Annotated in this window: 104 protein-coding genes, 1 tRNA gene and 1 pseudogene (1 of these 106 only partly in view); 60 read left to right on the top strand and 46 right to left on the bottom strand. The window is 44.8% G+C overall.

All coding sequences use genetic code 11. From position 1 onward, the window contains the following. Nucleotides 1-29: 29 nt before the first annotated feature. From ABXT70_RS01275 to ABXT70_RS01235, 9 genes are all read left to right on the top strand, one after another. Complete coding sequence (locus ABXT70_RS01275; protein WP_443641375.1) at nucleotides 30-1,076, top strand: ABC transporter ATP-binding protein; 1,047 nt, start codon at nucleotides 30-32, stop codon at nucleotides 1,074-1,076. Nucleotides 1,077-1,088: 12 nt separating this feature from the next. Further along, complete coding sequence (locus ABXT70_RS01270) at nucleotides 1,089-1,610, top strand: ester cyclase (RefSeq protein WP_443641374.1); 522 nt, start codon at nucleotides 1,089-1,091, stop codon at nucleotides 1,608-1,610. A gap of 18 nt (nucleotides 1,611-1,628) precedes the next feature. Next, the gene (gene hisD / locus ABXT70_RS01265; RefSeq protein WP_443641373.1) at nucleotides 1,629-2,939 is read left to right on the top strand and encodes a histidinol dehydrogenase; all 1,311 of its coding nucleotides are present in this window, start codon (nucleotides 1,629-1,631) and stop codon (nucleotides 2,937-2,939) included. After that, nucleotides 2,939-3,988, top strand: coding sequence for an ester cyclase (locus ABXT70_RS01260; protein WP_443641372.1), 1,050 nt, complete (start codon nucleotides 2,939-2,941; stop codon nucleotides 3,986-3,988). The genes hisD and ABXT70_RS01260 overlap by 1 nt, the downstream gene beginning before the upstream one ends. Nucleotides 3,989-4,160: 172 nt before the next feature. Further along, complete coding sequence (locus ABXT70_RS01255; protein ID WP_443641371.1) at nucleotides 4,161-5,180, top strand: LacI family DNA-binding transcriptional regulator; 1,020 nt, start codon at nucleotides 4,161-4,163, stop codon at nucleotides 5,178-5,180. Further along, complete coding sequence (locus ABXT70_RS01250; protein ID WP_443641370.1) at nucleotides 5,177-6,145, top strand: hypothetical protein; 969 nt, start codon at nucleotides 5,177-5,179, stop codon at nucleotides 6,143-6,145. Before ABXT70_RS01255 ends, ABXT70_RS01250 begins: the two co-directional genes overlap by 4 nt. Nucleotides 6,146-6,212: 67 nt before the next feature. After that, a complete protein-coding gene (locus ABXT70_RS01245; protein ID WP_443641369.1) occupies nucleotides 6,213-7,169 on the top strand; it encodes a cupin domain-containing protein in 957 nt (318 codons plus the stop codon). An 8-nt stretch (nucleotides 7,170-7,177) separates the two neighbouring features. Further along, the gene (locus ABXT70_RS01240) at nucleotides 7,178-7,876 is read left to right on the top strand and encodes an alpha/beta fold hydrolase (RefSeq protein ID WP_443641368.1); all 699 of its coding nucleotides are present in this window, start codon (nucleotides 7,178-7,180) and stop codon (nucleotides 7,874-7,876) included. After that, a complete protein-coding gene (locus ABXT70_RS01235; protein ID WP_443641367.1) occupies nucleotides 7,876-8,571 on the top strand; it encodes an RraA family protein in 696 nt (231 codons plus the stop codon). The genes ABXT70_RS01240 and ABXT70_RS01235 overlap by 1 nt, the downstream gene beginning before the upstream one ends. Nucleotides 8,572-8,592: 21 nt before the next feature. On the opposite strand, the gene ABXT70_RS01230 is transcribed toward ABXT70_RS01235, so the two are convergent. Then, nucleotides 8,593-9,183 carry a MarC family protein gene (locus ABXT70_RS01230; RefSeq protein ID WP_443641366.1) on the bottom strand — a complete coding sequence of 197 codons (591 nt, stop codon included), beginning with the start codon at nucleotides 9,181-9,183 and terminating at the stop codon, nucleotides 8,593-8,595. A gap of 26 nt (nucleotides 9,184-9,209) precedes the next feature. Further along, on the bottom strand, nucleotides 9,210-10,205 hold the full coding sequence (locus ABXT70_RS01225) for a GlxA family transcriptional regulator (RefSeq protein ID WP_443641365.1): 996 nt from the start codon (nucleotides 10,203-10,205) through the stop codon (nucleotides 9,210-9,212). 254 nt (nucleotides 10,206-10,459) lie between these two features. Here ABXT70_RS01225 and ABXT70_RS01220 point away from each other — a divergent pair, with 254 nt between their 5' ends. The 7 genes from ABXT70_RS01220 to astB all read left to right on the top strand — a co-directional run bounded on the left by ABXT70_RS01220 (nucleotide 10,460) and on the right by astB (nucleotide 22,886). Continuing rightward, nucleotides 10,460-15,271, top strand: a complete 4,812-nt coding sequence (locus ABXT70_RS01220) for an NAD-glutamate dehydrogenase (RefSeq protein WP_443641364.1) — start codon at nucleotides 10,460-10,462, stop codon at nucleotides 15,269-15,271. Between the two features lie 52 nt (nucleotides 15,272-15,323). Then, a complete protein-coding gene (locus ABXT70_RS01215; protein ID WP_443641363.1) occupies nucleotides 15,324-16,538 on the top strand; it encodes an aspartate aminotransferase family protein in 1,215 nt (404 codons plus the stop codon). Nucleotides 16,539-16,571: 33 nt separating this feature from the next. Beyond that, the gene (locus tag ABXT70_RS01210; RefSeq protein WP_443641362.1) at nucleotides 16,572-17,840 is read left to right on the top strand and encodes a hydrolase; all 1,269 of its coding nucleotides are present in this window, start codon (nucleotides 16,572-16,574) and stop codon (nucleotides 17,838-17,840) included. After that, complete coding sequence (locus ABXT70_RS01205; RefSeq protein ID WP_443641361.1) at nucleotides 17,834-18,841, top strand: arginine N-succinyltransferase; 1,008 nt, start codon at nucleotides 17,834-17,836, stop codon at nucleotides 18,839-18,841. The genes ABXT70_RS01210 and ABXT70_RS01205 overlap by 7 nt, the downstream gene beginning before the upstream one ends. A 152-nt stretch (nucleotides 18,842-18,993) precedes the next feature. Continuing rightward, nucleotides 18,994-20,028: an arginine N-succinyltransferase gene (gene astA, locus ABXT70_RS01200; protein WP_443641360.1), complete on the top strand. Its 1,035-nt coding sequence runs from the start codon at nucleotides 18,994-18,996 to the stop codon at nucleotides 20,026-20,028. Between the two features lie 16 nt (nucleotides 20,029-20,044). Beyond that, nucleotides 20,045-21,508: a succinylglutamate-semialdehyde dehydrogenase gene (gene astD / locus ABXT70_RS01195; RefSeq protein WP_443641359.1), complete on the top strand. Its 1,464-nt coding sequence runs from the start codon at nucleotides 20,045-20,047 to the stop codon at nucleotides 21,506-21,508. A 10-nt stretch (nucleotides 21,509-21,518) separates the two neighbouring features. Next, nucleotides 21,519-22,886: an N-succinylarginine dihydrolase gene (gene astB, locus ABXT70_RS01190; protein ID WP_443641358.1), complete on the top strand. Its 1,368-nt coding sequence runs from the start codon at nucleotides 21,519-21,521 to the stop codon at nucleotides 22,884-22,886. Between the two features lie 6 nt (nucleotides 22,887-22,892). On the opposite strand, the gene rsmD is transcribed toward astB, so the two are convergent. After that, the gene (gene rsmD, locus ABXT70_RS01185; RefSeq protein WP_443641357.1) at nucleotides 22,893-23,579 is read right to left on the bottom strand and encodes a 16S rRNA (guanine(966)-N(2))-methyltransferase RsmD; all 687 of its coding nucleotides are present in this window, start codon (nucleotides 23,577-23,579) and stop codon (nucleotides 22,893-22,895) included. Nucleotides 23,580-23,732: 153 nt separating this feature from the next. Between rsmD and ftsY the strand changes: the two genes are divergently transcribed. From ftsY to rpoH, 4 genes are all read left to right on the top strand, one after another. Further along, nucleotides 23,733-24,857: a signal recognition particle-docking protein FtsY gene (gene ftsY / locus ABXT70_RS01180; RefSeq protein WP_443641356.1), complete on the top strand. Its 1,125-nt coding sequence runs from the start codon at nucleotides 23,733-23,735 to the stop codon at nucleotides 24,855-24,857. Then, nucleotides 24,854-25,525, top strand: coding sequence for a cell division ATP-binding protein FtsE (gene ftsE / locus ABXT70_RS01175; protein ID WP_443641355.1), 672 nt, complete (start codon nucleotides 24,854-24,856; stop codon nucleotides 25,523-25,525). The genes ftsY and ftsE overlap by 4 nt, the downstream gene beginning before the upstream one ends. A gap of 2 nt (nucleotides 25,526-25,527) precedes the next feature. Next, nucleotides 25,528-26,502 (top strand): permease-like cell division protein FtsX, encoded by a 975-nt coding sequence (gene ftsX / locus ABXT70_RS01170; protein WP_443641354.1) that lies wholly within the window; start codon nucleotides 25,528-25,530, stop codon nucleotides 26,500-26,502. A 242-nt stretch (nucleotides 26,503-26,744) separates the two neighbouring features. After that, the gene (gene rpoH / locus ABXT70_RS01165; protein ID WP_443641353.1) at nucleotides 26,745-27,632 is read left to right on the top strand and encodes an RNA polymerase sigma factor RpoH; all 888 of its coding nucleotides are present in this window, start codon (nucleotides 26,745-26,747) and stop codon (nucleotides 27,630-27,632) included. A gap of 60 nt (nucleotides 27,633-27,692) precedes the next feature. Here the strand turns inward: rpoH and ABXT70_RS01160 are convergent, their stop codons facing one another. Beyond that, nucleotides 27,693-28,331 (bottom strand): arylesterase, encoded by a 639-nt coding sequence (locus ABXT70_RS01160; RefSeq protein ID WP_443641352.1) that lies wholly within the window; start codon nucleotides 28,329-28,331, stop codon nucleotides 27,693-27,695. A 67-nt stretch (nucleotides 28,332-28,398) separates the two neighbouring features. Between ABXT70_RS01160 and ABXT70_RS01155 the strand changes: the two genes are divergently transcribed. The 3 genes from ABXT70_RS01155 (at nucleotide 28,399) to ABXT70_RS01145 (ending at nucleotide 33,376) form a co-directional block, all read left to right on the top strand. After that, the gene (locus tag ABXT70_RS01155; protein ID WP_443641351.1) at nucleotides 28,399-29,100 is read left to right on the top strand and encodes an ABC transporter ATP-binding protein; all 702 of its coding nucleotides are present in this window, start codon (nucleotides 28,399-28,401) and stop codon (nucleotides 29,098-29,100) included. Beyond that, nucleotides 29,090-31,543 (top strand): ABC transporter permease, encoded by a 2,454-nt coding sequence (locus ABXT70_RS01150; protein ID WP_443641350.1) that lies wholly within the window; start codon nucleotides 29,090-29,092, stop codon nucleotides 31,541-31,543. The genes ABXT70_RS01155 and ABXT70_RS01150 overlap by 11 nt, the downstream gene beginning before the upstream one ends. 114 nt (nucleotides 31,544-31,657) lie before the next feature. Then, nucleotides 31,658-33,376, top strand: coding sequence for a SulP family inorganic anion transporter (locus tag ABXT70_RS01145; protein ID WP_443641349.1), 1,719 nt, complete (start codon nucleotides 31,658-31,660; stop codon nucleotides 33,374-33,376). A gap of 64 nt (nucleotides 33,377-33,440) precedes the next feature. Here ABXT70_RS01145 and ABXT70_RS01140 read toward each other — a convergent pair whose 3' ends face one another. Beyond that, nucleotides 33,441-33,932 (bottom strand): MarR family winged helix-turn-helix transcriptional regulator, encoded by a 492-nt coding sequence (locus tag ABXT70_RS01140; RefSeq protein WP_443641348.1) that lies wholly within the window; start codon nucleotides 33,930-33,932, stop codon nucleotides 33,441-33,443. Nucleotides 33,933-34,210: 278 nt separating this feature from the next. On the opposite strand from ABXT70_RS01140, the gene ABXT70_RS01135 reads away from it, so the two are divergent. From ABXT70_RS01135 to cofH, 11 genes are read left to right on the top strand one after another with little or no spacing between them, the layout of a single operon-like run. After that, complete coding sequence (locus ABXT70_RS01135) at nucleotides 34,211-36,283, top strand: hydantoinase/oxoprolinase family protein (protein ID WP_443641347.1); 2,073 nt, start codon at nucleotides 34,211-34,213, stop codon at nucleotides 36,281-36,283. Next, entirely contained in the window at nucleotides 36,280-37,971 is a 1,692-nt protein-coding gene (locus ABXT70_RS01130) for a hydantoinase B/oxoprolinase family protein (protein ID WP_443641346.1), read from the top strand. The genes ABXT70_RS01135 and ABXT70_RS01130 overlap by 4 nt, the downstream gene beginning before the upstream one ends. 3 nt (nucleotides 37,972-37,974) lie before the next feature. Beyond that, complete coding sequence (locus ABXT70_RS01125) at nucleotides 37,975-38,994, top strand: TIGR03617 family F420-dependent LLM class oxidoreductase (RefSeq protein WP_443641345.1); 1,020 nt, start codon at nucleotides 37,975-37,977, stop codon at nucleotides 38,992-38,994. Between the two features lie 9 nt (nucleotides 38,995-39,003). Continuing rightward, complete coding sequence (locus ABXT70_RS01120; RefSeq protein WP_443641344.1) at nucleotides 39,004-40,515, top strand: class I adenylate-forming enzyme family protein; 1,512 nt, start codon at nucleotides 39,004-39,006, stop codon at nucleotides 40,513-40,515. A 17-nt stretch (nucleotides 40,516-40,532) separates the two neighbouring features. Continuing rightward, nucleotides 40,533-41,465 carry an LLM class flavin-dependent oxidoreductase gene (locus ABXT70_RS01115; protein WP_443641343.1) on the top strand — a complete coding sequence of 311 codons (933 nt, stop codon included), beginning with the start codon at nucleotides 40,533-40,535 and terminating at the stop codon, nucleotides 41,463-41,465. A gap of 3 nt (nucleotides 41,466-41,468) precedes the next feature. After that, nucleotides 41,469-41,900: a PaaI family thioesterase gene (locus ABXT70_RS01110; protein WP_443641342.1), complete on the top strand. Its 432-nt coding sequence runs from the start codon at nucleotides 41,469-41,471 to the stop codon at nucleotides 41,898-41,900. Between the two features lie 15 nt (nucleotides 41,901-41,915). Next, nucleotides 41,916-42,590 carry an NADPH-dependent F420 reductase gene (gene npdG, locus ABXT70_RS01105; protein ID WP_443641341.1) on the top strand — a complete coding sequence of 225 codons (675 nt, stop codon included), beginning with the start codon at nucleotides 41,916-41,918 and terminating at the stop codon, nucleotides 42,588-42,590. Between the two features lie 14 nt (nucleotides 42,591-42,604). Then, nucleotides 42,605-43,384, top strand: coding sequence for a coenzyme F420-0:L-glutamate ligase (gene cofE / locus ABXT70_RS01100; RefSeq protein ID WP_443641340.1), 780 nt, complete (start codon nucleotides 42,605-42,607; stop codon nucleotides 43,382-43,384). After that, a complete protein-coding gene (gene cofD / locus ABXT70_RS01095; RefSeq protein WP_443641339.1) occupies nucleotides 43,381-44,343 on the top strand; it encodes a 2-phospho-L-lactate transferase in 963 nt (320 codons plus the stop codon). Before cofE ends, cofD begins: the two co-directional genes overlap by 4 nt. After that, a complete protein-coding gene (gene cofC, locus ABXT70_RS01090; RefSeq protein ID WP_443641338.1) occupies nucleotides 44,340-45,002 on the top strand; it encodes a 2-phospho-L-lactate guanylyltransferase in 663 nt (220 codons plus the stop codon). The genes cofD and cofC overlap by 4 nt, the downstream gene beginning before the upstream one ends. Continuing rightward, nucleotides 44,999-47,362: a 5-amino-6-(D-ribitylamino)uracil--L-tyrosine 4-hydroxyphenyl transferase CofH gene (gene cofH, locus ABXT70_RS01085; protein WP_443641337.1), complete on the top strand. Its 2,364-nt coding sequence runs from the start codon at nucleotides 44,999-45,001 to the stop codon at nucleotides 47,360-47,362. The genes cofC and cofH overlap by 4 nt, the downstream gene beginning before the upstream one ends. A gap of 62 nt (nucleotides 47,363-47,424) precedes the next feature. Here cofH and ABXT70_RS01080 read toward each other — a convergent pair whose 3' ends face one another. From ABXT70_RS01080 to rpmE, 4 genes are all read right to left on the bottom strand, one after another. Beyond that, the gene (locus tag ABXT70_RS01080; protein WP_443641336.1) at nucleotides 47,425-48,738 is read right to left on the bottom strand and encodes a TRAP transporter large permease; all 1,314 of its coding nucleotides are present in this window, start codon (nucleotides 48,736-48,738) and stop codon (nucleotides 47,425-47,427) included. Nucleotides 48,739-48,740: 2 nt separating this feature from the next. Beyond that, complete coding sequence (locus ABXT70_RS01075) at nucleotides 48,741-49,256, bottom strand: TRAP transporter small permease (protein WP_443641335.1); 516 nt, start codon at nucleotides 49,254-49,256, stop codon at nucleotides 48,741-48,743. 70 nt (nucleotides 49,257-49,326) lie between these two features. Then, nucleotides 49,327-50,313 (bottom strand): hypothetical protein, encoded by a 987-nt coding sequence (locus ABXT70_RS01070; RefSeq protein ID WP_443641334.1) that lies wholly within the window; start codon nucleotides 50,311-50,313, stop codon nucleotides 49,327-49,329. A gap of 588 nt (nucleotides 50,314-50,901) precedes the next feature. After that, a complete protein-coding gene (gene rpmE, locus ABXT70_RS01065; RefSeq protein WP_443641333.1) occupies nucleotides 50,902-51,114 on the bottom strand; it encodes a 50S ribosomal protein L31 in 213 nt (70 codons plus the stop codon). A 292-nt stretch (nucleotides 51,115-51,406) separates the two neighbouring features. Between rpmE and ABXT70_RS01060 the strand changes: the two genes are divergently transcribed. The 5 genes from ABXT70_RS01060 to hslU all read left to right on the top strand — a co-directional run bounded on the left by ABXT70_RS01060 (nucleotide 51,407) and on the right by hslU (nucleotide 58,012). Next, nucleotides 51,407-53,596 (top strand): primosomal protein N', encoded by a 2,190-nt coding sequence (locus ABXT70_RS01060; RefSeq protein ID WP_443641332.1) that lies wholly within the window; start codon nucleotides 51,407-51,409, stop codon nucleotides 53,594-53,596. 77 nt (nucleotides 53,597-53,673) lie between these two features. Continuing rightward, nucleotides 53,674-55,431 carry an arginine--tRNA ligase gene (gene argS / locus ABXT70_RS01055; protein ID WP_443641331.1) on the top strand — a complete coding sequence of 586 codons (1,758 nt, stop codon included), beginning with the start codon at nucleotides 53,674-53,676 and terminating at the stop codon, nucleotides 55,429-55,431. 2 nt (nucleotides 55,432-55,433) lie between these two features. After that, nucleotides 55,434-56,027: an SPOR domain-containing protein gene (locus tag ABXT70_RS01050; protein WP_443641330.1), complete on the top strand. Its 594-nt coding sequence runs from the start codon at nucleotides 55,434-55,436 to the stop codon at nucleotides 56,025-56,027. Between the two features lie 107 nt (nucleotides 56,028-56,134). Continuing rightward, on the top strand, nucleotides 56,135-56,677 hold the full coding sequence (gene hslV / locus ABXT70_RS01045; RefSeq protein WP_443641329.1) for an ATP-dependent protease subunit HslV: 543 nt from the start codon (nucleotides 56,135-56,137) through the stop codon (nucleotides 56,675-56,677). Nucleotides 56,678-56,686: 9 nt separating this feature from the next. Then, nucleotides 56,687-58,012 carry an ATP-dependent protease ATPase subunit HslU gene (gene hslU, locus ABXT70_RS01040; protein WP_443641328.1) on the top strand — a complete coding sequence of 442 codons (1,326 nt, stop codon included), beginning with the start codon at nucleotides 56,687-56,689 and terminating at the stop codon, nucleotides 58,010-58,012. 29 nt (nucleotides 58,013-58,041) lie between these two features. On the opposite strand, the gene ABXT70_RS01035 is transcribed toward hslU, so the two are convergent. The 3 genes from ABXT70_RS01035 to typA all read right to left on the bottom strand — a co-directional run bounded on the left by ABXT70_RS01035 (nucleotide 58,042) and on the right by typA (nucleotide 60,943). Next, the gene (locus tag ABXT70_RS01035; protein ID WP_443641327.1) at nucleotides 58,042-58,317 is read right to left on the bottom strand and encodes a polyhydroxyalkanoic acid system family protein; all 276 of its coding nucleotides are present in this window, start codon (nucleotides 58,315-58,317) and stop codon (nucleotides 58,042-58,044) included. A gap of 334 nt (nucleotides 58,318-58,651) precedes the next feature. Further along, on the bottom strand, nucleotides 58,652-59,014 hold the full coding sequence (locus ABXT70_RS01030) for a hypothetical protein (protein ID WP_443641326.1): 363 nt from the start codon (nucleotides 59,012-59,014) through the stop codon (nucleotides 58,652-58,654). A 120-nt stretch (nucleotides 59,015-59,134) separates the two neighbouring features. Then, complete coding sequence (gene typA, locus ABXT70_RS01025) at nucleotides 59,135-60,943, bottom strand: translational GTPase TypA (RefSeq protein ID WP_443641325.1); 1,809 nt, start codon at nucleotides 60,941-60,943, stop codon at nucleotides 59,135-59,137. A 451-nt stretch (nucleotides 60,944-61,394) separates the two neighbouring features. Between typA and glnA the strand changes: the two are divergent. The 4 genes and pseudogenes from glnA (at nucleotide 61,395) to trmL (ending at nucleotide 65,890) form a co-directional block, all read left to right on the top strand. Beyond that, a pseudogene (gene glnA, locus ABXT70_RS01020) lies at nucleotides 61,395-62,800 on the top strand (glutamate--ammonia ligase). A 99-nt stretch (nucleotides 62,801-62,899) separates the two neighbouring features. Continuing rightward, nucleotides 62,900-63,973, top strand: a complete 1,074-nt coding sequence (gene glnL, locus ABXT70_RS01015) for a nitrogen regulation protein NR(II) (protein ID WP_443641324.1) — start codon at nucleotides 62,900-62,902, stop codon at nucleotides 63,971-63,973. Continuing rightward, the gene (gene ntrC / locus ABXT70_RS01010; protein WP_443641323.1) at nucleotides 63,970-65,361 is read left to right on the top strand and encodes a nitrogen regulation protein NR(I); all 1,392 of its coding nucleotides are present in this window, start codon (nucleotides 63,970-63,972) and stop codon (nucleotides 65,359-65,361) included. The genes glnL and ntrC overlap by 4 nt, the downstream gene beginning before the upstream one ends. Nucleotides 65,362-65,431: 70 nt before the next feature. Then, the gene (gene trmL / locus ABXT70_RS01005) at nucleotides 65,432-65,890 is read left to right on the top strand and encodes a tRNA (uridine(34)/cytosine(34)/5-carboxymethylaminomethyluridine(34)-2'-O)-methyltransferase TrmL (RefSeq protein ID WP_443641322.1); all 459 of its coding nucleotides are present in this window, start codon (nucleotides 65,432-65,434) and stop codon (nucleotides 65,888-65,890) included. Nucleotides 65,891-65,899: 9 nt separating this feature from the next. Here trmL and secB read toward each other — a convergent pair whose 3' ends face one another. From secB to ABXT70_RS00990, 3 genes are read right to left on the bottom strand one after another with little or no spacing between them, the layout of a single operon-like run. Next, nucleotides 65,900-66,460: a protein-export chaperone SecB gene (secB, locus tag ABXT70_RS01000; RefSeq protein ID WP_443641321.1), complete on the bottom strand. Its 561-nt coding sequence runs from the start codon at nucleotides 66,458-66,460 to the stop codon at nucleotides 65,900-65,902. Nucleotides 66,461-66,501: 41 nt separating this feature from the next. Beyond that, the gene (gene grxC / locus ABXT70_RS00995) at nucleotides 66,502-66,762 is read right to left on the bottom strand and encodes a glutaredoxin 3 (RefSeq protein WP_443641320.1); all 261 of its coding nucleotides are present in this window, start codon (nucleotides 66,760-66,762) and stop codon (nucleotides 66,502-66,504) included. A 24-nt stretch (nucleotides 66,763-66,786) separates the two neighbouring features. Continuing rightward, entirely contained in the window at nucleotides 66,787-67,203 is a 417-nt protein-coding gene (locus ABXT70_RS00990) for a rhodanese-like domain-containing protein (protein WP_443641319.1), read from the bottom strand. Between the two features lie 139 nt (nucleotides 67,204-67,342). On the opposite strand from ABXT70_RS00990, the gene gpmI reads away from it, so the two are divergent. From gpmI to ABXT70_RS00970, 4 genes are read left to right on the top strand one after another with little or no spacing between them, the layout of a single operon-like run. Then, complete coding sequence (gene gpmI / locus ABXT70_RS00985; RefSeq protein WP_443641318.1) at nucleotides 67,343-68,887, top strand: 2,3-bisphosphoglycerate-independent phosphoglycerate mutase; 1,545 nt, start codon at nucleotides 67,343-67,345, stop codon at nucleotides 68,885-68,887. A gap of 55 nt (nucleotides 68,888-68,942) precedes the next feature. Then, nucleotides 68,943-70,025, top strand: a complete 1,083-nt coding sequence (locus ABXT70_RS00980) for a murein hydrolase activator EnvC family protein (protein WP_443641317.1) — start codon at nucleotides 68,943-68,945, stop codon at nucleotides 70,023-70,025. 9 nt (nucleotides 70,026-70,034) lie between these two features. Continuing rightward, a complete protein-coding gene (locus ABXT70_RS00975) occupies nucleotides 70,035-71,219 on the top strand; it encodes a S41 family peptidase (RefSeq protein ID WP_443641316.1) in 1,185 nt (394 codons plus the stop codon). A gap of 1 nt (nucleotide 71,220) precedes the next feature. After that, nucleotides 71,221-72,021, top strand: a complete 801-nt coding sequence (locus tag ABXT70_RS00970) for a divergent polysaccharide deacetylase family protein (RefSeq protein ID WP_443641315.1) — start codon at nucleotides 71,221-71,223, stop codon at nucleotides 72,019-72,021. Here ABXT70_RS00970 and hisF read toward each other — a convergent pair. Genes hisF through hisB form a run of 4 tightly spaced genes read right to left on the bottom strand, consistent with a single transcriptional unit; the run spans nucleotide 71,995 to nucleotide 74,800 of the window. After that, nucleotides 71,995-72,768 (bottom strand): imidazole glycerol phosphate synthase subunit HisF, encoded by a 774-nt coding sequence (gene hisF / locus ABXT70_RS00965; protein ID WP_443641314.1) that lies wholly within the window; start codon nucleotides 72,766-72,768, stop codon nucleotides 71,995-71,997. The two genes, ABXT70_RS00970 and hisF, sit on opposite strands and share 27 nt — an antisense overlap. 26 nt (nucleotides 72,769-72,794) lie before the next feature. Then, nucleotides 72,795-73,529, bottom strand: a complete 735-nt coding sequence (hisA, locus tag ABXT70_RS00960; protein WP_443642469.1) for a 1-(5-phosphoribosyl)-5-[(5-phosphoribosylamino)methylideneamino]imidazole-4-carboxamide isomerase — start codon at nucleotides 73,527-73,529, stop codon at nucleotides 72,795-72,797. Nucleotides 73,530-73,563: 34 nt separating this feature from the next. Beyond that, nucleotides 73,564-74,199 (bottom strand): imidazole glycerol phosphate synthase subunit HisH, encoded by a 636-nt coding sequence (gene hisH / locus ABXT70_RS00955; RefSeq protein WP_443641313.1) that lies wholly within the window; start codon nucleotides 74,197-74,199, stop codon nucleotides 73,564-73,566. 7 nt (nucleotides 74,200-74,206) lie between these two features. Next, nucleotides 74,207-74,800 (bottom strand): imidazoleglycerol-phosphate dehydratase HisB, encoded by a 594-nt coding sequence (gene hisB, locus ABXT70_RS00950; RefSeq protein ID WP_443641312.1) that lies wholly within the window; start codon nucleotides 74,798-74,800, stop codon nucleotides 74,207-74,209. Nucleotides 74,801-74,958: 158 nt separating this feature from the next. Here hisB and mutY point away from each other — a divergent pair, with 158 nt between their 5' ends. The 4 genes from mutY (at nucleotide 74,959) to ABXT70_RS00930 (ending at nucleotide 77,825) form a co-directional block, all read left to right on the top strand. Then, nucleotides 74,959-76,002, top strand: coding sequence for an A/G-specific adenine glycosylase (gene mutY, locus ABXT70_RS00945; protein ID WP_443641311.1), 1,044 nt, complete (start codon nucleotides 74,959-74,961; stop codon nucleotides 76,000-76,002). Then, complete coding sequence (locus ABXT70_RS00940) at nucleotides 75,999-76,271, top strand: oxidative damage protection protein (RefSeq protein WP_443641310.1); 273 nt, start codon at nucleotides 75,999-76,001, stop codon at nucleotides 76,269-76,271. Before mutY ends, ABXT70_RS00940 begins: the two co-directional genes overlap by 4 nt. Before the next feature lie 136 nt (nucleotides 76,272-76,407). Next, nucleotides 76,408-76,483, top strand: a tRNA-Phe gene (locus ABXT70_RS00935). Nucleotides 76,484-76,595: 112 nt separating this feature from the next. After that, a complete protein-coding gene (locus tag ABXT70_RS00930) occupies nucleotides 76,596-77,825 on the top strand; it encodes a hypothetical protein (protein ID WP_443641309.1) in 1,230 nt (409 codons plus the stop codon). 169 nt (nucleotides 77,826-77,994) lie between these two features. Here ABXT70_RS00930 and ABXT70_RS00925 read toward each other — a convergent pair whose 3' ends face one another. Together ABXT70_RS00925 and ABXT70_RS00920 are read right to left on the bottom strand one after the other, a co-directional pair. Beyond that, nucleotides 77,995-78,564 (bottom strand): tyrosine-type recombinase/integrase, encoded by a 570-nt coding sequence (locus ABXT70_RS00925; RefSeq protein ID WP_443641308.1) that lies wholly within the window; start codon nucleotides 78,562-78,564, stop codon nucleotides 77,995-77,997. A gap of 293 nt (nucleotides 78,565-78,857) precedes the next feature. Then, nucleotides 78,858-79,307 (bottom strand): hypothetical protein, encoded by a 450-nt coding sequence (locus ABXT70_RS00920; RefSeq protein ID WP_443641307.1) that lies wholly within the window; start codon nucleotides 79,305-79,307, stop codon nucleotides 78,858-78,860. A gap of 82 nt (nucleotides 79,308-79,389) precedes the next feature. Here ABXT70_RS00920 and ABXT70_RS00915 point away from each other — a divergent pair, with 82 nt between their 5' ends. The 6 genes from ABXT70_RS00915 (at nucleotide 79,390) to ABXT70_RS00890 (ending at nucleotide 84,678) form a co-directional block, all read left to right on the top strand. Then, nucleotides 79,390-79,725, top strand: a complete 336-nt coding sequence (locus tag ABXT70_RS00915) for a DUF6626 family protein (RefSeq protein ID WP_443641306.1) — start codon at nucleotides 79,390-79,392, stop codon at nucleotides 79,723-79,725. 104 nt (nucleotides 79,726-79,829) lie between these two features. Next, nucleotides 79,830-80,177: a hypothetical protein gene (locus ABXT70_RS00910; protein WP_443641305.1), complete on the top strand. Its 348-nt coding sequence runs from the start codon at nucleotides 79,830-79,832 to the stop codon at nucleotides 80,175-80,177. Nucleotides 80,178-80,596: 419 nt separating this feature from the next. Further along, complete coding sequence (locus tag ABXT70_RS00905) at nucleotides 80,597-81,796, top strand: DUF6538 domain-containing protein (protein ID WP_443641304.1); 1,200 nt, start codon at nucleotides 80,597-80,599, stop codon at nucleotides 81,794-81,796. A gap of 998 nt (nucleotides 81,797-82,794) precedes the next feature. Beyond that, nucleotides 82,795-83,607: a tetratricopeptide repeat protein gene (locus ABXT70_RS00900; protein WP_443641303.1), complete on the top strand. Its 813-nt coding sequence runs from the start codon at nucleotides 82,795-82,797 to the stop codon at nucleotides 83,605-83,607. A 7-nt stretch (nucleotides 83,608-83,614) separates the two neighbouring features. Next, entirely contained in the window at nucleotides 83,615-84,295 is a 681-nt protein-coding gene (locus ABXT70_RS00895; RefSeq protein WP_443641302.1) for a hypothetical protein, read from the top strand. A gap of 140 nt (nucleotides 84,296-84,435) precedes the next feature. Then, a complete protein-coding gene (locus ABXT70_RS00890; protein ID WP_443641301.1) occupies nucleotides 84,436-84,678 on the top strand; it encodes a hypothetical protein in 243 nt (80 codons plus the stop codon). Nucleotides 84,679-84,816: 138 nt separating this feature from the next. On the opposite strand, the gene ABXT70_RS00885 is transcribed toward ABXT70_RS00890, so the two are convergent. From ABXT70_RS00885 to ABXT70_RS00870, 4 genes are all read right to left on the bottom strand, one after another. Beyond that, complete coding sequence (locus ABXT70_RS00885) at nucleotides 84,817-85,158, bottom strand: hypothetical protein (protein WP_443641300.1); 342 nt, start codon at nucleotides 85,156-85,158, stop codon at nucleotides 84,817-84,819. A 204-nt stretch (nucleotides 85,159-85,362) separates the two neighbouring features. After that, entirely contained in the window at nucleotides 85,363-85,575 is a 213-nt protein-coding gene (locus ABXT70_RS00880; protein ID WP_443641299.1) for a hypothetical protein, read from the bottom strand. Between the two features lie 25 nt (nucleotides 85,576-85,600). Continuing rightward, on the bottom strand, nucleotides 85,601-86,326 hold the full coding sequence (locus ABXT70_RS00875; RefSeq protein WP_443641298.1) for an N-formylglutamate amidohydrolase: 726 nt from the start codon (nucleotides 86,324-86,326) through the stop codon (nucleotides 85,601-85,603). Next, complete coding sequence (locus ABXT70_RS00870) at nucleotides 86,320-86,787, bottom strand: hypothetical protein (protein ID WP_443641297.1); 468 nt, start codon at nucleotides 86,785-86,787, stop codon at nucleotides 86,320-86,322. Before ABXT70_RS00870 ends, ABXT70_RS00875 begins: the two co-directional genes overlap by 7 nt. Nucleotides 86,788-87,329: 542 nt before the next feature. Here ABXT70_RS00870 and ABXT70_RS00865 point away from each other — a divergent pair. Next, on the top strand, nucleotides 87,330-88,457 hold the full coding sequence (locus ABXT70_RS00865; protein ID WP_443641296.1) for a DNA cytosine methyltransferase: 1,128 nt from the start codon (nucleotides 87,330-87,332) through the stop codon (nucleotides 88,455-88,457). Here the strand turns inward: ABXT70_RS00865 and ABXT70_RS00860 are convergent. The 3 genes from ABXT70_RS00860 to ABXT70_RS00850 are packed head-to-tail and all read right to left on the bottom strand — an operon-like array spanning nucleotide 88,454 to nucleotide 92,621. Continuing rightward, nucleotides 88,454-90,916, bottom strand: a complete 2,463-nt coding sequence (locus ABXT70_RS00860) for a GIY-YIG nuclease family protein (RefSeq protein WP_443641295.1) — start codon at nucleotides 90,914-90,916, stop codon at nucleotides 88,454-88,456. The genes ABXT70_RS00865 and ABXT70_RS00860 overlap by 4 nt on opposite strands. Before the next feature lie 15 nt (nucleotides 90,917-90,931). Beyond that, a complete protein-coding gene (locus ABXT70_RS00855) occupies nucleotides 90,932-92,437 on the bottom strand; it encodes an Eco57I restriction-modification methylase domain-containing protein (protein WP_443641294.1) in 1,506 nt (501 codons plus the stop codon). Then, nucleotides 92,424-92,621 carry a hypothetical protein gene (locus ABXT70_RS00850; RefSeq protein WP_443641293.1) on the bottom strand — a complete coding sequence of 66 codons (198 nt, stop codon included), beginning with the start codon at nucleotides 92,619-92,621 and terminating at the stop codon, nucleotides 92,424-92,426. Before ABXT70_RS00850 ends, ABXT70_RS00855 begins: the two co-directional genes overlap by 14 nt. 908 nt (nucleotides 92,622-93,529) lie before the next feature. On the opposite strand from ABXT70_RS00850, the gene ABXT70_RS00845 reads away from it, so the two are divergent. Further along, a complete protein-coding gene (locus ABXT70_RS00845; protein WP_443641292.1) occupies nucleotides 93,530-94,675 on the top strand; it encodes a DUF6538 domain-containing protein in 1,146 nt (381 codons plus the stop codon). Between the two features lie 59 nt (nucleotides 94,676-94,734). On the opposite strand, the gene ABXT70_RS00840 is transcribed toward ABXT70_RS00845, so the two are convergent. From ABXT70_RS00840 to ABXT70_RS00810, 7 genes are all read right to left on the bottom strand, one after another. Next, a complete protein-coding gene (locus ABXT70_RS00840; RefSeq protein WP_443641291.1) occupies nucleotides 94,735-96,120 on the bottom strand; it encodes a trypsin-like peptidase domain-containing protein in 1,386 nt (461 codons plus the stop codon). A 1,689-nt stretch (nucleotides 96,121-97,809) separates the two neighbouring features. Beyond that, a complete protein-coding gene (locus ABXT70_RS00835) occupies nucleotides 97,810-98,484 on the bottom strand; it encodes a hypothetical protein (protein WP_443641290.1) in 675 nt (224 codons plus the stop codon). Between the two features lie 95 nt (nucleotides 98,485-98,579). Next, nucleotides 98,580-99,035 carry a hypothetical protein gene (locus ABXT70_RS00830; RefSeq protein ID WP_443641289.1) on the bottom strand — a complete coding sequence of 152 codons (456 nt, stop codon included), beginning with the start codon at nucleotides 99,033-99,035 and terminating at the stop codon, nucleotides 98,580-98,582. Nucleotides 99,036-99,132: 97 nt separating this feature from the next. Next, on the bottom strand, nucleotides 99,133-99,783 hold the full coding sequence (locus tag ABXT70_RS00825) for an ATP-dependent Clp protease proteolytic subunit (protein ID WP_443641288.1): 651 nt from the start codon (nucleotides 99,781-99,783) through the stop codon (nucleotides 99,133-99,135). A gap of 111 nt (nucleotides 99,784-99,894) precedes the next feature. Further along, the gene (locus ABXT70_RS00820; protein WP_443641287.1) at nucleotides 99,895-100,377 is read right to left on the bottom strand and encodes a hypothetical protein; all 483 of its coding nucleotides are present in this window, start codon (nucleotides 100,375-100,377) and stop codon (nucleotides 99,895-99,897) included. 50 nt (nucleotides 100,378-100,427) lie between these two features. Next, nucleotides 100,428-100,745 carry a hypothetical protein gene (locus tag ABXT70_RS00815; protein WP_443641286.1) on the bottom strand — a complete coding sequence of 106 codons (318 nt, stop codon included), beginning with the start codon at nucleotides 100,743-100,745 and terminating at the stop codon, nucleotides 100,428-100,430. Nucleotides 100,746-100,998: 253 nt separating this feature from the next. Next, a complete protein-coding gene (locus tag ABXT70_RS00810; protein WP_443641285.1) occupies nucleotides 100,999-101,622 on the bottom strand; it encodes a lysozyme inhibitor LprI family protein in 624 nt (207 codons plus the stop codon). 191 nt (nucleotides 101,623-101,813) lie between these two features. Here ABXT70_RS00810 and ABXT70_RS00805 point away from each other — a divergent pair, with 191 nt between their 5' ends. Beyond that, a complete protein-coding gene (locus ABXT70_RS00805) occupies nucleotides 101,814-103,088 on the top strand; it encodes a hypothetical protein (RefSeq protein ID WP_443641284.1) in 1,275 nt (424 codons plus the stop codon). Between the two features lie 1,393 nt (nucleotides 103,089-104,481). Here ABXT70_RS00805 and ABXT70_RS00800 read toward each other — a convergent pair. From ABXT70_RS00800 to ABXT70_RS00750, 11 genes are all read right to left on the bottom strand, one after another. Continuing rightward, nucleotides 104,482-104,739, bottom strand: a complete 258-nt coding sequence (locus ABXT70_RS00800; RefSeq protein WP_443641283.1) for a hypothetical protein — start codon at nucleotides 104,737-104,739, stop codon at nucleotides 104,482-104,484. Nucleotides 104,740-104,898: 159 nt separating this feature from the next. Beyond that, entirely contained in the window at nucleotides 104,899-105,228 is a 330-nt protein-coding gene (locus ABXT70_RS00795; protein WP_443641282.1) for a hypothetical protein, read from the bottom strand. A 328-nt stretch (nucleotides 105,229-105,556) separates the two neighbouring features. Next, complete coding sequence (locus tag ABXT70_RS00790; RefSeq protein WP_443641281.1) at nucleotides 105,557-105,886, bottom strand: nuclear transport factor 2 family protein; 330 nt, start codon at nucleotides 105,884-105,886, stop codon at nucleotides 105,557-105,559. A 368-nt stretch (nucleotides 105,887-106,254) separates the two neighbouring features. Beyond that, nucleotides 106,255-108,468 (bottom strand): FG-GAP-like repeat-containing protein, encoded by a 2,214-nt coding sequence (locus ABXT70_RS00785; protein WP_443641280.1) that lies wholly within the window; start codon nucleotides 108,466-108,468, stop codon nucleotides 106,255-106,257. Nucleotides 108,469-108,977: 509 nt separating this feature from the next. Continuing rightward, entirely contained in the window at nucleotides 108,978-109,256 is a 279-nt protein-coding gene (locus ABXT70_RS00780; RefSeq protein ID WP_443641279.1) for a hypothetical protein, read from the bottom strand. A gap of 246 nt (nucleotides 109,257-109,502) precedes the next feature. After that, complete coding sequence (locus ABXT70_RS00775; RefSeq protein ID WP_443641278.1) at nucleotides 109,503-111,368, bottom strand: alginate lyase family protein; 1,866 nt, start codon at nucleotides 111,366-111,368, stop codon at nucleotides 109,503-109,505. 113 nt (nucleotides 111,369-111,481) lie between these two features. Further along, nucleotides 111,482-111,814 (bottom strand): nuclear transport factor 2 family protein, encoded by a 333-nt coding sequence (locus ABXT70_RS00770; RefSeq protein WP_443641277.1) that lies wholly within the window; start codon nucleotides 111,812-111,814, stop codon nucleotides 111,482-111,484. Nucleotides 111,815-111,929: 115 nt separating this feature from the next. Next, complete coding sequence (locus tag ABXT70_RS00765; RefSeq protein ID WP_443641276.1) at nucleotides 111,930-112,565, bottom strand: MORN repeat-containing protein; 636 nt, start codon at nucleotides 112,563-112,565, stop codon at nucleotides 111,930-111,932. Nucleotides 112,566-112,868: 303 nt separating this feature from the next. Further along, entirely contained in the window at nucleotides 112,869-113,738 is an 870-nt protein-coding gene (locus ABXT70_RS00760) for an EamA family transporter (protein WP_443641275.1), read from the bottom strand. 44 nt (nucleotides 113,739-113,782) lie between these two features. Then, entirely contained in the window at nucleotides 113,783-115,006 is a 1,224-nt protein-coding gene (locus ABXT70_RS00755; protein WP_443641274.1) for an aminotransferase class V-fold PLP-dependent enzyme, read from the bottom strand. 134 nt (nucleotides 115,007-115,140) lie between these two features. Next, nucleotides 115,141-115,343 carry the 3' end of an SDR family oxidoreductase gene (locus ABXT70_RS00750; RefSeq protein ID WP_443641273.1) on the bottom strand. 556 nt of this gene lie beyond the right edge of the window, so only the last 203 of its 759 coding nucleotides appear in the window; the start codon falls outside the window, past its right edge; its stop codon occupies nucleotides 115,141-115,143.

Below are 115,343 nucleotides of genomic sequence, written 5' to 3'. Positions count from 1 at the left end.
ATACGTATGTAATTATAGGGTCGGATATCATGGCAGAAATAAAGCTCCGCAATATTGGCAAACGCTGGGGCAGCTTCGTTGGTGTCGATAACTTTGATTTAACCATCACAGATAAAGAATTTCTGGTACTACTCGGCCCCTCTGGCTGTGGCAAAACTACCACCATGCGCATGATTGCAGGGTTAGAGGCAGTGACTGAGGGCGAGATTGTTATAGATGGACGAGTAGTCAACGGCCTTGATCCGAAAGATCGGGATGTGGCAATGGTATTTCAAAGCTACGCCTTGTATCCCAATATGAACGTCTATGAAAACATTCGATTCCCATTGAAGGTGCGTAAAGTCCCTAAAGCTGATCATCACCAACGAGTGATGAAGGCTGCTGCAATGGTAGAGCTAGAAGAGTTTTTGCACAGAAAGCCAGCGGAGCTATCCGGTGGTCAACGCCAGCGTGTGGCCCTAGCACGAGCCATAGTGCGCAAACCAAAAGTATTTTTAATGGATGAACCGTTGTCAAATTTGGACGCCAAATTACGGGTATCGACACGAGCTCAAATCAAAAATCTGTCCCATGAACTGCAGGTCACCACTATTTATGTGACCCATGATCAGGTAGAGGCTATGACCTTAGCAGACCGTGTAGTGGTAATGAACAAGGGAGTGGTTCAGCAGGTAGGCACGCCTACTGACATTTATGACAACCCTGCCAACTCTTTTGTAGCGAGCTTTATTGGTTCGCCAGCCATGAATCTAGTAAATGGCAGCCTTGAAGATGGCACCTTTAAGGCGAAAGACATGACAGTCCCAGGCTTTGACGTGGGCTTAAATGGTCCAGTGACGTTAGGTTTTCGTGCCGAGGATGCCAACGTATCTGCTGCCACCGCAGAATTAAACCTGCAAGTTTTCTCCTTAGAGCTACTGGGCGACTCCACTATGGTGACAGCCCGAGTGGGCGAAGGCTTAGTCTCAATAAAGGCAGGCAAAGATTATCGCACCAATATTGGAGCTGATTTTAGCGCCCATATCACTGCTAGCTTATGTCACCTATTTGATGCCCAAAGTGGTCTACGATTATAAAATGAGACAAAAATGAAAGGCAGTCGACCACAACAAGCCGCGCTCAGCTCCGACACTGACATGTCAAAAACTGCGGCAACCCGTGCCGTGATCGAGTCCATGGTAGATGGCCTGAATGATCATAGAATTGCTGACATTGGTGATTTTTTTAGTGAATCATTTCGCTGGATGGGCAACCAAGGCTGCGGCACCAAACAGGGTTTAAAAGAATTTCAAAACCATTGGCAAGAACCCTTTCAAGCCGCATTTTCCAATAAGGTTTGCATTGATGAAGCGCGCCTGTATATGGGTGAATGGGCTGCCGCATTCGGCCGTCAAGAAGCCATTCATAGTGGCGTGTTTATGGGTGTGGAGCCCACTGGACATAAGGTAGAAATTCGCTATATGGATTTTTGGAAGGTGATAGATGGGAAAATTTGTGATAACTGGGTGATGGTGGATTTTCCCCACGTACTATCCCAGCTAGGAGTAGACGTTTTTAATGGTAAAGGCTGGGAAGCTTTTGATCGGGGCGAAGAGCAGCCCCACGAGTGAATGAAATGAGGAAGTAACATGGCAATTACCTATTTAAAGTGCAGCAAGCCAGACGCTGATAGGGCCCAAGATGATGCCCACACGAGAGCAGTTGTAGAAGCAACTTTAGCCGACATAGAAGCTCGGGGTGACCAAGCTGTGCGTGACTTGGCACAGAAGCATGATAATTACGCTCCTGCATCTTTTCGTTTGTCAAAGGCAGACATTCAACGCATTATGGCTAAGGTATCGCCACGAGACATGGAAGATATCAAATTTGCCCAAAAGCAGGTACGAAACTTTGCCCAAGCCCAACGTGATTCGATGTTGGATATTGAAGTGGAAACAATGCCCGGGGTAATTCTTGGCCACAAACACATCCCAGTGCAATCGGTGGGCTGCTATGTGCCAGGAGGGAAATTCCCCATGGTGGCATCCGCCCATATGTCAGTGGCTACAGCCAGTGTTGCTGGCGTGCCTCGGATTATCGCCTGCACACCACCTTTCAACGGCGAACCAAACCCTGCTGTAATCACGGCAATGCACTTAGGCGGCGCCCACGAAATTTACGTTTTAGGTGGCATTCAGGCTGTAGGCGCCATGGCTATAGGCACAGAGACTATGGAGCCAGTGCACCTCTTAGTGGGCCCAGGTAACGCGTTTGTCGCGGAAGCCAAGCGGCAGCTATTTGGTCGCGTGGGTATTGATTTATTTGCTGGCCCTACGGAAACCATGGTGATCGCAGACGATACCGTAGATGCAGAAATGTGTGCAACAGATTTGCTTGGTCAGGCGGAACACGGTTATGACTCTCCAGCGGCATTAGTGACAACCAGCCGTTCTCTAGCAGAAGCCACAATACTAGAAATAGATCGTCTGCTAGAAATTTTGCCTACTGCAAACACAGCATCAGTCAGTTGGCAGGATTATGGCGAAATTATTGTCTGTGACAGTCACCAAGAAATGCTCCAAGTGTCTGAAGAAAAGGCCTATGAACACGTCCAGGTCATGACCGATCGAGATGATTGGTTCTTAGAAAAAATGACGTGTTATGGCGCCTTGTTTTTGGGACCACGTACGAACGTCTCTAACGGTGACAAGGTCATTGGTACTAATCACACCTTGCCTACTAAGAAAGCTGGACGCTATACCGGTGGCTTGTGGGTAGGAAAATACCTTAAAACCCATAGTTATCAAAAGATAACCACAGATGAGGCGGCTACGTTAGTTGGTGAATATGGCTCTCGTTTATGTATGCTAGAAGGTTTTGTTGGCCATGCCGAACAGTGCAACTTGCGTGTGCGTCGATACGGTAATAAAGATGTCCCTTATGGAACTGGTGCCCAATAATGTCTAATGCAGCGGACAATAAAGTACTTTTAGCGCCGCTGCTAAGTGCGATGCATGATTTTGAAGGCCATCACGTAAAGTCACTGCTACAGGGTTTGATGGGCGATCATGCAGTGACCCACCTGTGCTTTCCGTTTAATGACATTGTTGGCCCTACACACCTCTACGAAACCTGTTATGCACCCCTATTGTTGGCAATGCCAGACCTTGAGCGGCGGGATTTAATTGTACTGTCTGGCATCACTCCTGCGGGTAATGAATGGGTGGGGTGTGCAGGACACTATTTAGGCACATTTGTATCACCTTGGTTAGATATACCTCCTACAGGGCATATGACCCATATGCGTTTTCATGAATTTTTCCGTTTTGAACAGGGAAAAATTGTAGAAATACAGGCCATTTGGGACATTCCAGAAGTGATGTTGCAGGCCCAAGCATGGCCCTTATCCCCCTCCTTAGGTTGGGAAGGGTTCATTCCAGGCCCAGCAAGTCAAGACGGTTTGCGTATTGGTGATAAACACCCGGGGCAAGGAGAAGCCAGCGTTCAACATGTACTTGATATGTTAACCCACTTGATCCTGCACCCAAAACAAGGTGGCCCAGAAGTAATGCAACTCCAACGGTTTTGGCACCCTCGTATGAATTGGTATGGCCCAGCGGGCATTGGCTCATCACGAGGCATAACAGGTTTTCGTAATTGGCACCAAATTCCATTTTTAAACGCCATGCCTGATCGTGGAAGTCATGACAATCAATTAGACTTTCACTTATTTGGTGAAGGTGAATATGTTGCAGTAACTGGCTGGCCCAACATGAAGCAAACCATCACACAGGGTGGCTGGCTAGGCATCGCTCCAAGTGGGCAAGAGGTCAGCCTGCGGAGCCTCGATTTTTGGCGTATGGATGGCGGTTTAATTCGTGAGAATTGGGTATTGGTCGATTTGTTGGACTTATACCATCAAGTGGGTATCGATGTATTTGCACGCTTGGGTGAATTCAATAAAGCCCGCAACACAAAAAGTTCCCCACATTCCACCACGGAGATGTAGGTATGGTTTTTACAGCATTACCAAATTTTAGTTTAAGGTGCAAAAGAGCTATAGTTACAGGCCCGCATTCAGGTACAGCGGCAACCTGCGCAGTGGTCTATCTTACGTCCGATGCTGCGCTGCTGGTAATGGCAAGTGTCTTAGAAGTTGATGGGAGGTTGAGCGCAGACTAATGAGTAAAGAAAAAGTTACATCTCAGCAGGTTGCGGAGCTAGCAGGCGTTAGCCAATCAGCCGTTAGTCGAGTCTATACTACAGGTGCTTCTGCCTCTAAGAAAACCACAGATAAAGTGCATAAAGCAGCCACTGCACTGGGTTATCGTCCCAACGTGCTGGCGCGGGCAATGGTTTCTGGCAAGAGTCGCATTATCGGTTTAGTAGTGGCCTACTTGGAAAATCAATTTTACCCAGATGCCATTGAAAAACTATCGACCCAATTGCAAGAAAAGGGCTACCATGTGTTGATTTTCATGCCATCGAAGACGGCGGAAAATATCGATGCGGTAGTGGAAGAAATACTTGATTATCAGGTTGAGGGCATTATTGTCGCGTCCGTGGCGCTATCTTCACAGTTGGCTGATCGATGTCGCTCAGCAGGCGTTCCAGTTGTGTTGTTTAACCGTTCTCAGGATGGAGAAGGCCTATCTTGCGTGACCTCAGACAATTTTTCAGGCGGGGCCAAAGCTGCACGATTTTTATTGGCTGGCGGGCATAAGAAAATTGGTTACATTGCTGGCTGGGAAGGTGCCTCAACACAACGAGATCGCGAGTTTGGTTTTACCGCAGCGTTGCAGCAAGAGGGGGCCACTTTATATGCCCGTGAGGCCGGTGATTTCTCTATGGAAAAGGCCAGCGAAGCCACTCGACGGATGTTTTCTGACGATAGGCCAGATGCAGTTTTTGTAGCTAATGACCATATGGCCTTTGCAGTTATGGATACCCTTCGCTTTGAGTTAGGTTTACGTGTACCTGAAGATGTATCAGTGATCAGTTATGACGATGTACCAGCTGCGGCATGGCCTGCTTATAATCTAACCACTGTGCGGCAGCGTGCTAACCAAATGGTGCGAGAAACAGTGCGCATTTTGATGGAACAAATACTCGGTGATGGCCTTCAAGGTCAGCAAATCGCCATTGGCTCTCCAGTTATTGTGCGTGGCTCTGCCCGCATCCCTGAAGGATGGAATTCATGAAAGGTTTTGATACTAAATTTAACGATTTTCCCAACTATATTTTAGGTATCACCAAAGAAATTTGGGAACAGCGTGGCCTAGCCACCCTGCATCACTATTATGCCAAGCATATTCCAGTTCGTTCCCCTGGATCTATGGTTATGGGAAATCAGCATGTAATTGCAGCCACCATGGCAACCCTCGCCGAATTCCCTGATCGCCAATTACTGGGCGAAGACGTAATTTGGTCTGGTACCCCTGAGGATGGAATGCTTTCCTCCCACCGTATTCTAACCACAGCTACCCATTTGGGTGACGGAGTATATGGAAAAGCCTCTGGTAAGGCTTTGAAATATCGCGTTATTGCCGATTGTCATGCAAAAAACAATCAAATTGATGACGAATGGCTTATTCGTGACCAAGGTGCAGTTGTGCGCCAACTAGGCATTGATCCAAAAGAGTATGCAGAAGATTTAATCATTCGAGAAGGTGGCCCAGAAGATTGTGTACAGCCGTTTACGCCAGCCATAGATGTGCCTGGACCCTACAAAGGTAAAGGCAACGAAGAAGAGTACGGCCAGCAGTACGCAGATATCCTGCGCCGCATAATGGGTGCTGAAATGAGCTGCATCAAGGCTGAGTACGATCGAGCCTGTCAACTGGAGTACCCTGGTGGCATGAGCTCCCACTCATGGGGCCCGGCGGAGCGGTTTTGGATGGGCTTAAGGGCTAGTTTTCCTAACGCAGAGCTTACCATCGATCACCAAATAGGCCGTCAGGACCCCATGATGCCTCCTCGAGCAGCCATTCGTTTCAGCTTGCAGGGTAAGCATGACGGTTGGGGTAGTTTCGGCAAACCCACTGGCGCCAATGTTTATATAATGGCTGCGGCTCACGCTGAGTTTGGTCCATATGGCATACGGCGTGAATTTGTTGTGTTTGATGAGACCTCAATTTGGAAACAAATTCTAATGCAAACAGGTTAATAAGGGTCTGTGAGTAGCCACTCCATAGCGAGTGATAGAAATGTTATTGCCAAAAAAGGATTGCTGTATGACACAACCAGAAATTGTTCGTTATGGTGAATTGAAGCCATGTCGCACTGCATTTATCGATGCTCACTCGCCTGGGTCGGATCAAAAAGAAAATTTCACTATCATCGGTGCTGGTGTAGCCGAAAGTCCTGATCAACATGTGCATATTAAAGCCACACCTGGCTTCAATATTGGTGCTGCAGGCCAGCCTCCCAAGTGCGTCAATTCTCTGCATTTTCATAACACTGCAGAAGTGTTTTTTGTATTGAGTGGTAAATGGCGTTTTTTTTGGGGCTTAAATGGAGATGCTGGTGAAGTGATTTTGCAAGAGGGGGATATCTTTAACATTCCCACTCGCGTGTTTCGTGGTTTTGAAAATGTGGGTACCGACTACGGCATGATCATGGCAATACTAGGCGGGGATGATTCCGGTGGGGGCGTTATTTGGGCTCCTCATGTACTGGAAACTGCGCAATCTCACGGCTTAGTTTTAAGTGAGTCTGGCATATTGTACGATACTAAAAAGGGACAGGTGCTGCCTGCTGGAGAACAGCCAATGGCCAAGCTATCAGAGGCACAGTTAGCTGAAATTTCTGAAACTCCTGTTAGCGAGGTTGTCCCTGATTATGTGGCCCGTTACTGGGATATGATGGCGTTGGCAAGAAACAAGCCCTGTCCAGTTATTGGAGCAGCATCACTGATAAAAGACAAACCTGGTTTTGAGGTAGAACTGCTCACCCGAGGGTCCATTGCTGCAGATGCTTACAGGAATCCACAACATGAAGTGCTTATGGTTTTTCGGGGTCATTGGCACCTCAGTTGGCAGGGTCATGAGCTGGTATTGAACCCTGGTGACACCTGTTGGATACCACCTAACCTAGCTCATGGGCTGGAAGTGTGTGTGTCTGGCGAAGCTAGTTTGTACCGTATAAGCGGTACAGGCGATGCAGCAGGTTTGACTTGGCAGAAAAAGTAGAGGGTATCATGAGTCTTCCCGCCCTAGTATTACTGCCAGGCATGATGTGTGATCGCCGCATGTACACCTCACAGCTTGAGGCTTTAAAGGACGTTGCAGAATGTCAGGTTGGCTATATTGGTGGTGCTGACAATATATCTGAAATTGCCACGCAGGTATTGGCTCAAGCGCCAGAAAAATTTGCCCTAGCTGGCCTGTCTATGGGCGGCATCGTGGCTATGGAAGTAGTGCGTCAGGCGCCAGAAAGAGTCACCCGCTTGGCTTTGATGAATACCAACCCAAGGGCTGAAATAGGCGATGTGAAGGCCGCACGCAAACCACAAATACAAGCTGTTCAAGCAGGTCAACTTGAACAGCTTGTACGTGAGGTTATGGTGCCGCGTTATTTTTCTAGCCACCAACCCCATGCTCAATTAGATGAGCTCTGCGTCGATATGGCATTAACCTTAGGCAAGGATGCGTTTGTGCGTCAGTCACTGGCCTTGCAGAATCGCCACGACCAACAGGCGACATTAGCAAGTTTTAACAAGCCTTGTTTAGTACTAATGGGCGAAGAGGATGAGCTTTGTCCGTTAGATCGACATGAATGTATGGTTGCTCTGTTATCTCAGGTAATCTTCGTGAAAATTCATAACGCAGGGCACATTCCTACACTCGAACAACCCGCAGCCACAAACGCTGCTTTAAAACAATGGATGGCTCAATAATGAATGTTAATTTGTTGGAAAAACTCCAAGCAGTGGACACCCCTACTGTATGTAATGCAATTGAGGTTGCCCAAGGTAAGCGTGGATTTAATCAGTTTACCAAAGGCACGATGCTTGCCTCGTCTGCTGCAGAAGGTGCGATGGTCGGCTATGCTCGTACTGCTCAAATTGCAGCCTTAGAACCAGCCAAAGAAAGTGCTGGGATTATTAAACAACGACGTGCAGATTACTATCGGCACATGTCTGAAGGGCCACGACCTGCTATTGCCGTAGTGGAGGATTTAGATTATCCCCACTCTATTGGTGCTTATTGGGGAGAAATTAACACTACCATTCATAAGGCTTTTGGTCTTGGGGGTGCATTAACCAACGGCGTTATGCGAGATCTGGGTGATTTACCCACTGAATTTCCAGTGGTGGCAGGCTCAATTGGCCCAAGTCATGGGTTTGTGCATGTGCGCAGCATAGGCCAGCCTGTGACTATTTTTGGTATGCAAGTAACCGATGGAGACCTCGTTCATGCCGACAGGCACGGAGCTTTGGTCATTCCACCCGAGGTTATCCCAATGCTCGAGGCTGCCATTGATAAACTTCTCAGTACCGAGCAACTAATACTAGGTCCAGCAGGCAAACAAGGTTTCGGATTAGCTGAGTTTGAGCAGGCTTGGGCAGCGTTTGAAAAGGCACGCACCTAAAAATACCAAACAACTAGAAGGCTAGCGCAAGTTTAAATATTGCGCGGTGCCTTCTAGCAACATCTGTACTGCCATAATGATCAAGACCATACCCATCAAACGCTCTATAGCAAACAGGCCTTTTTCGCCCAACACCACGTAAAGTCTGCGTGAGGCTAACAAAATACCTGCAGAAACAGCCCAAGCAGCCGTCACCGCCAACCATAAATCAAGCCACTGGCCTTCGGCCGACTTACGCATCAACATAATCATGGCTAAGCTTGATGGTCCCGCCATAAGAGGTATCGCCAAGGGTACTATAAAGGGCTCGCCATCAGGTGTTTTACCCAACAAACCGCCTTCTTTTGGGAACACCATTTTTATGGCTATCAAAAATAATACAATACCCCCACCGATACGAATGGCTTCTTGAGATACCTGCAAGAATGTCAAAATATACGGGCCTAACAGCAAAAACATTAACAACACAACGTAAGCTATAAGTAATTCACGGCGCAAAACCAAACGACGACGTTCTTCGGGCACTTGCTTTAATACCGACAAAAATAAAGGGATGTTGCCTAGCGGATCCATAACCAAAAACAGCAAAGTGGCAGCTGCAAAAATATCCATATCTCTCTCAATAAAGTATTAAATGATTAATCTAAGCGTCGCTGAATAACGACGGAGTGATTCCAACTAGGCGCTAATTCCACATGGGTGGCACGCCCACGTTCTTGACGTGGTGTAACGTTGAAGTGAGTGCGATAAGTGGTGCTAAAATGACTGGCAGAGGAAAATCCACAAGCCATGCCCACTTCTACAATGGAGCGATCAGTGTCCCGTAACATTTGGCGGGCCTTATCTAACCTCAGTTGTAAATAAAACCGTGAAGGCATATTGTCTAAATGTTTTTTAAACAAGCGCTCTAAGTGCCTCCGAGACAGCCCAACATGATAAGCCAAGTCATCGGCAGATAAGGGCTCTTCTATGTTGGTTTCCATTAAGGTAACCGCCTCAATAAGCTTGGGCTGACTGGCGCCAATACGGGCCTTAAGAGGAATGCGTTGCTGGGTATCTTTTGGCCGCATTCGTTCTACTAAGAACCATTCAGACAAATGTGCTGCCATGTCTAAATCTTGCTGCTGTGCTAGCCAAGCCAGCATAAGGTCGGTAGTTGAAGCCCCACCAGCACATGTCATCAGCTGCGATTCTTGTTCGAACAGTTGATGACTCCAAAGCACATCAGGAAAAGTTTGCCGCAGCTTTTCTATCACAGACCAATGACAACAACTGCGCTTACCGTTGAGTAAACCTGCATAAGCTAGGGGGATAATGCCTGTACCTATGGCCAGTATTTTCACCCCCATCTTAGTTTGCTGAACCAACCAGCGTTGTAACACGGCATCTGCTTTATTAGGAGTAATCAAGTCTCCAATGACAAACAGCGTATCGACCTGTTCGCTATCCAAATAATTGGTCACTTTCCCTAAAACACATTCACCGTCTAAAGACATAAGCTTTAGCCGGTATTTATCGTGCTCTAATACACTATTTGTATGCAGCAACAGTTCAGCAATTTGGCCATAACTACTCAAGCTTGCATGGGGCAATAAAAGTAGGCCAACTGTGTGGGAATTTTGTAACTTAGTCATAGGGCGTAAGGATACACTTAATCATTGAGCGAATGCGTAAAACCGTCATTAGTTCTGCTAAAACAGTCGTATTTTTAACCAAATGAAAACCCACCCCACAACAATATTTTGACAGAAATGGCTTGAATGTCATTTTACCAACAAATAGGGTCGCACTAGCTCAACTTACCCCCTAGTGCACGCCGCTAGTTTCTTGAATAATAGACGTATCAGTGACAACATTAGCAGACTGACTAAAGAAAAGGAAAGACAACATGCGCACCTTAACGGATAAAAAAAATATCGCTATTGATTTAGTTTGCAGCCTGATTGGCAAACGTCAAAAGAAGAGTAGTTGTGAAACCATGCAGCAACTAGCGCGCCTGTACTATGCTGAGAGCATCCCTGCGGAGCTATTACAATTTGACACCGATAACTTATACGGTGCGCTGTCTAGCTTATGGGATTGCGTAAAACTACGCCATGATAGCCAAGTTAATATCCGTGTATATAATCCTAATTATGAAGAACACCAGTGGTACACCAGCCACACTATTGTAGATATTGTATGTGATGACAGAGCTTTCTTAGTTTCTTCCATCACCAACGCTTTAGTTCACCTCGGCCACACTATACACATCACTACTCACCCAGTGGTGGCGGTAGAGCGAGATATAAAAGGCAAAATCACCAGTATCTCGCCCTTCACGGGCAAGGCCGACAGCGCTAATTTAGAAGCAGTAATGCGTTTTGAAATTGATCAACAAAATGATCCTGCAGCAGTGGCTAAAATTATTACTACCCTCAAAGGCATCATTAGCGATGTGCGCTTAGTGGTCGACGATTGGCTCCCTATGCGTGACAAACTAGTGTCTATTATTGACACCTTAGAGTCTCAAAACCTACCTGTTACTGCAGAAGATTTAGCAGAAAATATCGCCTTTTTACGGTGGGTTGCCAATAACCATTTCACGTTTATTGGCTATCGCTCTTATGGACTCAAAAAAGATACTAAAACTAATTTATGCAAACTCACGCCACACAAGGGCACAGGCCTAGGCAGCTTCCGTGACGATAATTGTAGTGCAGAAAGCCTGTTGCCAAGTACCCTATCACAACAAAATTCAGATTTAGCCCTGCGCGGCAACATGTTGGTCATGACCAAGTCCACTAGCCGCTCCACTGTGCACCGCCCTGTTAACTTTGACTACCTTGGCCTTAAACGTTTTGACAAGCAGGGCAATGTGATCGGCGAAGAACGTTTTTTTGGTTTATATTCCTCTGCTGCTTATACCGCCCGTATAGATGAAATTCCATTACTAAGGCGCAAAGCCCAAGGCTTGCGTGAGCGTATTGAGCTGTTACCTAACAGCCATAAAGGCAAAGCCTTACAACATATACTCAATAACTACCCCCGTGATGAAATGTTACAAGCTAGTGTGGATGAACTCTGCCCTATCATTCGCGGTGTATTAGACACCCAAGAGCGCCATCATTTACGCCTGTTCCTGCGTCTTGATACATTTGGTCGTTTTGCTACAGCTTTGGTTTATGTTCCACGAGAGCGCTTTAATACTCAACTACGTATTAAGATGCAGAACATTCTTATACGTAAATTCAATGGTTCAAGCGTTGATTTCAACGTCATGTTCTCGGCGCTACCTTTAGCCCGTGTGCAGTTAACCGTTCACGGCAAAGACATCCGCAACACACCGTTTGACATCGATGACATCGAACAGCAAATGCGCGACGCTATGCTGGCCTGGGGTGACCACTTACACCACGCACTTAATAGCAAACGAGGCGAAGCCAAAGGCAACCAACTATTTAAGCAATATGGCCAAGCCTTTCCATTAGCCTACCAAGAAAACTTTTCTGCGCAAGTAGCAGTCATGGACCTAATGCGCTTGCAAAAAATCAGTGTTGATAAACCTTTGTCTACCTATCTATACCGCTCGCTGCATCAAGCAGACCAAAGCCTTAGCTTTAAAGTGTTTGGGCACGGTCAAGCTAAAGCCTTATCAGACGTGTTGCCAATTTTGGAACGAATGGGCGTAAGGGTTATTAATGCGCACCCTTACACCATCAAGTCTAAAGCTGGTTTAGACCAGTGGATCATTGATTTTGTGATTGAAATTAACCAACAGGTAAACCTTGATGGCGCCAATGTCAAAGAGCGTTTTCAAGAAGCCTTTAGCCAGATTTATACCGGTCGTGTGGCTAACGATCGTTTTAATAGCCTAGTATTGGCTGCAAACTTAACTTGGCAGCAGGCTATTCTCATTCGGGCTATTAGTAGCTACTTACTGCAAATCCAAGTGCCATTTAGCCAGACCTACATGCAAACCACCTTGGTGCGTAATGCCAACATTACTCATACCTTAGTGCGCTTGTTTGAGGCTCGCTTTGATCCTAATAATCAGCAATCTGAAGATCTTATCGATCGATTGCAGGAAGACGTCAGCCTAGCCTTGGAAAAAGTTAGCAACCTTGATGAGGACCGCATTGTTAAGTATTTCTTGGCCACTATCATGTCTATGTTGCGTACTAACTACTACCAAACCGATAGTACAGGCAGTCGCCATGAATACCTATCCTGCAAATTAGATCCAAGTCAAATTCCAGGTGTCCCATTACCCTTACCTAAGTACGAAATCTTCATCTACTCAACCTGGGTGGAGGGCGTACATCTTCGTGGCGGCAAGGTTGCCCGCGGTGGCTTACGTTGGTCTGACCGTCAAGAAGACTACCGCACAGAGGTGCTTGGGCTGGTAAAAGCACAAATGGTGAAAAACGCTGTTATCGTTCCTTTAGGGGCTAAAGGTGGCTTTGTGTGTAAACAATTACCACAAACCAAAGACCGAGAAATACTAATGGCAGAAGTCATACGCAGCTACTCCACATTTATTCAAGCGTTACTAGACATCACCGATAATATAGTAGAAAAACAAGTTGTTGCGCCTAAACAGGTGGTACGTTACGACGACGACGACCCATACTTAGTAGTCGCTGCCGACAAAGGCACCGCAACCTTTTCTGACTTAGCCAATTCTATTTCAGAAAAAAACAGCTTTTGGTTAGGTGATGCCTTTGCTTCTGGCGGTGCCAATGGCTACGACCATAAAAAAATGGGCATTACCGCCCGTGGAGCATGGGAATCTGTCAAACGTTTATTTGCCGAGCAAGGCCGCGATTGCCAAAGCCAAGACTTCACCGCTGTGGGGGTGGGAGACATGGCTGGTGATGTATTTGGCAACGGCATGCTATTGTCACAGCACATTTGTTTGCAGGCTGCGTTTAACCACTTACATATCTTTATCGACCCCACACCTAACGCGGCCACATCTTTTGCTGAACGTCAGCGTTTATTTAACCTGCCACGGTCTAGTTGGATGGATTATGAGTGCAAGCTCATTTCTAAAGGGGGTGGCATATTTGAACGCTCGGCTAAGTCCATCAAACTAAGCCCACAAGTACAAAGCATGATCGGCACAGATATCAAAAAAATGACGCCAAACGAGTTGATCAATGCCTTACTAAAAATGCCAGTAGATTTGTTTTGGAATGGTGGCATTGGTACTTATGTTAAGGCCAGTAGCGAAAGCCATAGTGAAATTGGTGACCCTGCAAATGACAATTTAAGGGTTAATGGTAACCAACTGGGTGCTAAAGTAATTGGCGAAGGCGGCAACCTTGGTTTCTCCCAATATGGGCGTATTGAGTTTGCGCAAGCTGGGGGTTACATCAATACTGACGCCATCGACAATTCTGCTGGTGTTGATAGTTCTGATCATGAGGTTAACATTAAAATACTGCTCAGCCAGCTAGTAGATGCTGGTGATATGACAGTAAAACAACGCAACACCTTGCTGGCTAGCATGACTGATGAAGTAGGTGATCTAGTACTGAGTCACAACTACCATCAAACCTTAGTATTGAGTATTGCCGAAGGCCAAGCATGTTCTCGTTTAAGTGATCATAAGCGCCTAATACACAGTCTAGAGAAACAGGGCCGCCTTAATCGCACCTTGGAAGGCTTGCCAAATGATGCCAACATGGATGAGCGGGCCAGAATACAAGCCGGGTTAACACGCCCTGAAATTGCTGTATTGCTGGCCTACAGCAAAATGCGTTTATTTGATGAACTGATGGCAGCAGACATAGGCAATGACAGCTATTTGGCCCGTAGTCTAGAAGATTACTTCCCCAAGGTGCTGAGTAAAAAATATGCCGCTGCTATGAGCTCTCATCAATTACGTAGTGAAATTATTGCCACCCATGTCACCAATCAAATTGGTAACCGTATGGGGTCTACCTTCTGTAATTATTTACAAGAAGAAATGGGCGCAGAGGCTGGTGATATGGCCCGTGCCTTTACCGCGGCGTGCGACATTATAGATGCCCAAACCCTATGGAGTGAACTGGATCGAGTCACCTTGATACTAGACTACAAACAGTCCATGGAACTACATAAAAATATTCAGACCTTGTTGGAAAATCTCACCTTGTGGCTATTAAGCCGTCACCAAGGCGAGCCTATTCAAGCCATAGTGGATCGGTATCAAAAACCCATGGCTGATTATTATACTGAGCTTGCTAATTTGTTACCGAAGGAGGCGGCACAGCGCACCAATGCTCAAGCTGATGAGCTCACAGCTAATGGAATTGAAGTGAGCATTAGTCGGCGCTTGAGCCAACTAGAGTTCTTGTACCACGGCTTAGACGTCGCTCAAGTGGCCAGCCAATGTGACACCAAGGTAATTACCGCCGCCCAAACTTGGTACGGTTTGTACGAACGTTTCCAAGGTGATTGGCTTAACCAAGCTATTGCCAATTTGCCTAGCCAAGACCCATGGCAGCGAAAAGCAAGGGCCAGCCTTAAACAAGAGTTTGAAGCCAGTTTAGCCCAGTTGACCCAAGCGGTAATTTCAAGCGACCAGACCCAAGCATGGGATGTGCGTAACCAAGATGTCATTGAACGCTGCCTCAGTATCTTTGGTGAACTACAAAGCAACAGCAATATAAATTTGGCTATGCTTTCCGTAGCAGTGCGAGAAATTGCCAAGCTTAAGACTAGCTGCAGTTAACTATTAACGTATTTTAAGTAATTAAGAAAACGAACAGATATTAGGAATTTTTATGAGCAATACCCCAGTAACACGCGCCCTGTTTGATGACGTAATGGTGCCTAACTATGCACCAGCCCCTGTCATTCCAGTGCGTGGTAAGGGGTCCCGTATTTGGGACCAAAACGACAAGGAATATATCGATTTTGCTGGTGGCATTGCCGTAACAAGCGTTGGCCATAGCCATCCTAAACTCGTCGCTACTTTAAAAGACCAAGGCGAAAAGTTGTGGCACATTGCTAACGTAATGACCAACGAGCCAGCTCTGCGTTTAGCCAAGAAGCTCACTGACGCAACCTTTGCCGACAAGGTATATTTCGCTAACTCAGGTGGCGAGGCCAACGAAGCCGCCTTTAAGCTAGCCCGCCGTTATGCTGTGGATCACTTTGGTGAACACAAGAATGAGATTATTGCCTTTGAACAAGCTTTTCACGGTCGTACCTTATTTACCGTAAGTGTAGGTGGCCAACCTAAGTACAGTGCTGGCTTTGGCCCTGCCTTAGAAGGTATTACTCACTTACCTTACAACGATATCGAAGCCTTAGAAGCAGCAATTTCTGCGAAAACTTGCGCCATTGTTATGGAGCCACTGCAGGGCGAGGGAGGCATTATTGATGCAGACCCAGCCTTTATCAAACGCGCCCGTGAATTGTGTGACGAGCACAACGCCTTGCTGGTACTAGACGAAGTTCAAACTGGCGCCGGCCGTTTAGGTACTTTGTACGCTTACCAACAAACTGACATCATGCCAGACATCCTCACCACGGCTAAAGGCATTGGTAACGGTTTCCCGGTGGCTGCAATGTTAACCACCACAAAAGTAGCTCAGAGCCTAGCCATAGGCACCCACGGCAGCACCTACGGGGGCAACCCTTTAGCCTGTTCCATAGCGGAAGCTGTAATCGATATTATTAACACCCCAGAGGTATTGGCTGGCGTTAGTGCCAAGTTCGACCGCTTTAAAGCCGGTTTAGAGGCTATCAATTCACGCGTGCCTTTCTGCGAAGAGATACGTGGTAAAGGTTTATTGATTGGCTGCGCTCTTAAAGAAGAATACAAAGGCAGTGCTGCTAAATTCTTAAGGGCGGCCCAGGCCAGAGGTTTATTGGTATTGATTGCTGGTCCAGATGTCATTCGCATGGCACCGTCTTTGTTAATTCCTGATGCCGATATCGATGCTGGGTTGGTGATCTTAGAAGAAGCCGTTCGTAACGTCGTAGATTCGTAATAGCAGCGTAAGAAGGAGTACTAGGAAAAAATCATGAGTGATTTGACTGTAAACAATGAATTGGAAACACAGACCCTTGAATGGATTGCTACGCAGCAGCACATTATGCAACAAGACCTTTGGGCCTTGGCCGAAATTAACTCGGGCAGCTACAATGTGACTGGCGTTAACAAGGTGGCAGATACCTTAGCTCAGTGGAGCAAAAAACTGGACTGTGAATTGGAATTTATCGATATGCCTGCACAAGATGTGGTAGACGATCTTGGCCAACTTAACCAAAAACCTTTAGGCCGTGCGTTACGTTTATTTAAGCGCCCTGAAGCACCCACACAGGTGTTTTTTTGCGCTCATATGGACACGGTTTTTCCTATCGATCATCCGTTCCAGAAAATCACTCAACTGGAAGACGACATTATCAATGGGCCGGGCGTTGCCGACCTAAAAGGTGGTATTGTGGTCATGTTTAAGGCCTTAGAAGCCTTTGAGCGCAGCCCATTACAAGATCAACTGGGCTGGGAAATCTTATTTAACCCTGATGAAGAAATTGGTTCGCCTAGCTCTAGCAAATTGTTCCCAGAAATTGCCCAGCGCCATCACTTAGGTTTAATTTATGAACCTTCATTTGCCGATGGTAACCTAGCAGGTGCTCGCAAAGGCAGTGGTAACTTTGCTGTGGTAACACGAGGCAAGGCCACCCATGCCGGTCGTGAGCATCACCTAGGCCGCAACGCAATTCGTGCAATGGCCGATTTTACCTGTGCCATAGACAACCTTAACGGCCAACAAAAGGGCATCACTATTAACCCAGGTTTTGTACAAGGTGGAGGGGCCGTAAATATTGTCCCAGATACCTGCACTATGCGCTTTAATATTCGTATTGAACACAGTGAACAACAAGCCTGGTGCGAAGACCAAATAGCCAAAATAGTGGCTAATATTAATACCACTGATGGGATTAATATTGAGTTACATGGTGGTTTTGGTCGTCAACCTAAGGTTTTAAGCCCCGCTAACCAAGAACTTTGCAAATTGGTGCAATCTTGTGGCAAAAGCCTTGGCCTAAGCTTAGAATTTTTACCCACGGGCGGCTGTTGTGATGGTAACAATATGGCTGCTGCAGGCTTACCTAACATTGATACTTTGGGTGTGCAAGGCGGCAATATTCATAGTGCCGATGAATATATGCACTTATCCAGTTTAACCACTAGATCACAATTGAGTGCATTAATTTTATTGCGTTTAGCACAAAGTAAAGACCTATCGTGGTTGCAGCGCAAAGGTATGGAGCATCAATCATGTTAATCGTTCGGCCTATCAAAAATGATGATAGTGAAGCCTTTAATAACTTTGCTGCAGCGACAGGGGTGGGCCATACTAACTTGCCTAACCACCCAACACAGCTAGCTCAAAAGATAAATCACAGTGAACTATCCTTTGCTTCCAGCGTCGACCATGCGGGTGAAGAGGCCTACACCTTTGTCATGGAAGACACTCTTGCTGACCGCTTAGTAGGCACCTGCACAGTGGATGCAACCGTGGGTTTAAGCCAGCCTTACTATAGCTATCGTGTTGACCAGGTGACCCATTCCTCTATTGATTTAAAAATCAATAATCGTATCCCTGCCTTACATATGAACCACGATTACACGGGCGCGTCACGCCTGAGTTCGTTTTATTTAGAACCTGATTATCGCTGTGACTTTTACGATCAGCTACTGTCCAAATCTCGCTTGCTATTCATGGCCTGCTTTCCAGAACGTTTTGCAGCCACAACCATTGCTGAAATGAAGGGTGTGATTGACGATGAAGGTATATCACCCTTTTGGGAGTCCGTAGGTAGGCACTTTTTTACCATGGATTTTGCCGAAGCTGATTTACTAACAACCTCTAGCCATAGGCATTTTATTGCCAACCTAATGCCGCGCTATCCACTTTATGTGCCCTTGTTAAGTGACAAAGCACAAGCCGTCATTGGTGAGCACCATGAAGGCGTAGAAGACATCGTAAATATCCTTGAACATGAGGGTTTGCACTTCGAAGGCCATGTAGATATTTTTGATGCTGGCCCTATTCTAGAAGTGCGTACCCGTCATATCCGTGCTATCCGACACGCGGAACAGACCCAAGTATTAATGGGTGATGAAGTCTTACATGGGAAACGTGTACTGGTGTGCAACAACAGCTGTCACGACTTCCGTTGTATTATTGCCCGCAAACAAGGCCTATCACTAGTGCTCAGTGAAGCTCAATTAGAAGGTTTACAAGTGGCTGCTGGCAACACATTAACCTATTGCCAATTATAATGAGGTAAGCGGTCTGCAATTTCCGGCAAACCACAAACCAAATAAGTCTCTATACCTAAATCCAGAAGTGCAGATGCAAAAGAGTTTGTGTCCCAACAAAGGTACTATTTGCAGCATCAAAATTTCGTTAGAAAACCTTCTGGAGGCCCCAAATGATGATAATCCGTCCCTTAGTGGAGACCGATGCTAACGCCTTATTGGACTTGGCCCATAAAGCTGGTGTTGGTTTTACTTCATTGCCAGCCGATCCAGACCGTATTGTCAGCAAAATTGCAGCTTCATTATCTGCCTTTAGTGGTCAAGTGGACCTTAATAGCGAACAAAGCTATGTGTTTGGGCTAGAAGACACTCAAACATCACAAGTTGTGGGTATTTGTGGTATTGAATCCACCATTGGTTTATCCAGCCCTTGGTACAGCTACCGTATTGGCACCTTAGTGCATTCTAGCCGGGAACTAAGTGTGCATAACACTTTCCCCACCTTGTATTTAAGCAATGACCAAACAGCTTGCGCCGAAGTCTGCACCTTATTTTTAGACCCTGACTACCGTCACAGCAAAAATGGCAACTTATTATCGAAGAGCCGCTTCCTCTTCTTGGCCGAATTTCCAGAACGTTTTGAAAGCAAGATTATTGCTGAGATGCGTGGAGTATCCGATGCCAATGGCCAATCCCCTTTCTGGGATGGTTTAGGAGCTCATTTCTTCGATATGCCGTTTGCCGATGCAGACCGCTTAACCGGTTTAGGCAAAAAAGAATTTATTGCCGAACTCATGCCTCGTCATCCCCTGTACATTAATTTATTACCCCAGAGTGTTCGAGATGTGATTGGTGAGGTACACCCCAGCACCCAGCCGGCCCGTAAAATGCTGGAGGACGAGGGTTTCCGCTATCAAGGTTACGTGGATATTTTTGATGCTGGCCCTACCCTAGAAACACAAGTACAAGACATTCGTGCCGTACGGGATAGTAGACATTACACAGTTACCGTTGAAGACAATGTGCCTGCAGGCGAAACACCTTATCTTGTAAGTAACACAAGCCTCATCAGCTACCGCTGCACTATTACCTATATCAACACCCCAGAATCCGGCCCTTTGTGTATTAGTACAGAATTAGCCAAGGCTCTGCAAATCACTGCCGGCGAACCAGTCCGGGCAGTGCCACTATTTGTGCCACGCCTCTAAAGAATAAGGAATAGTTATGACTCATCTAATTAACAACCAGTGGTTGAAAGGTAATGGTCCCACTTTCGATTCGGTTAATCCTGCTAATAATGACCTCCTTTGGCAAGGCCAAGGTGCTGATGCTCAACAAGTAGACGAAGCCATCACGGCTGCTCGCTCAGCCTTCCCTACATGGTCTTTAAGCAGCTACGAAGACCGCCATGCTATGGTCAAAGCCTTTCAAACACAATTGCAAGCAAAGGCCGAACAAATCGCCATTGCTATCGCTCAAGAAACGGGCAAGCCGTTGTGGGAAACACGCACCGAAGCTGGCGCTATGGCTGGCAAAATTGACCTATCAGCCAAAGCCTACGAAGAACGTACAGGTGTCGTCAGTAAACCAGCACCAGCAGGCACTCAAGCATGGTTACGCCATCGCCCCCATGGTGTTGTGGCTGTATTTGGCCCCTACAACTTTCCCGGTCACTTGCCAAACGGTCACATTGTTCCAGCCCTTTTGGCGGGCAACACTGTGGTATTTAAGCCTAGTGAACAAACACCTATGGTGGCTGAGCTAACTGTTAAATGTTGGTTAGACGCTGGCCTACCTGCAGGTGTGATTAACCTAGTTCAAGGTGCCCGTGAAACCGGTATCGCACTAGCCAACCACAAGGGTATTGACGGCTTATTCTTCACCGGTAGTTCTAGCACAGGCACGTTGTTGCATAAGCAATACGCTGGACGTCCAGACAAAATTTTGGCGCTAGAAATGGGTGGCAACAACCCATTGATCGTGAGCCAAGTAGCAGACCCACGCGCTGCAGTGCATGAAATTATTCAATCAGCCTACATCTCTGCTGGCCAACGCTGCACCTGTGCCCGTCGCTTGTATGTTCCTAAAGGTGCAGAAGGCGATCACTTAGTGGAGATGCTAGTCACCGCTATTGGCAAAATCCGTGTTGGTTTTTATGATGCCGAACCAGCACCGTTTATGGGTTCTGTGATCTCATTTGCTGCAGCACAGCAATTGCTAACTGCACAGCAATATTTAATCAACCAAGGTGCTAAGTCTCTGGTCACTATGGAGCTACTCGCAGCAGGAACAGGCCTATTAAGCCCAGCTTTGATAGACGTGACCAATGCTAAGGATTTACCAGACCAAGAGTACTTTGGACCACTTCTCACACTAGTACGATACCAAGATTTCGACCAAGCCATCCAGATGGCTAACAACACAAGTTTTGGTTTATCGGCTGGTTTATTAAGTGACTCCCGTGACGAATACGATTACTTCCTGCCTCGCATCCGTGCGGGAATCGTCAACTGGAACAAACAAATTACCGGTGCCAGCGGTGCAGCTCCGTTTGGTGGCGTAGGTGCAAGTGGCAACCATCGTGCTAGCGCCTTTTATGCGGCGGATTATTGCGCCTACCCAGTAGCCTCCATCGAAGCTGACACCTTAACCATGCCAGCGCAATTAAGCCCTGGCTTAGACCTTTAAGGAGTAGATAATGGAAACAGCTATTGATGCTCGCGAAGCAAACTTTGATGGCCTCGTAGGACCAACTCACAACTACGGTGGATTGTCATACGGTAATATGGCTTCTAGCAGCAACTCTGCGCGTCCATCCAATCCTAAGCAGGCTGCACAACAAGGCTTGCAGAAGATGAAATCGTTGCATGATATGGGTATGATCCAAGGCGTATTAGCGCCACAGTCTCGTCCAGATCTGTATACCTTGCGTCGCCTTGGATTTACTGGCAACGATAGCCAAGTCATTGAACAGACAGCAAAAAAAGATCCTGCGATTCTAGCCTCCTGTTATTCTGCATCAAGCATGTGGACGGCCAACGCCGCTACTGTTTCCCCCAGTTCAGATTCTAGTGACGGCCGTTTACACTTTACGCCTGCAAACCTGGTTAACCGTTTTCACCGCTCAATTGAACATCAAACCACGGGGCGTATTTTACAAGCTACCTTCGCCAACCCAGAGCATTTTGCTCATCATCAGGCACTGCCCTCTTCTGATCACTTTGGCGACGAGGGTGCTGCCAATCACACTCGTTTTTGCCAAGAGTATGGTAAGGCGGGAGTAGAGTTTTTTGTTTATGGTCAGCACGCCTTTAACGGCCAAGCCCCTAAACCGGCAAAGTACCCTGCTCGTCAGAGCTTAGAAGCGTCTCAAGCTGTAGCACGTTTACACGGTTTAAAAAATGAGCAAGTGGTGTTCGCCCAACAAAATCCAGAGGTGATTGACGCTGGAGTATTCCACAATGACGTGATCGCTGTTGGCAATGGTAACGTGTCTTTCTATCACCAGCTCGCCTTCCTCAACACTCAAGAAGTTAACCATAACTTGCAGCAAGCTATGTCTAATATGGGCAATGGAGAGATGCATTTTATCGAAGTACCAGCTAACCAAGTGACTGTACAAGACGCCGTAAAGAGCTACTTGTTTAACAGCCAACTGTTGAGTCTTCCACATCTAAATGATGGCAAAATGGGCATCGTAGTTCCACAAGAATGTCGTGAAAACGCCAATGTTTCGGCTTACTTAGATCAGCTCATTGCCAGTGACAGTGCTATAGATGAAGTTTTGGTATTTGACCTAAAGCAAAGCATGAGCAATGGTGGCGGCCCTGCATGCCTGCGCCTGCGTGTAGTACTTAACGAGGCGGAACAAGACGCGGTTAATCCTGCTTGCATCATGAACAGTATTTTGTTCCCTCGCTTGATGGAGTGGACAGAAAAGCACTACCGTGACCTTCTTTCAGAAGCCGATTTAGCTGACCCGCAATTACTCACCGAAAGCCATAGCGCCCTTGATGAGCTAACGCAGATCTTGCGTTTGGGTAGCGTTTACGACTTCCAGCGCTAGTAAAACTTAACGACCAATCAGACCATAAAACACTTGGCCAGCTTTTTTACTGCGATGCAACTTCCAACCTTCTGGCAATATCAAATCTGCAAGAGGCTGTGCCTGTTCCACATAAATCATGGCCTTAGTAGCTAAACATTGGCTATTGAACAATGCCGTAAGCATATCTTGCATCAAAGCTAAGGCAAAAGGCGGGTCTAAGAACACTAGATCATAGGGTTTCATCTTTGCAGACGTCGTTGAAAGCGCGTTATAATTTCTTATCCAATCAAAACTGCTCATTTGTTCCACTTTGGCCACCTGACCTTCTGCCATAGGTAAAAGTTTCAAGTTGTCATTGAGGGTACTGGTAGCTATAACTGACAGATCAACAAAGTTGACTTGTTTCGCACCACGGGACAAAGCCTCTAAACCTAATGCACCTGTGCCCGCAAATAAATCTAGGCAAGTGGCTCCCGGTATAGGGCCAGCAACCCAGTTAAATAGGGTCTCTCGCACCCTGTCTTGGGTTGGGCGCAAGCCTGCTACCGTGGCAAATGGAATTTTACGTCCACGCCACTCACCACCAATAATACGCAAGCTTTGGCGGCCAGCCTGACCAATTTCAACAACTTTGCCTGACTTCAGCCCTGTACAGGCAGAACGAGGCCAGGGGGAAGAACGTGAGGGTTTTGAACTCGGTTTACGGGCCATAAGCGTGCCTAAAGATAACAATGTGCGGAATAAGCGATGCCTCCTATTCTAAGGCAATCAGTACATAAAAGAAGCATGCCCAAGTAAAGCTATGCTAAAATTTAACTTCATCAATATTCTTCACTATGCATATACCGAGACACCCCAGACATCATGGCCCTGTTTAATTTATTTGGCAAAAACAAAAACACTACAGGGCAAACAGACAACCCTGTAGCAGAAAACCCCATTGCGACTTTGCAAGATACAGCTCAGGCTGCTGATCCTGACTCTTTATCGATGCCAACTGCTCAACCGGAGCTAGCCACCGCTACGCCAGAACTTCAGCCAAAAGTGGGCTTTTTTGATCGAATAAAAAGCGGCCTCAGCCGCACCCGGGGCAACTTAGGTGACGGTCTTTCCAACCTGTTTTTAGGTGCCAAACAAATCGATGACGACTTGTTTGAAGAACTAGAAACCCAACTATTAGTTGCAGACGTGGGTATAGAAGCCACCGCAAGTCTTCTTAAAAAGCTCAGCGACCAAGTGGCTCGTAAAGATTTAAAAGACCCTCCAGCACTTTATAGAGCCCTAAAAGACGAGCTTGCAGCATTGCTACAAGGTAGCCAAGTGGCTCTAGAAATACCTCAACAAGATAGTCCCTTTGTCATCCTTATGGTTGGCGTCAATGGTGCAGGTAAAACCACCACCATTGGTAAGTTGAGCAAGCGCTTTCAAAGCCAAGGAAAGTCTGTGTTACTGGCGGCTGGCGATACTTTCCGTGCCGCTGCCGTTGAGCAGTTGCAGGAATGGGGCGCACGCAACAATGTGCCAGTTGTTGCCCAGCACACCGGAGCTGATAGCGCCTCGGTAATCTTTGATGCAGTGCAGTCCGCCCAAGCTAAAGGTATTGATGTGGTGATTGCGGATACCGCTGGCCGTTTACAAAACAAAACTCATCTCATGGATGAATTGAGCAAGGTTGTGCGGGTGATGCAAAAGCTTGATGTTAACGCTCCCCATGAAGTCATGTTAGTCCTCGACGCTGGTACCGGCCAGAATGCCCTAAGCCAAGCCAGTCTCTTTGGTGCTGCTGTGGGTGTAACAGGAATCACCCTCACTAAACTCGATGGCACTGCTAAAGGTGGGGTTATTTTTGCCATGGCGCAACAGCTACAATTACCTATTCGTTTTATTGGGGTGGGTGAGCAGGTAGACGACCTACGACCGTTTGAAGCTAATGAATTTATTGACGCATTGTTTAGTGAAACTAACCTAAAGCAAGACACTATCCCATGATTCGTTTTGAGCAGGTGAGCAAAAAGTATCACGATAAGCATGCGTTAGTGAGGACAAACTTTCATTTACAGCGCGGTGATATGGCTTTTTTAACTGGCCACTCTGGGGCTGGAAAAAGCACGCTATTAAAGCTAATCATGCTCATGGAACGTCCAACAAGCGGCAAAGTCATTGTTGACCGTCAAGATTTAAGCCAACTTAACCGCGCGCAGGTTCCAGCACACCGGCGGAAAATTGGCCTTGTATTCCAGGATCATCAGTTACTTTTGGATTACTCTGTATTTGATAACGTGGCGCTACCCCTTAAAATTAGCGGCTACAATGAACGAGATTCTGGCCGGCGTGTTAGAGCTGCGTTGGACAAAGTGGGCCTGCTGGATAAAGAAAAACTATCGCCGCAGGTTCTGTCTAGTGGTGAACAACAACGAATTGGTATAGCTCGCGCCATTGTAAACAAACCCAAGCTTATTTTGGCCGACGAACCTACAGGTAACTTAGACCCTGCCCTGTCCGCTGAAATTATGCGCTTGTTTCAACAATTCAATCAAGTGGGCGTAAGCGTGCTCATTGCCAGCCACGACTTAGAACTTATCCAGCGCTTACCACACCCAGTAATTCAGCTAAATCAAGGCCGAATTAGTGGGCCACCTTCACTGATGAGACAGTAATCATGGCGTTTTTAAAAAATCGTCCAGCCCAAAACGCCAGCCGTTCGCAACCCGAAAGCTCCAGCAAACGTTGGCTCAGAGAACACAAAGAAGTGGCCAGCAGTAGTTGGCATCGGCTCTGGCAGACTCCGTTGGCCAACCTATTAACTTGGCTAACACTAGCCATAGCTTTGGCGCTACCAGCAGCGTTACTGTTACTCCTGAGCCAGGCTCAACATCTGGGTCAGCAGGTTAATCAAAGCAGCCACATAAGCATATTTTTGGCGCCTTATGTCAACCAAGAACAAGGCCAGTTGATCACTAATCAATTGGCCTCAAGACCAGACATTGCTCAGGCGACGTACATCTCTGCCAAGCAAGCGTTAATAAACTTTAAAGCCAGCAGTGGTCTAGAAGATATATTAGCAAGCCTCACTGATAATCCCTTGCCTGCAACTATACTTATAGAACCTGCAAACACATCCTTGGGCCCCGAAGCTATTGCCATACTTGCCCAGCAATTACGACAACAAGACCAGATTGATCAAGTATTAGTAGACATGGCGTGGTTAGATCGCCTACAGGCCCTCTTAGCGACAAGTGAACGTTTTACCTACAGCTTAGCGCTGTTATTAGCCCTAGGAGTACTGCTTGTGGTGGGCAATACTGTGCGTTTACAAATTGAAAACCGAAAACAAGAAATTTTGGTTATTAAACTAGTGGGCGGTACAGATGCCTATTTACGCCGTCCATTTTTGTATGCCGGATTTTGGGCCGGGCTGTTTGCTGCCATTATTGCTTGGGTTATCCTCCAACTGGGAGTAACCTATTTACATCCACCACTACTATCATTGGCGCAAAGCTACCAAAGTGATTGGCAACTAGAAGGATTAAGTTGGTTTGGTAGTTTTATTCTAGTCATTGCCAGCTGCGGACTATCGGTGTTGGGGGCAAGCTTAACTGTGGGGCGTCAATTACGGCTTATCGAGCCTAAATAAGGCGTAATTATGACTTTACAAGGCTTTACGAAGAAAAACCGAGTCTAATCCTTGCACTGTCCGCGTTTGCGCCCTAAAATACTCTCCATAATTATGCCGCTGCAAACTAAAACAAAACATTAGTGAGTGTTGATGTAAATCATATAACACACGGAATTGCGGCAATAGTCCCAAAAAATGGCTAAAAATAGGCCTTACTTAAATAACATTTAAGAGCGGACTCAAAGACTACGGAGATTGTTATGACCAAGTCATTATTAGCCATTGATGCATTAGCACCAGGACAAAGTCACGAGGCTTACCTACAAACTATCAGCACTATCCCCATTCTTACAGTTGAAGAAGAGCGTGCTCTGGCTGAACGTCTGTACTATGAAAACGACTTAGATGCAGCCCGCCAACTGGTTATGTCTCACCTACGTTTTGTGGCGCATATTGCCAAAAGCTATTCTGGTTACGGCCTGCCTATAGCTGACCTAGTACAAGAAGGTAATGCTGGCTTGATGAAAGCCGTAAAACGCTTTAACCCAGAAGTGGGTGTACGTTTGGTTTCTTTTGCAGTGCACTGGATTAAAGCCGAAATGCACGAATACATCTTGCGTAACTGGCGCATTGTTAAAGTGGCAACTACCAAGAGCCAGCGTAAGTTGTTTTTCAACTTGCGTAGTTCCAAGAAGAAACTGGCCTGGTTAACCCATGCTGAAGTGCAATCTATGGCTGCAGACCTAGGCGTTGATGCCAAAGTTGTAATGCAAATGGAAGGCCGAATGTCTGCTCACGATACGCCATTTGACGCACCAGAGGGTGACGAAGATAGCGCATACCAAGCACCAGCTTATTATTTGGAAGATCACTCTGGCGACCCTGCCCGACAGTTAGAAGCCAGTGATTGGGAACAGGACTCAAATACCCGTTTAGCAAGTGCCATGGGGGATTTAGACCCTCGCAGCCGTGATATTTTGCAGCAGCGTTGGTTGAGCCATTCTAAGGCTACTTTACATAATTTAGCAGATCAATACCAAGTGTCTGCTGAGCGTATCCGCCAGCTTGAAAAGAACGCCATGAAAAAGCTTAAAGCTGCAATGAGTGTCGGCATGGACTCGAATGGCGAAGGTGCTTACGCGTTTTAATACTGAGTTAACCCATTTTTCGACATCGCCCAAAACCCACCTAGTGTGGGTTTTGTTGTTTTAAGGCATCCAAAACGTAGCTAAATTACGCCATATGTTATCAACAATAGTGGGCTGTGCTGCAGGTGTTGGGTGCAAACCATCTGCCTGCATCAAATCACTATGAACTGCAATATTTTCTAAGATAAAAGGCACTAGAGCTGTGCTATATTGTTCTGAAAGAGTTTTATATTGAGCAAAAAAAGGTTCCGTATAACGTGCGCCATAGTTGGGTGGCAACTGAATGCCCATGACCACAACCTGAGCCCCAGCCGCTTGGCTTTGTTTAATCATGGTGGCTAAATTAGTAGTGATATTCGCGATAGGGTAACCTCGCAAACCATCGTTAGCACCTAGCTCTAATAACACCCACTGCGGCTGAAACTGATCTAGCAACGCAGGCAGTCGGCGCACACCACCCTGAGTCGTTTCACCACTCACACTGGCATTGATCACCTGCCACTTGTTATCAGTTGCGCTGGCAAGTAATTTGTCCTGCAATAAGGCTGGCCATGCCTGCTCTAAAGACATACCATAACCAGCACTCAAACTATCTCCCATGACTAATAAGGTCTGCTCTTTAGCCCAAGACGCTGGCACCCACAAAAGACCAGATATACTGACAAAGTAAAATGTAAATATTTTGAAAAACTGACTCATACCCTTTCCTTACTGATCCACAAGACGCCATAATAGGCACCCGTTAGAATTTATTGAGTTGTCCACTATGTCTTATTCCACGCCCTTTTTGGCTGCCCGAAACGTCAGCCAAATTGTAGCTAATCCGCAGGCCACTCAAGCTAACGACTTACACATATTACAAGATGTTAATTTTACCATAGAAGCTGGCCAATCTGTGGCCATAGTTGGCGCTTCTGGCTCTGGTAAAACGACTCTATTAGGCATGATGGCAGGCTTAGACAGCCCCAGCCATGGTCAGCTATTTTTAGCCCATAAAGACCTCACGCAGCTAGATGAAGAAGGCCGTGCAGAACTACGCAAACATCAGGTGGCGTTTATATTCCAGAATTTTCAACTGCTGCCTAGCCTAACGGCCCTAGAGAACATCATGCTGCCCTTAGAAGTGAAAGGCAGCAGTAATGCCAGTGTGCTAGCAGAGCAATATTTAAACCATGTTGGGCTTGCTCAGCGGGGGCACCATTACCCCAATCAACTCTCCGGTGGCGAACAACAACGAGTCGCTATTGCCCGCGCCTTTGCAGCCCAAGCACCTATCTTATTTGCTGATGAGCCTACAGGCAATTTAGACACAGAGACAGGTCACCATATTATCGAACTGTTGTTTGAACTTAACCAACAACATCATACCACGCTGGTATTAGTCACCCACAATCTACAACTAGCACAACGTTGCCAGCGCAGATTATCTCTTAGCGCTGGACAACTTACGGAACTCAATGATGTTTAAACTAGCCGCACGCTTAGCATGGCGAGATTGGCGTGGTGGGGAGCTTTCTTTGCTGTTTGTAGCATTGGTTCTAGCCATTACCAGCGTCACCAGCATTAGCCTATTTACTCACCAAGTTAAGCAATCTATGGTCGCGCAGGGGGCCGACCTCATCGCCGCAGACTTGCGCCTTAATAGCAGCCAACCTGTGCCTGAACCTTGGCTAACAAAAGCTCGAAATCTATCCCTGCAACAAGCACAGCTGAGTCAATTCCAAGCTATGGTATTTGCTGAACAAGGTATGCAGTTAGCCAGTATTAAAGCAGTCTCAAAAAATTACCCATTGCGGGGTGAAATCACCGTGAGTGGTGCAGCTTTTGATGTAGGCGAAGTCATAAAGCACGGCCCCAGACAGGGCGAAATATGGCCTGATTCACGCTTATTAGCTAGCCTTAATGCCACATTAAACGACACCATCGATGTAGGACAACTGAGCCTAAAAATTAGCCGAATACTCATTTCTGAACCAGACCAAGCGAGCGGTTTTGCAAGCTTCGCCCCCAGTGCCATGATTCATTTAGCTGACCTTGCGGCAACCGAGGCAGTACAAACAGGCAGTAGAGTCAAACACCGATGGCTACTAGCGGGTAAAGAAAAGGCATTAACCAGCCTCAAACTAAGCATCACTCCTCTGCTCACTGCTGGCCAAAAGTGGCAATTTCCAAAAGACGGTAATGCAAACGTTGCAGCCACACTAGACAAAGCAGAACAATTTTTATTGCTAGCAGGGTCGCTTGCGGTGGTGCTTGCCGGTGTAGCCCTGTCTCTTTCCGCACGCCGCTATAGCCTACGTCAGGGTAAACACGTGGCCTTGCTTAAATGCCTTGGCCTTAAACCCAAACAATTGCGGCTTTTGTACTTAGGGCAAATGATACTATTGGCATTGATCGCCCTATTAATCAGCCTTCCTCTAGCTTGGGGGTTGTACCAGGGCTTGTTACTGTTAGTCACTGATTATATTCAATCATCATCAATGATACCGCCCCTTTCACCTTTTGTTCTAGGGGCAGGAACGGGTACATTATGCTTATTAGCCTTTGTATTACCTCCCATGATGGCCCTAGCCAAAGTAGCTCCTGCGGAAGTGTTGCGCCAGTCTTCAAGCCAAAGTAAAACTAACAAAGGCCACATATCTATTGGTTTTAGTGCAGTGATCGTTTTAGTGTACTGGCACAGCCAATCCTTATTAATCACCTCTGCGCTTATCGTTGGTGTGGCCATCATACTGATACTTCTTGCACTTCTTGCTAACCTACTCATCAAATCAGGTAGTAAATTGCGACCTCACCTAAGCCAAGGTGGCAAGATAGGTGTCGCCAATTTAGCTCGTAGAAAACACCAAAACAGCCTGCAAGTGGCTATTTTTGGGTTGGCATTAATGCTGCTATTTAGTTTAATTTCCGTACGCAGCTTTCTCATTGATGATTGGCAGCAACAATTAAAACAAGATACGCCCAACCTGTTTTTATTCAATATTTACCAACAAGAACGTGAGTCTTTAATAACGTCGATGGAACAACAAGGATTAGCTACACAAGCATTAACGTTTTTTCCTATTGCCAGAGCTCGACTTACTGAACCCAAGATAGATAGCCCCCGTGGAGACAGAGAACTTAACCTCACCTGGAGCCAAGCTTTACCCGTAGGCAACAGCGTCAGTGAAGGTCAATGGTGGGGCGATACTAGTGCTGGCCAGCTTGAAGTATCTATAGAATCGGACTACGCACAGCGTATGGGTTTAACACTTGGCCAAGTCCTTACCTTTAACGTTGCAGGCATCCAACATAAAGCCTTCTTCAGTAACAGCAGAGAAGTAGATTGGAGCAGCATGCAGCCCAACTTTTTTTATGTCTTCTCACAGCCTTTGGTAGAGGCTAACAGCGCAAGCTATATGGCGAGTGTTTATATTGCCCCAGAGGACCGCAGCAAACTCGGCCCGTTATTACGAGAACAGCCCACTATTTCTATGCTTGATGTGGACCAAATTTTGCAACAAGTACAGCGCGTAGTGGCTCAACTTTCCCTTGCCGTGGAGAGTATCTTAGTGATGGTTTTAGGCGCTGGCATATTAGTTTTGGTGGCCAGCATACAGGCAAGCATAGATGAGCGCCGACACGAAAGTGCCATCCTACGAACCTTAGGGGCAAGCAAATCCCTTATACGCAGTATCTTGTTAGTAGAGTACGCTAGCCTTGGCTTTTTAGCAGGGCTCATTGCAGGAATTAGTGCAGAAGCTTTAGTTGCTGTTTTGCAAAACCAGTTGTTCCAAATGCCGTTTCAATTTCACTGGCCCCTATGGTTGCTAACCCCCTTTGCTGGCATGCTGTTAATTGGCATCTCTGGCTGGTGGTTTAACCGCACAGTGGTCACATCTCCCCCCCTTAGAACTCTGCGACAGACATGACGCTAATAACAGTGGGAAATACTAAATATGCCCGTGCTCGCCAGTTTTAAATACCTCTGACCACGACAAAATACATTACAATAGGGCAATAAGTACAATTTTATTAGGTAATGTATGTCGTCGGCAGCACTGGCTTATTTGTTAAAGTTTTTGCCTTTTCTAAGCTGGGCTAAACAAACTACCGCAGCCAGTGCGCGACAAGATGCTGTGGCTGGGCTTACGGGGGCCATCATAGTTCTTCCACAGGGCGTGGCTTATGCTTTAATTGCAGGCCTGCCTCCAGAATATGGCCTCTACGCTGCTATAGTTCCCGCCATCGTCGCCGCTTTGTTTGGCTCTTCTTGGCATCTTATTTCTGGCCCAACAGCTGCTCTTTCTATTGTTGTTTTTACCACCATCAGCCCATTGGCCCAGGTGGGTTCAGCCGCCTATATAAGCCTTGTGCTCACCTTAACCCTCATGGCTGGCCTATTTCAGCTCATGCTATCTCTGGCTCGTATGGGGTCGTTGGTTAACTTCGTGTCCCATTCAGTAGTGGTTGGGTTTACCTCTGGCGCAGCAGTAGTGATAGCCACCAGTCAGATTAAAAATGCGCTGGGCCTAGAGCTTCATTCTAGCGGTAATTTCATTCTTAACTGGATGGCTGTGGCAGACAACATCTTGGCCACACACCTACCTAGCTTAGTCATTGCAGGACTCACCTTATCCACCCTTATCATTATCAAACGCTGGCGTAAAAAGTGGCCTAATATGTTGATTGCCATGGTAGTTGGAAGCCTAGCTACCCAGGGTTTGCAATTAACCACTTGGTTAGACGCCAGTCAAATAGCCTTAGTGGGACAAATCCCGTCCCAATTACCGCCGTTATCAGCCCCACTCATGACCTGGGACTTATTACGACAACTGGCACCAGGCGCTATGGCTTTAGGTTTATTAGGGTTAGTGGAGGCCGTATCAATTGCTCGATCTGTAGCCACTCGTTCGGGCCAACGCATCCACGGTAACCAAGAATTTATTGGTCAAGCCCTGTCTAATATTTTAGGCAGTTTCTCTTCTAGTTATGCCACCTCAGGTTCATTTACTCGTACTGGCGTGAACTACGAAGCAGGTGCTACTAGTCCGTTAGCAGCACTATTTGCAGCCATATTCTTAGCGCTAATTGTGTTGCTGTTTGCGCCCTTAGCTGCCTATATCACCTTACCCAGCATGGCCGCTATATTACTGATAGTGGCATGGAGCCTAATCGACTGGCACCACATAAAACTAATCTATCGTGCCGGCAAAAACGAAGCGATGGTATTTAATATAACTTTTGCCGCTACCCTATTGCTACCTATGGAATTCGCCATCTATTTAGGTGTGCTTTTATCTTTAGTACTTTATTTACGCCGAACATCCAAACCCAATATAACGGCTTTGGCCAGCAGCAGTGGTGCTAAAAAGCTAGTGGGTGCAGAGCGTTCTGGCCTACCTGAATGCGAAGCCATCAAAATAATTCGCATTGATGGAGCACTGTTTTTTGGTGCAGTGGATTATGTACAGACGGCGTTGATGGCGATACCACAGAAGCACGTGCTTATCGTCGCTAGCGGCATTAATTTTATCGACCTGGCAGGTACCGAATTGTTAGCCAATGAGGCTAGGCGGCTAGCCGCTATAGGTGGTGGATTGTATCTCTGCAATCTTAACGGCCGGGTCATTAAACCCATTATTCGTAACGGCCAATTAAACACTATCGGTAAACGCCATATTTTCGCCACTAAGGCTCAAGCCCTAAGTGCTATAGATACCAAGTTAAGGGACCATAGTTGTTCCGGTTGCGAAAACCGCTAAGCTCTGGCTCTGACCGTTTCAATTTGTGCAGCGGTTAACGATCATCTTGTTGTTTGTTCAATTACTATTTTTTCTCGCCAGTCAGTTTCCAACGCGCACGACTACCCTCGTTGTTACTTAGTATCAGCTTACCCATGAGTTCCATAACGTTATTCAATTCATCATCGTCTAAGGCCCCTGCTAGGCGCTCCTGTGCTCGGATCATATGGGGTTGAACTGCATCTACAAGCTCCCGCCCTGCAGCGTTAATACACGCCAGTTTTGCTCGCTTATCCACCACACTTACGGGGCGTTCCAAAAGCCCACGACGCTCTAAACGCCGAATCACATCAGCCGCAGTGTTACGATCCACTCCCAATTGGTTGGCGATGGTCACCTGATCTAGAACCTCTTGATCATACAAAACCGTTAGCACACCAAACTGCACAGGGGTAAGGTTAAATTCCTCGCACTCTTCCAAAAATATAGCTACATGTATTTGATGTAAACGACGAATTAAATGGCCTGGCCGACTCCATAAGTTGCTAAAGTCTCTAGGCTTGGTGTTCTTAATCATATTATTTAACTTTTTCCTTTAACTTCTATCTTCACACTTTCGGTCAAATCATCTTATTTTAGACGTGGCGAGCTTAACCGAATTTGCTCACTATTGCACCCCGAGGGTAGCAAATCAGAGGCGTTGACAACTCAAAAGTGGGGCGTATACTACCTATTAGCTGTTCTGCAATTCTTAAGCTGGTTTGCGATACAGCAGGGCATTACTGACCATGCCCTATATTATGACAATAAATATTTGGCTTTATTTTTTGTAGGGAGCCATGGGAGAGGTGGGTTATGGGTTGGACTATCGGAGTAGATGTAGGTGGTACATTCACAGATTTCTACGCTGCCAACAGCACATCTGGTGCTATACATGTAGGTAAGACTTCGTCAACGCCTGCCAACCCCGCCGATGCAATCTTAAATGGCCTAGATGCACTGTGTAAAAAACACAACATACCCATGCAAGAAATCGAACGGATATCCCATGGTACAACTGTAGGCACCAACGCCCTTATTCAGCGCACGGGCAGTCGTGTAGCATTAGTGACAACAAAAGGGTTTCGGGATTTGTTAGAAATTGGGCGCCAAACAAGGCCTCATATGTACGATTTACAAATTGATCACCCTGCTCCACTAGTTGATAGAGAGCATCGAATTGAACTCAATGAGCGTATCGGTGCTTTAGGTGAAATTGTTAATGAGCCCACTTTAGCAGAGATAGATGCCGCAGTTGACGCAGTTATTGCGTCTAAAGCCAAAGCTTGTGCAGTAGGTTTTTTGTTTGGCTTTCGAAACCCTGTACATGAGCAACAATTTGCCGCTGCATTACATGCCAGAGCCCCTCAAATCTCAGTATCACTGTCTTCAGAGGTGCAGCCAGAATTTCGTGAATACGAACGATTCTCTACCACTGTTTTAAACGCATATTTACAACCTGTACTAAGCCAGTATATTCATACTTTAGAACAAGGTGTAGAGGCAGCTGCTCCTGGCGCTAGTTTGGGAATCAATCAGTCAAGTGGGGGCTTAATGTCGCCCAAACGTTCTAGAAAGTTCCCAATACGAACTGCCCTATCTGGCCCAGCTGCTGGCGCAGTAGGAGCTGGGCACGCCGCTAGCCAAACCAATAGACGAAACATTATTACCTTAGATATGGGTGGTACCAGTGCTGATGTAGCTTTGATACGTGACTTTAAAGTTGACCTCGCTTTCAACCGAGACGTAGCGGGCTTCCCCATCCGCATGCCTTGTGTAGATGTTGAAACCGTTGGTGCAGGCGGTGGTTCTATCGCCTGGTTTGATCGTGATGGTCTTATTAAAGTTGGCCCTATAAGTGCTGGAGCCGTACCTGGTCCTGCCTGCTATGGCGCAGGCGGCGATCAACCAACGGTTACTGATGCGAACTTGGTGTTAGGCCGCTTATCCACCCGTGGACTGTTAGATGGGGATATGGGGCTTGATGAGGCTTTATCTCGTGCTGCTTATCAACCACTAGCTGATCAGTTAAATTTTAGTGTTGAAAAAACAGCACACGGCGTATTGGGTATTGTGGTCGCCAATATGGTGCGTACCATTCGCATTATTTCTGTGGAGCGTGGACACGATCCAAGGGACTTTGTTTTGATGCCATTTGGTGGCGCAGGCCCGTTACAAGCGCGTGATGTTGCAGTGGCACTTGGCATGAAAGAAATGGTTATACCTGCAGCTCCAGGTATAGTCTGTGCTCAAGGATTACTGGTATCAGATTTAAAGGAAGACTTTGTCTCGAGTACACGTTTCAAGTTAGGTGCGAGTAACTCCAGCCTCTTAGCTAGTCTATTACAAGAACTTAATGCTAAAGCCCAGTCATGGTTTGAGTCTGAAAACGCTCCCACAGATGGCCGCCGAGTTGAGTTAGTTGCAGACGCACGATATGTGGGCCAGAACTTCGAATTAGCTGTTGCCGTCGCGGCTGGCTCTCGACTCATAGAATCAGACCTACCAAGCATGGAATTTTTGCATGCTAAATTCTGTGAAGTGCATGAGCTCGCCTATGGCTATGCCAGTACCGAAGCACCAATCGAAATAGTCAACGTACGCCTATCAGCTAGTGCCCGTCTGCATGTATTTGAAAATCGTAGTGCAGCATCAATCACCCCTCCTGCCCCTATAGCCAGAGCACAGCAGCCCGTTTTTTTTGACGATGAACATTCAGTTACCACCAACTTATACGACCGCAGTACCTTGTTAAGTGGCCAACGGATATATGGGCCAGCAATTATCGAGCAACTAGATACCACGACCCCCATTTACCCAAATGACATTGCCGAAGTCACACCAGACGGACATTTAATCGTCACTATTAATACGGAGCTTTCAGCATGAGTAACTCAGCCGATCAATTAGACCCTATTCGACTCGAAATCATTGCTAATGGCCTTCGGTCCATTGCCGACGAATGTTTTATTGCGCTAATGCGTTCAGCCTACTCTACTAACATAAAAGAGCGCAAAGACCACTCTATAGCCATTCTAGACAAACAGGGTCGCTTAGTCGTTCAGGCTGCTCTGACCTTACCAATACATATCGCATCCATGGGCGGGTTAACAACTTGTGTGTTAGAGAAGTATGGCGCCAATATTAATGAAGGCGATATATTCATTGCCAACGACCCACATACAGCGGGGGGCTCTCATTTACCAGACATCAATTACGCCATGCCGTTATTTGCAAAAGATGAATTAGTAGGCTTCGTATGCAACATTGCCCATCACGCCGATGTAGGTGGCATGGTTCACGGCTCGATGGCTGGAGGTATGTCTGAGATATACCAGGAAGGCTTGAGAATACCAGCCATCAAGTTATTTGACCGTGGTGAACTCCAAACTGACATTATGGATTTATTACTACTTAACGTTCGTGTAGAGGAAGAGCGTCGAGGTGACCATAACGCACAAATAGCATCCTGCAAACTAGGCTCCAGGCGCTTTGCAGAAGTTGTAGAATCCCATGGACTTAGCACTGTACTAACTGCCTTTGATAATATTATAAGTCGCACTTCCATACGTATGCGTGCTGCCATTAAGGCTATTCCTGACGGCAGTTACGAATTCAGTGATTTTATGGACGGCGACGGCATCAACACTTTTGATATTCCGTTGTGCCTCAAGTTAACTGTAAATGATGACCATATTCACCTCGACTTTGAGGGTACCAGTAAACAAGTTCGAGGCAATATAAACACCACTATGAACGCGGTTCAAGCGAGTGTTTGTTATGCCTTGATCGCCGTGCTCGATTCCGACGTGCCCAGTAATCAGGGCGTATTAGATGTAGTCGACATCAGTGTTGAGCCTGGGACCATTTTAAACTCGGTCTACCCTGCACCAGTGGCAGCAAGAGCTCACACCTGCCAACGGGCAATTGACATAGTCCTAGGTGCGCTATCTAAAGCACTCCCAGATAAAGTGATTGCCGCCGCCAATGGCGCTAACACCACTGCTGTATTTTCAGGCATAGACCCACGTAGCAACAAACCTTATCTATACCTTGAGACTTTAGGCGGCGGCATGGGTGCAAGAGCCACAAAAGATGGTAAAGACGGTGTGCAAGTAGGCATCACAAATACCTCTAACTTGCCTGTGGAAGCCATTGAACAGGAATATCCATTACGCGTAGAGGAATACAGTTTAGTCGGTAATTCTGGTGGTGCAGGCCAGTACCGAGGGGGCATGGGTATTCGCAGAGTACTTACGCCAGTTGACCACGAGTGCGATTTTAACGGTGCTGGAGAACGGTTTCGTTATCAGCCATGGGGTTTATTTGGCGGCGAAGACGGCGCGTCTGGACGATTTCTTGTCCGCGACTGCGACGGGGAGCGTCGTTTGGACGATAAGCCAAACCGGGTTACGGTGCCCGTGGATACACGGATAGTTGTCGAAACTCCTGGGGCTGGGGGCTATGGCCCACCAGCAGAAAGAGCATCTTCAGCAGTAGAATTAGATTTTAAAAGTGGGAAATATTCGTCGGATTTTGTCGACAAGCACTATAAAAACACACCTAAAGAGGGCTAAATCGTGCGTGTATATTCAATGGTTCGACCAAAAAAACTTGAAGAAATGCCAACTGCTATTGAGCGAGCAGAAAAGCTGGGATATGACGGTACCACTTTATTGGAATTAACCGTGCCACCTACTTTATCAGCTGTGGCAGGCGCAATGACCACCGATAAAATCAACCTACTAACGGGCGTCTTTGTGGCCTTTCCCCGCAGTCCAATGGCCACAGCTTACGATGCTTGGGCTATACAATCTATGTCCAAAGGGCGCTTCCAACTCGGTATTGGCACCCAAATAAAAGCTCATTTAACCCGCCGCTTTGGCATGGAACACTTGCCTCCAGTTAAACGTATGCGTGACTACATTAAAGCTCTGCATGCCATTTGGGATTGTTGGCAAGACGGCACTCGCCTTAACTATCAAGGTGAATATTACAAACATGACCTAATGATCCCTTATTACAACCCAGGGCCATTAGACGTGAAGCGGCCACCAATCTATTTGGCAGCAATTAACAGGCTTATGTGTCAACTCTGTGGAGAACTGGCGGATGGGCATTTGCCAGGTGACCCCATTACCGATAAGTGGTTCGAACAAGTGATGCTCCCCAACCTAAAAATAGGTGCAGCAAGAGCAGGTCGCACATTAGCTGACCTAGATTTAGGTAGCTATGGCTTCATTGGTTGCGCCAACACAGAAGAAGGATTAGAGCGAGTTCGTGCAGGCCTTAAACAACGCGTCGCATTTTATGCATCTACACCTGAATACGAGAAAATGCTCGACCTACATGGTTGGGACGTTAACCTTTCTGATTTTATTGCCATGGCGCGAGAGCACAAGTGGGAGGAGATGGGAAATTTAGTTTCTGATGAAATGTTACAATCTTACGCTGTTATCGCCACACCTGAAGAGCTGCCAGCAGCGTTGAAAAAACGTTTTGGAGGCTATGTTGATCGCCTACAGATCGATGAAACTTGGTTCGATGGCCTATCTGATGATGACGTCGCTGCCTTGGTCGTTAAATTAAAGAAAATTTAGGAGTGGATCATGGCTAATAAAAACAACTCTCAGCCACACCATTCAGACTTAGACTATGGGGCTGAAGAGTGGTCTCGACTGCAACAAAGAGATCCCAAATCTTTAGCGGTAGTAGAACCTGATCGAACAATTACCTGTGCCGAACTGATTCATCAAACTCGGTTAAGGGCGGGGCAGTTTATTGCCCAGGGTGTTACGTCTGGGAGTCGCGTTATTGTTGCACGCCCTAACGTGATTGAGTTTGTGGTTGATTACCTTGCAGTGCGACTCTGCGGCGCAATTTTAGTAAACCTACCCTGGTCTTCAGGCACCAGTATTACTGGGCTAGCAGAGGTATTAGATGCTCAAGTAGTGGTACTTACAGAACATTTAGTAGGTGATAATTCTGTCTTTGACCAACTAGGAGACCGCCGCTTTCGCGAGCACGAAACGGCCCCCATAGGTCCGCAGGAACCAGTGCCTCGCAGTGCTGATCAAGTAGCCTGGCTAGCCTGTACTTCAGGCACTACAGGTACGCCTAAGGCAGCAATGCACACAGGAGCAAGCTGGGAACGCCAAACACGTGTATTTGCTGAACATTTTGAACTGACTCAAGAGGATCCAATCTTGGTTACCTCCCCGGTGGGACATGCAGTCTCATTATTATTCGGCGTACGCATGTGCTTGATGCTGAACTCCATCATGGTTTTGATTCCACGCTGGAACATTGAAGTCGCCGCAGAACTTGTTGATCGCTATCAGTGTGTGTTCACAGTCGCTCCAACGCCATATTTAGTAGACACCGTAACTTATGTTGAGAAGCATGGGCCTGCGCAATTTAAAAGCCTCCGGTTTTTCCCTTCTGCGGGTGCCCCTGTGCCTAGATCGCTCGTCCGTCGCGGGTTGGATGCCCTGCCACACTGCCAAGTATGGTCTTATTTTGGCACTTCAGAAGCTGGTGCTGTCACTGCTGTGCCACTGGATGCTGATTTAGAGAAACGCCTCAATACGGATGGTATTTCTATGCCAGGTACGCAAACAAGGGTCATTGATGGCGAATTACAACTGCATAACCCGCAGCAAATGATGCGAGGGTATTGGAGCGGCGATCCAGACCAACGATTGCACGCCGATGGTTGGTACGAAACTGGTGATGCTTGTGATCAGCGTGATGATGGGTATATTAAAATGATTGGCCGCGCTCGGGACATTATTCTGCGTGGAGGCGAAAACATTTCCCCTTTAGAAATAGAAAATGTACTGCTTGGCCATGACCAAGTCACGGATGTTTGTATTATTGGTTATCCCGATGAACGATTAGGCTCACGTCTAGCTGCTGTAGTGGTAGCTACTGCAGATACTACACTAGAATCTTTGCGTTCCCATTGCCAAAGCATTGGACTAGACAAAGCTAAATGGCCAGAATTGATTATCCATATCGAGGCTATTCCTCTTTCGCCCATTGGCAAAGTCAAACGCGGCGACCTAGAGGATTTAGTTTGGGGAATTGTTAAACAACAAGGTACGCTAAGCGTACAATAATTGCTGGAGTCAAAACTATGGCCAATATACAAATTGGATTTCATATCGATGGTGATGTGTGGGAACCTGAACAAATTACCCAGGTAGAGGATCACGGCTTCGACATTCTGACTACAGGCGAGCATATCCTTTTTTTCCGACCCATTTTAGATACAGTGACCGTGTTAGCTTACGCCGCCGCTGTCACCAAAAAGATAAAACTACTGCCATCTACATTAATCCTGCCGTTACGTCATCCAACGATGATGGCTAAAGAATTGACTTCAATTGACATTTTATCTAAAGGCCGTCTGATTGCATCGGTGGGCATCGGCGGGGACTACCCCCGTGAATTTGAAGCCTGTGGCGTGCCCATGAATGAGCGTGGTGTAAGGGCCAATGAAGGCATTGAGATTATGCGTAAGTACTGGTCTGGTGAGCGTTTCGACTACGATGGAAGAATCTTTCAATTAAAAGATGTAGATATGCTACCGCCACCACATCAAACCGGTGGGCCACCCCTTTGGGTTTGTGGCCGTAGCGACCCAGCCATGAAGCGGGCCGCAAAATACGGCAATGGTTGGCAGCCATACATGTACACGGCAGATCAAGTAGCTGAGTCTATTACCAAAGTAAAAGATTTTGCTGCCGACATCGGCCGTGAACTAGATGATGATTTTGCCTTCACCACCTTCATGTACGTTAGCATGCATGACGATGCTCAAGAAGCCCGTAATCGAGCAATCGAACAATTGAGCTATCGTTTCAACATGCCTTTTGAAAAAATTGTTGACAAATATTGTGCTTACGGCCCAGCGGATAAAATTATTGAAAGCCTGAGCGAATATGTTGCCGCAGGCACCAACCACATCATTGTGGCCTTGGTAATGCCTGAGGAAGAACGCATGGATTACGTGGCTAAATTTGCTGAAGAAATCTTACCGGCTTTACAACGTATGCAGACGGTATAGCAAATGAAGGATCACAATCATTTGAGCGTAGCAGACATTCAATACCGTATTGATCAGTCTTTATTTCATCAGCTATTTAAGCCAGAAGTGTTACGGGTTGATAACGAAAAGCTTGAACTTAAGTTGCAGGTGTCCATGTGCCCACAATTTGAACGTCAGCCCAGTACTGGCCAATGGCATGGTGGTGTATTGGCTTCATTGGTGGATATTGCTGGTTGCTACGCACTAATGCTAGTGGCTAAGGGCCCCATACTAACACTCAATTTTAGTACCGATTTTTTGAGGTTAGCCGTCTCAGATACTCTAACTGCAACAGCAAAAGTCACACGGTCAGGTCGTACTGTAGGTTTTGTTGAGGTTATAGTACGCAACCAAGAGCAAGAGGAGGTGGTTACTGGCCGCGCTTGCTATGCAATCCGTCCAAGTCAAAGCTAACAGGAGCACTAAACCATGACAAAATCACAACACAAGCACATCGCCATATTAGGTGGTACTGGGGCTCTAGGTTCAGGTTTAGCCCTTCGCTGGGCTCAAGCTGGCCATCATGTCACGTTAGGTTCTAGAGACAGTGAGCGTGCCACAGAAGTAGCAGCTAAACTCAGTCAACAAGTTAGCCAAAAAATTACTGGCACAAGTAATGAAAAAGCTGCATCTGACGCTGAATTGGTAGTTATTACCGTACCTTATGCCAGTCATGCTGCCACCATTGACTCAGTTCGAGATCACCTAACAGGAAAGGTTTTAATTGACGTTACGGTGCCCCTGAAGCCCCCGAAAGTGCGTACGGTACAACTTCCTGAAGGTGGGTCTGTTGCCAAAGCTCTGCAGGCAAACTTGGGCGAGTCAGTAAAGGTTGTTTCTGCCTTTCAAAATGTAGCAGCGACCCATCTCGCCGATTTAGACCATAATATAGATTGTGACATACTGGTGTGTGGCAATGACAAAGAAGCCCGGGGTCAAGTGGTTGAGTTAGCCAATGACGCCGGCATGAAAGCATGGCATGGTGGCCGCATTGACAATTCAGCAGTCGCAGAAGCACTCACCTCCCTGCTTATTTTTATTAATGGAAATTATAAAATAGATGGGGCCGGCATTCGTATTACCGGCACCCCAGCCGACAGCTAAACAGGAATATACGAGTGGCTTCTCAATTAATCATTCAGGCCCTGGAGGGAGTTCCAATGGTCTCGCCTGGTGACAACCTGCAACAGATTTTAGAAACAGCTCTGATCGATAACCAAGTGTGCCTTCAAAACGGCGACATACTCGTGCTAGCCCAAAAAATCGTTTCCAAGGCAGAAGGATGTCTGATGGACTTGAATAAAGTCGAACCCAGTTCAGAAGCCCTTGCTGTGGCTAAAAAGGTTGATAAAGACCCTCGTTTAGTTGACATTATTTTATCCCAAAGCCAGTCCTTGATACGGCAGGTGAAAGGGGTGCTAATTACTCAGCACATACGTGGTTGGGTGATGGCTAACGCTGGGATCGATGCCTCCAACGTCTATTCTAAGGAAGGGCAAGAGAATGTGTTGCTGCTGCCTAAAGATCCAGACTTTTCGTGTAATGTATTGCGGGATGGTTTGTACCAGAGTTTAGGGGTAAACATTGCTGTGGTCATCAATGACAGCTTTGGTCGCCCATGGCGCCTGGGCACCACAGGGGTGGCCATTGGTGCAGCGGGCCTGCCAAGCTTGTGGGATCGACGAGGAGATCTCGACTTATTTGGCAGGGAACTACTAACCAGCCAACAAGCTGTGGCTGATGAAATCGCTGGTGCTGCATCCTTGTTGCAGGGTCAAGGTAATGAAGGTCGTCCTATTGTGCTAGTTAGAGGACTTACCTTCCCCGCAAAGACCGAACCAGAGAACTGTCCTGCTGCAGCTTTGGTGCGTGATATCAGCGAGGATTTATTCCGATGAATAGTGGCCAAACAATTATTCTCTCTGGTGGCGTAGGTGGTGCCAAACTTGTGTTAGGTATGAGTCATGTATTGGCACCTGAACAACTGACTGTAATTACTAACACTGGTGATGATTTTAACCATTACGGTTTACGCATCTGCCCCGATATAGATACTGCCCTCTACACGTTATCAGGATTGTCTGATCAAGAAAAAGGCTGGGGTCGTGCAGAAGAAACCTGGCGTTTTATGCAAGCACTAACAGCGCTTGGTGGCGAAGGTTGGTTTAACCTCGGCGACACTGACCTTGCTTTACATTTAATACGCACCCAGTCTTTAGCTGAAGGAAAAACCCTCACCGAAGTCACCCGAATGCTGGCCAACACTATGGGAATTGAACTCACCCTGTTACCCATGACAAACGACCGAGTAGCAACCCAAGTAATGACCAAGTCTGGGCAGCTCGATTTTCAACATTATTTTGTTCGCGATCAATGTCACCCAAAAGTTACAGGGTTCAGCTTCCAAGGTTTGTCTGAGGCCAGTACAAACCCTCAGTTAATCTGCTCACTCGAAAGTCAACCAGAAGCCATTATTTTTGCTCCTTCTAATCCATACGTGAGCATTGACCCCATTATTAAACTGCCTGGATTACTATCAAAGATGCGCCAGAGCCACACCCCTATAGTAGCAGTGTCCCCTATCGTCGGTGGCGCCGCCATTAAAGGACCTGCCGCTAAGATGATGCTAGAGTTGGGTTTAGAAGTTTCACCTTTAGCAGTTGCAGAACATTATAAAGGCGTGATTCATGGTCTGGTCATCGACGAACTAGACAAAAAATATGCTAGCGCCATTGAGTCTTTGGGTCTTGCGGTTCAAATTGCGCCAACTATCATGCATGATTTAAGTAGCCGCATAAATTTAGCTCAAACCTGTCTCGATTTTGCTCAGGAGTTGAAGGGACACATCACGCCATGACTCATATCATTGTTCCCATCAAAGACCTTTCTCAAGCCAAGCAACGGCTTGCTGGAGTTCTGTCCAAAGAACATCGTGAGGGTTTAGTTCTGGCCATGTTGGAGGATTTATTAATAACCCTGTCAACATTACCATCCTGCACCGTGTGGGTGATTGCGAGCAACCCTAAGGTTTTTCAAGTGGCCCAAAGGTGTGGCGCCCAAATTATCAACGAACACGAATCTCAAGGTTATAATCAAGCCGTAGCGTTCGGTTTAAAACAGTTTGCAGGTGAACCTATTGCAGTAATCCCAGGAGATGTTCCCCTTGCGAGTGCTGTGGAAATCCTTCAGCTAATCAAACCCACAGATGACCAAAATGAATTAGTCCGTCTTGCACCTGACACGGAGCAGCAAGGGACAAATGGACTTTTCTTATCTCGGGCTAATCTAATGGAGCCAGGTTTTGGCTCACACAGCTATATGCGCTACCTCAGTAAAGCGAGAGCCAAAGGAATTGGTGTTGAAAACATTTCCAGTGCCAATTTAGCCCTAGACATTGATACTCCCGCAGACTTAGAACAACTTGTCAGTCACGTCAGAAAAGGTGCGACATACGAATTTTTACAACAGCTAGGCCATCACTTTGGACCACAGTTTCTAGACCAGGGAGCAGCATGAACGCATCAATTAGGATTCCGCACAGTGGCTATCGAATTACCGCAGAAGACGCCTTACTTTTGTTACAGCAAGATGAAGAAACATTACTTACAAGAGCTGCAAACTTAAGAGATCATGGCCATGGTCGAAAGGTCAGTTATTCCCGCAAGGTCTTCATTCCTCTTACTCAGCTATGCCGTGACGTGTGCCATTATTGTACATTTGCTAAAGCTCCTAAACGACTCAATCAGCCTTACTTAACCCCCAAGCAGGTACTTGAAATCGCTAAGGCAGGCCAGGCCGCAGGGTGTAAAGAAGCGCTCTTCACTTTAGGAGACAAGCCCGAATTGCGCTACCGCGAAGCCAGCGAAGCGCTTGAAGAAATGGGTTATGCGAGCACCCTTGAATATTTAGCTGCTATGTCTCGTTTAGTGTTTGAAGAGACAGGATTATTACCTCACTTAAATCCAGGAGTGATGTCAGCAAGCGAAATTAGCATGCTTCGTGAAGTATCCGTATCTATGGGCATCATGCTCGAAACTTCCTCCCATCGTTTAAGCGAGAAAGGCGGTTGTCACTATGGCTCACCTGACAAACTACCTGAAGTCCGCCTAGCTACAATTGCCGAAGCAGGTCGTCAAAAAGTACCCTTCACTAGCGGCATATTGATAGGCATTGGTGAAACCCGAAAGGAGCGTATTGAAAGCTTGCTAGCGTTACGTAAGTTGCATGAAGAATTTGGTCATATTCAAGAAATTATCGTACAAAATTTTCGAGCCAAGGCCGATACGAAAATGGCCCATGCTCCAGAACCAGACATCTCTGAATTGCGCTGGAGCATTGCAGTAGCTCGTATTATTTTCGGTTCGGAAATGTCTATTCAAGCACCACCAAACTTATCCTCTGGTGCCTGTGCAGACCTTGTCGCAGCAGGAATAAACGATTGGGGAGGCATATCTCCAGTCACTCCCGACCACGTTAATCCTGAAGCACCGTGGCCACAGCTAGATCAATTAGCTATAGATAGTGCAAAATGCAGTAAAATTTTGGTTGAACGTTTGGGCGTTTATCCGATGTATGCACATCAACCGGCCGTGTGGTTACATAAACCATTTCACAAGCCAGTACGTTCGGCTATTGATGCAGACGGTTTAGTACGCGAAAGCCGTTGGGTTGCGGGGGTGAGCGCACAGCCAATCCCACGCATTATCACCACCCCCGGATTCATTAGAGACCTCTCCCTAGATCGAGTTCTAAGCCGCGCATCAGATGGTTTGGAGTTAACTCAGCAAGAGGTAGAACGATTGTTCGCCGCCCGAGATGGCGAAGTCGAACCTGTACTTCAGGCCGCAGACGCTGTGCGACAAAAACTGTGCGGTGACACCGTTAGCTACGTGGTTACACGCAATATTAATTACACTAATATTTGTAGTTACCGATGCAGTTTTTGCGCGTTTGCCAAGGGTAAGAAACATGAAGAACTACGTGGAAAACCTTACAACTTAGATCCTGAAGTAGTGGCTGATAGAGCAGTTGAGGCGTGGAACAGGGGTGCAGTAGAAGTCTGCCTGCAAGGAGGAATTCACCCGTCTTACACAGGACAGACGTATCTTGATATTCTTAGCGCCATAAAAACTCGTTTGCCCGATATGCACGTCCACGCTTTTTCTCCGCTAGAAATATTCCAAGGTGCAGAAACCCTTGGTGTATCTGTCGACCATTTTTTAGGACAGCTTGCTGATGCTGGGTTAGGAAGCTTGCCAGGCACCGCTGCTGAGATTCTTGATGACCGGATTAGAGTTAATTTGTGCCCAGATAAAGTTAATACTCAGCAGTGGTTTGATGTCATAGACAGCGCCCATCGTCGTGGCATCCCTACCACTGCAACCATAATGTATGGACACATTGAACAGCCAGTCCATTGGGCGAAGCATTTGCTTGGATTACGGCAACAACAACAGAAAACGGGGGGGTTTACTGAACTCGTGCCGCTGCCTTTCGTGCACATGGAAGCACCAATGTACCTTAAGGGCCATTCTCGTATCGGACCTACATGGCGCGAGGCTGTTTTAATGCATGCCGTCAGCCGCTTAGTACTCAGCCCTGAGATCGTTAATATTCAGGCATCTTGGGTTAAGTTAGGGCCAGAAGGAGTTGCTCAGTGCCTTAAGGCCGGGGTTAATGACATCGGTGGTACTTTAATGGATGAAACCATTACCCGTTCTGCTGGAGCAGAACACGGTCAAGAAATGACACCTCAAGCGATGGAGAGCATACTGGCCAAAGCTAACCGGCCCGCTCGACAGCGTACCACTTTATATGCAGACGCTAAGAACGAGCGCAAGGTATGTTCTTTTAACAGTTTGCCACAGGCGAGCTAAAACTATTTCTCCTAAGTAAAACGTTAACAAGGGCAAGTTGCCCTGGTTTTTTAATCCAAATTCTAGCCTACTAAATTAGGTAACCATGTTGCGATACCAGGGAAAGCGGCAATAGAGACAATGCCAATAAGGAATAAGATGACAAAGGGCCAAGTCGCTTTGTAAACTTCACTGATAGTCATATCAGGAACCACCGCCTTAAATGCGAACAAGGTATAACCGAACGGTGGCGTAATTGCACCCAGTGTTATGTTGACTAAAAATAATAGCCAGAACCACACAGGGTCAAAACCCAAGCTATCAACTACAGGTTGGTAGATAGGTATGGTCAATAATATAACTGCAATAGTGTCAATAAACATACACAGTACGAAAGGCACAGCAAGCAAGATAAACAACATCATCATCGGGGAATACCCTAAATTCGCTACCAGGTCGACCAATTCACTAGTAGCGCCAGTAAATGCTAATAATTGAGTGAACATTTTTGACATGGCCATAATAACCAATATCATTGCCGATACAGTGATCGCTGCAACTATAGAATCCCAGATCATTTTGACGCTTAAATTACGATAGATAGCTGCTGTAATAAGTGCACCGACCACCCCCGTTGCAGCCGATTCTGATGGAGTTGCGATGCCCAACATAATGAAACCCATTACTGAAAAAATGACGATAATAAAGGGTAGTGTGCGTAATACGGCAACGACTTTGTCGCCTATGGTGACGCTATTTCGTTCACCGTCTGTGATCGCAGGAGCCAATTTATTATTCAATGAAATACGAATGAAAACGTAGACTAGAAAGATGCCACCTATAAATAGTCCTGGGATTACTCCAGCGATCAGCAACTTAGCAATGGACACGTCAGCTATAGAGCCAACAATAATGGCCAATAAACTGGGTGGGATAATGGGTGCCAAGCTTGCCCCACCGATGATAAGGCCTGCTGCTATTTTACGATCATAACCTCGCGCTTGCATGCCAGGCATAATTGCCCTGCCTAGCATCGCTGCCACAGCCATTGCTACACCAGATAGCGCCCCAAACACTGCAGACAAAGCGACCACTAAAACGTACTGACGCCCTCGCATGCGCCCCACTAACTTATCGATGGAGTCAAATAACACGTCCATAGTTCCAGAACGGAATAACAACTCCCCCATAAGGATAAATAGTGGTATTGAAGCCAACGAAGTAATAGACACAGTATCTAGAATACTGTTCGCAAACATTGGAAAACCATAGGGTCCAATGATGACGTAAACGCCTACTAATATAGCAGCCAAGAATGCTAAGAATACCGGCGCACCTGACAAAAAGAAAGTGAAGAGAATGGCAATGCCCGCCAATAAAATTGTATACCACTCCATAATCAATTTTCCATAAGAAGATTACTGTTGACGCGATGACTCGGATTCGCTTGGCGTAACAAGTAGAGCGAACTCAATAACAGCCCAAATGTTATAAAGATAGAAACCCACCATTGGGGTATTGGAATAATCGCTAAAGTCTCAATACCTTTAGAGTACTGGCGCCAGTTTTCGAGTGCACTAACGTAAGCCGCAAAGCTCAAACACAAAAAACCAATCAAACTAATGATGGTATAGATAATATCTGCCCATTTGGAAGGCATTATGTCCACTAGAATAGTTACAGCAACGTGCTGTTTATCTTGCGTCACTTTTGGCAGGGCTAAAAATACCGAAGCAGCTAAAGCATAAGATACATAGTCACTAACCCAGGCTGTAGGCGAGTTAAAAAAGTAGCGCGTGATTACTTCATAAACATATGCAATCACAATTGACCCAAGCCCTATAGCAGCGAGCGTTGCCGCCACCTTAGTGATGGCATCCTGCAGGCTGCAGAGTTTGGATATAAAAGACGACATAGGCGTTTACCTCAAAAACGTGAAAGCCGCCTTATGCGTTAACAATAAGACGGCTTTTGGTTAGTACCTCTTACATGCCCTTAGACGCTACAAAGTCGCGGAAGGCTTCCCCCGTCGCACCAGATTGCTCTACTGCTACTTCCATTGCACGTGCTGCATACAAAGCATTAGCTTCGTCCAAAGTGTAGCCAATTGATGTGGTTTTTGCACCTGCCGCTACCATAGCTGCATTTTCTACCTTCAACAAGTTTTTGAATATGCCAATTGTGTTCTTCTCTAACTGGTAACCTGCGTCTAGCAGAACCTTTTGAGAATCGCCATCAAGAGAGTTGAACTTGTCCAAGTTCATCATGATTAAGTAGGAAACGGTGCCAAATGCTGGCTCACCAAGATAAGGTGCGACTTCGTGGAATTTGTAACCCACTGCTCCAACAGCAGGCCATACAAGACCGTCAATAACGCCTTTCTCCGTAGCAGAGTATAGTTCGCCAAACGGAATAATTACGGCCGTTCCACCCAATGATCCAACAATTTTGTTGTAAGAAGGCAGTGCCCTAATTTTCTTACCGCTTAGTTTAGAACCTGGGTCCATTGCCTCTTTAAGGAAAAACCTAAAGCCCGTAGTGGCCGTAGGAATTGATAGAATTTTGAGATTTTGGGTTGTTTGGTAATGATTGTCTGCCCAGTCCCAAATACCCGAAGAGCGGCGCTTATCAACATCACCCTCGACTGCGTCGATGGCCGCGCCTATACCTGTTGTACCCGTATGATAAAGACCATGAGTATAAATAATGTCAAATACACCGGCCGAGACTGGTTGCAGTTGTTTACCAGCAGCTACCACTTCAGGTCCGCTAGGTTTGATGGTGATTGCACCTGAAGACAGGCTAGACACCAGATCGTTATAGCCATAAGCCATGTTAGCCGTACCAGAGTGATTGCCACCCCAAGCGGTCAACATTTTCAGGTTCTCAGCATTGGCTGCACCTGATGCTAAAGCCAACCCGAGTGCCGAAACAGATAAAGTCTTGAGAAGTTTTTTATTAAAATTATTCATTGATTCCTCCAACTATAAGTTATATGGCCAACAACGCCTAAACAGCTAAACGAAAGGCCGAACAAGCCGTCTTTACGTATTTTTACATATTCGACTATTTAAGTAGCATACGCCCTTTTTTGTTACTGACAAGTAGTTTGGCGATAGTTTTTTGTGTTTAGGTTAGCAATAACACTAGCTTTTGAATTGAAAGTTGTACTAATGCATTGTTTTATAATGATATTTTTTAATAAAAAGTTTGTAAAATAAAAAAGAGTATCAAACTGCCCTTATTTTAAAACTAAACTGACTTTAATCTGATTCAGCATCCATTGTTGGCATAAAACTCCTGCCGCCTAATGAACCAGCCGTTGAGGCACCACCACTTCACCCGTGCAGTAAATTAATCCCACTCCAAGCTAGTCATAAGCACCAAAATTAACGCCATATCAATATCTTCAGCGCGAAAGTCAAAAAGCCACAGCGGTGTTATAGAGATAGGGTCGAACTGACACTACTAAAAAGGATACGTCTTTTCATTAACACACTAAAAAGCCCGCGCTGGATAACCAGGGCGGGCTTTTTAAGTTGCGGTTAACGCTAAATCAATTACTTGCTAGTGCGGCTACCGAAACGCTTGTTGAAGCGATCGATACGGCCGCCAACGTCTATATTTTTCTGCTTACCAGTGTAGAAGGGGTGGCATGCCGAACATGTGTCAATGTGCATGTCTTTGCATAGCGTAGAGCGCGTTTCTACAACGTTGCCGCAAGAACACGTAGCCTTAATGGCTTCGTACTTAGGATGAATATCTTTTTGCATGGGAAATAACCTCAAGGTTATGGCGCCGCCACTTGATCTATTGCCAAGCACCGCACCGATCGAAGATCTTTAAAAGATCTCTTTCAAATTGGCCAGCCGAAAACCAGCAAGCCATAAAAATAGAGGCGAAATTCTACCAGACACCTCCAGATAAGCAAGCCTTTTTGCCAACGCAGACTTTACAAATAATCAAATGAGCGGTTTATCTTTGTAAAGCACCACAAACACAGACACTTTGGTGTAGGATAACCCTCTAACCCACTTCTCTTCAATGTCCTATTTTCCAGTGCCTATGTATTTACAAATCGCCCTCGCCACTGGTCTACGCCAAGAGTTTACTTATTTAGCGCCAGACAAAACGGAAGACTCTTACTTGCCGGAAATTGGTTTACGAGTGCGTGTAACCTTGGGTCGGAGTGAAAGAGTGGGGCTTATTGTAGGCATCAACCAAACCACGGAACTAGATCTCAACAAGCTCAAACCTATCAGCGAAGTATTAGATGAAACGCCACTATTATCCAAAGAACTTTGGCAGTTGGGGCTTTGGGCAGCAGACTATTACCAACATCCAGTAGGTGATGCTCTTATGCATCTACTGCCGGCCAAATTGCGCCATCCGCTACCCAATCAACTCATCCAACTCAATTGGCAAATAGCTGATGTAGAAGCCGACTTTGGCAGGGCCAAAAAACAGCACATCCTTTGGCAACAACTTCAAACATTGGCCCCAGAGTTCAACCTAAGTCAGCTACAAAGCATTGGCATTAAACCTAGTCAACTGAAACCATTTTTAGACAAAGGCTGGCTTACCACCAGCTACCCTGAGCCTCAACATGTGACTTTGCAACTGGCTGAGAAGGGCCTAGACCTCAACCCAGAACAATCACACATTGTTGAGCACTTAGCTAAGGTAAATGGCACGTTTAGTTGCAACCTATTGAATGGTGTTACGGGTAGTGGTAAGACCGAAGTGTATTTTCACGCCATTGCCCATCAACTGCAGGCGGGTAAACGAACCCTGTTATTGGTGCCCGAAATAGGCCTTACACCACAGTTACTGCAGCGGCTTGAACAGCGTTTTAACAACCGCGTGCTGGCACTGCACTCGGGGCTTACAGAACACCAACGACTTAACGCTTGGCAACAGGCAGGGCTTGGTCAGGCTGACATCATCATTGGTACCCGCTCTGCCTTATTTACCCCCATCCCAGATTTAGGCCTTATCATTATTGATGAAGAACACGACCAAGCCTACAAACAGCAAGAAGGTTTTCGTTACCATGGCCGTGACTTGGCGATAAAGAGAGCTGCTGATGCCAACATTCCAATTTTATTGGGCTCCGCCACGCCCTCATTAGAGAGTTTGGCGAATGTAGCACGGGGTCGATTTAGCCAATGGCTATTATCCCAACGAGCAGGCAAAGCAAGCAGCCAAAGTTATCAGGTTATTGATTTACGCAACCAGCCACAACAAGCAGGCATATCTGAACAGTTACAGGAAATGATTCAGATTCAACTGGATTTAGACCATCAAGTTCTACTGATGCTAAATAGGCGGGGGTTTGCCCCGAGCTTACAATGCCAGTCTTGTGGCGCAACCGCACAATGCCCAGCCTGCGATGCCAATATGACCTTACACCGTCGGCCCCCAAGGTTACATTGCCACCACTGTGAGCACCAGCAACCCGTACATTTACATTGCCCACAATGCCAGAGCCACCAATTAAAGCCGTTAGGCCAAGGTACCGAGCGAACGGAAGAACAGCTCAACACGCTCTTCCCAAACACGCCAGTTCATCGTATAGACCGCGACACTACCCGTAAAAAAGGCAGCTTAGAAAGTATGTTAGATCAGGTGCATCGGGGCGAGCCTTGCTTATTAGTGGGCACCCAAATGTTGGCTAAAGGTCACCATTTTCCTAATGTTACTTTGGCGGCTATTTTAGATGCTGATGCCAGCCTGTTTAGCAGTGATTTCCGCGGTCCAGAAAAGCTAGCGCAACTATTAGTGCAAACCGCAGGTCGTGCGGGGCGTGCCCAAATACCCGGTACAGCAGTGATCCAAACCTACCAAGCAGATCACCCCACCATTAACATTTTAGTAAACCAGGGATACAACGCCTTTGCTCAGCAAGAGCTAACCATCCGCCAGCAAAGTGGCTTGCCACCCGTGGGTCATATGGCCTTGTTTCATGCTCAGGCAAAAGATGCGACACAAGCCTTTGCCCTGCTAAATTGGTTAGGGCAACAAATACAAAGCCCAGCGTTACGACCACTAACCAAAGCCTTGCTTATGTTCGGCCCTATGCCTGCTTTTATGGCCCGTAGAGCCCATTATTATCGTGCTCAACTACAACTTCAGCACCCTAACCGCAAACAATTACAGCAATTATTACAGCAATTGTGCCATTTATTAGATCAACATCCAGCAGCGCGTAAAATACGCTGGAGTCTAGACATAGACCCGCAAGAACTGGGATAATTAGGCGTTATATACACGCATTTGTTATGTCCTCATTTCTGGACAGCATTTAAACCTTTAGAAGCCAAAACACCAACATGAAGCAACACATTGCAGACCTCATTCAACAAGCCATCGATGCACTTAAAACTGTGGGTGAGTTTGACGCTGATCTCGTCGCCACTATTCAAATTGATAACACCCGCGACAAACAACACGGCGACCTTGCTTGTAACATCGCCCTCACTTTAGCTAAGGCAACACGGCGCAAGCCACGCGACATCGCAGAACTGATCTGCAACCACATACCTACATCAGACTCAGTAACTAAAACAGAAATTGCGGGTCCAGGCTTCATTAACTTTTTTATCAGCCAAGATGCCACTCAGGCCGTTATTGCTAGAGTGCTTAAAGAAGCTGAGCAATTTGGCCGCAATAACAGTGGGTCTGGCCATAAAGTTCAAGTTGAATTTGTATCTGCCAACCCTACAGGTCCTTTACATGTGGGCCATGGTCGCGGTGCAGCCTATGGCGCCAGTGTTTCTAACTTGTTGGAAGCAGCGGGCTACGAGGTAGAGAGGGAATATTACGTAAATGATGCCGGCCGACAAATGAATATTTTGGCCGCCAGTGTGTGGCTGCGTTACCTACAACAAGCAGGTGAAGAGATTGTATTCCCAAGTAATGGTTATCAAGGTGATTATGTTAATGACATAGCCCAACAACTGCATGCACAAGTGGGTAGCCGTTTACAGCGTGATGCTGCAGCAGTGATGGCTGGCCTCCATGCAGATGCCCCTGAAGGCGACAAAGAAAAACACATCGATGATTTGGTTGAGCGTGCTCAGAACTTGCTGGGCAAAAGTGATTATCGCTTAATGTTTGATGCTGGCCTAGACTCTATTCGTGATGATATTAAGCAGGATTTACACGGTTTTGGTGTGGACTTCGAGCAGTGGTTCTCCGAACGTAGCCTAGACCATGGCGACCAAATCAACCGTGCCATTACTAAACTACAAGAACAAGGCCATGTCTATGAAGACGGCGGTGCCTTATGGTTTCGTTCTACGGAATTTGGCGACGACAAAGACCGCGTAGTAAAACGTGACAATGGCCAAACCACCTACTTTGCGTCCGACATTGCCTACCATTTGAATAAGTTCGAACGTGGCATGGATACGGTCATTAATGTATGGGGAGCAGATCACCACGGCTACATCATTAGGGTAAAGGCCGCGTTACAAGCCCTAGGTATTAACCCTGCCCGCTTAGTAGTAAAGCTAGTTCAATTTGCCATTTTGTATCGTGGTGCAGAACGGGTGCAAATGTCTACCCGTAGTGGTTCTTTTGTGACCTTACGCGAACTTCGTGAAGAAGTGGGCAAAGACGCCTCACGCTTCTTCTATGTCACACGTAAATCGGAACAACATATGGATTTTGACTTGGACCTTGCTAAGTCAGAAAGTAAAGACAATCCGGTGTATTACATTCAGTATGCTCATGCACGTATCTGCACCCTTATTAGAAAATTGGCAGAAAAGAACATGGCATGGAATTCAGAAATAGGTCTGCAGCAACTAGAAAAGCTTAACGAAGAGACGGAAATCGCTCTTATGCAGCAGATTGAACTGTACCCAGAAGTCATCACTAGTGCGGCCAACAACCACGAGCCCCATCAGGTTGCCCATTACCTTAAAGACTTAGCCAGTAATTTTCACAGTTACTACAACGCTCACCGCATGGTTATTGACGATGCTAAGTTACGTAACGCTCGCATGTGTCTTTGCATGGCCGCGTGCCAAGTCATGGCTAACGGCCTAAGCCTGTTGGGTGTCGACGCACCAGAGCAAATGTAGCCATGGCACCCCACGATTACGCTAAGCGAAAACCCAAGAAAAAGCCACGCAAACCTGCTGTTTCAGGCTGGGTGATGCTGTTTACCTTAATTGTAAGCATGGGTTTTTTGGCGGCCCTGGTGATGCTTTCACAACAGCCAGATGATACCAACGCTAGCACCGTTGTAAGTGAAAAAAACAACCCATCTAAAGCGATTAAGTTGGCACCGAAAAACATAGACAAGGCGCTTGATAAGAAAGGTGTTATCGAACCAAAGGACAGCTTCGACTTTTATACCTTATTGCCCGATAGTGAAGTTACCCCAGTGCAAGTGGATGCTTATATCTCCACACCTAAAGACCCTCAAAAGAAGACTAACATCTTACTGCAGGCCGGATCTTTTCGTAAGCTGGCTGAAGCTGACCGCCTTAGGGCTGAACTGATCCTTATTAATATGAATAATGTTGTGGTCGAAAAAACAGTATCGAGCACTGGCTCCGTTTGGTATCGCGTTCGCATCGGGCCATTTAGCAACCGCTCAACCCTTAACAAAGCCGAAGACCTCCTCGCCCAACAGAGCATTGAGTCGATTCGAATTAGTAAAAGCGCTAACTAAACGTCTGTTAAGTCCGTTTACGCTTGAATTCTAGCGTCTCGACCCCATCCTAACAGGACCACACTTAGGCACATAGCCAGAGCTTTGAAACCAATTAGGAATGAGACATGACCACCATTGTATCAGTACGCCGCGGCGATCAAGTTGTATTAGGTGGCGACGGCCAAGTTTCCTTGGGCAATACCGTAATGAAAGGCAATGCTCGAAAAGTGCGCCGCCTATACCACGACAAAGTAATTGCAGGGTTTGCTGGTGGTACCGCTGACGCATTCACCTTATTTGAACGCTTTGAAAGTCAGCTAGAAAAGCACCACGGCCAACTGGTGCGTTCTGCCGTAGAACTGGCCAAAGAATGGCGTAGTGATCGCGCCTTACGCCGGTTAGAAGCCATGCTAGTGGTTGCCAATGAGGAGGCCTCCCTTATTATCAGCGGTACTGGTGATGTAATAGAGCCAGAACACGGGCTTATTGCCATTGGTTCTGGTGGCAACTTCGCCCAAGCTGCAGCATTAGCGCTGTTGGACAACACAGAGCTTTCGGCCCACGACATCGTTAGTAAAAGCCTTGATATTGCTGCAAATATTTGTGTTTTTACCAACCACCAAACCACCATCGAAACCATTGAACTAACTGCTCAAACTAATAAATAAGGCTGAACCATGTCTCAACTGACTCCTGCTGAAATTGTCAGCCAACTCGACAACCACATTATTGGCCAAGATGCCGCTAAGCGCGCCGTGGCTATCGCACTGCGTAACCGCTGGCGCCGTATGCAACTTGAACCCAACATGCGGGCTGAAATTGCACCCAAAAACATTATGATGATTGGCCCTACTGGTGTTGGTAAAACTGAGATTGCTCGACGTTTGGCCAAATTGTCCCATGCTCCTTTTATAAAGATCGAAGCAACCAAATTCACTGAAGTAGGTTATGTAGGCCGTGATGTAGAATCTATTATTCGTGACCTCATGGAAACGGCTATGAAGATGCTGCGTGAAGACGCCATGACCAAAGTGGCCAACCAAGCAGCAGACCGTGCAGAAGACCGTATTTTAGACGTATTGCTGCCGCCTGCACGTGGTGCAGATGATGACTCAAGCACTACAGAGTCAGGCACCCGTCAGGTATTCCGTAAGAAACTGCGAGAAGGTAAACTAAACGACAAAGAAATTGATATAGAAGTATCTAACTCACCGGTTGGTGTTGAGATCATGGCGCCTCCGGGCATGGAAGATATGACCAATCAATTGCAGGGTTTATTTGCCAACATGGGCAAAGACAGAAAACAAACCAAAAAAATGAACATTGCCGACGCCCTAAAGCAACTTCAAGGCGAAGAAGCTGCAGGCTTAGTTAAGGAAGAAGATCTTAAACAACAGGCTTTAGACGCCGTTGAGCAAAATGGTATTGTATTTTTAGATGAGATCGACAAAATTGCTAAAAGACAAGAAGGTGGCAGTGGCGATGTATCACGTGAAGGCGTGCAACGCGACTTGTTGCCCCTCATTGAAGGCTGCACCGTAACCACTAAATACGGTATGGTGAAGACAGACCATATCCTGTTTATTACCTCAGGCGCATTCCACGTTGCAAAGCCTTCAGACCTTATTCCAGAGTTACAAGGCCGGTTACCTATTCGGGTAGAGTTAAACGCCCTACGCCCAGAAGACTTTGCACGCATTCTTACGGAACCTAACTATTCACTCACGCAGCAGTATAAAGCGCTATTGAGTGTAGAAGGAGTTGATCTAGAGTTCACTGAGGATGGTGTTAAGCGCATAGCTGAGCTGGCCTATGAGGTGAACGAAAGCACCGAGAACATCGGCGCGCGACGCCTGCATACACTATTGGAGCGTTTGCTAGAAGATCTATCATTCACGGCTAACCAAGCCACTGGCGCGAAAGTAGTTATTAACCAAACTTACGTAGATAACAACCTACAAGATCTTGTGAAAGACCAAGATTTGAGCCGCTATATATTGTAGATTGCGACGCTGCAATCCACAGGCCTAAGCTAACCAAGGCAGCGTGCTAGCTGCTTGTTAACCTCTGCTTCGATCTGGCCCTTCATGGGAGTTAACATCATGCCAAGGGTCAGTTCAACTTCTACCATCCCTTCTGTTAGCACCATAGAGCCTTTTACACCTTGGCGCTCAAGCATCAATATATCGCCCTGCCAAGAGCTCTTTACGTCTAACTTTTTTTCCAGCTTAGCAGAAAAGGCATTTACCGCTTCGCGGGCTTCTGCCATAGTGAGTGGATGGGGGTAGGAGACTTGAATACTGGCCATAGAAAGTCATTAAATGGAAGGTTATTAAACACCGCCATGTTAATCCTGCACGGAATTATAAACAAGGTGGCAGCTTGCGGGTCATTAACATAGCCACTCTTTATTCCAATTTTGAAGTAAGTTATAACTTTTTAGTATTAGACACTGTGGTGAATGTTGGTAGTATGCTTTCAGCGTAAATAAAAATAATAAGCGCAATAAGAAAAAAAGACATCCTTTGGCTTAATAATAAAAATAAACTAGCCTCAGAAAGCGGCTCATATGAGCTGCTTTTTTTATGCCTGTTATTTGGATATATACCCTACAGACTGAAGACACAACTAATATTACCTATTTAACCACCGCACTGCTTGTTAACAACCCAATCAGACAAGCTTAATAAACGATCTTTTAATTGATTGTATTCATCTTTCGCCGCTTGAGAATCGCTACTGCCATCTACGAACAGCAAAACTGGCCAATAAAACACACCCCCAACAAGTTCTAAACGTTCCATTTCCGCGTCTTCATCTCTCACTCCAGCAATTTCGTGCATCTGGCCAGTAATACGCCGAGCCTCAGAATAGAGCTGATCACAACTAAAGGCATCATAGGCAGCTGTAAAAATCGGCACAGTAGCAGTTGTGACAACACGACTTGGGGTATTCATACAGGCCACAGTAAGGCCTGCCAACACCAATAATATAAGTTTGTTCATAACGATACCCTCACATACTTATAAACTAACAGACTCTATCGTAAGCTGATAGCTCCCAAATTCTTTTCGCTCACAAAAAAGCCGGCGCTTAAGCCGGCCTTTTGTTGGCGTTAGCGATGCTTACTTAGGTGCACGCTTACGTGCAGTTTCCGTAAGTAGACGCTTTCGTAAACGGATAAAGTGAGGTGTCACTTCAACCAACTCATCGTCTTCGATAAACTCAAGCGCTTGCTCAAGAGAGAACCGAATAGGTGGGCTAAGCACAATGTTCTCATCGGTACCTGCCGCACGGATATTGGTAAGCTGCTTACCCTTAGTTGGGTTAACCGCCAAGTCATTACCACGGCTGTGAACACCTATAAGCATACCTTCGTATACATCAATGTTTGGCTCAACCATCAAACGGCCACGGGTCTGCAGGTTAAACAAAGCGAACGCTAAGATCTTACCTTTAACCATGGAAACCAATACGCCGTTTTGACGCTCAGCCAACGCACCTTGCTTCACCTGACCGTAGTGATCGAATACAGAAGTCATTACACCACTGCCCGAAGTTAAGGTTAAGAACTGACCACGAAAGCCAATCAAACCACGTGAAGGAATAAGGAATTCTAAACGTGTGCGGCCTTTACCGTCTGGCTCCATGTTGGTCATATCTGCTTTACGGCGGCCCATTTCTTCCATCAACGAACCTTGATGCTGATCTTCACAATCGATCAATACCGCTTCGTATGGCTCCATCATCACGCCATCAACTTCTTTCTCGATTACCTGTGGACGACCCACACCCAACTCAAAGCCTTCACGACGCATGCTTTCGATTAATACTGACAAGTGCAACTCACCACGGCCTGATACTACAAAACGATCTGGAGAATCACCCTGCTCAACACGTAGGGCTACGTTGTGAATCAATTCACGATCTAAACGGTCACGGATGTTACGGCTGGTAACAAACTTGCCGTCTAGACCAGCAAACGGTGAATCGTTCACTTGGAACGTCATGGATACTGTTGGCTCATCAATGCTTAGAGCAGGCAATGCTTCAATATGGTCTGGATGACAAATGGTGTCAGAAATATTCAAACCATCTATACCAGTTACGCACACAATATCGCCAGCTTGGGCTGTTGGCACATCAATACGCTCAAGACCCATGTAACTCATTACATTTTGTAACTTAGCTGCGCGCTGCTTGCCATCGGCACAAACCACTTTAACCTGTTGCCCTAGCTTCATACTGCCACGCTTAATACGACCCACGCCGATAACGCCTACATAGCTTGAGTAGTCCAAGGCGGAAATTTGCATCTGTAAAGGACCTTCAAGGTCTACATTTGGTGCTTTAACATGTTCAACCAAAGCTTCGAACAATGGTGTCATATCATCAGACATGTCGTCTGGTGATGAACCAGCGATACCGTTGATGGCAGACGTGTACATTACCGGGAAGTCTAGCTGCTCATCAGTCGCTCCTAAAGAGTCGAACAAATCGAACACCTGATCCATAACCCAATCCGGACGTGAGCCTGGACGGTCGATCTTGTTGATTACAACAATTGGGTTAAGGCCCTGTTGGAAGGCCTTTTGAGTTACAAACCGTGTTTGTGGCATAGGGCCATCTACGGCGTCCACCAACAACAATACGCAATCTACCATAGATAGAACGCGTTCTACCTCACCACCAAAGTCGGCGTGTCCTGGTGTGTCAACGATGTTGATATGGTAACCATTCCAACTTACAGCAGTGTTTTTTGCTGTGATGGTAATACCACGTTCTTTTTCTTGGTCGTTAGAGTCCATAAGGCGCTCTGTGCCTTGGTCACGACGGTCAAGGGTGCCGGATTGTTCTAGCAACTTGTCTACCAAGGTGGTTTTACCATGGTCTACGTGGGCTACAATCGCCACATTTCTTAACTTTTCGATCATCTCACTACTCCAAACGGCCTCAATTGAACATGGCCAAAATACGTATGGGCGTTACTGTACTGCAGCGCCAAAAAAATGCAGCGCGAATTATAGCAAAAGTAAGGTGATAACACAGCACCTAAGGGGAAACAAGAACAACATTCATGCAGCTTTATACTTATGCACCCTATTGGTGCGAACGGTCTTCAAATACGACCCTTTTTAGTGCAAACTATACCTATATTGGCTGTTAATTTTATTACACTGTCCCTTAATTAAGGCGGTACCATATTAAAAGTCACATGCATGTGACCAAAACCGCCATAGAGAGTCGCTTTTAACGCATTACACAAAGTTGGCACGAGCGTTGCTATAGTAATGAACAGTAATAAACAGTAATGTCAGCCAACACGCTGCAACCCATACACGTTAACCCTCCGGCGCTTAAGCCGGTTTTGATTGGAGAGACTTTATGTCCGCAAATACCCTTAAGATGATCCAAGACAGCGAAGCGCGCTGGGTGACCTACGTTTCACCGATACCAAAGGTAAAGAACACCACGTAACGATTCCTGCGCGCGTTGTAGACGAAGACTTCTTTTCTGAAGGACAAATGTTTGATGGTTCGTCAATTGCTGGCTGGAAAGGCATTAACGATTCAGACATGATTATCATGCCTGACGACAGCTCTGCTGTATTAGACCCATTCACAGAACAAACCACAGTAAACGTACGTTGTGACGTTATTGAGCCCGCTACTATGCAAGGCTACGACCGCGACCCACGCTCTGTTGCCGCTCGCGCTGAAGAATACCTTAAGTCTACAGGTATTGGTGACACTGCATTCTTTGGTCCAGAGCCAGAATTCTTTGTATTTGATGACGTAAAGTGGAAAGCCGATATGCAAGGTGCCATGTACGAAATCAATTCTGAAGAAGCAGCTTGGCAGTCTAACGCTACTATCGAAGGCGGCAACACTGGCCACCGTCCTGGTGTTAAAGGCGGTTATTTCCCAGTTCCTCCAGTCGACTCTTCGCACGATATGCGTGGCGCAATGTGTGACGCAATGGAAGCTATGGGTGTTGAAATAGAAGTACACCACCACGAAGTGGCAACGGCTAACCAAAACGAAATCGGCACTAAGTTCAGCACTTTAATTCGTAAAGCTGACGAAGTTCAGATCATTAAGTACTGCGTACACAACGTGGCTCACGCTTACGGCAAGACAGCTACCTTTATGCCTAAGCCAATCGTTGGCGACAACGGTTCTGGCATGCACGTACACCAGTCTATTGCTAAAGATGGCGTTAACCTTTTTGCAGGTGACGGCTATGGTGGCTTGTCTGACATAGCACTATACTACATTGGCGGTATAATTAAGCACGCTAGGGCGCTTAACGCTTTCACTAACGCCTCTACTAACGCTTACAAGCGCTTAGTGCCTGGTTTTGAAGCCCCTGTCATGTTGGCCTACTCTGCCCGTAACCGCTCTGCGTCTATTCGTATTCCATACGTAAGCAACCCACGCGGTCGTCGTGTAGAAGTGCGCTTCCCTGATCCTACAGCCAACCCTTACTTGTGCTTCGCGGCATTGTTAATGGCAGGCCTTGATGGCATTCAGAACAAAATCCACCCTGGCGATGCTGCCGACAAGGATTTGTATGACCTACCTGCTGAAGAAGCAGCCGCAATCCCAACGGTTGCTAGAAGCCTAGAAGAGGCCCTTGATGCACTAGAAGCAGATCGTGAGTTCTTAACTCGTGGCGGCGTATTTACTGACGAAATGATCGATGCTTACATCGAACTTAAAAACGGCGAAGTTGAAGCAGTAAACAGCGTAACTCACCCTGTTGAGTTTGGCCTTTACTACTCTTGCTAATGGCATAACAAAAGCCCTCCTAGGAGGGCTTTTTAAGCACACTCAGCGCACTAATTTGGTGCGCTCGATTATTGCCACAGATTATTAACACGGAGTGCAATGCCTAATCCACTGCAAGCCAGCCAAGCTCTTGCTAGCCTGGTTAACCATTTAACCACCGCCATCGTTTTGGTTAACGCTCGCATGGAAATTGTGGTCCTTAACTTGGCTGCAGAGAATTTATTTCGGGTTAGTCAGCATCAAATGCAATTGGAACCCATCGGGGCTTTACTATCGTTAGATCCGCTTCTTAAGCGGCAGTTACAGCATAGCTCAAACCATCAACAATCCTTTACCAGTCGCGACACCCAAATCCAACAAGCCAACGGCCATAGGATATGGGTAGATTTGACCGTTACCACTGTGGACGAACAAGGCAGTTTAGCCTTAGAGATACAGCCTTTAGAGCGTGTGAAGCGACTCACACTAGAAGCGCGCATGACAACCCAACAGCAAGCATCATCTAACCTTGTGCGCAACCTTGCCCATGAGATCAAGAATCCATTAGGTGGAATTCGTGGCGCAGCGCAATTATTACAAAGAGAACTAAACCCTTCTTTACACGAGTTCACTGACATCATTATTTCTGAGGCTGATCGCCTAAGAGACCTTGTAGACCGGCTACTCGGCCCCCAGCGCCAAACCCAAAAGCAGGCCTGTAATATTCACCAGATACTGGATAAAATAGACCAGTTATTGCGTGCTGAGGCTGGTGACCAAGTACAGCTAATACGAGATTATGATCCCAGTCTGCCAGAACTGCTCATCGACGCCAATCAAATGACACAAGTGTTCTTAAACGTAGGGCGCAATGCCTTGCAAGCACTGGTAGAGCATCAGATTAACGGCGGCCACATTAGCCTAAAGACAAGGGCTGTGAGACGCTTCACCATCGGCAACACCTGTCACCGCTTAGTGTGCTGCATCAGCATAAGCGACAACGGCCCTGGTATTGCTGCAGACCTTAAAGAAGACATATTTTTCCCACTGGTGACCCATCGTGCTCAAGGCACAGGACTGGGCTTAAGTATCGCCCAAAGCCTTATACAGCAGCACCAAGGTCTGATCGAGTGTGATAGCCAAAAAGGCCAGACTTGCTTTAATATTTACTTACCCATGGAGAACCTCCCATGAGCCAAGATGTATGGATAGTAGACGACGATCACGCCATTCGCTGGGTGTTAGAGCGCGCCTTACAACAAGCACAAATCAGCAGTCGCAGCTTTGAAGACGGTCAGCAGCTGTTGGATGCGCTTGAGTCTGACTCACCCAATCTGATTGTTAGCGATATTCGTATGCCGGGTATTGACGGCCTAAGCTTATTACAACGGCTACAACAACAGATAGCTCATGTGCCCGTCATTATTATGACCGCGCACTCTGATTTAGACAGCGCCGTAGCCTCCTATCAAGGTGGCGCTTTTGATTATCTACCAAAACCGTTCGATATTGATGAGGCTGTTGCCCTAGTGCAACGAGGCTTGCAACATGCTCAACAGCAAGCGGGTACTAGCACACCAGAACCAGCGCCCGCTAGCGCCCAAATTATTGGTGAAGCCCCTGCCATGCAGGAGGTGTTCAGAGCCATTGGTCGCCTTTCGCAATCCAATATGACGGTAATGATTAACGGCGCTTCGGGCACCGGTAAAGAGCTTATTGCCCAAGCACTGCATCAACATAGCCCAAGGGCTAATAAACCTTTTATTCCGTTAAACATGGCCGCTATTCAGAAAGACCTTATTGAGTCTGAACTCTTTGGCCATGAAAAAGGCGCTTTTACAGGCGCAGCCAACCAGCGCAAAGGGCACTTCGAACAAGCCCACGGTGGCACATTGCTGTTAGATGAAATCGGTGACATGCCAGCTGAAGCCCAAACTCGACTATTAAGGGTGTTGGCCGACGGTGAATTTTATCGTGTGGGCGGCCACAATCTAGTTAAAGTGGATGTGCGTATTATCGCAGCCACCCATCAAGATTTAACCAAACGAGTAGAACAAGGGTTATTCCGTGAAGACCTGTTCCACCGGCTTAACGTTATCCGCATACCCCTGCCAAACCTTAGCCAGCGCAGCGAAGACATCCCTGCTCTAGCAAGGCACTTTCTAGTGACCAGCGCTAAAGAACTTGCAGTAGAAACAAAACAACTCTCCAGCGCCGCTGCAGAACATTTACAAAAATTAGATTGGCCTGGCAATGTTCGTCAATTAGAAAATGTTTGCCGTTGGCTAAGCGTTATGGGCAGCGGCAACCAAATCTTGGTTAGTGATTTACCTCCAGAGCTACAAGAGCAAATCTCCAAGGTTAGCATTGAAGAAAACTGGCAAGATTCATTATCAAAATGGGCTAAGAAAGAACTCCAATTTGGCCAACAACAACTACTCGATAAGGCCCTGCCTGCATTCGAGAAAGTGATGATACAAGCTGCCCTAAAACACACCCATGGTCGCCGTAGAGAAGCTGCAGAATTATTAGGTTGGGGTAGAAACACCCTCACCCGAAAAATAAACGAATTAGGGCTTTAGGCAGAGTTAGCATATGTTTAATTGTTGAACCATACTTAACACCCAAATACTTCTAGGGCCGAACAACACCATGTTACACCTTGTGCTTTTTGAACCAGAAATTCCACCCAATACGGGCAATATTATTCGCCTATGTGCCAACACGGGGTTTCAATTACATTTAATTGAGCCCCTAGGCTTTAAACTAGAAGATAAATCACTAAGACGCGCTGGGTTGGATTATCACGAATGGGCGCACATGCAAGTGCACAAAAATTACACCGAGTTTCTTGCTAGGGTACAACCTAAAACTGTCTACGCCATGACTACAAAGGGCAGTGATTGCTTTAGTAAAGCCAAGTTTAAAAAAGATGACGTGTTATTATTTGGCCCAGAGAGCCGAGGCCTGCCCGAAGAGATTAGGGCAAGATGTGACGGCAGAATTCGCCTGCCCATGACAGCACAAAGCCGCAGTTTGAACTTATCAAATTGTGCGGCTATTGTAGTTTATGAAGCATGGCGCCAGCTTAACTACGAAGGCGCTAGCTAGGCGCGCACGTTAATGCGTCTGTTCTGGCGTAGCTTCGCCTGCTTCAGTTCCAGCTTCAGCAGCTTGAGTGGCTTGCTGTGCCATGCTCTGTGCATACAAAGCATCAAAGTTAACTGGTGCAAGCATTAAGGCTGGAAAACTGCCTCTTTGCACTAAGTTATCAATGGCTTCGCGGGCATACGGGAACAGGATGTTAGGGCAAAAAGCACCCAATACTTGACCCATAGACTCTTTAGGTACGTTGGCGATGTGGAACAGACCCGCTTGCTGCACTTCCGTTAAGTAAACCGTCTTTTCTTCTGCGGTAGCAGTGATGGTTATACGTAAAACCACCTCAAAACTGGTTTCATTAAGCTGGCGAGCCTGACTATTTAAATCCACACCTACTTCTGGCTTCCAATCAGCTGTGAATGATTGTGGTGAATTAGGTGATTCAAAAGACAAGTCTTTTAAATACACACGCTGGATCATAATTTGTGGCTGGTCGCTAGCTTCTGAAGCTGCTGCGCCTTTTTTTTCTTCGCTCATGTCTTTTTCTTCTTCGCTCATGTCTTTTTCTTCTTCACTCATGCTTAATTCTCTTTGATATATTCTATATGGAAATACTTCGTTTACGAAGCCGCTAGCAAGGGATCTAGTTTTTGCTGGCGTTCCAACATATGTAATTCATCACATCCACCAATGGCACTGCCATTAATAATAATTTGCGGCACTGTATAGCCACCAGTGAGTTGCATCATTTGCTGGCGTACATCACTACGGCCATCAACACTAATTACTTTATAAGCCACGCCTTTGCTGTCGAGCAAACGTTTGGCCCTAAAACAATAGCCACATAGGCTAGAACTGTACATTATCACCTGTGTCGTCATAGCTGCGGCCTCAGTCTTAGATATTCATTTACGGACAAGTGGCAAGTTCTGCCCTGTCCATTCGGCCATACCACCGGCCATACGATGCACGTTGGTATACTCTGCCTTTTTTAACACATTCGCTGCACTCGAGGATGTCTGACCTGTCTTACAGATTATAACTATGGGTTTATCTTTGTGTTTTTCAAGCTCTGACATGCGTTTTGTTAGATCAGCAAAAGGAATGTTCTTAGACCCAATCACGCGGCCAGCCTTAAAATCTGCAGGAGTACGGATGTCGAGCAATAAGGCATCTTCTCCATTAGCTAACACGGTCGCTTGTTGTGGCGACACAGACGGAGCAGCTTTGCGCCGTTCTGTGATCAATAACACCGACAATGTCAGCAGCAAGGCCAATACCATTTCCCAGTGATTGATTGTAAATTCGAGGTAACGTTCCATAAGCTTTATTATTCCCAACGATTAATAGGTTCTGGGCCGCCATAAGGACGACGAGTTCGGCGGCATTATACGCCATAGCATGGATAAATTGGGGGTGGACTGCTAAAATATTAAGTGCCATTTGCTGATAACGGACACCATGACCACTTCTAGCCCAAAAGCCCTCATCATTCTTGATGGATGGGGACAAAACGAATCATCTGCTTCTAATGCTATTAAAGCAGCGATCACACCCACCTGGGATGCTTTGCTGGCAAATCATCGCCACACTTTAGTAGGCACGTCTGGTGCTGATGTAGGCCTACCCGATGGCCAAATGGGCAACTCCGAGGTAGGCCACATGAACATTGGCGCTGGGCGGGTGGTGTATCAAAATTATACACGTATCGGCAAAGCCATTGAAGATGGTGATTTTAATACTAACGAAGTGATCCTTTCTGCCATTGATAAAGCCGTAGCTAATAAAGGCACGGTACACATCTGTGGCTTGTTATCAGATGGCGGCGTGCACAGCCATCAGGATCATTTATTTGCAACCTGCCTGTTAGCTCACCAACGTGGAGCCACAGCTATTATTGTACACGCATGGTTAGATGGCAGAGACACGGCGCCCAGCTCTGCACAAGATTACATACAAGCGCTAATGGATGCCCTAGAGCCTATAGGTGGCCGCATTGGTAGTTTGTGTGGTCGTTATTTTGCTATGGATCGAGACCACCGCTGGGAGCGAATTGAAAGTGCATACCGCGCTATGCGTTACGGCGAAGCAGAGTATGAATGCTTATCGGCTCTTAATGCATTACAAGAAGCCTACTTAAACAATGTCACAGATGAGTTTGTGCCCGCTACGGTTATTTTAGATCAGCGCGGCCAGCCCGCCACCATTGAAGATGGTGATGCTATGATCTGCGTCAACTTTAGGCCCGACCGCTCACGCCAAATTACCCGTGCGTTTGTGGATGACGAATTTGATAACTTTGATCGTGGAGAGCCCCTTGATCTAGCAGAATTTGTGATGATGACGGAATACAGCGCCGACATAGACACAGCCTGTGCTTTTCCGCCAACCCATGTAAAAAATGATCTTGGCGAAGTAATGGCCAACCATGGCAAGACGCAATTACGTATTGCCGAAACTGAAAAATATGCCCACGTCACCTTCTTTTTTAGTGGTGGTCAAGAAGCACTGTACCAAGGCGAGAGCCGTGAGCTCATTCCCTCACCCAACGTCGCCACCTACGACTTACAGCCCGAGATGAGTGCGCCAGAACTAACTGACAAACTCGTTGCCGCCATCGAAAGCTGTGCCTACGATCTAATTGTATGCAACTTTGCCAACGCAGATATGGTGGGGCACACGGGTAAATTTGATGCGGCCGTTAAAGCGGTTGAAGCTGTGGACGCCTGTCTTTCACGTATCGTTTGTGCCTTGGAGAATGTCGGTGGCGAGGCGTTAATTACCGCCGACCATGGCAACGTAGAACTAATGACCAACCCAACCACTGGCCAACCTCATACAGCCCATACGTTATGGCCTGTGCCTTTGGTTTATGTGAGCGGCAGAAACGGTAACGCAAAACTTTCTTCTGGCGTGCTAGCTGACCTAGCACCAACCTTGCTGCATTTAATGAGCCTAGAACAGCCCAAAGAAATGACTGGGCGTAACTTGGTGGAATTTAGTTAAATTGCGTTTTATAGCCAACTTAACGTGTACTTTGCTTTTGCTCATAAGCACAGGGTTGTCAGCCAACAGTGAGCAGCAAGTTCAACAACGTATGCAGCAATTGCAAAGCGATATCGGCAGCTTACAGTCGTGGCTTCATAACGCGCAAAATAAAGCCTCCGATTTACAACAACTGCTGCGCAGTAATGAACAAAATATCAGCAGCCTTCGCAAAGCCATACAACAAAACCAACAGGGCAGCCAAAAAGCTGCTGCCCATCTCGCCAAGCTGCAACAGCAATCCAGCCATTTTCAAGATGCCTTAGCCGAACAAGAGCAGCAACTCGGCGGCCAGTTAAAAAGCCAGTATCAGCAAGGACAGAATGCAGTTGGCAATCTGTTGCTCAGTTTAGATAACCCTGCGGCTCTTGCCCGGAATATGGCTTATTACCAATACTTAAACCAGGCCAGCGCCGAGCAAATGGCTGCCTATCGCCAAACATTAAACAGCCTCGCATTAGTACAACAAGAGCAAGCTGACCTAACCCTAGAATTACAGCAGAGTGCCAAACAACTACAAACGCAAAACCAACATTTAAAACAAGCTAAAACTAAACTTGCTACTAATCTTAAACTGTTAAATAACAAACAAGCCTCAAAAGCCCAACGTTTAGCCAGTGCCAAGGCTGATCAAATACAAGCTCAAGAGCTACTAGAACAAATTCAAGTGGCCATTGCCAAAGCCAACATTCAAGTGGCAGGTGCCGCTCTGGCTGACGCTAAGGGCAAACTACCTTGGCCCCTAAAGGGCAAAGTACTTAACCGTTTTGGGGTTTCACAAAGCCAATACCCTCTAAGCCAACAAGGTTGGTTGATTGCAGCCCCTGAAGGTTCGGATGTGGTGGCAATCCACGGCGGGCATGTGGTTTTTTCCGATTGGTTAAAAGGTTATGGATTGGTTATTATTGTTGATCACGGCGATGGTTTTTTAAGTCTGTATGGACAAAATCAAGCCCTCTATTTGTCTGTGGGAGATTACGCCGCTGCTCAACAACTTATCGCCAGTAGCGGAAAATCTGGTGGCAATACCAAAGCTGCATTGTATTTTTCTTTGCGGCGACAGGGCAAGCCCTTAAATCCTAAACAATGGTTGCAATAAGGTTACCTTATGCGCATTAAACTGACCCAGTTCAAATCCCAACCCCAGATTAGACGACGAGCTGTTCGTCTGGCACTTGCCCTTGTGCTAGGCCTGTCAATCTATTCAAACACCATGGCTGCGGCACCAGTAACACAGGCCTCTGTGCCATTAGCTGCGTTGCAGTCATTTGTAGCAGTGTATGAACGCATTCGCCTGCAACACGTAGAGGCCAAGACAGACGAAGAGTTATTACAGCTTGCCCTTGAAGGACTGATCTTAAAACTCGACCCCTTTTCTAGCTATTTAGATGCCGACGACATGATTCGTCTGCAACAAGACACCCGGGGGGAATACTCTGGAATTGGTGTTGAACTAGTACCAGAGGGTAATTATATTCGCATAATTACCCCTATCGACAGTAGTCCAGCATACCGTGCTGGAATCCAGCCTGGAGATTGGATCACTCATGTACAAGGCACAGCCGTTAAAGGGCTTGATGTGCACGCCATTAATCAATTGATGAGTGGTGAGGTTGGTACAGAGGTGGCGCTCATTATTTTACGTAATGGTGAAGAGCTTAAGTTCGCCTTAACTCGTGAGATCATTACTACAAAAAGTGTTCGTAGCGAGCTTATGGCTGATAACGTAGCCTATCTTCGTATTAGCCACTTCCAAGACCACACTGGGCAAGACCTAGTAGAACAAATGGAGCGGCTTAAGTTAGCTGGGGCCGATCGTTGGTTATTAGACTTAAGGAACAATCCTGGTGGTACTTTAGCAGCAGCAGCAGAAGTGGCCGATGCATTTTTAACTGAGGGTATCATCGTCACCACCAAGGCGCGTCAACGACATGGCAACATGCGTTTTGATGCCAGCTCGACAGACCCCAGTGAAGGCTGGCCATTGGCCATACTCATTAACAATGGTAGCGCTTCAGCATCTGAGATTGTCGCCGGTGCTATAAAAGATCATCAACGTGGCCAACTGGTAGGCAATACCAGCTTTGGTAAAGGCTCAGTACAGTCTATTATTGCATTGCCAGAAGGTGCAGGCGTTAAACTAACAACGGCTTACTATTACACACCTGACGGTCATAATATCCACCTAAAGGGAATCGAGCCTCACTTAAAAATAGACAATACCAGTATAGAGGACGATCTACAGCTTACTAGTGCACTGGATCTAGTTAATTTCTTAGATGCCAAAAAATAGCATGACGGCCAATCTTGTTATGGTCCCTAAGTGCATTAATACCATTATATACCCTTTTATTTGGTTGCTGCTCATACCTTTTGTTGCCTCCACTTATGTAGTGAAAGCTGATGAGTTTCAGCCGTCTATGGTAATTATCATAGACGACCTAGGCTATAACCTTGCCAACGGGCTAGGCATTGTAAATTTGCCTGGCCCAATTACCTTAGCAGTAATGCCTCATACCCCTTACGGTGCATTATTGGCTCGTCAAGGTGCTGCAGCAGATAAGCAGATAATGCTCCACGTGCCTATGCAAAACCACGCAGGCCTCAGGCTAGGCCCTGGTGGCCTTACCTTAGATATGGACGAACATCAGTTCAAACAGGTGTTGCGAGAAGACCTTGCCAGTGTGCCCCACGCAGAAGGGCTAAATAACCACATGGGTAGCGCCTTAACTGAACAAACCCTACCCATGCAATGGACTATGGATGTAGCCAACGAGATGGATTTATTTTTTGTAGATAGTCGTACAAGCGCAGCCAGCGTTGCTTTGCAACAGGCTCTATCTCGAGCTGTTCCAGCACTGACAAGAGACGTGTTTTTAGATAACGATACCAGTACAGACGCACTAGAAATACAGTTTCAAGAGGCCATGGACATTGCCCATGAACATGGCCACGCTGTTCTTATTGGCCATCCCTACCCAGCCACGGTGGAGTTTTTAAGAAAATCGCTGGGCAGGTTAGATGAAGCTGGCATAAAACTCACCTCAGCGACGGCGCTAATCCGGCAGCTACAGCCGCATCTCAATGCCCTTTGAGGCCATATACTGTTTTGCTTGAGGAATAGTGTATTCGTTAAAATGGAAAATACTAGCCGCCAATACGGCATCAGCCCTGCCGTCAATCACACCATCTACTAGGTGGTCCAAGTTACCCACACCACCAGAAGCGATCACGGGCACAGACACGGCATCACTAATGGTGCGCGTTACGCCTAAATCATAACCGTTTTTAACGCCATCTTGATCCATGCTAGTAAGCAAGATTTCACCGGCGCCGTAATCCACCATTTTAATAGCCCACTCAACAGCATCAATACCCGTAGGCTTACGACCACCATGAGTAAATATTTCCCACCGTGGTGTTTCGCCTGGGCCACTTACTTGCTTTGCATCTATAGCCACCACAATACACTGGGCACCAAAACGGTCAGCTGCTTGTTGTACAAAATCTGGGTTAACCACGGCTGCCGAATTAATGCCTACTTTATCTGCACCTGCATTGAGCATGCGGCGAATATCTTCACAGCTTCTAATCCCTCCACCCACAGTGAGGGGAATAAACACTTCACTAGCCATCTTTTCTACCGTGTGCACCATGGTGTCACGGTTTTCGTGGGTAGCACCTATGTCTAAAAAAGTAATCTCATCTGCGCCCTGCTCATTGTAGCGTTTAGCCACTTCCACAGGATCACCAGCATCACGAATATCAACAAACTGCACGCCTTTAACAACACGGCCGTTGTTAACATCTAAACAGGGGATAATGCGTTTGGCTAAGCCCATGGTGTTTTCCTTAAAATAGCTAGTGCTTAGCTTTGTGCATCGCAATAGGATTGTGCTGCAGCCAAATCTAACGTGCCTTCGTAGATAGCCCGGCCTGTAATGGCACCTACAATGCCATCTCTAGCAACGGCTGCAAGCGCACGCACATCATCCATGTTAGTGACGCCGCCAGAGGCAATTACTGGGATACCCGCTTCCCTAGCTAGATGACGAGTAGCTTCTACGTTAACACCCTGCATCATGCCATCACGGGCAATGTCCGTATAAACAATAGAACTCACACCATCATTACGAAAACGCTTGGCTAAGTCTACAGCCTTAACGTCCGTCACTTCAGCCCAGCCTTCTACAGCCACCATGCCATCACTGGCGTCTAAGCCAACTATGATACGACCTGGAAAATCACGACATGCTTGGGTCACAAAGTCTGGATCACGCACGGCTTGAGTGCCAATAATCACATATTCAACGCCAGACTGAAGATAGGCTTCAATAATGTCTACATTACGAATACCACCACCAATTTGAATAGGTAGCTTAGGGTGTGCCATGGCAATGGCCTTAACAATATCCCCATTGACAGGGTTACCAGCAAAGGCACCATTCAAATCTACCAAATGCAATCTTCTACAGCCTGCATCTACCCATTGGCTAGCTACGGCCACTGGGTCTGCAGAGAACACAGTAGACTCTTCCATACGGCCTTGGCGCAGGCGTACACATTCACCATCTTTTAGGTCGATGGCTGGAATCATTAACAAAGGGTTTTGAGACATATACGATTTGCGGCAGCGTTTAGCTACCGTCCCACTGTAAGAAGTTTTGTAAAAGTTTAAGGCCTGCTGAGTGGCTTTTTTCTGGGTGAAACTGCACTGCAAAAAGGTTTTCACGGGCCAAAGCCACATCAAACTCAAGGCCATAGTTGCAGGTAGCAGCCACTAGATCGCGCGCTTCGGTGCGCACATAATAGCTGTGCACAAAATAGAAACGACTATTGTCTTCTATACCATCCCAAAGCTTGTGAGGGCGCTGCTGTACCTGGTTCCAACCCATGTGCGGCACCTTCAAATGAGCTTCTTGCACACTTGATTGGTCACCAAAGAAGGACACATTACCTGATAATTGGTCTAAGCAATCTATGCCACCGTTTTCACTGGAGCGTTGCATAAGGGCCTGCATACCCACACAAATACCGAGCATTGGCTTTTTGCCCATTTGGTCGGCCACGATTTGGTCAACACCAAGGCGTTTGATCTCAGCCATACAGTCACGAATTGCACCAACCCCAGGCAAAAGAACACGATCACTAGCTTCAATTTTAACCGCATTGTTAGTTACATACACACGGGTATCTGGGCAAACGTGTTCTAGGGCCTTGGCAACGGAATGTAAATTTCCCATGCCATAGTCTATAACTGCAATGGATTTCATAGCGCGCCTATAAACTGCCTTTGGTAGACGGCATCATTCCTGCCATACGTTCGTCAGCACTTAAGGCCATACGTAAAGCACGGCCAAAGGCTTTAAACACAGTTTCTGCTTGGTGATGGGCATTTTTACCACTTAGGTTGTCGATATGTAACGTAAGCTTGGCGTGGTTTACAAAACCACGAAAAAACTCATCAAACAAATCCACATCAAAGCCACCAATACGACCACGGGTATACTTTACATGGTGAAACAAGCCTGGGCGGCCAGAGAAATCCAACACCACGCGAGACAGCGCCTCATCAAGGGGCACGTAAGCGGAACCATAACGCGTAAGGCCTTTTTTATCACCCACGGCTTGGTTTATGGCCATACCCAAGGTAATGCCCAAATCTTCCACCGTGTGGTGCGCATCAATATGCAAATCACCCTTGGCGATAATGTCTAAGTCAATCAATCCATGACGCGCGACCTGCTCCAACATATGGTCTAAGAAGGGCAAACCCGTAACACAACTATACTCACCAGTGCCGTCTAAATTAACACTGACTTTAATCTGAGTCTCTAGGGTATTCCGTTCTACGGTGGCGGTACGTGCCGACATGAGATGTCCTCTCGTTTAATAATGGGTAAAGCTACACAATAGGCTGAGATTATACGGCCTTTAGCCGCTATTTTACAAAGCACAAACGTCCCTAAAAGCGATAAAACAATTGTATACTCAGCATTACCTGCATTTGCGCACCCATAAGTCCTCAATTAATGACTACAAACACCTCTTTTGCTGAACAATTACTCATATGGTTCGACCAACACGGCCGCAACCACCTACCTTGGCAGAAAAACCGCACCGGTTACCGTGTGTGGGTATCTGAGATCATGTTGCAGCAAACCCAAGTAGTCACTGTCATTCCCTATTTTGAACGCTTTATGGAGCGCTTCCCTGCAGCAAAAGATTTAGCAGAAGCTGATGTTGACGAAGTGCTAAGCCTGTGGACAGGCTTAGGTTATTACAGGCGAGCCCGTAACCTCCATGACAGTGCTATAGCCATTGCAGAACAACACCAGGGCAATATGCCAAAAAACATAGACGCCCTTATAGCGCTCAAGGGTATAGGCAGATCTACTGCAGGAGCGATCCTCAGCCAAGCCTATAACGAACCAGGCATCATACTTGATGGTAATGTTAAGCGGCTACTCACACGTCTACATGCCATAGAGGGCTGGCCCGGGCAAAGCAAGATAGATAAACAACTTTGGCAAATCGCCACAGAGCTCACGCCAAACCAGCGTAATGCAGATTACACCCAAGCCATCATGGACATAGGCGCAACCATCTGCAAACCCAAACAGCCACTATGCGTGGCCTGCCCCATGCAAGCACGCTGCCAAGCACTCGCACTAGACAGAGTTGCATCCATCCCCACACCTAAGCCCAAAAAGGTATTACCACACAAAACCATCAGCGTGTTATTACTCAAAAACCAACAAGGCCAAATTCTACTAGAACAGCGCCCTAGCAAAGGCATTTGGGGTGGGCTTTGGAGCCTGCCAGAATTTGTTAACCTCAAAGCACTACAAACACAACTCGCGTTAGATGGGCTACCAACCAACACCAGGCCCATAACACCCATCAAGCACGTATTCAGCCACTATAAACTCACCATAGAGCCTCATCTTTTGGTGCTCAGTAACATGCTACAAAAAGTTTCAGAAAATAATAGAAGTCAGTGGTACGACAGCCAACAACTGCATACAATAGGCTTAGCGACACCGATCAAAAAACTACTTGAGAAAACCCAATGACCCGCACCGTTTTTTGCACTAAATACAAAGCTGACATGGACGCTATGGATCGCCCACCTTACCCAGGTGCCAAAGGCCAAAAGCTATTTGAAACTTTATCCAAACAGGCATGGCAAGATTGGTTAGCACACCAAACAATGCTCATTAACGAAAAGCACTTAAATATGATGGATCCAGAAAGCCGCTCATACCTGCAAGGGGAACTGGATAAATTTGTCTCTGGTGATAATTACGACCAAGCGGAAGGCTACGTGCCACCTTCTGCTTAGAAAAAACCCACAACAATAAAGAAAATAACCATATTTCAGCAACTTATTGTTGACAGCAAAAAGCAAAACGGGTTTAATACTGCCCTCTTCTTGGTAGCCAAACAGTGCGCAACCAGCACAGAAGAAAGAAAGTATTGCCCGGATAGCTCAGTCGGTAGAGCAGAGGATTGAAAATCCTCGTGTCGGCGGTTCGATTCCGTCTCCGGGCACCATTATTATCATATATTTCAATAACTTACTGTCGGTTTACTAAACCACATTTCTATAGCATACTTGTAGCATACTTTAACTCCTGCGCCTATGTTGCGTTACGGTGAGTTTGCCATGCACAACGCTACACACGTAGTCATACCTAAGCTTTGTTCACTTTACAAACAACCTCGTAGCACACGATGGTATGCCCGCATCAAAATGGATGATGGGACTTGGTACAGAGTTGCAACTAACGAGCTTGAACTTGAAGCGGCTAAAAGTTGTGCACTTGAGTTGTATTATGAAGCCACCATTAAAGGCAAAAACAACCTCCCCCAAAATACACGTAGCTTTTCAAGCATAGCCAAAAGTATCGTTAAAAAACTTGAAAGTACGCGTGAAACAATGCAGTGGAAACAAACTTATCAAGCTTACATTTACGCTATCAACAAATACCAAATACCCTACTTTGGACACTGCAAGCTAGACAACTTAAAAGACAAGTACGAAGGCTACGTTGACTATGTTGCAAAAGAGATAGGCAGAACACCAGCACAAAGTACACTTAGTAATCACCATGCCGCACTCAAAATAATACTAGATGAAGCAGTAGCGCGTGGTTGGGCAAACACAAGTACTCTGCCAATTATCAAAAACATAGGTAAGCAAAGTTCACGTCGTGCTACGTTCGAAATAGATGAGTATAGATCGCTTATAGTAAAGCTAAGGCATTGGTGTAAAAAGCCAACACATCGTAAAAAAGATGCAGAAATAAAACTGCTACTTTATGACTATGTACTCATTCTTGCTAACAGCGGAATAAGGCATGGGCGTGAGGCAATGGAGATTACTTGGCGTAATATTAGTTTTGAAAAAAGCAGAAAGGGGAACGACATTGTTACTATTAATGTAATAAAGAGAAAGGGACGTAAAGCAACAGAAGAAAGACGAACAGTCGTAGTACGTCACAACGCATTTAGTGATGTAAAGAAAGTGCTCACACGTTTAAAAGATAGAAATCCAAAATTTGACGGCAAAACACTTGAAGCCATAATCAAGCAAAGAATTGATGAGCCACTATTTGTACTAGTGGATGGCACTCAACCTAAACGTATGGACGGCACGTTTAAGAAGTTTTTACGTAGTTCTGAACTGTTGGTAGGTGCTGAAAACAAAGACAGAACTTTATACAGCTTTAGGCACTTTTATGCGAGTCAGCAATTACTACGCAAAATACCCATTACTATCTATTTACTGGCAAAACAGATGGGCACCAGTGTAAAAATGATTGAACATCATTACGGTCACATGGAAACGTTTCAAAAGGCTGATGAACTAAGTGATTGGCGAGACATTGATTGAAGGTGATAAAATCATAGTAAAAGAGAGTCACATTTAATGGCAGTATATAACGCTAATATTTGCTTTTGATTTTCTCTTACTTGCTTAGACTTTGGTAAATTCTTATCCAACCAATTTTTGTGTCGTTCAGCTATTTTTAGTTCTTTTGACAACTTGTGTTTTGACTGCTTCATATAAGTTCTACAGCATTACTACATAAGTCATCATTAATCTCAATGTACCGCTGTGTTGTTTGTATGCTTTTGTGTGATGCTAATTCAGCAATAACACGCACACTTACTCCACTTGTAGCAAGCTTAGTAATAAAACTGCGTCTACCGCTGTGGCTAGTTGCTCCAACAATACTGCAACGTGCGTATAAACGCTTTAGTAGCTGTTGTAGCGTGTTAGCATCAAACCGCTTACTCTTTTGTGTAGTAAACAAGTAACCGCTGTTATTGACGCTTGTATTGCTTTGCAGATAGCGTTTAATAGCTGATTTAGCTTTAGTGTTAACAAATACTCGTCTGCTATCACTTCCTTTCGTTTGTTCTGCACTTAAAAATATAATGTCATTAACTTCATCTTTGTCGTTAACTACATCAGAAAGCTTTAAACTAGCTACTTCACTAACCCTACAACCACATAAGTGTGTAAGTAGTAGCATTGCTCTATTGCGTTCTGCGTGTCTGTCAAATGCATCTATGTAGTCTAATACCTTCTTAAGTTCCTTTTGTGTAAGTACTTTTGCTTGTTTCATTTCAGCCTCTAATGTTTAGTTTTCATTTACATAAGTATATTTTCAAACATTAGTTATTCCTACCTTTTATCAGTAGTTGTATATCTTCAATAGTTTCAATTGGTTACTTCATAATGTTTAGTATTGTGTATTTCTAAACATTATCTATTAGTAACTATGATGTTGCTTAAGTGTTAGACACAGTAAGAACTTTGCTTAACTAATAGAGTTAAACAATAATTACTAGTTAACGTAGTTCAACCAGAGCAATAGCTACTTGGTGCTTTCAATAACTTAGTCGATTAAATTGTTGCCTAGTGTGTGCAGTCGAGTATCAGTACTTCAGTTTCAAGTGTGTCTATCTCTTTACTGCAATACCCTGCTATCCGTTCGTGTTTACTTAATCCCACAATTTGTAAGTCATATGCGTTTGTTACTTTCCCAAATAGCTTATGTGCCTGTTTTATTATTTCTTTATTCTGCTCTGCCGTAATGCCTTTTGTATAAAAATGTATGTGCCTGTTTTCCCTACTTTTGCCTTTCTCAATATAAACCATTCGCCTTAACCTAATGCCTTGCCTTACTGTCTTTTGTCCAAGTACTTTCCTATCTAGCATATTGAAAAAGTAACAAGCACGTTTACGCACTATGTAATTATTGATGCTCCAACCATCTATAAATTTTATAGTTCCAAAAAACGCAAAGTCTCCGTCACTGTTCCACTGCGTATATGCTCGCTTTAACTCTTCTACTTCCGTCTTCAATGTCTAATCTCCTGCTAAATAAGTATGCGTTGGATGGAAACGTATAAACGCATATAGTTATTTAGCAACGGAGTGAAAAAAGATGAGCAAAAGTGTTTTTACTGAGACATTTGAATTACTAAACAGCATAGGTGTAGTGCAAACACAGAATGAGTTTTGCGTGGATTGGTTAAACAAAAGCGAAAGCTACTTTCGTTGTTTGCGTTTTCATAAGCGTCAACCATCAACACAAACTATTGCTATTTGCAGTAGTAAGCTAAAGCACTACAGTAGATTGTTAGAAGCAAAAGCAGATGACAAAAGTAAGCTACTCGCTAACAACTTTTCTAATCTTTCACAAAATTTAGATGATGTTATTTTTACTGCCAGCAAGTCTAAATGGATGACAAATATGGAAACACAAAAGACGATGTACTGAAAAGGTATTGGCATCCCAACAAATCATCCACGTACTTTTTTATAGGGAAGTACTTACAGAAGTTAGGTGGTGATTTTTAGCCACAACAGAAGGGAACTACAACGATGGATTACAAAGATGATATGCGTAAGCTGATTGATATTGTTAAACAGAAAAGCTTGAATGCGCCGTTAGCTCAGACATTAAACGATATGAACATATTGACGAGTGCTGTAAGTGACTTGAGTGATAGATTGAGTATACGTGTTAGAAAAACTACTCAACCAAAAGTTAACCAGGCAACCAAAAAAGGGACAAGCAATACTATTAGTAAAGCTTCTTCTATTCCTTCACTTCCTATTCCAAAACCCAATCTGCCAAGTAAACGTAAACCCCTTCCAAGCAATAAACCACAAAGTCTGTCAGCAAAGCAAAGTGCGTTAAATCCCATTAAACCTAAATCACCAATTTAATCGTTTTTCAATTAACGCTTTGTATTTCTAAAGTGTTTAGAAACTGCATATAAGCATACACATTCATAGCATATATTTTCGATTTGGCAGAGTGACTGACAGGCATAGTTATGCTTTTTTCAAATACTCTTCATCAATAGCAATTTACGCTACAATAACTGATTGCACTCGCATAATTCTAATAAAACTATAGCATACTGTATAGCATACAATTACAAATTAACTTTAACTTGTTGATAATTATTAATTTATGGTGACGTAATTTATTGAAAATCCTCGTGTCGGCGGTTCGATTCCGTCTCCGGGCACCATTATTACCTTATATTCCCACTTATATATGCACACTCGTTCGGACTTCGTCCTCACTCAAACATGAGTGCACCCCTAATTCTGTAAGCGTTTCACTGGCTTTGCTCCTTGTGGCTGATCATGTCACCCAAGGTGCTACACGGGAGATGTTTACGATGGTGTTGTCGAAACTGCAGTTGTTTTCAACAAGATATTTGTACCAAAGAGATGGTGTGTTTTACTTCCAGCGGGATGTTCCTGTGGATTTGAGACACCACTATCCGAATAAGAAAGTTGCGTTCAGTCTACGCACTAGATCACTCTCTCTTGCTCAACGAGGTGCTGCGTCGATAGCTACAAAGTTGGATTCTGATTGGTTTAGTTTGCGGATAAACGGCATAGCACATGCTGGCATGAATCAGCAGATTATTAATTATGTAGACAACTCTCCATCTATGACTGATGCACTGCAAATCTACTTACATTTGAAAGCAGATAAAAAGCCTCACGCATTTACTACAGGTGCAACTAGAAATGTTGATTACCTTACTGAAGCTATCGGTAATAAGCCTATCGCTTCTTATACAACAATAGATGCAGGTAAGTTTCGAGACTGGCTAATTGCTAAGGGCATGATCACCAGTTCTCTAAAGCGTGTTCTGTCTAGTATCAAGGCAATAGTTAACCTTACAATCAGTGAGCATGGCTTAAGTATGAAAAACTCCTTTGCCAATGTCTTTCTTCCAGATATTGGTTCAGGTTCTAAACGACTTCCAGTGTCCTCTAGGGACATCACTACTATTCAAAACACATGCATGTCTATTGATGATGAGATTAGATGGCTGATTGGACTCATTAGCGATACAGGATTGCGGTTATCTGAAGCTGCGGGACTGTTAAAAGAAGACGTGAGGCTAGATCATTCAGTTCCACACATTATCATCACGCCAAACGCACACAGACGACTAAAAAATAGTGCCAGTGAGAGAATAGTACCCATATCTGGAGTCGCTTTGTGGGCAGTAGAGCAAGCAACAAGATCAACTAGCCCTTCCTTCTTATTTCCCAAGTACATGAAAACAGGCATATGCAATGCCAACTCAGCATCAGCTGCGGCTAACAAATGGATCAAGTGTATAGTATCGGATAAGGTATCAGTCCATTCGTTTAGACATTCGATGCGTGACAGACTAAGGGCTATTCATTGCCCAACTGAGGTAATTGATCAGATTGGTGGATGGTCTACAGGATCAGTTGGAAGTAGATACGGAACTGGCTATCCCGTTGAGATCCTTGGTGAGTGGATGCACAAAATGACAACACCATCGTAAACATCTCCCGTGTAGCACCTTGGGTGACATGATCAGCCACAAGGAGCAAAGCCAGTGAAACGCTTACAGAATTAGGGGTGCACTCATGTTTGAGTGAGGACGAAGTCCGAACGAGTGTGCATATATAAGTGGGAATATAAGGTAATAATGGTGCCCGGAGACAGCTAGTCTTACAGTTCCTTTCCTTTGAGTGGCACTAAGACCCTTTGTTCTGGAAGCCTCTTAACCATACTGCTAGCTTTCAAAGCTGTCAATCTTGTTTGAAACTACTGCAGAAACCACTACAGTAAAAAGCTTGGCCATTTAAGGCTTTTCAGCTGAACACAATCGTCAACATTTACGCCTTTCCACTTGCAGTCTTACACTCAAACTATGGCAGATTAAGCCTCACCTGAAGCATCTGTAGAGGGCCTGTGGGAGCCTTACAGCTCACCCAAACCAAGACACAAAAGACCCGCACAAGCAGCGTCAACAGCAACACGCTCGCTCTCATCTGCAGTGCCTTTACCTGCTCTGAAACACTCTAGATGGGGGCATGGGCCAGTACCCCGTACCCCGTTATTATATACCGGCTGTTACACGGAAAAGCCTTTTGAAGCTGTAAACCAGTTGCGATAAGTGTATGTATCTTGGTTGCCGTATATGGCTGCAGTTGAGGTGTTGGTTGTATGGGAATACATGCTGGCACTGAAGGTAAACACGTTAGGTAATAGAAGATTGCTAAGTGTTACTAGTACCCTATTACCTGTGTGATACCTGAAGTGGGTGTGTTTTTTATTTAAGGGTATAGAGGTGTTATTCAATTAACTTAATAGTACCTTCAGTAGAAAGGTAGATAAGTGCTTACACTAAAGGTGTCGGCAATTTAGGTTCATCACGTTAGGTAGGTAGATTAGGTTTTGGTGGGGGTGGTTAGTACTTCAGACATTTCCTCTATTAATAATGACTCCATATTAGTAGTATCTATAATAGTATTAAAGAGCTTCAAGGATATGAATATGAATTTAAAAAGAGTAATGACTGGATTAACACTTTTATTCCTATTGGGAAGTGGAATGGCGATCGCTGCTGATTTTAATAAAGGTGTAAAAGCATTCAATTCAGGTGACTATAAAACTGCTATAGCAGAGTTCAAACCTTTAGCTGAGCAGGGTGACGCTTCGAGTCAACATAATCTGGGGCTTATGTATGAATTTGGCTACGGTGTGCCAGAGAACGATAAGACCGCAGTAAAGTGGTACACCTTAGCTGCTGAGCAAGGTATGCCTAGCGCTCAATATAACCTGGGGCTTATGTATGATAAAGGCGAAGGTGTCCCACAGAACTATAAGACTGCAGTAAAGTGGTACACCAAAGCTGCTGAGGAGGGTGTTGCTCAAGCTCAATCTAGTCTGGGGACTATGTACGCTAATGGCAGAGGTGTGCCAGAGAATGATAAGACCGCAGTGAAGTGGTTTACTAAAGCTGCTGAGCAAGGGCTTGCTGAGGGTCAATTTAATCTAGGGGCTATGTACGCTAATGGCAGAGGTGTGCCAGAGAATGATAAGACCGCAGTGAAGTGGTACACCTTAGCTGCTGAGCAAGGATATGCTATAGCTCAAAGGTATCTAGGGGCTATGTACGACTTTGGCGATGGTGTGCCTCGGAATGATAAGACCGCAGTGAAGTGGTACACCTTAGCTAGTTATAACGGCAACGGAGTTGCTCGTGAGAATAAAGATAAGGTAACTAAACAAATGACTCCAGCTGATATATCCACAGCACAGGACATGTCTAGCCGATGTTTAGATAGCAACTATACGGATTGTTAAAGACAGCATGAAACTACTGGCATTAAACATCCGTCAAGGTGGTGGCACTCGAATTGCGGCCATTTGTTCCTATTTGATAGCCCAAGATTGTGACGCCCTCGTGATTAGCGAATTCAGACGTAATACCAGAGGAGAGCAGATCATAGCCACACTAAGGCAAGCAGGCTTTTCGCACGTCCATCACAATAATACAGATTCCAAACAAAACACCGTTATGTTGGCAACTAAACAGGCTAGCACCCTTTTAAAAATAGAGGACTGTCCCAACGAATGGTCAATCATAGGAATTAATTGGGCTGGCTTACAATTAATTGGAACATATTTTCCACAGCGTAAAGCCAAGGCTGGCGTATTTAGTAAGTTGGAGGATATAGCCACCAGCAAACTATTGGCAATCGGTGACTTTAATACTGGTTCCAACATACTGGATTCGGAAGGTGCAAAGTTTCATTGCTCTGACCAATTTCTGAATCTGGCAAACAAGACCCTGACCGACCTATGGCGCGATCATAATGGTGAAATAGCCCAAGAGTATAGTTGGTATTCGAACGCTGGTAATGGGTTTAGGATTGACCATGCACTGGCTGGTATAAATGTCACCAATCGATGTGTAACTTGCTACTATGACCATAGCACTCGGGAAACCCTCACAGACCATTCAGCCCTAATTGTCGAGCTAAGGCATTAATTGTAGTTTACGTTGATCGAATCTAACCGACTAATATTTATCTGTAAATCACAACTGCTGTAATATATAGGACCCTAGCTTAATGGGTGTAACTAACTAATGTCAATCTGCAAATCACTACATAGGTGGTAGAGAAAAGTATGCCTTTATCAGATTTACATTTTGCCAACGACCAGTGGTTTCTTAATAATGCAGACGATCTAACTGGAACCATTTCTGGGCAAGTTTTTTGTATAGAAGATTTGGAAATAGGAGAGGAATACTGCTTTAATCTGCATGGTGACTATCAACCGACATTGCGTTTTGTAGGTATTATTATTGCTGTTTTAGGTAACAATGATTTCGGTTTTATGAATACTCAGGAAGTTATTGAAGTAAGGTGAAACGCTCACTAATACTGCTTTCAACCTTACCCGACTGCCAGAGTAGTTATTAGTACCCAAGCCTTCCCCATTCCGCACCTTCTCTAACATCGATTAAGCACCTTGCAGCCATACTCTAAGCTGCTTCTTTTGGCTGCACTACTTTCTAACAAACATGGTGGGACTTCTGAAGAAAATCACTGACGCAATTAACAAACCGAGGGCAGGCATGGGACTAGATTGCCCGATATAACTTCCAGCAGCACTTATTACAGCTGTGATGATAACTACTACTGATAGGGTTTTCACGGTTGTAATCGAGGAGCTGCCGGAAATCTTTACAGCCACATAGATGAAGCAGATAGCGGATGCTACCCCTCCTGCAGCTAGAGAAAAAGGAATCCAGACACTCATTTCACCTATCGTCACGACAATGCCGCCAGCAAGTACCGCGGCAATAAAGCCAATAATTACCGCCACAAACCATCTCAATATTTTCACTATTACCTCCACCCTGCGCGGGGACGCATCAACTTATGAGAGTTAAGTTTAGGCTGTTCCTGCGACGGTGGTCCATCGTTTCTTGGGTCACCTATTGGGTAAAGCGTGCCATGCGTTTGAGATGAATTAAGCCCTTGCGAGTGGTTAGCTTGCTCTCTCATGGCAAGCCTTATTATTTCATCTAGTTCGCTAAAGTCATAACGCTTAATCATCTTGAGTCACCCCTGCAGGTTGGCTAGCCATGAAGCGAGCATCCGCTTTTGGGCTATGGTTTGCATTGATTCCGCTGGTGTAGATTTGTCGAGTAGATTGGTTCCTTTTCGCTGCCATAATTTGATTCCTGAGCTGCTTTACCATAAACCCATCTGGTCCATGTCTCACAATGGCTCGGTCTAGCATTTCTTGTAATGAACTCATATTATTCTCCTAAAATGTGATTTGGTCAGATAGTAGCTGCTTGCAATATTGCGTGAGTTAAATCAGATTGAACGCGTTTGAAACCACTTGGGTCAGCATAGAGGCTTCGATTCACCTCAATCATTACTGACGCGACGCTTTTGTCTTTGTGGTAGTGCTTTAGCGGGACGATCGTGCCACTAAAAGGCGAGTCAATGGCGACGCGATAACCAAAAGCTTCAAACACTTTTAATAAGCAATCTTTAAGCTCTGTGCTTGTATGATACGAATCAGTACCGATACAAATATCTGGCCGGTTCAAATCATTTTCATATGGCAATGGCTGTGCTGGAAAACTGTGACAATCAATGATTAAACATTGGTTATGTTTCTCAAGGCATTCATCAGCCATACGTGTTAAAGCAGTGTGGTGAGGGTGGTAGTAGCTATTGATAAGGGCTAGGCGGTCTATTTCAGATATAGCTCTTAGAGCTTCTCCAGCTGCCGTATGAGTGTAGACGACTCCCATGCCAACAGATTCCATCGAGTCTTCAATAAAACGCTCAGGGTCAACCACTAAACGGCTCACTGGAAAGACACAGCGACGTGCCCCTGACAAGTCAAATAACAGATCGGTATGATGATCAGTCATTGCGTCCACCTCATAGGCTAGATTCTCGGCCCCTAGCAAGAACTCCAGGTCAGCAGGCAGGACTGTTGAAGCATGAGGGATGTGCAGAATGATTGCATCTGTGGGCCAATTTATCACCATACCTCCCTCGATATAGCTGCTAAATCTGATACTGAGAGCAAGTCAGTGTCATTGACCCAGTGGAACTGGTCTAGGCTACTTTCACCACATTCACTTTCCCAGATTGCCCTTAAAAGATGGACTGACGCCTGATGTTCGGTGCAGTCTTTATGTGGAACTGATGCGGCAATCTCCCACAACGTGGCTCCCCAGTCCTGATCAAGTAAGCGCTCCCATAATATCCAGTAGGTGTGTCCTCGGTGGATGTAGTAGCTACTGATACGACTGTGCATTGGGCTCCAAGCCCATTCAACCTGACACAGGTACCTAGCACGACGAGAAGGAAGTCTTGGCATCTTTCGTTTGTAAGCTGTGTACAAACAAATATCGATACCATCAGGGCAGGGGGGTAGGTCGACTACTTCAACAACACGTTGCTGGGGTAGGTCATTAGGTGACATTGGAATTGATGGGACTTTCATATAATACAACCTCTTTAGTGCTTTGACGGAATGTCTGGCGCACAATCTGGTGATCAAATGCCATGTGTTGGAGTAGCCAACAAAAAACCCAATTCAGCGGTAGCTAAATCGGGTCTCTAGAAAGGGCCGGTTTAGCAGTAATTTATATAGCCCCCCGCAATCTGGATCAAATCGGTGCTTGGAGTTAGGTTAACAAAATAATGAGGGGTATTCAATTGAGGATGAAATGCTGTAGCTAGGACTTATTCCTGATTCTTTTGAAGGAACTAGTTATACTGTCTGAATAGAATAATGTATTGATGTGCTCAACCTGATTTTCAGTGATTTTTTCTTCTAGGATTGGTTAATATAGAGCGGACACAAAGCATATAGAGAGTTTGCTTGTAACTTGTTTTTTGGAAATAGCTCAGTGAGAGTCACCCTAAGGGAACAATAAATTGACATCTAGTTAAGGCAAACATATTCGCCAAGTAGGGCATTTAGTTTCGAATTATTAGCCAGAGTATCAAATATAAATGAACGTTGAATGGAGTCATACTAACTTGAAAGTTTTATCTCTTTTTTCTGGCTGTGGTGGCCTTGATTTAGGGTTCGCTCTAGAAGGTTATGAGATAGTGGCTGCTTTTGACCATTGGGGGCCTGCAGTAGAATGTCACAACTACAATGAGCGACTATTAGGTGGTAGAGCTGAGAAAAAAAGTCTTGCTTTAGATGATGGTGAAATTGATTTAAAAGACCTACCTAATGTAGACGTTGTACTAGGAGGACCGCCATGCCAAGGATTTTCTTTTGCTGGTAAACAACGAATCGATGACCCCCGTAATAAGCTCTATCTAGACTTTAAAAGAATAGTTGCACATGTACAGCCTAGAGTTTTTCTAATGGAAAACGTAAAAGGGCTCGAAAAAATGGCGTTGAATGAAGTTCAGAAAAGCTTCCATGAAATAGGCTATCAAGTTACGATTCAACGTGTAGATTGCACGTTACTTGGGTTGGCACAAAGGCGAGAACGGATAATTATTATTGGCACAAAAGAGTCTGATAAGAAATTCCAAACTCCTGATATTCTTCTGGGAAGCCTGTTTGGAGGAGTACAAACTCCTGTTGACCTTTTCTCTGTTATTGGGGACCTTCCTATGCCAACTTCTGGCCGAGGTTTATCTAAAGCCTCAACTCACTATTTAGATGATCATAAGTATTTGCCTTTCTCGGCTCTAGAAAAACAGTTCATTCCTCATATACCAAATGGTGGATGTTTTAGGGACGCCCCAAGGGACGTCTTGCCAGATAGATTAGTTAAAATATTGGATGACCCTGCACGTTACAAGAATCCAAGGTTATTTCCGAAAGCAGATCCATACAAACCTGCACAGACGGTACCTGCTAGCACAAGCCCTTCGATTGGGGGCGTAATAGCTCCTGATCTAATTTATGAAAACAATTTGGCATTACCAGTAATCCCTTCAGACTATATATTTGAAGGAAGGTATACTTCGCCAGTTGAAAGTAGACGATTTACCGCTCGCGAAGCCGCTAGGCTGCAGGGCTTTCCAGATTCATTTTTATTTACTGGATCTTTGTCTTCAAAGACTAAGATGATAGGTAATGCAGTGCCAGTCCCCTTGGGAAGGTTATTTGCAAAGGAAATTAAAGCTCAAATATTTAGCTAATCACGGGAATCTGTTACAACACTATTCCAAAGCCCAATATGCTTAAATTCATGCCTTTCAATTCCCGTGTATCGCAAACTAGCATCCTCATATCTCTTGAATTTGTACACAGCATCATTCATTAAGTTTGAATTGAAAATATTGAGAGACAGAAGTAATTCAAAATCTCTTAAGCTTAACCCCGTTACTTTCTTAAAAAGTTGTGGTTCGAGCCTCCGAATTACATCTTCCAAAGTATATTCCCTGAAGTCAGTTAGATACATGAAAATGGGAATTCTAGTTGCAAACTTAATTAGCTTGTCTCTAATCTCTGCTCTTTTGCTTTTTAGTTCTTTCTCCTCTTTTGTAATCTTTTTCTTGAGTTTCTTGTTCTCTTTTGATGTATCTGACCGCTTTTTTTTGAGGTCCTTAGACATTGATAAAACCGTTTGGATATTCTCCACGTTCAACCCACGAAAGGCCTCAATATTGTCTAATGCGGCCATCGCCTCTGAGCTCCCCAATATTTTTGAAAGAGTTAGGTCATCAACGTTAACCAACGCTGGGCTTTCCCATCTTCTAGCTAAAAGAGTTGCCGAAGTGCCGCTAAGTGCTATATCTAATACTCCTGCTGCATTCACTTCCCGCATAGAATGCCCATCAAACGCTAGTACTGGTAAAAATTCAATAAACTCTTCGACTTGCTGTTCTGGGTTTGTATCACTGCGACCCAACTTACAACTATAGTCTGCTAGTTTCTGAAGGGCCCTATTCGGATCAAAATCAAAAACATAGCATATAGGTTTTAAGTTGGTAACTTCATGTGGATTAGTACCATTTGGGTTTTGCAGTGTCCATGGGCTTTGACATCTAAAAGCAGTCTGAAAGTATGTCTCTGGGCTTGATATATTTCTCAACATCAATACAGCTGACCATGGAGGAACAGTTACGCCGGTGGTTAGTTTCATACAAGAAAGAGTTATCGTCTTTGAATCCAAGGGATTTTTCATAGCAATGAATACGGGTTTAAGAGCGTCATCACCAATTCCCGCCTGTGGACCCGCTGCGACAATTATTTCGTAATCATTAAAGAAAGTATTCTGTCTCTGCTTTAGCAAGTTACGCATGGCAAAACACGCTGCGACATTCGGTAAGAACCAAAAAGTATGACTAACTGCTGCCACCAAAGAGGTTGAACTGTAGGGCAACGGTACACTATGCCTGGTTGTCAAGTTGCCAAGAAAGCTTGTTATATCATTCCCTCGGATAAAATTTAGCCACATCTGTACTTCGGACTCATACTTAAAACAAGCTTCATCCCCTATTCCTGTTGCACTAAAAAACTCATTCAACTCAAAATAATCAAGCTCTCCTGGCCTAATTAAACCCTTCAACTTGTCAGGTAATTGATACGTCATCAAGACCATTTTAGGAAGATATTCATAGGGGTTTTCCCCAACACTCCATTCACTCTTGGCTTTTTGCTCATCAGTGTACGTCCAGTTAAAAATCTGATCTTCGATGAATTCACCGGAAGAAAGTACTTTAAATGGAGTACCAGAAAGGTACAAAAAAGCATTGGCAGATATGGGCACCTCATTATGCAAAATATCCAAATCAGGCCCCCCTGATTCAAACAACACAGCTGCTTTATTTTCATCAGATGTCTGAAATAGCTCTTTCGAGTTTTCTCTCCATGCACCAAAGTGATATTCGTCAAATATGACACAATCCCATTTGGCAGCATGCACCCACTCGTTCAATGACTTAATTCCTCCAAGACTGTTTTTGCCCAAAAAGTCTTGAAGAGATCCAAAACAAACAAATTTATCATGATCTAATGAAATCAAATTAATGTCATTTTTTGTAATGAATTTCCACCCCTCAAAGTCGACGTGAGACAGTAGGTCTGTCTGCCAAGCAGATTTGACTGCTGGTTTGAAAGTCAAAATTAGAATTTTAGACCAACCCATTTCTTGAGCTAGCTTGTATGAGGCGAAGGTTTTACCAAACCTCATTTTGCAGTTCCACAGAAAATGAGGGCTATTATTTCCTTCCTCTTTTTGATATCTATAATACTCGGCTGCCTTTTTGACCGCAGCAGACTGTTCAGGGCGGGCGGTGAATGTTTGTGTACGAGCTAGCTCAATAGTGGTCCTATTTTTTACAGCTGATATAGCTGCTAATATCTCTTTTTTAGAACAACGAAACCATTCGCCTTTTTCTCTCTTTCCAACTCCATCTAAAATTTTGTGAACATCAGTATCATGAAAAGATGAACCGTCATGTCTCATAGCGGATTCATCAAGAACTATTTTGTAGGGTTTTGACCCGGGCCTAGTGGTGGGATATTGCTGTTTAACCCGAGTTTGTACATTTATGCTTGTATAGCCGATCTTTAATAAGCCTGGAAGTGTTTTATCTTCGTATGCATAAATCCGTGGACTAATCGTATTTCGATGGTAAAAGTAGTTTCCCATAGCCTGCTCCCTAAATCATGAAAGAACCATTGGTTTGATTAACTCATCAATAAAAGCTAATTCTTCATGTGAAAGTTTATATTTTTTTGTTAAAACCTCCTCACTCCAAGATTTATTGAAGTCAAGTAGTGGAACAAATTTGAATCTATCACTGGAAACGTGTTGGGTATTTTTCCTCATACCAATAAGGAACCGCACCAACTTGGTACTTAAAAAAGAAACAAGATTGTTTGCTTCAAATTCTGAATTGAAGGATCCAACTACAATGTAGGTTTCGGTACAAATTGCTCTGGGCTCAACTATAATAGGCTTCCCAATAATGAAACGGGGGTAACCACTAGTTTCACCACCCTCACCGTAACCCATAGGCGTTATCACTTTCCATTTGTCTATTAGATGCCGATTAACCATGATTTCATTGTCATTTGTCCAGCTTGTTCCGCCGCGCTCATACAACTTTAAATCACCACTTTTATAGCCTCTGTAGTTCGTACGCAACCCAAATGGTTTTTGCTGTGATACAGTAGAGTCGAGGGTTGATGCTGAATTTTTAAGTACCTTCTTTATTATTGATGAGCCTTCATTAAATCGTACAAAAGTGTCATATTCATTTAGTTTCCTCAAGGCAGTAGAGCTTTTCTTATTCATATTGGTCTGAACTTCACACAAACCACTATGTTCTAAGTCTCTGAGAAAAAAACAAATACCACCAATGACCTTTAGGCCGGGAACGACGTCTCCAGTAATAGGATAGTCAACTAATTTAGAAATAAAAGGGTCGTTCAACATCGTTTCTCTGAAATCACCTAATCCTTTTCCGCCAGCGAACCAACGAGAAGGGATAATTAGAGTCATATATCTAGGTGAAAGAGATTTAACTTTTTCAACGAATGCTGGGTAAATAGGAGATGCACCGACATTTCCTTCGGAATCCTGTAAGTGATAGGGAGGGCCACCTACCACTACATCAAAATGGTTTGAAGTAAGAAACTCGTTGAAAGCGTTGTGAATGAATGGGTAAGCCAGATTTTCGAATTCAAGCGATCTAGAAAATGTAGGATTGTTTTCATTTGCTTTACAAAATATACACCTCCCTCCTTCCCATGCATGATTTCCTCGTTTGAAAAGAATGTTCCCTTGATCCTTACTAAGTGCAGTTGTTATAGAATACTCACCAACTGCATTTGTGGAACAGTATAAGGTTCGACGGCTTATCAATGCCGTTAGCTCGCTGGTAGCGATTCCAAAAACCTGATTTTTGAGGATATGGTCTATTCTAGTTTGTACATCAGGTATTTCATCCTTTAACCCAGCTGAAAGCCTTAATGTTATCTCTCTCAAAAATACTCCAGACTTGGAAAATGGATCTAGAAACTTCTTACTAGAGTCAGTCCAGATTTCATTGGGGAGAAGATCTAGCACACTATTTGCAAGTTCTGGTGGAGTGAACACTTCGTCAGAACTCAAATTTGCAAGACAAGCTAAAACATCTGGGTTATGTCCAGTATTATAAATCGCCATATATACTCCTATGTATTCGCCCGATGCCCATTTTTTCCGCTTCTATCAATTCAAAAACAAGGTCCCAATCTGTTTCAGTGTTTTCAGATACGCTTAAATCTGTTTCAGAAGCAATTGCCACAACACTTCCCAATAGGAATAAAAGTGTTAATCCAGTCATCACTCTTTTTAAATTAATACTCACTTCCTTGAAGCTCTTTAGTGCTTAAGATAGATACTACTAATATGAGGTCATTATTGATATAGGAAAATGTCTGAAGTGCCAAACCCCAATCTACCTACCTAACGTGATGAACCTAAATTGCCGACACCTTTAGTGTAAGCACTTATCTACCTTTCTACTGAAGGTACTATTAAGTTAATTGAATAACACCTCTATACCCTTAAATACAACATACCCACTTCAGGTATCACACAGGTAATAGGGTACTAGTAACACTTAGCAACCTCCTAACACCTAACATGTTTACCTTCAGTGCCAGCATGTATTCCCATACAACCAACACCTCAACTGCAGCCATATACGGCAACCAAGATACATACACTTATCGCAACTGGTTTACAGCTTCAAAAGGCTTTTCCGTGTAACAGCCGGTATATAATAACGGGGTACGGGGTACTGGCCCATGCCCCCATCTAGAGTGTTTCAGAGCAGGTAAAGGCACTGCAGATGAGAGCGAGCGTGTTGCTGTTGACGCTGCTTGTGCGGGTCTTTTGTGTCTTGGTTTGGGTGAGCTGTAAGGCTCCCACAGGCCCTCTACAGATGCTTCAGGTGAGGCTTAATCTGCCATAGTTTGAGTGTAAGACTGCAAGTGGAAAGGCGTAAATGTTGACGATTGTGTTCAGCTGAAAAGCCTTAAATGGCCAAGCTTTTTACTGTAGTGGTTTCTGCAGTAGTTTCAAACAAGATTGACAGCTTTGAAAGCTAGCAGTATGGTTAAGAGGCTTCCAGAACAAAGGGTCTTAGTGCCACTCAAAGGAAAGGAACTGTAAGACTAGCTGTCTCCGGGCACCACAACTCCCTAAGAAATCCCCATGAAACCCGCATGATACCTGCATTTCCATCAATTTTGATTATGGGGTGTGTAGACCATGAATGTAGACCAGAATAGCTATCTTTACCTTCGCAGTAACATTTATTACTTCTCTAGACGTATCCCTTTGGATATGGAAAGCCATTACATTTCTAAAAGAATTGTTAAGAGCTTAAAGACACGATCAAAACGAGTTGCCTTGCGTAGCTCCAATCACATTTGCTTTCAGCTTGAAGCCTACTGGAGTTCCATTAGGGTTGAGAAGATTACCCTTGGACTTGTAAGTGCACCTGTAGCTAAAGTCACTCCGCTTGGCTGTGGATATGATCTTTTAGACGCTAAAGAGTACTACATGAAGCTCAAAGGCAAAGATAGAGGCCATGTATTTGAGCGTACTGTTGAGCGCAATACTAACTATCTTATTGAGGCTGTAGGTAATCGTGATTTGGATGAATATACGTCATCTCATGGAGGAGTATTTCGAGACTTCTTAATAACTAAAGGTCTAGCCATAAGCTCTATCAAACGAGTTTTCTCATCATTAAAGCCTATCATATCGTTAATGATTCAAGAACATGGGCTGTCTGCATCTAACCCTTTGTCTAAAACATATATGCCTATAGATCCCTTAAAGAACACAAGACTGCCAATTTCACTTCCAACAGTCAAAAACATCCAATCGTTATGTATCGCTATGAATGATGATCTAAGATGGATTGTAGCTATCGTAAGTGACACTGGTGTTCGCCTTGCTGAAGCTTGTGGGCTAGAACGAAGTGATGTTGTTCTGGAAGGCCCTATACCGCACATTATAATTCGACCCAATGAGTGCCGGAGCCTTAAGACACGTGCAAGCGAGCGCAAAGTACCTCTTGTTGGGACTTCATTGTGGGGAGCCACACAAGCACTTTCAGCACCCATTAGGTCCGGAGAAAAGTTCCTCTTCCCAAGGTACACAAAGGGTGGGAAGTGCAATGCCAACTCAGCTAGCGCTGCTTTGAACAAGTGGATGAAAAACTATGTTGATGAAGGGTACGTAATCCATTCGTTTAGACATAGTATGCGCGACAGGCTCCGTGCTGTTGAATGCCCCTCCGATATTGTTGATCAACTTGGAGGTTGGACCCCATCAGGGGCTGGTCAAAACTATGGCTCAGGATACCCACTTAATGTCCTGCACAAATGGATCAAGCTGATTGAGTAAGATAACACCCATAGGGGCTTTATGTTCTTGGACTCTGAAACAGACGAGGTTACCCACGATCAATCCAACTCTGAGAACAATACCTTTTTACTTCTGACTTTTTCAATCTGCGCCAGTGTCATCCAGCAGCTAATGTAGTAAGTACCTTCCGTTATCATTTTACTCAACTGAGACTTGCTGATAGCACTCTTGTTTGCAGAAGGAATATCAACGCTGCTGCTGTCTAAAACACTTCTAACGACACTGGATTTTATACCGAAGTTTGTATTTTCTGGAATGCTTCCAAAGTTCTCAAACATATACTTGGCATCTAGTTTTGACACTGCTACTCCAACAAGATTTCCCATGTCATCTAGTATCGGGCCACCACTATTTCCACTTTGTAGTGCAGCATCTATCTGAATATTTGAGAAGTTATTACCAATGCCAGTAAGAGAGCTAATAATACCCTTGGTTACTTTTACGGATGTGCTGATATTTTTACCAAATGGGTATCCTGCGACATAGATGTCCTGCAGCAACTCTGGACGTTTGGTACTAAGTGGAAAGACAGATGTGGGTGTGAAGTCACCTTTTAAAAGTGCCAAGTCATTTTGAATATCATAAGTAATAACCCTCATCTTAATATCTTCTTGCTTTGTGTGAACAACAACATCCTGACAACCTTCTATGACATGGTTGTTGGTTATTACATAGCCATCAGAGGAAACAGCAAAACCAGATCCAGATGACGCCGAGAGAACCTCATCATCTTTGGGAGCTACCTTTGCAACAGGTGTTGGTTTGGTTGGTGTCTTCACAACAGGTACTGGTTTTGTAGGTGCCTTCGCATATTGAAACTCATCATCCTTCCAAATGCCTTCTTCTACTGTGCCATCTGCATAGGTGTAGGTGCCTTGCCCATTAAAATTGCCATCCTTAAACTCACCGACGTACTTGTTGCCATCTGCATAGGTGTAGATACCTTGACCATTCTTTTTGCCATCCTTCACCTCACCGACGTACTTGGAGCCACTTGGCCATGTGTAGGTGCCTTGCCCATTCTTTTTGTTATCCTTGTATTCACCGACGTACTTGGAGCCATCTGCAGAGGTGTAGGTACCTTGCCCATTCTTTTTGTTATCCTTGTATTCACCGACGTACTTGGAGCCACTTGGCCATGTGTAGGTGCCTTGCCCATTAAAATTGCCATCCTTGAACTCACCGACGTATTTGTTTCCTGCCCATTCACCATTTGGGCTATATGTGTAGGTGCCTTGCCCAGTATTTTTGTTATCCTTCCACTCACCGACGTATTTGTCGCCATCTGACCATGTGTAGGTGCCAAAGCAGTTGTGCCAGCGAGCATTAGTGTCGCTAGGACAATCTGGTAAATCAGAGGCACCAGCAACTCCACCAAACAGTGCCGCAATCACCAGACAGATTTTGAGTGAAATATTATTCATACAGTCATCTTAGACTATTTACTGTTGTGAAGACATATGCCGTGGTTTCACTATCCCCACACAGCCAACCGCTCAAGGTACCCGTCACAGTTGTCTGTGCTTGGAGTTCTTGCGTACTACTGGTTTATCTATGGGACCCATGTGGGGCTAGCTGGAGCAGTAATTGATGATAGTAAGCTGGTGGTGGCTGCTTAGAGGTTCACACCCCATAATCAAAATTGATGGAAATGCAGGTATCATGCGGGTTTCATGGGGATTTCTTAGGGAGTTGTGGTGCCCTTGAGACAGCCTCGATTCCTTTAGAAGGCCTCAAAAGCCTTAAAACACCTACTAATATACGATATCAGTGACTCTCCCGCCGGTCAAGAAGATCTCTACGGTCTACAGTTTGGCCTACAGTAAAATAAAGCCATGCATTGCAGCCTATAAAAGGTTGTGGTGTGTGGCTTACTTTATTTGTATTGATAACTGACGCGCTCAGGTCTCATAGCCTCTCACACCACCTCACTCCAGTGATAACTACATGACTTCACACACGGCAAGACCCACTAAACGTCAACACATTCAGCGTGTCCTAATGGGCCAGTACAGAGGCTGTTTAAGCGTAATTGATGGCATAACCGACAGGCTAGATATGGGTCTCAGATGGCCCAGTAGGACTCGAGGAATGGGTTTATTAATACTGTGTCTAACCTATTGATATCCCTAGATATTCTGATGGAGTATATGAGGGCCTACAAGCACCCTAAGGGCTTGATTTATATCACCAATACACAGGCTTAGGTTGCTATTTTAGTGTTCCTCAGAGCGTCTGTATGGGCCTCGTATGGGTACTTTTGATGGTGGTTAATCTCTGTCTAACCTTTGGTATCAGTTGAGGTAAATACTGGAACATTGGGGGTATGGCTAATTAAAGTGGGTACCTTATATAGCAGGGTGTAACTGATGTGTTCTTGAGATTAAGTTGCACAGATCCCTATGGACTACCGCTACTTGGGGATCCATCGCGATACTGTGTGATTGCCCTGTGTGTCACAGAATAGATTAGTACATTTTCCCTAATAATATAGTACAGAAGTACGTTAGCTTAAGGTCTTTAGTTAAAGCAGTACACAAAGAAGATTAACCATAGTAAGTTGCCTTTTAGAGGAGCAGAAGCTGCTGACCCTTTGACCACCTATGGTACTGCTTTAACCAGTTTAATATTAACAAGATGCTGTGCCTACGTATCCCAAGGGATACTCGTAGATCCTCAGAGAAGTCTTCTGCTGGTGGAGAGGGTGAGTAGATCAATAGGAGTATATAGTATAGGGGTCCTTAAGGATCCACTGGGTATGTGGAAGATAAGATATGAGAAGATGGTTGTATAGTAACCCTCCCGTGTCCTCAGTGGAGCCTTAAGAACTCCTTTTATCAATCAACTACTGCTATAACCAAAGCAGTTATCTTCTGTGAGTCCTCGGGGATACTTAGGATAAATTAGTTATAGTACTGCCTACCGTGTGGGTATTCCGAGGGACTACTGCAAGAGGATCTTGGGTATCAGCTTTAGATTAATCCCTTAACTAGGTCTTGATCTGGGAAGGCTGTGGTGGTCTTTAAGGTGTCTAATGTGGCCTTGTCAGTAGCTTTTACTATGAATGAATCATGGACTGTTAGGGTTGGTATGGACCTGTTAGTTAGTTCATATTATTTTAGCCCATCATGCACACTATCGTGAAACTTCAAGAGCTGCTTACTGTTAGTGTGTAGTTCTATTGGGAAGCCCGGAATATCGTACTTTAATCTATTAGTTGAGTACTGTCGTTCCTCCCTCCAGTTAATAAAATCGGGGTGTAAATTGACCCAAATTGGAAAATAATCATTTTCAAAACTTCTTGTAATAAAGTCATAGCGTCCACATTTGTCTGAAAGATTACTACCCCAATAATCTTCAGCTTTGCTACAGTTATATATTGCTCGGATATAAATGCTGTAATCACTTTCATCTATCAACGCTGTTACTGTTGGCTTTTGGTTTCTGTTGTGGCTTTCTGTTAAGCAATGTACCGATACTACTTTAGAAACATTAGATATCGTGTTTTCCCAGCCATCGTCACTTCCTGTTTGATATTTTCTATTTAATTTAATCTTAGTCGTGAATTCTTTTGAAAGCCAGCTTGCAAATTCGACATGCTTGCTTGGATAATAAGAATAGTTCGATTCAAACTGCTTAACTGGATAGCCAACAGCAGCTTCATAAGCAGCTCTGCAAACTTTAGCAAAGGTAATTTGTTCTTCATCAGTTAATTTAATTTCTGCTGCAACACAGTTTATTGACATCAATGTTGCCGATGTGAACACAATATGGGCAATCAATTTCATATTTAACCTTTTTCTAATTCCGTCTTAAATAGCTCTTTTGTTAGCTTAACTGCGCAGTTATGTTTGTAGAAAAATCTTCGCCTGATTATGAGGTTTTACTCTTTCTCAACCGTAACAGCTTTACATTTATAGAGATAACCACCTTTTTCAGATTTGATATTTAAAGCAGGATGCCAAACACCATCTATAGTCATTTTGCGACCATTAAACTTATTAAATCCCCAACTTGTTTCAATAACGACGGATAATGCGCTGCCATCCTCCAAAGAAAAAGCTCTTGTATTTTGTGCTTTGGTTACTTTCACTATTCTTAACGAATCTTGTGAAATAAGTGTTTTGCCATCACTTTTCACGTGAAGAACATAGGCCCTCTTCATTGAGCCAAGCAAATTGATCCTATTATCGGGGTGTTTATCAAAAGGAGATACATAACACACCCAGTCATTCCACTCATACAAATCAGATGAGGAAGCGTTTGCGAATGATATATGAATACTATTAACTATTAAGAACAGAGACAAAAATACAACTTTCTTCGATATCATATTCATAACAAAATCCCCTTTTACCTGAGTTATTAGTTATTTAGCTTGATAATATCATTTTTTGATTCAAACCAACCCAGCAACCATTAAAAGCTAGTGTTGTTTAATCAGATATGATTCCATATGCTCTTGCTGCACCACTGTTGATAATCCATCCTTTATTAGAACCACAGTACGACATGGTCCGATCGAATAAAGTATTCCCCGCTCTTTGACCAAGCATTTCTGCATAGTAACTCTTGAGTTCGTTAGCCTGACTTCTAGATGCACATTGTTCTTGCCCATATGAACTTTTATTATACGGAGCATGAAACATGAGAGATGTATCATTGTGCATATTTCTATAGACGCCTCCTAGAAAAGCAACAGCACATGATGATGAGCATTGGTCATTTCCAATTATATATGTGACAACCCGTTGCTTTCGTAATAACCTGCCTAGCTCCATGCCGTCTGTTATTAAACCGCCTCTTGAGTTTAAGTACACAGACGTAGGAAGTGTGCCACATGATTGAGCCATATCTAAGTACTTAGAAACGATATATGTTGAATCAGGACCGATAGGGCCATCGAGGTAGATGGTGTCATAAACGCCACTGTCACTGACACTGCCACTGCTGCAGATTCCAGACACACGAACTAATTTCACCTGAAGTCCAGAAACCAAAGATTCTGCAATTACAGTAGAGTCCCCTTTCATTGAGCAACCCATAATGGATGTTAATAAACATACTGCGGTAATCAGTCTGTACATAAAATTAAGCCTAGTTTTAATTTATTACAGGTTAGTTTTCAAGACCTGTAATTTATTTACAATACGTTTGCTGAGACCTTTTGGAAAGATGCATTTAAAGTATTGGGCAAGTCAATAATCCATCCTTACGCATAGACTCCATCCTTTTTGGTAATAGCGTACGTGTCTCGGGGATATTGAATTGAAGTGTGCTACCGTAAATTCGAAGATATAGTTGGCGACATTTGTAGAATTGCCCCCAGTTAAATTCCTCCTAAGACCCACCACCAACTCCTTCATATCTTTGCATCCTTTTACCGTCTTGACGTCACCATTAGATTTTGTTGTTATCTGAGCATCTTGAGGCGCATTTACAATATCTTTTGCAGTATAGTTACGTGAAGCTATTACTTGGTCAAATATAGCAAAAGGATGTTCGGGTAATTTAGTCATCATCTTCTTCCCCATGTCATAAGTTAATTGCTGATCAAGAGTTACTCCATTTTCTGTGATGTTGTATTTACTCGCAATATCACCAGCCTTTTTCCAGCTTAGTTGCGCATGTGCGCTAACTGAAAGCATATAAAATATCAGTACTGTAATAATGATCTTCATAATTAGCCTTAAGTATTATTCAACTTAAATACATTTCTTGGATCTTTCATTTATTTACAATAAGTTTTCTCGAGAACTTCATCCCAGTGATCACCTTCAGAGGAAGACCAGTCTTTTTCTTTTATTTTTAAAGCCCAGCCTTTGGAGCTATCCCATAGGGTGTATACCAAATCTGCCTCAGCCCACTGAAACATAGCGCGACTGTACATCCACTCGATCATGGACGGGTATTTCTGGTAGTTAGAAAAACTGGTAATTGGATGGTTGCCTGGATAATCCTCAAACAAATGGGTTTCTTGAGACAAATGCACGGCATCAACTTCGAAACCAAGGAAATCTGATTTGTACCCTAGGTCCTCAGTTACCATCTCATCTTCTTTTATTATGAAAGTTTTACTAGAAAAAAAGCCGGTGTCACACTTTATTGTTTCAGATCTTGCGTTTACAGAGTTAGATATTAAAGCTGCCACAAGTGCAGTCGTTATAATTAAAACTTTCATACATTTCCTCAATTATATTTTGGACTCTAGCCATGCAAATGTATAAGAATTATTCGCTAATAACTCTTTACTTAACGAGTGAACCAAACATTAAAATTCTATAACACTTTAAGAAACATATCTAAAACAATGTCCCATGAAAGCGAAGTGCAGGTTCGGGGAAGTCATCAGACACAGAATTACCTTGATAATCTTGGAGTCCCGATTGCCATATGTAAAGAGTATGTTGTTTGGTTAATACCTGCATACAGTTGCTGTGCACGTTGTGACGACGAGTGCCGCCACCCAACCAGTATTGAGAACGACACAGTTCGTCTCTGAATTTTATGAAGTGATCCCTAGATTTCTTGTAAGCAGCAAGCGCCGCTGGCTTATCATCGTCCTTAGAAAAACTTTCCACCATTAAGCTTGCCTGTAAGTTTTCGACAACTTTATTAAAATACTTTAAGTTTATTTCATCGATAATTTTAAAGGATTCCTTCCAACAGGCAATGTTGTCGTTTCTATTCGTATATGGATCCCGGCAAAGCTCATCCGCTTCTCGATACACTGATTCTGGTTGGACAGCACTTGCTGCTAAATCACTCATTCTGGATTTTAGTTCGGATGGATAGAACGCGAACATACCAAGGTGCATAACCACGAATAACAATCCATAATAGCCAATCGCTTTTAATAAAAACTTCCCAACATACGCTGCTTGTTTGTATTTTACCCTCACAAAACTCTCCTCAGTTTTTAACACACTAGCTTCATCTTAAAACAAGTGCAACATTCACTGTCAATCCTGCAGAAATTTAGGAATTGTTCCTATGGAATCCTGTTGCTCATCAGGTTAATCTAAAGAACCTTAACCCTAATTACTTTATGTTGAGAATATTACTTTAGGATCAAGAAGGGGCAATTTAATGCCTAGATCCTCAGGAACCCTCAAACATGACTTTCATTATCAAAGACCCTAAGGCTGAGAGCTTCAACTACACACTTGACTCATCATCTGCAGAACTTGCTGCGCTGGTAGATAAGCTATTCAAAGAGACCAAACTTAATCGTCACACAATCCACAAAAAGACCCTCAAGTTAATTCTTTTAAACCTCATCGTTCACAAGGGTTCAAAGGTTCTCATCTCGCGTGACAATAACTCCACAAGCCTTGCTCGATACAATGCGTTAGATGTTGGTGTTACTGCTATCAACACTGTAACTGACAAACTTGAGAAATCAGAATACATTCACTTGATAACGGGTAAGAACCTACCCTATGGACACGGAATTAGATCTTCAATACAAGCAACAGACTCACTTAATACGCTACTAAAACCTATCACTCTTCAATTGGTCCCTTCTGAACTAGTGCTAATTAGAGAAGGTGGTTCTAAGAAACTAATCGATTACACCGATACCCCAAGAACAGTAAGAATTCGAAAGGAACTGACAGCATATAATAAGCTTATTAAAAGTGTGAACATTGAACTAAGGGACTCATCAGGCTTAACGGTTTTAAAGGACCTTAACCATCAAGTTGTTCAGAGAAAGTTTATAGATAATGGTGAATTGGATATTCAAGGCAGACCATTATTTAACTCAGGTGGCAGGTCCAATTCCGCATGGATGAGTCTGAGTGGCTCTGATGAAAGGCCTAATATCTTTATCGATGGGCAGCCAACCTTAGAGCTAGATTATCAGTCAAGTGCTATCAATATAATATATAAAGCGCTAACTGGAGTTCTGTATATGGGAGATCCATATGCCCTTTCTGTTCGTGGAATTGACATACCTCGTAATCTTGTAAAGAGAGTTGCTACGTGCAGTCTTAATGCAACCAAGGAGAAAGGACCTAGTGCGGCAGTTGGTAAGGCATATGGAAAATTACGTACTTCACTCAAAGTAGAGGATCAAATTGATTACAACGATTACTTGAGGATTAAGGACAAGAAGAAGGTGAAGATAATAGATATTTTACAAGTCTTCCTTAACAAACATAGATCAATTAGCCATATGTTTCTAAAGGGCAAGCAGGTCGGTAACAAGGTCCAATGCCTTGAGTCAGATCTAGTATTTGCAGTGGTGAATGAACTAACTAACAGGTCCATACCAACCCTAACAGTCCATGATTCATTCATAGTAAAAGCTACTGACAAGGCCACATTAGACACCTTAAAGACCACCACAGCCTTCCCAGATCAAGACCTAGTTAAGGGATTAATCTAAAGCTGATACCCAAGATCCTCTTGCAGTAGTCCCTCGGAATACCCACACGGTAGGCAGTACTATAACTAATTTATCCTAAGTATCCCCGAGGACTCACAGAAGATAACTGCTTTGGTTATAGCAGTAGTTGATTGATAAAAGGAGTTCTTAAGGCTCCACTGAGGACACGGGAGGGTTACTATACAACCATCTTCTCATATCTTATCTTCCACATACCCAGTGGATCCTTAAGGACCCCTATACTATATACTCCTATTGATCTACTCACCCTCTCCACCAGCAGAAGACTTCTCTGAGGATCTACGAGTATCCCTTGGGATACGTAGGCACAGCATCTTGTTAATATTAAACTGGTTAAAGCAGTACCATAGGTGGTCAAAGGGTCAGCAGCTTCTGCTCCTCTAAAAGGCAACTTACTATGGTTAATCTTCTTTGTGTACTGCTTTAACTAAAGACCTTAAGCTAACGTACTTCTGTACTATATTATTAGGGAAAATGTACTAATCTATTCTGTGACACACAGGGCAATCACACAGTATCGCGATGGATCCCCAAGTAGCGGTAGTCCATAGGGATCTGTGCAACTTAATCTCAAGAACACATCAGTTACACCCTGCTATATAAGGTACCCACTTTAATTAGCCATACCCCCAATGTTCCAGTATTTACCTCAACTGATACCAAAGGTTAGACAGAGATTAACCACCATCAAAAGTACCCATACGAGGCCCATACAGACGCTCTGAGGAACACTAAAATAGCAACCTAAGCCTGTGTATTGGTGATATAAATCAAGCCCTTAGGGTGCTTGTAGGCCCTCATATACTCCATCAGAATATCTAGGGATATCAATAGGTTAGACACAGTATTAATAAACCCATTCCTCGAGTCCTACTGGGCCATCTGAGACCCATATCTAGCCTGTCGGTTATGCCATCAATTACGCTTAAACAGCCTCTGTACTGGCCCATTAGGACACGCTGAATGTGTTGACGTTTAGTGGGTCTTGCCGTGTGTGAAGTCATGTAGTTATCACTGGAGTGAGGTGGTGTGAGAGGCTATGAGACCTGAGCGCGTCAGTTATCAATACAAATAAAGTAAGCCACACACCACAACCTTTTATAGGCTGCAATGCATGGCTTTATTTTACTGTAGGCCAAACTGTAGACCGTAGAGATCTTCTTGACCGGCGGGAGAGTCACTGATATCGTATATTAGTAGGTGTTTTAAGGCTTTTGAGGCCTTCTAAAGGAATCGAGGCTGTCTCAAGGGCACCATTCCTATCTCAATGCACTCCACAGCCCCTATTTTACAATACTTTCAGAGCACATCTGTAAATTTCCTGTAACCTTTTCTGTAACAAAAGCAATAAACTGACAAACCTTAGCTAGTTTTAGTTTTTGGCGCAAAAAACAGAATATAGACTTGAATAATTTTCAGCCAAATTCATAGTCCAACTTAATTCTGAAGCCGCTCCTTTGTCGCTTGGATTAGTTAACAATTTTCCCCATTGCCCATCTGTTAAAAGGATTAAATTTTCAATTGTAGATTTAAGTCCAGAGCATCTATCGTTAGTAAAAAAGACTTCCTCAGCGTTTGCCAGATTGGCGAAAGAACAAAAGATGATAACTAATAATACTTTAAATTTCATATTTTTTACCTTTTAATATTAGTGAGTAAAGACAGGGTGTTAGCCTTTGAAAATGGCTGTTTAACCTCATGATTTGTCTGTGTTTTTAGAAACTATTATTACTATGACGAGAGGTGTTGAACCATTTAGCCAGCACACATTTGGTTCTAGATGCTTCTATCACTTCATCAGTGAAGCTCCAGTTTCCTGCCTCAAAACCTGTCCGTTTTCTAGCATCTTAACGCTAATTAAAGACTCCCGTGATTCATCCTGATACCTTATAACTGAGTGTTCTACTAGAATCTCGTCATTTTCATAGATGCAGCGATGCATAACTTCGTGGAGGTTGGTCTGAGTCCACATGGCTGAAATCATTACTCTGTATTCAGATTTGTTTAGGGATGTGCCAGATTGATGGCGAACAAACTCAAAATCCTCATGATACAAAGGCATTAATGACTCAATATCCTTTTCATCATTAGCTTTCTTAATTGCTTTATGCAGTTTCATAACGTACTCCTTATGTTAACAATAATCCTTATTAGACAGTTTACATCTGGTGCTGGTGGTTTAGCACAAGCCCTTAAGCATACAAGTGTGCACAACAGATGGTTAGTGCCATAGGACACCACACTGCTCACATCTAGCGTACAGGCGCGTTAGGTTGATACATCATGACCATCATTGATACCTATCTATGTAACGTAAAGCTATGTAAGCAGTATTGTTACCTAATATGATTACTGATAGCTTCGTAGAAGTTTACCTTCGATGATGCTTGTCATAGGCTCGTCTTTGACCACGAGGTTCTCCGGAATCTCGTAGGTCAATCTTTTTATCACTTCATCAGCGTAGCACCCGTTTCCTGCCGTATCACCTGTCCATTTTCTAGCGTATTAACGACTAACACAGACTCCCGTGTTCCATCAGGAAACCTCATTACAAAGTGTTCCACCAGAATATCATCATTTTCATAGATGCAGCGAACCATAAGTCTATCAAAGCTGGCGTGAGCAAACATATCTGTAACCATCTCCTTAAATTCAGGCTTTGTTAGGCTAGTGCCAGTTTGATGGCGAACAAACTCAACATCTTCGTGATAGAACGACAGCATCACTTCAATATCTTTGTCGTCCTCGGCCTTCTTCTTCGCTTTAAATATGCTCATAACGTACTCCTTATGTTAACGATAACTCTTATTAGACAGTATACATCTGCTGCTGGTATCTAGTGGTTCTCCAGAGTCTCGTAGGTCAATCTATAACTCAATCTCCAGACACTCTGCGTCAGTAGCATCAGGTGGTTAGGGCATAGGGCTGCTCAAAACTTACATCTAGCTTACAGACGTATTAGTGCTGGTGGCTTAGGCTGATAATGGGTTGGCAAAAAGATGTGAGCAAGATCTATGGTAGCCCATCAGATTTGAAGATCAAGCATAGGTATTTACTAGAGTCTTTAGCCTGGGAAAGGCAGGGTGTTAGTCTCTAGCAATCTGTATAGCCATTCCTCTAGATTTGCGTTAATAATTAGAAGATATTACTCCGCAAGTTCTGCCGCTAGTTCTGCTTCAAAAGCCGCGATTTCATCCTCTACCGATTGCCCAGTGTCAACAGTGTCGGTCTCTGCTGCCTTAGCAGTTTCTTCAGCGATACGTTTGGCTTTTGCTGCTGCCACTTTTGCTTTTCTTTTAGCTATAGCTACTGCGAAACCTTCGGCGAGTTCTGCCTCAACTAGCTTAGCTTCAAAATCAGCCTCTTCTTCAGCGATACGGGCAGCTTCTTCTTTAGCGATTCGGCTTTCTTCAGCAAGCCGATTGGCTTGTACTTCTGCTAATTTCTTAAGCTCTTTCTGTGTAATTGGTTCGTCCCTTCCAAGCACAGTGTACCCGTATACAGTGCCGTAACTATATAAATTGCTTATCTCAGGACTGGAGGCCGATCGCATAAAAGAAACATAATCAAGGCGGCCAATACCATCAATATCAATGGGGTATCCATAGGTTAGTTGAGGGAGATTATAATTATAACCTTCAAACGATTTCTCTTTAAGAACTACAAACTCACTTTCGGGAATTACGGTAAAGTGACCAGTGCCATCATTTTCAAAAATTGTATATCCAAAGCGTCCGTTCTTTTCAAAAGAGCCAGCCGTAGAATCAATAATGTCTAAGTCGCCATCCCTGTCATGATCAACTAATCGAATTGAGCCCTCGCCATGATTTTGGAGCTTTCCTTGAATATCTTGATCTCTGTCATCCGCAATTAAAGACTCCGTTTTTTCAATAAGCTTACCTTTTTCATTGATGAATATTAGTACTTTACGCCCTTTATAATATGGATTTGCTCTGGTAATTGCCGCTACAAGATCAGGGTCTCCATCACCATCCAAGTCACCAGAGATCATACTGTTAACTTTCGTATTACCTTTGCCATAGTAGTTCTTCACTTTTAGTTCTTTGAAGCTTCTTGATGAATGTTTTCCATAACGAGACATCCAAACACTGATTGTTTTGCCCTGAAGGTGCATAGCAACGTCTCCACAACCGTCTCCGTTGAAATCTGCTATCGTCGAGGCAAAAGCGTTTGCTTTTTCGTGACTATAAATACCTTGTGGTAAATCTTTAGATTTATTGGCAAATTTACCTGTACCGTCATTAATTAATAAAACGTTCCCAGTATATATGTCATTAAAACCATCACAATTTATATCTCCACTGGTGGTTGAATGTGAAAACGCATAATCTTTGATCATCCCTCCATTTTCTTGACCTTCGATAAGGTGGCTTGCATCTTCCATCTGGCCATTTTGGGTGCTTAAAAGTAGTAAGTTTGGTTCAAAATCAACTAGGCTTTTCTTTTGACCTTTAACACGCATAATCACACCCATCGAGCCTACAAATAAATCATCTCGCCCATCGTTATTAAAATCATTAACAGTCGGTCGGTATAGTTTATGTCTCAAAGGAATCTCGCCCAAAGCGTATATTTCAGGCGAAGAGATTAAATTGTTATTTCCGTCATTCAGATAAAATCGAACGTGTGATGGTGTTCTTTCCCGTCGAATAGTGTGAATCATATATTCCCAAACTATCGCTAAATCCTCTAAACCATCACCATTAAAGTCACCCGCTGCTGCATTAGCAGGTTCTGGGGTGAATATGCCTCCACCCTCGTTACAATCTTGAGGGGTGGGATAGCACCATGATTCAGTTACTTCATCGGCAGTTACAACATCAAATTTTAGTTGATTAAGCTGGTACCAAGGCTTGTTCAGCATAGCAACCTCTTCATGACTTAACCGAATTGTGTCAAGCATTTCGTCTTTTTCTGCAAATGACAAGGGCCCAGAGCGAGGCATAGTAATTAACCTTCTGTCCTTCAAATCAGATAATATTTCCGAGCTCCACTTGCCATTGAAGCGCTGGCCTAACTCCTGATAGAACTCCCGAATAGCTGAGCGGGTAACCGATGTCCATCGTCCATTGGGTGATCCAACGTCGTAGCGGAATCTATTCAATAACATTTGGGCCTGATATATATCGGCATCATCCTTAGTTATTGTTTTGTATATTGATTGTCCTATTATGGAAGACTCTGTTTTATTACCACTGACAACAACAGCAGCACTGCCACCACCACAGTTCAATCCTCTATTTTTAGCTTCTTGAAGGTACTGAGGGTCGTCCTGTTGGCTAGAGGCTAGCCTACACACAGTCTTATCAGACCAACCTGATATATCTTGAGACAGCACAGGTGTTGCCATTAAGGATGCGGTGAGTAAACAGACCAGCCGAAAACAGAAATTCATGACAATCACCTCGATTCAATTAGACTTTACAATAGTCCTGAGTCCACAGTATCATTTTAGTCTTAGGAATTATTCTGATATTTCCTTATGCCATACTAGTGGTTGTCTGTTCGGCCCCTTTCTAGTGCAGTAAACCTAGCTATAGTTCAAGGCAAAACGTAGTCAAGGATGATCATAACGAGGCCCTGTGAGAGGTCTTTAGATTGGCTTTGTTACGTTAGATATGAGGGATAATTTGGGCACCTAAGGCTTGGGTGGGGCTTAGGTGCTGTGAGGGGTTAGGTAGGCTTGATGAGGGTGGGAAGTTGTCTATATTTAACAGTTGTAGCCTCACGTACACTTAAAACTGTGGTTTAACACAAGTCCTTAAGCATACAATTGCCCACAGCAGATGGTTAGCAGTCGGTGTAGCCATTACAATCAATTATGCTTTGGGTAGCAAAATAACAAAGTTAAGGATACACCTCATCAATCATGGAAATTAATGTGGTACTAGACACATCAACACCTGCGTCTTCTCTTGCCCTTGCAATATCCTCACGCTCACCAAAAGTTTTCATTTGATCAGCATCTTTCATATCCAAAATAATGAAGACTTTAGTTTCATCAGGGTTACTCCCCGCCCAATCAACTTTTATTCCCAATGCCTCAGCATCTTTGGTAATTGCGTCACTCATTTCAACCCACTTTGCAAAACCTTTTGAAATGTTTACTGAAAACAGTCCTTTCATGATTTATTCCTTTTTTGGTTATATTTCATATTAAGAAACTTTATTACGACATTATCGTAAATTAATATACTTGATTTGTAATTCTCTTGGCCAGCACATTTTCTACACGTTGGCTGTTCCAGCAGCAACGCCATTGCCCAATAGAACCCTGTTTCCATTAGCAAAAATTTCGTTCTGCGCTAAAGCTCCTTGATTTTGGTCATAGCGGTAGAGGCTATTTGCCTTAGCTGCGAGTCTGATTATTTGCTATGGGGTGTATTCTTTGCACCCTGTTAATTGCCAAACACCCCCTGCCCAGTCCTCAACGTCAGTCCATAATTCAGCGTCCTTGGGGTTGATAATATTGAGTGGCTTACTACGTGTGTGAGGTTTTAGCTCAATATACAAGGGTTCTCGCGGCGTATCACCCTGTTGAACATTCAGAAGAAAGAAAGCCATCTCTCCAACCAAATGGCCTGTTTTTGTTAGTTTGAGGTTCACCTCATTTTTCAGGTAGCTGGGATCTGTAGAAAGACCTCCCATGAGCCAATTGCCCTCAATTTTTACGCCTCCGTTAGTCAATAACATGCGGCCCCTAGCCATATCCCAATTTTCAAGCTGCCCTCCTTCACTATTTTCATAAACCACTCTACGGAGTCTAAAATCGCATGCAATTGGTTGCACCAACGTGGCTAGTTGATGTGAGCTAACACCAAGTGCCGATTCATCAACTAGCTTGGACAATAATTGCTCTTTAAGCTGAGGGTCGACCTTCAAAGGGTGGAACAGCAGGTTGGGGACAAGGTTGATTGCTTGGGGAATAAATCCAGACGATAGGTAGCGATCCCGTATCCAACTATCATGTTCTGTATTTGGGTTCATATCAGCGTAAACCATTAGGTATGATGCTTGCTTAATAAATTTTTTGTTGGGCGATTCTATTGAACCCCATCGATCTCCACCACCAGGGCACGGAATCGCATAAAGGCGGTTAGTAGCACTGGGTTCGTTAATGGATTGAACGACAAAATCAACTGCAGTATGGATGTTTCTCCCATCCACAGTGTAATCAAGTAAGTTTTGATCCGTGTTCTTGTTGACCAGTGCGGCTATCATCACCAGATAGCTAACAGTGTAATTATTATAATTAACGCCCATTCCACCGCGCTGTGTATCAATTGGGAAACTACCATCAGGCCTCATGTCGTGAATGGCCAGTTTATATATATCTATAGCCTTTTGGGCGGCGCTTTTGTCACCAGTCATGAAAGCCCAAATCATTGTGTAATAAGTCCTCATGTATGCTTTGTTGTCGGCCCTGTCCTTCCAGTGCCCCGCAGAACTTTCGGCAACTAACCGGTTAAGCCACGGCCCAACTATAGCCCGCTCTTCGGATGACAAGGTGTCAGCAATGAGCGCTGTAGAAGTGAGAATTGCACCAATAGACGTCATCACGTGCCAATCAACTGGTTTTGCTCCCCAAGATACATGCAATCCTTTGTTCAAAGCGTTAGCTGTGGCCCAGGCTACTAGGACACTTTTAAACTGATCTTGTGTCTGTTTATTGTTAGTTAAACGAAGTGTTTGTGCGGCTGAAGAAAACCACTTGCGAGCCAATTCCACATTTTCGTTTTGTTCACCATAAGCTTCATCAAGCGTAATCTTGCCAAAAGGTTTGGGAGCCACCCTAAGATTAATTTTTTCATTAGAAATTGGTGAGTTATTGAAAGGCACTTGCCACCCAGTTGCAGCAAACTCTTCACCTGAGCGAAGGCGTAGTTTTAAACCTTGACCTGCAGCATAGGTTGGATGTTCAAAACACTCTTTTGCCCGTTTATAAGCGTTCCATTGTTTTTTAGTCTTAGAACTAGATAAAACGCCACGAGGTTTGTTAGTGACATTAATTTTAGTGTTGTCTGATGTTTGGGTATCATCTTGCGCGGAGTTTTGTGTACTTGAACCACAGTCTAAACCGCGGCTATCGGCCTCTTGAACATAATCAGTATTATCTGGATTATTTAATAACTGGCGGCACACGGTCTTATCAGACCAACCTGATAGGTCTTGAGACAACGCGTGCGTTGCCATCAATGATGCAGTGAGTAAACAGACCAGCCGAAGACAGAAATTCATGATAATCACCTCGATTCAATTAGACTTTACAATAGTCCTGAGTCCACAGTACCATTTTAGTCTTAGGAATATTTCTGATATTTCCAGCACACATTTGGTTCTAGATGCTTCTATCACTTCATCATCGTAGCACCCGTTTCCATGCGTATTATTTTACCATCTTCGATCATACGGACACGAATAATAGACTCCCTTGAACTATCAGGAAACCGAGTGACAGAATGATCCACTATGATGTCATCATTTTCGTAAATGCATCGAGACATAACTGTCGAACTGGTATTAGAAGCGCTATTATAATTAGCAATCATTGATCCAAACTCAGCTTTATTCATTGCAGTGCCTGTTTGGTGCCTGATGAATTCAAAGTCCTCATGATAAAAGCTCATTATCTGATCGTGATTACCTGCCTCAATTGCTACCTTTAATGCCTTATATATTTTCATGTTAATCCTAGAATAATATCGTTTAAACAATGTTTGAGTATTTTACTTTCGTTTGATACCTCAACAATCCGTATAGCCACTACTAAGCAAAGATGTGGGATTAACTAGCGTTGAGTTATTCATACCTCAAGGTTTCTAGCCATGATGGTTTTTCTGCAATGGATGCACAGGTTTTTTTCACAGCCACTTCTAAACTGTTCACTTGCATATCAACATTAGAACCTTTATCCAGCAGACAAGCATTATAAATCCTATCGTATTTGTCTTTCTTTTCTTGTCTTACTAACTCGTCTTGTTTTTCTTTAGCAATGTGTTTCTTCTCTGCTCTTTCCAATTCAGCTATTGTTCCCACAAACTCATCATCCTTCCATATAACTTCTGTTACAGTGCCTTCTGCTTCGGTGAAGGTGCCTTGCCCAGTCTTTTTGTCATCCTTCCACTCACCGACGTACTTGTCGCCATTTGACCATGTAAAGGTGCCTTGCCCAGCCTTTTTGTCATCCTTCCACCCACCAACGTAGTTGTTGCCATTTGACCATGTGTAGGTGCCTTGTCCAGTCTTTGCATTATCCTTCCACTCACCAACGTACTCGTTGCCACTTGTCCATGTGCTGGTGCCAAAGCAGTTGTGCCAGTGAGCATTCTGGTTACTAGGACATGCGGGTAAATCAGAAGCAGAAGCAGCAACTACTACTCCACTACTGATGAACATTGAGAAAGCTAAGGTTACTAATAGTTTGTTTATACGCATCTATATATCCTCACGTTAACGATAGTGCTCACTAGACAGTATACATTTGGTTCTAGATGTTTCTATCACTTCATCAGTGAAGCTCCAGTTTCCTGCCGCACAACCTGTCCATTTTCTATCATCTTAACGCTAATTAAAGACTCCCGTCATCCATCCCAAAACCGCAGTAAAGAGTGTTCTAGCAAAATATCGTTATTTTCGTAGATGCAGCAGTGCATAACTTCTGTAAAGCTGGTATCAGACAACATGTGTGAAATTAGCTCCCTGTATTCAGGCTTTTTTAGGGTGGAACCAGATTGATGGTTATGAGCTGGCTAAAATAATTCCTAAACCAATAACTGCGATCCAAATCCAACGTTGAGGAGCAACTTTTTCGCCCAGCCACAACCAAGCGGTAATCGTTGTAATGGCAGCAAAAGCAGCAAAGCCGATGCTAGCCGCAATGCGGCCATCACCCTGAGATCCCATAAGAAACGCCCAAAGTGCAGCGACTTCTAAGGTGGCTTGGGCAAATACCAAAGCCGCCATTTTGCCTTTAGGTGTGTTGAGTTTTTGGCCCTTTTGTAGCTGCCATGCCACTAGCATTAGTACGCTAATCAGGGCAAACATACGATTTAAATATAACGCAGGCATGGGGCCTAGTTCGGCGCTGGCTTCTTGGGCAAAAAACATGCGTAACGACACAGTAAATGCCGTTGCTAGGCCTAACAAAGCGGTAGTGCGCAGCCAGGCTGCGTCGTAGTCTGGTTCGCTGGATTGGTTTTTGGCGGGCCGAGACAACATAATTACACCACCAAAAACCAGTGCAATAGCCAGCCCCTGAGCCAAGCTAAAAGGTTGACCCGCGAACGCATTCATAGCCACCAACATCACCGTAAAACTTGATGCTGCTGGGGAAGCAACCGCCACAGGACCACGCTCAAGGGCTTTGTATAAAAATATTAGAGCAACAATGTTAAGTGCCCCAGACGCCGCCGATACGGCCCAAGCGTAGGCGTGCCAGCGGGGCCAGTCGTCGGTAAACATAAATAACACACTTAAACCCACGGTAGACAGGCTCATCACCGCTAAGATTAAAATGCTAATCGAGACTTTTTGAGTAGTGGAGCGCGCTACCGCATCAGACACACCAATAAACACAGCTGCTAGCAAGCCCCAAATAATTCCGCTCATAAATCTATCTCGTCGCAATCTTTATAATGATGATTTCTTATGGATTATAAAACATGATCCAATGCAGTAATTAATTTATCGACCTCAGCTTTGTTGGTGTAATGTACAAAACTTAGCCGTAACACTCCATGATCTGGATCAATTCCTTGCGCCTCTAAACACCTGACTGCATAAAAATTGCCACATCCAGCCATGATGCCATGATGAGCTAATTCTGTAGCCACGCTAAGTGGATTGGCTTTTAAAGCTACTGCAACTGTTGCTGCTTTTTTGGCTGCATCAGCGGGGCCCAGCAGTCGTAATGAGTTCTTTGCACCTAAATAATCCAGTAAGGGTTGTAGCAATTCAGTCTCATGAGTCCGAAACAAATCATGGACAAACATCCCCCGGCCATTAGCATTCATTACGTCTGACGTGTGGTGGCCATAAACATCATCTATATAGTCAGCTATACCGGCACTTGCAGCAATTTGTGCATGGTCTGGTCCTGCTGGAGTAAAGCGTTTGTAGAGATCATTGGCATTAAAATAATGCCCCTGATTGGGCAGTTTCATACCAAGTTCACGGCTGATTGTCATAATTCCCTGATGTGGGCCAAATGTTTTATAAGCTGAAAACAAGTAAACATCTGCGCCCAGTGCACCAACATTTGGAATGCCGTGGGGGGCATAACTCACTCCATCCACGCAACTGTAAGCTCCACAGGCATGAATAACTTTACAGATGGCACTTACATCATTGATCTCACCAACAACGTTAGAACAATGCGGGAAACAAACCAGTTTCACGTTATCATCTAGCATTCCAGTTAGGTCTTGGAGATTTAAATTTCCAGTTTCACTATCAATCTGCCACTCACGGACCTCTATTCCTCGTTCAGATAATCGCCTCCAAGGGCCAGAGTTTGCCTCATGGTCTTGATTGGTAACAATGATCGTGTCTCCAGCACTCAAATGTTGGCCAAACGCTTGTGCTAATACATAAGTGTTCTGAGTAGTGGAAGGTCCAAAGCTAACTTCGTCTGTATCAACTCCTAAAATTTCTGCAAGACGCGCACGCGCTTCATCCATTTCAGCACCAGCCAAGGCAGATGCCTCATAGGGAGCATAAGGCTGAACTTTGCGCTCATTATAGTATCGGGTTAGGCGGTCGATTACAGGCTTACATGTATATGACCCGCCAGCATTTTCAAAAAATGCTTGGCCTTGTAAGGAATTCTGCTCAAATGCTGGGAATTGCTTTCGAATAAAGTCAACATCAAGTTTCATGCTTATTCAACTCCATTGGGTGGGTTATATTTTAGGCTATTACTTCATGGCAGCAGCGCCAGTTTGCTGTCACACAAGCTGTCCATTTTCTAGCAGATGAATACTACCACACTGCAACTTGTAGCTTGTCAAATCTACGGACTAACCCAGCCCCCACATACATCAAGAATAGCACCAGTGGTGTAGGATGATTTATCCGACAACAGAAACATGGCGCTGTTGGCTACCTCGCTCACTTCGGCTGGACGTCCGAGAGGAACCTGTAACAAGACCCAATCGAGCCATTCTGGGTGTTGCTTGGCATAGTCCACACTAATTTCCGTCATGGTAATCCCCG

Origin of the sequence: Candidatus Njordibacter sp. Uisw_039 (genome assembly GCF_047730075.1) — a bacterium.
Taxonomy (GTDB): domain Bacteria; phylum Pseudomonadota; class Gammaproteobacteria; order Pseudomonadales; family Balneatricaceae; genus Njordibacter.
The sequence above is the reverse complement of the archived record's forward strand: the minus strand, read 5'-3'. Positions and strand labels throughout refer to the sequence as shown.

Bases quoted from the DNA above. Each gene is read 5' to 3' on its own strand.
- ABXT70_RS01275 (WP_443641375.1), top strand. From the start codon at position 30: ATGGCAGAAATAAAGCTCCGCAATATTGGCAAACGCTGGGGCAGCTTC.
- ABXT70_RS01270 (WP_443641374.1), top strand. From the start codon at position 1,089: ATGAAAGGCAGTCGACCACAACAAGCCGCGCTCAGCTCCGACACTGAC.
- hisD (WP_443641373.1), top strand. From the start codon at position 1,629: ATGGCAATTACCTATTTAAAGTGCAGCAAGCCAGACGCTGATAGGGCC.
- ABXT70_RS01260 (WP_443641372.1), top strand. From the start codon at position 2,939: ATGTCTAATGCAGCGGACAATAAAGTACTTTTAGCGCCGCTGCTAAGT.
- ABXT70_RS01255 (WP_443641371.1), top strand. From the start codon at position 4,161: ATGAGTAAAGAAAAAGTTACATCTCAGCAGGTTGCGGAGCTAGCAGGC.
- ABXT70_RS01250 (WP_443641370.1), top strand. From the start codon at position 5,177: ATGAAAGGTTTTGATACTAAATTTAACGATTTTCCCAACTATATTTTA.
- ABXT70_RS01245 (WP_443641369.1), top strand. From the start codon at position 6,213: ATGACACAACCAGAAATTGTTCGTTATGGTGAATTGAAGCCATGTCGC.
- ABXT70_RS01240 (WP_443641368.1), top strand. From the start codon at position 7,178: ATGAGTCTTCCCGCCCTAGTATTACTGCCAGGCATGATGTGTGATCGC.
- ABXT70_RS01235 (WP_443641367.1), top strand. From the start codon at position 7,876: ATGAATGTTAATTTGTTGGAAAAACTCCAAGCAGTGGACACCCCTACT.
- ABXT70_RS01230 (WP_443641366.1), bottom strand. From the start codon at position 9,183: ATGGATATTTTTGCAGCTGCCACTTTGCTGTTTTTGGTTATGGATCCG.
- ABXT70_RS01225 (WP_443641365.1), bottom strand. From the start codon at position 10,205: ATGACTAAGTTACAAAATTCCCACACAGTTGGCCTACTTTTATTGCCC.
- ABXT70_RS01220 (WP_443641364.1), top strand. From the start codon at position 10,460: ATGCGCACCTTAACGGATAAAAAAAATATCGCTATTGATTTAGTTTGC.
- ABXT70_RS01215 (WP_443641363.1), top strand. From the start codon at position 15,324: ATGAGCAATACCCCAGTAACACGCGCCCTGTTTGATGACGTAATGGTG.
- ABXT70_RS01210 (WP_443641362.1), top strand. From the start codon at position 16,572: ATGAGTGATTTGACTGTAAACAATGAATTGGAAACACAGACCCTTGAA.
- ABXT70_RS01205 (WP_443641361.1), top strand. From the start codon at position 17,834: ATGTTAATCGTTCGGCCTATCAAAAATGATGATAGTGAAGCCTTTAAT.
- astA (WP_443641360.1), top strand. From the start codon at position 18,994: ATGATGATAATCCGTCCCTTAGTGGAGACCGATGCTAACGCCTTATTG.
- astD (WP_443641359.1), top strand. From the start codon at position 20,045: ATGACTCATCTAATTAACAACCAGTGGTTGAAAGGTAATGGTCCCACT.
- astB (WP_443641358.1), top strand. From the start codon at position 21,519: ATGGAAACAGCTATTGATGCTCGCGAAGCAAACTTTGATGGCCTCGTA.
- rsmD (WP_443641357.1), bottom strand. From the start codon at position 23,579: ATGGCCCGTAAACCGAGTTCAAAACCCTCACGTTCTTCCCCCTGGCCT.
- ftsY (WP_443641356.1), top strand. From the start codon at position 23,733: ATGGCCCTGTTTAATTTATTTGGCAAAAACAAAAACACTACAGGGCAA.
- ftsE (WP_443641355.1), top strand. From the start codon at position 24,854: ATGATTCGTTTTGAGCAGGTGAGCAAAAAGTATCACGATAAGCATGCG.
- ftsX (WP_443641354.1), top strand. From the start codon at position 25,528: ATGGCGTTTTTAAAAAATCGTCCAGCCCAAAACGCCAGCCGTTCGCAA.
- rpoH (WP_443641353.1), top strand. From the start codon at position 26,745: ATGACCAAGTCATTATTAGCCATTGATGCATTAGCACCAGGACAAAGT.
- ABXT70_RS01160 (WP_443641352.1), bottom strand. From the start codon at position 28,331: ATGAGTCAGTTTTTCAAAATATTTACATTTTACTTTGTCAGTATATCT.
- ABXT70_RS01155 (WP_443641351.1), top strand. From the start codon at position 28,399: ATGTCTTATTCCACGCCCTTTTTGGCTGCCCGAAACGTCAGCCAAATT.
- ABXT70_RS01150 (WP_443641350.1), top strand. From the start codon at position 29,090: ATGATGTTTAAACTAGCCGCACGCTTAGCATGGCGAGATTGGCGTGGT.
- ABXT70_RS01145 (WP_443641349.1), top strand. From the start codon at position 31,658: ATGTCGTCGGCAGCACTGGCTTATTTGTTAAAGTTTTTGCCTTTTCTA.
- ABXT70_RS01140 (WP_443641348.1), bottom strand. From the start codon at position 33,932: ATGATTAAGAACACCAAGCCTAGAGACTTTAGCAACTTATGGAGTCGG.
- ABXT70_RS01135 (WP_443641347.1), top strand. From the start codon at position 34,211: ATGGGTTGGACTATCGGAGTAGATGTAGGTGGTACATTCACAGATTTC.
- ABXT70_RS01130 (WP_443641346.1), top strand. From the start codon at position 36,280: ATGAGTAACTCAGCCGATCAATTAGACCCTATTCGACTCGAAATCATT.
- ABXT70_RS01120 (WP_443641344.1), top strand. From the start codon at position 39,004: ATGGCTAATAAAAACAACTCTCAGCCACACCATTCAGACTTAGACTAT.
- ABXT70_RS01115 (WP_443641343.1), top strand. From the start codon at position 40,533: ATGGCCAATATACAAATTGGATTTCATATCGATGGTGATGTGTGGGAA.
- ABXT70_RS01110 (WP_443641342.1), top strand. From the start codon at position 41,469: ATGAAGGATCACAATCATTTGAGCGTAGCAGACATTCAATACCGTATT.
- npdG (WP_443641341.1), top strand. From the start codon at position 41,916: ATGACAAAATCACAACACAAGCACATCGCCATATTAGGTGGTACTGGG.
- cofD (WP_443641339.1), top strand. From the start codon at position 43,381: ATGAATAGTGGCCAAACAATTATTCTCTCTGGTGGCGTAGGTGGTGCC.
- cofC (WP_443641338.1), top strand. From the start codon at position 44,340: ATGACTCATATCATTGTTCCCATCAAAGACCTTTCTCAAGCCAAGCAA.
- cofH (WP_443641337.1), top strand. From the start codon at position 44,999: ATGAACGCATCAATTAGGATTCCGCACAGTGGCTATCGAATTACCGCA.
- ABXT70_RS01080 (WP_443641336.1), bottom strand. From the start codon at position 48,738: ATGGAGTGGTATACAATTTTATTGGCGGGCATTGCCATTCTCTTCACT.
- ABXT70_RS01075 (WP_443641335.1), bottom strand. From the start codon at position 49,256: ATGTCGTCTTTTATATCCAAACTCTGCAGCCTGCAGGATGCCATCACT.
- ABXT70_RS01070 (WP_443641334.1), bottom strand. From the start codon at position 50,313: ATGAATAATTTTAATAAAAAACTTCTCAAGACTTTATCTGTTTCGGCA.
- rpmE (WP_443641333.1), bottom strand. From the start codon at position 51,114: ATGCAAAAAGATATTCATCCTAAGTACGAAGCCATTAAGGCTACGTGT.
- ABXT70_RS01060 (WP_443641332.1), top strand. From the start codon at position 51,407: ATGTATTTACAAATCGCCCTCGCCACTGGTCTACGCCAAGAGTTTACT.
- argS (WP_443641331.1), top strand. From the start codon at position 53,674: ATGAAGCAACACATTGCAGACCTCATTCAACAAGCCATCGATGCACTT.
- ABXT70_RS01050 (WP_443641330.1), top strand. From the start codon at position 55,434: ATGGCACCCCACGATTACGCTAAGCGAAAACCCAAGAAAAAGCCACGC.
- hslV (WP_443641329.1), top strand. From the start codon at position 56,135: ATGACCACCATTGTATCAGTACGCCGCGGCGATCAAGTTGTATTAGGT.
- hslU (WP_443641328.1), top strand. From the start codon at position 56,687: ATGTCTCAACTGACTCCTGCTGAAATTGTCAGCCAACTCGACAACCAC.
- ABXT70_RS01035 (WP_443641327.1), bottom strand. From the start codon at position 58,317: ATGGCCAGTATTCAAGTCTCCTACCCCCATCCACTCACTATGGCAGAA.
- ABXT70_RS01030 (WP_443641326.1), bottom strand. From the start codon at position 59,014: ATGAACAAACTTATATTATTGGTGTTGGCAGGCCTTACTGTGGCCTGT.
- typA (WP_443641325.1), bottom strand. From the start codon at position 60,943: ATGATCGAAAAGTTAAGAAATGTGGCGATTGTAGCCCACGTAGACCAT.
- glnL (WP_443641324.1), top strand. From the start codon at position 62,900: ATGCCTAATCCACTGCAAGCCAGCCAAGCTCTTGCTAGCCTGGTTAAC.
- ntrC (WP_443641323.1), top strand. From the start codon at position 63,970: ATGAGCCAAGATGTATGGATAGTAGACGACGATCACGCCATTCGCTGG.
- trmL (WP_443641322.1), top strand. From the start codon at position 65,432: ATGTTACACCTTGTGCTTTTTGAACCAGAAATTCCACCCAATACGGGC.
- secB (WP_443641321.1), bottom strand. From the start codon at position 66,460: ATGAGTGAAGAAGAAAAAGACATGAGCGAAGAAGAAAAAGACATGAGC.
- grxC (WP_443641320.1), bottom strand. From the start codon at position 66,762: ATGACGACACAGGTGATAATGTACAGTTCTAGCCTATGTGGCTATTGT.
- ABXT70_RS00990 (WP_443641319.1), bottom strand. From the start codon at position 67,203: ATGGAACGTTACCTCGAATTTACAATCAATCACTGGGAAATGGTATTG.
- gpmI (WP_443641318.1), top strand. From the start codon at position 67,343: ATGACCACTTCTAGCCCAAAAGCCCTCATCATTCTTGATGGATGGGGA.
- ABXT70_RS00975 (WP_443641316.1), top strand. From the start codon at position 70,035: ATGCGCATTAAACTGACCCAGTTCAAATCCCAACCCCAGATTAGACGA.
- ABXT70_RS00970 (WP_443641315.1), top strand. From the start codon at position 71,221: ATGACGGCCAATCTTGTTATGGTCCCTAAGTGCATTAATACCATTATA.
- hisF (WP_443641314.1), bottom strand. From the start codon at position 72,768: ATGGGCTTAGCCAAACGCATTATCCCCTGTTTAGATGTTAACAACGGC.
- hisH (WP_443641313.1), bottom strand. From the start codon at position 74,199: ATGAAATCCATTGCAGTTATAGACTATGGCATGGGAAATTTACATTCC.
- hisB (WP_443641312.1), bottom strand. From the start codon at position 74,800: ATGTCGGCACGTACCGCCACCGTAGAACGGAATACCCTAGAGACTCAG.
- mutY (WP_443641311.1), top strand. From the start codon at position 74,959: ATGACTACAAACACCTCTTTTGCTGAACAATTACTCATATGGTTCGAC.
- ABXT70_RS00940 (WP_443641310.1), top strand. From the start codon at position 75,999: ATGACCCGCACCGTTTTTTGCACTAAATACAAAGCTGACATGGACGCT.
- ABXT70_RS00930 (WP_443641309.1), top strand. From the start codon at position 76,596: ATGCACAACGCTACACACGTAGTCATACCTAAGCTTTGTTCACTTTAC.
- ABXT70_RS00925 (WP_443641308.1), bottom strand. From the start codon at position 78,564: ATGAAACAAGCAAAAGTACTTACACAAAAGGAACTTAAGAAGGTATTA.
- ABXT70_RS00915 (WP_443641306.1), top strand. From the start codon at position 79,390: ATGAGCAAAAGTGTTTTTACTGAGACATTTGAATTACTAAACAGCATA.
- ABXT70_RS00910 (WP_443641305.1), top strand. From the start codon at position 79,830: ATGGATTACAAAGATGATATGCGTAAGCTGATTGATATTGTTAAACAG.
- ABXT70_RS00900 (WP_443641303.1), top strand. From the start codon at position 82,795: ATGAATTTAAAAAGAGTAATGACTGGATTAACACTTTTATTCCTATTG.
- ABXT70_RS00895 (WP_443641302.1), top strand. From the start codon at position 83,615: ATGAAACTACTGGCATTAAACATCCGTCAAGGTGGTGGCACTCGAATT.
- ABXT70_RS00890 (WP_443641301.1), top strand. From the start codon at position 84,436: ATGCCTTTATCAGATTTACATTTTGCCAACGACCAGTGGTTTCTTAAT.
- ABXT70_RS00880 (WP_443641299.1), bottom strand. From the start codon at position 85,575: ATGAGTTCATTACAAGAAATGCTAGACCGAGCCATTGTGAGACATGGA.
- ABXT70_RS00875 (WP_443641298.1), bottom strand. From the start codon at position 86,326: ATGGTGATAAATTGGCCCACAGATGCAATCATTCTGCACATCCCTCAT.
- ABXT70_RS00870 (WP_443641297.1), bottom strand. From the start codon at position 86,787: ATGAAAGTCCCATCAATTCCAATGTCACCTAATGACCTACCCCAGCAA.
- ABXT70_RS00860 (WP_443641295.1), bottom strand. From the start codon at position 90,916: ATGGGAAACTACTTTTACCATCGAAATACGATTAGTCCACGGATTTAT.
- ABXT70_RS00855 (WP_443641294.1), bottom strand. From the start codon at position 92,437: ATGGCGATTTATAATACTGGACATAACCCAGATGTTTTAGCTTGTCTT.
- ABXT70_RS00845 (WP_443641292.1), top strand. From the start codon at position 93,530: ATGAATGTAGACCAGAATAGCTATCTTTACCTTCGCAGTAACATTTAT.
- ABXT70_RS00840 (WP_443641291.1), bottom strand. From the start codon at position 96,120: ATGAATAATATTTCACTCAAAATCTGTCTGGTGATTGCGGCACTGTTT.
- ABXT70_RS00835 (WP_443641290.1), bottom strand. From the start codon at position 98,484: ATGAAATTGATTGCCCATATTGTGTTCACATCGGCAACATTGATGTCA.
- ABXT70_RS00830 (WP_443641289.1), bottom strand. From the start codon at position 99,035: ATGAATATGATATCGAAGAAAGTTGTATTTTTGTCTCTGTTCTTAATA.
- ABXT70_RS00825 (WP_443641288.1), bottom strand. From the start codon at position 99,783: ATGTACAGACTGATTACCGCAGTATGTTTATTAACATCCATTATGGGT.
- ABXT70_RS00820 (WP_443641287.1), bottom strand. From the start codon at position 100,377: ATGAAGATCATTATTACAGTACTGATATTTTATATGCTTTCAGTTAGC.
- ABXT70_RS00815 (WP_443641286.1), bottom strand. From the start codon at position 100,745: ATGGTAACTGAGGACCTAGGGTACAAATCAGATTTCCTTGGTTTCGAA.
- ABXT70_RS00805 (WP_443641284.1), top strand. From the start codon at position 101,814: ATGACTTTCATTATCAAAGACCCTAAGGCTGAGAGCTTCAACTACACA.
- ABXT70_RS00800 (WP_443641283.1), bottom strand. From the start codon at position 104,739: ATGAAATTTAAAGTATTATTAGTTATCATCTTTTGTTCTTTCGCCAAT.
- ABXT70_RS00795 (WP_443641282.1), bottom strand. From the start codon at position 105,228: ATGAAACTGCATAAAGCAATTAAGAAAGCTAATGATGAAAAGGATATT.
- ABXT70_RS00790 (WP_443641281.1), bottom strand. From the start codon at position 105,886: ATGAGCATATTTAAAGCGAAGAAGAAGGCCGAGGACGACAAAGATATT.
- ABXT70_RS00780 (WP_443641279.1), bottom strand. From the start codon at position 109,256: ATGAAAGGACTGTTTTCAGTAAACATTTCAAAAGGTTTTGCAAAGTGG.
- ABXT70_RS00775 (WP_443641278.1), bottom strand. From the start codon at position 111,368: ATGAATTTCTGTCTTCGGCTGGTCTGTTTACTCACTGCATCATTGATG.
- ABXT70_RS00770 (WP_443641277.1), bottom strand. From the start codon at position 111,814: ATGAAAATATATAAGGCATTAAAGGTAGCAATTGAGGCAGGTAATCAC.
- ABXT70_RS00765 (WP_443641276.1), bottom strand. From the start codon at position 112,565: ATGCGTATAAACAAACTATTAGTAACCTTAGCTTTCTCAATGTTCATC.
- ABXT70_RS00760 (WP_443641275.1), bottom strand. From the start codon at position 113,738: ATGAGCGGAATTATTTGGGGCTTGCTAGCAGCTGTGTTTATTGGTGTG.
- ABXT70_RS00755 (WP_443641274.1), bottom strand. From the start codon at position 115,006: ATGAAACTTGATGTTGACTTTATTCGAAAGCAATTCCCAGCATTTGAG.